The sequence below is a fragment of the Actinomadura chokoriensis genome, from assembly GCF_039529475.1.
Taxonomy (GTDB): domain Bacteria; phylum Actinomycetota; class Actinomycetes; order Streptosporangiales; family Streptosporangiaceae; genus Spirillospora; species Spirillospora bangladeshensis.
In genome coordinates this window covers 239,783-351,790 of record NZ_BAAAMW010000005.1, presented here as the reverse complement: position 1 = coordinate 351,790, position 112,008 = coordinate 239,783, and the positions used below count along the sequence as shown (strand labels likewise).

Annotated in this window: 113 protein-coding genes, 1 pseudogene and 1 riboswitch (2 of these 115 only partly in view); of the genes and pseudogenes, 29 read left to right on the top strand and 85 right to left on the bottom strand. The window is 71.4% G+C overall.

The genetic code is table 11. The annotated features are described in order from the left end of the window. On the top strand, positions 1-328 hold the 3' portion of the coding sequence (locus ABFX46_RS14690; RefSeq protein WP_163061218.1) for a GTP-binding protein. Its footprint begins 281 nt before the window's first position; 328 of the gene's 609 nt are visible here — the last part of the coding sequence; its start codon lies beyond the left edge, outside the window; the stop codon is at positions 326-328. A gap of 142 nt (positions 329-470) precedes the next feature. On the opposite strand, the gene ABFX46_RS14685 is transcribed toward ABFX46_RS14690, so the two are convergent. The 17 genes from ABFX46_RS14685 to ABFX46_RS14605 all read right to left on the bottom strand — a co-directional run bounded on the left by ABFX46_RS14685 (position 471) and on the right by ABFX46_RS14605 (position 19,544). Beyond that, positions 471-1,466, bottom strand: a complete 996-nt coding sequence (locus ABFX46_RS14685; RefSeq protein ID WP_428831261.1) for a polyprenyl synthetase family protein — start codon at positions 1,464-1,466, stop codon at positions 471-473. A gap of 55 nt (positions 1,467-1,521) precedes the next feature. Beyond that, positions 1,522-3,111: an NADH-quinone oxidoreductase subunit NuoN gene (gene nuoN, locus ABFX46_RS14680; protein WP_346042555.1), complete on the bottom strand. Its 1,590-nt coding sequence runs from the start codon at positions 3,109-3,111 to the stop codon at positions 1,522-1,524. Then, positions 3,108-4,688: an NADH-quinone oxidoreductase subunit M gene (locus ABFX46_RS14675; RefSeq protein ID WP_346042554.1), complete on the bottom strand. Its 1,581-nt coding sequence runs from the start codon at positions 4,686-4,688 to the stop codon at positions 3,108-3,110. The genes nuoN and ABFX46_RS14675 overlap by 4 nt, the downstream gene beginning before the upstream one ends. After that, positions 4,685-6,595, bottom strand: coding sequence for an NADH-quinone oxidoreductase subunit L (gene nuoL, locus ABFX46_RS14670; RefSeq protein WP_346042552.1), 1,911 nt, complete (start codon positions 6,593-6,595; stop codon positions 4,685-4,687). Before nuoL ends, ABFX46_RS14675 begins: the two co-directional genes overlap by 4 nt. Positions 6,596-6,605: 10 nt before the next feature. Continuing rightward, complete coding sequence (gene nuoK, locus ABFX46_RS14665; RefSeq protein WP_089324562.1) at positions 6,606-6,905, bottom strand: NADH-quinone oxidoreductase subunit NuoK; 300 nt, start codon at positions 6,903-6,905, stop codon at positions 6,606-6,608. Next, positions 6,902-7,819, bottom strand: a complete 918-nt coding sequence (locus tag ABFX46_RS14660) for an NADH-quinone oxidoreductase subunit J (protein ID WP_346042550.1) — start codon at positions 7,817-7,819, stop codon at positions 6,902-6,904. Before ABFX46_RS14660 ends, nuoK begins: the two co-directional genes overlap by 4 nt. Beyond that, positions 7,816-8,424 (bottom strand): NADH-quinone oxidoreductase subunit NuoI, encoded by a 609-nt coding sequence (gene nuoI, locus ABFX46_RS14655; protein ID WP_346042549.1) that lies wholly within the window; start codon positions 8,422-8,424, stop codon positions 7,816-7,818. The genes ABFX46_RS14660 and nuoI overlap by 4 nt, the downstream gene beginning before the upstream one ends. Beyond that, positions 8,411-9,751, bottom strand: coding sequence for an NADH-quinone oxidoreductase subunit NuoH (gene nuoH, locus ABFX46_RS14650; RefSeq protein ID WP_346042547.1), 1,341 nt, complete (start codon positions 9,749-9,751; stop codon positions 8,411-8,413). The genes nuoI and nuoH overlap by 14 nt, the downstream gene beginning before the upstream one ends. After that, a complete protein-coding gene (locus ABFX46_RS14645) occupies positions 9,748-12,213 on the bottom strand; it encodes an NADH-quinone oxidoreductase subunit G (protein ID WP_346042544.1) in 2,466 nt (821 codons plus the stop codon). The genes nuoH and ABFX46_RS14645 overlap by 4 nt, the downstream gene beginning before the upstream one ends. After that, entirely contained in the window at positions 12,210-13,508 is a 1,299-nt protein-coding gene (gene nuoF, locus ABFX46_RS14640; RefSeq protein WP_346042542.1) for an NADH-quinone oxidoreductase subunit NuoF, read from the bottom strand. Before nuoF ends, ABFX46_RS14645 begins: the two co-directional genes overlap by 4 nt. Further along, positions 13,505-14,284, bottom strand: a complete 780-nt coding sequence (gene nuoE, locus ABFX46_RS14635; protein ID WP_346042540.1) for an NADH-quinone oxidoreductase subunit NuoE — start codon at positions 14,282-14,284, stop codon at positions 13,505-13,507. The genes nuoF and nuoE overlap by 4 nt, the downstream gene beginning before the upstream one ends. Then, positions 14,281-15,627, bottom strand: a complete 1,347-nt coding sequence (locus tag ABFX46_RS14630) for an NADH-quinone oxidoreductase subunit D (RefSeq protein ID WP_346042539.1) — start codon at positions 15,625-15,627, stop codon at positions 14,281-14,283. The genes nuoE and ABFX46_RS14630 overlap by 4 nt, the downstream gene beginning before the upstream one ends. Then, positions 15,624-16,370 carry an NADH-quinone oxidoreductase subunit C gene (locus ABFX46_RS14625; RefSeq protein ID WP_346042537.1) on the bottom strand — a complete coding sequence of 249 codons (747 nt, stop codon included), beginning with the start codon at positions 16,368-16,370 and terminating at the stop codon, positions 15,624-15,626. The genes ABFX46_RS14630 and ABFX46_RS14625 overlap by 4 nt, the downstream gene beginning before the upstream one ends. A gap of 1 nt (position 16,371) precedes the next feature. Further along, positions 16,372-16,917 (bottom strand): NuoB/complex I 20 kDa subunit family protein, encoded by a 546-nt coding sequence (locus tag ABFX46_RS14620; protein WP_131942535.1) that lies wholly within the window; start codon positions 16,915-16,917, stop codon positions 16,372-16,374. Between the two features lies 1 nt (position 16,918). Continuing rightward, positions 16,919-17,278, bottom strand: a complete 360-nt coding sequence (locus ABFX46_RS14615) for an NADH-quinone oxidoreductase subunit A (protein ID WP_138636821.1) — start codon at positions 17,276-17,278, stop codon at positions 16,919-16,921. A gap of 169 nt (positions 17,279-17,447) precedes the next feature. After that, a complete protein-coding gene (locus tag ABFX46_RS14610) occupies positions 17,448-18,704 on the bottom strand; it encodes a geranylgeranyl reductase family protein (protein WP_346042535.1) in 1,257 nt (418 codons plus the stop codon). Between the two features lie 138 nt (positions 18,705-18,842). Next, on the bottom strand, positions 18,843-19,544 hold the full coding sequence (locus tag ABFX46_RS14605) for a demethylmenaquinone methyltransferase (RefSeq protein WP_346042533.1): 702 nt from the start codon (positions 19,542-19,544) through the stop codon (positions 18,843-18,845). Between the two features lie 117 nt (positions 19,545-19,661). On the opposite strand from ABFX46_RS14605, the gene ABFX46_RS14600 reads away from it, so the two are divergent. Together ABFX46_RS14600 and ABFX46_RS14595 are read left to right on the top strand one after the other, a co-directional pair. Then, the gene (locus tag ABFX46_RS14600) at positions 19,662-20,102 is read left to right on the top strand and encodes a YbaB/EbfC family nucleoid-associated protein (RefSeq protein ID WP_346042531.1); all 441 of its coding nucleotides are present in this window, start codon (positions 19,662-19,664) and stop codon (positions 20,100-20,102) included. Then, a complete protein-coding gene (locus ABFX46_RS14595; protein ID WP_346042530.1) occupies positions 20,099-20,644 on the top strand; it encodes a hypothetical protein in 546 nt (181 codons plus the stop codon). Before ABFX46_RS14600 ends, ABFX46_RS14595 begins: the two co-directional genes overlap by 4 nt. A 9-nt stretch (positions 20,645-20,653) precedes the next feature. Here ABFX46_RS14595 and ABFX46_RS14590 read toward each other — a convergent pair whose 3' ends face one another. From ABFX46_RS14590 to ABFX46_RS14575, 4 genes are all read right to left on the bottom strand, one after another. Next, positions 20,654-21,511 carry a hypothetical protein gene (locus ABFX46_RS14590; protein ID WP_346042529.1) on the bottom strand — a complete coding sequence of 286 codons (858 nt, stop codon included), beginning with the start codon at positions 21,509-21,511 and terminating at the stop codon, positions 20,654-20,656. Positions 21,512-21,521: 10 nt separating this feature from the next. Beyond that, positions 21,522-21,767 carry a hypothetical protein gene (locus tag ABFX46_RS14585; RefSeq protein ID WP_346042527.1) on the bottom strand — a complete coding sequence of 82 codons (246 nt, stop codon included), beginning with the start codon at positions 21,765-21,767 and terminating at the stop codon, positions 21,522-21,524. A gap of 252 nt (positions 21,768-22,019) precedes the next feature. Then, positions 22,020-22,259, bottom strand: coding sequence for a DUF4229 domain-containing protein (locus tag ABFX46_RS14580; protein ID WP_131945445.1), 240 nt, complete (start codon positions 22,257-22,259; stop codon positions 22,020-22,022). 50 nt (positions 22,260-22,309) lie between these two features. Further along, positions 22,310-23,299, bottom strand: a complete 990-nt coding sequence (locus ABFX46_RS14575; RefSeq protein WP_346042525.1) for a threonine ammonia-lyase — start codon at positions 23,297-23,299, stop codon at positions 22,310-22,312. A 248-nt stretch (positions 23,300-23,547) separates the two neighbouring features. Between ABFX46_RS14575 and ABFX46_RS14570 the strand changes: the two genes are divergently transcribed. Then, entirely contained in the window at positions 23,548-23,751 is a 204-nt protein-coding gene (locus tag ABFX46_RS14570) for a BldC family transcriptional regulator (protein ID WP_021593176.1), read from the top strand. A gap of 104 nt (positions 23,752-23,855) precedes the next feature. Here the strand turns inward: ABFX46_RS14570 and ABFX46_RS14565 are convergent, their stop codons facing one another. From ABFX46_RS14565 to ABFX46_RS14525, 9 genes are all read right to left on the bottom strand, one after another. Further along, the gene (locus tag ABFX46_RS14565) at positions 23,856-24,137 is read right to left on the bottom strand and encodes a hypothetical protein (protein ID WP_163062292.1); all 282 of its coding nucleotides are present in this window, start codon (positions 24,135-24,137) and stop codon (positions 23,856-23,858) included. A 35-nt stretch (positions 24,138-24,172) separates the two neighbouring features. After that, positions 24,173-25,174, bottom strand: coding sequence for a hypothetical protein (locus ABFX46_RS14560; RefSeq protein ID WP_346042523.1), 1,002 nt, complete (start codon positions 25,172-25,174; stop codon positions 24,173-24,175). Between the two features lie 113 nt (positions 25,175-25,287). After that, positions 25,288-26,307 carry a c-type cytochrome biogenesis protein CcsB gene (gene ccsB, locus ABFX46_RS14555; RefSeq protein ID WP_346042521.1) on the bottom strand — a complete coding sequence of 340 codons (1,020 nt, stop codon included), beginning with the start codon at positions 26,305-26,307 and terminating at the stop codon, positions 25,288-25,290. 4 nt (positions 26,308-26,311) lie between these two features. Beyond that, positions 26,312-28,030, bottom strand: coding sequence for a cytochrome c biogenesis protein ResB (gene resB / locus ABFX46_RS14550; protein ID WP_346042519.1), 1,719 nt, complete (start codon positions 28,028-28,030; stop codon positions 26,312-26,314). A gap of 1 nt (position 28,031) precedes the next feature. Continuing rightward, on the bottom strand, positions 28,032-28,775 hold the full coding sequence (locus tag ABFX46_RS14545) for a cytochrome c biogenesis CcdA family protein (protein WP_346042518.1): 744 nt from the start codon (positions 28,773-28,775) through the stop codon (positions 28,032-28,034). A gap of 13 nt (positions 28,776-28,788) precedes the next feature. After that, positions 28,789-29,379, bottom strand: a complete 591-nt coding sequence (locus tag ABFX46_RS14540) for a TlpA family protein disulfide reductase (RefSeq protein WP_346042517.1) — start codon at positions 29,377-29,379, stop codon at positions 28,789-28,791. Between the two features lie 48 nt (positions 29,380-29,427). Further along, positions 29,428-30,066, bottom strand: coding sequence for a histidine phosphatase family protein (locus ABFX46_RS14535; RefSeq protein WP_346042516.1), 639 nt, complete (start codon positions 30,064-30,066; stop codon positions 29,428-29,430). Between the two features lie 101 nt (positions 30,067-30,167). Continuing rightward, positions 30,168-32,030 (bottom strand): serine/threonine-protein kinase, encoded by a 1,863-nt coding sequence (locus ABFX46_RS14530; RefSeq protein WP_346042515.1) that lies wholly within the window; start codon positions 32,028-32,030, stop codon positions 30,168-30,170. Positions 32,031-32,098: 68 nt separating this feature from the next. Beyond that, positions 32,099-33,022, bottom strand: a complete 924-nt coding sequence (locus tag ABFX46_RS14525) for a LysR family transcriptional regulator (protein ID WP_346042514.1) — start codon at positions 33,020-33,022, stop codon at positions 32,099-32,101. Positions 33,023-33,094: 72 nt separating this feature from the next. On the opposite strand from ABFX46_RS14525, the gene ABFX46_RS14520 reads away from it, so the two are divergent. Then, on the top strand, positions 33,095-34,030 hold the full coding sequence (locus tag ABFX46_RS14520; protein WP_346042513.1) for an EamA family transporter: 936 nt from the start codon (positions 33,095-33,097) through the stop codon (positions 34,028-34,030). Positions 34,031-34,202: 172 nt separating this feature from the next. Beyond that, on the top strand, positions 34,203-34,340 hold the full coding sequence (locus ABFX46_RS14515; RefSeq protein ID WP_346042512.1) for a hypothetical protein: 138 nt from the start codon (positions 34,203-34,205) through the stop codon (positions 34,338-34,340). Here ABFX46_RS14515 and hemL read toward each other — a convergent pair. Then, positions 34,337-35,632, bottom strand: a complete 1,296-nt coding sequence (hemL, locus tag ABFX46_RS14510) for a glutamate-1-semialdehyde 2,1-aminomutase (RefSeq protein WP_346042511.1) — start codon at positions 35,630-35,632, stop codon at positions 34,337-34,339. The genes ABFX46_RS14515 and hemL overlap by 4 nt on opposite strands. A 100-nt stretch (positions 35,633-35,732) precedes the next feature. Between hemL and ABFX46_RS14505 the strand changes: the two genes are divergently transcribed. Next, positions 35,733-37,415, top strand: coding sequence for a serine/threonine-protein kinase (locus ABFX46_RS14505; protein WP_346042510.1), 1,683 nt, complete (start codon positions 35,733-35,735; stop codon positions 37,413-37,415). Between the two features lie 2 nt (positions 37,416-37,417). Here ABFX46_RS14505 and ABFX46_RS14500 read toward each other — a convergent pair whose 3' ends face one another. The 8 genes from ABFX46_RS14500 to ABFX46_RS14465 form a co-directional block, all read right to left on the bottom strand. Beyond that, a complete protein-coding gene (locus ABFX46_RS14500; RefSeq protein WP_346042509.1) occupies positions 37,418-38,056 on the bottom strand; it encodes a bifunctional DNA primase/polymerase in 639 nt (212 codons plus the stop codon). Positions 38,057-38,200: 144 nt separating this feature from the next. Then, the gene (gene hemB, locus ABFX46_RS14495) at positions 38,201-39,184 is read right to left on the bottom strand and encodes a porphobilinogen synthase (RefSeq protein ID WP_346042508.1); all 984 of its coding nucleotides are present in this window, start codon (positions 39,182-39,184) and stop codon (positions 38,201-38,203) included. 20 nt (positions 39,185-39,204) lie between these two features. Further along, positions 39,205-40,770, bottom strand: a complete 1,566-nt coding sequence (locus tag ABFX46_RS14490; RefSeq protein ID WP_346042723.1) for a bifunctional uroporphyrinogen-III C-methyltransferase/uroporphyrinogen-III synthase — start codon at positions 40,768-40,770, stop codon at positions 39,205-39,207. An 80-nt stretch (positions 40,771-40,850) separates the two neighbouring features. Continuing rightward, a complete protein-coding gene (hemC, locus tag ABFX46_RS14485) occupies positions 40,851-41,720 on the bottom strand; it encodes a hydroxymethylbilane synthase (protein ID WP_243714822.1) in 870 nt (289 codons plus the stop codon). A 44-nt stretch (positions 41,721-41,764) separates the two neighbouring features. Then, positions 41,765-43,267, bottom strand: a complete 1,503-nt coding sequence (locus ABFX46_RS14480; protein ID WP_346042506.1) for a glutamyl-tRNA reductase — start codon at positions 43,265-43,267, stop codon at positions 41,765-41,767. A 118-nt stretch (positions 43,268-43,385) separates the two neighbouring features. Beyond that, entirely contained in the window at positions 43,386-44,126 is a 741-nt protein-coding gene (locus tag ABFX46_RS14475) for a redox-sensing transcriptional repressor Rex (RefSeq protein ID WP_346042721.1), read from the bottom strand. 321 nt (positions 44,127-44,447) lie between these two features. Then, positions 44,448-44,723, bottom strand: a complete 276-nt coding sequence (locus tag ABFX46_RS14470; RefSeq protein WP_346042505.1) for a glutaredoxin family protein — start codon at positions 44,721-44,723, stop codon at positions 44,448-44,450. 1 nt (position 44,724) lies between these two features. Beyond that, positions 44,725-46,008: a putative quinol monooxygenase gene (locus ABFX46_RS14465; RefSeq protein ID WP_346042504.1), complete on the bottom strand. Its 1,284-nt coding sequence runs from the start codon at positions 46,006-46,008 to the stop codon at positions 44,725-44,727. 176 nt (positions 46,009-46,184) lie between these two features. Here ABFX46_RS14465 and ABFX46_RS14460 point away from each other — a divergent pair, with 176 nt between their 5' ends. The 3 genes from ABFX46_RS14460 (at position 46,185) to ABFX46_RS14450 (ending at position 51,309) form a co-directional block, all read left to right on the top strand. Continuing rightward, on the top strand, positions 46,185-46,853 hold the full coding sequence (locus ABFX46_RS14460; RefSeq protein WP_346042503.1) for a sigma-70 family RNA polymerase sigma factor: 669 nt from the start codon (positions 46,185-46,187) through the stop codon (positions 46,851-46,853). Between the two features lie 369 nt (positions 46,854-47,222). Beyond that, complete coding sequence (locus tag ABFX46_RS14455) at positions 47,223-48,092, top strand: HAD family hydrolase (RefSeq protein WP_346042502.1); 870 nt, start codon at positions 47,223-47,225, stop codon at positions 48,090-48,092. Positions 48,093-48,201: 109 nt separating this feature from the next. Then, entirely contained in the window at positions 48,202-51,309 is a 3,108-nt protein-coding gene (locus ABFX46_RS14450) for an ATP-binding protein (protein ID WP_346042501.1), read from the top strand. Here ABFX46_RS14450 and ABFX46_RS14445 read toward each other — a convergent pair. Continuing rightward, on the bottom strand, positions 51,287-52,072 hold the full coding sequence (locus ABFX46_RS14445; protein ID WP_346042500.1) for an ABC transporter permease: 786 nt from the start codon (positions 52,070-52,072) through the stop codon (positions 51,287-51,289). The genes ABFX46_RS14450 and ABFX46_RS14445 overlap by 23 nt on opposite strands. Further along, a complete protein-coding gene (locus ABFX46_RS14440; RefSeq protein WP_346042499.1) occupies positions 52,069-53,022 on the bottom strand; it encodes an ATP-binding cassette domain-containing protein in 954 nt (317 codons plus the stop codon). The genes ABFX46_RS14445 and ABFX46_RS14440 overlap by 4 nt, the downstream gene beginning before the upstream one ends. A 158-nt stretch (positions 53,023-53,180) precedes the next feature. Here ABFX46_RS14440 and ABFX46_RS14435 point away from each other — a divergent pair, with 158 nt between their 5' ends. The 3 genes from ABFX46_RS14435 to ABFX46_RS14425 are packed head-to-tail and all read left to right on the top strand — an operon-like array spanning position 53,181 to position 54,409. Further along, a complete protein-coding gene (locus ABFX46_RS14435) occupies positions 53,181-53,507 on the top strand; it encodes a hypothetical protein (protein ID WP_346042498.1) in 327 nt (108 codons plus the stop codon). Positions 53,508-53,516: 9 nt separating this feature from the next. Beyond that, positions 53,517-54,089, top strand: a complete 573-nt coding sequence (locus ABFX46_RS14430; protein ID WP_346042497.1) for a hypothetical protein — start codon at positions 53,517-53,519, stop codon at positions 54,087-54,089. Then, positions 54,086-54,409, top strand: a complete 324-nt coding sequence (locus tag ABFX46_RS14425; RefSeq protein WP_346042496.1) for a hypothetical protein — start codon at positions 54,086-54,088, stop codon at positions 54,407-54,409. Before ABFX46_RS14430 ends, ABFX46_RS14425 begins: the two co-directional genes overlap by 4 nt. 37 nt (positions 54,410-54,446) lie before the next feature. On the opposite strand, the gene ABFX46_RS14420 is transcribed toward ABFX46_RS14425, so the two are convergent. The 6 genes from ABFX46_RS14420 to ABFX46_RS14395 form a co-directional block, all read right to left on the bottom strand. Beyond that, positions 54,447-55,166 (bottom strand): PaeR7I family type II restriction endonuclease, encoded by a 720-nt coding sequence (locus tag ABFX46_RS14420; RefSeq protein ID WP_346042495.1) that lies wholly within the window; start codon positions 55,164-55,166, stop codon positions 54,447-54,449. Between the two features lie 28 nt (positions 55,167-55,194). Then, positions 55,195-56,868: an Eco57I restriction-modification methylase domain-containing protein gene (locus ABFX46_RS14415; protein WP_346042494.1), complete on the bottom strand. Its 1,674-nt coding sequence runs from the start codon at positions 56,866-56,868 to the stop codon at positions 55,195-55,197. 103 nt (positions 56,869-56,971) lie between these two features. Next, positions 56,972-57,442, bottom strand: a complete 471-nt coding sequence (locus tag ABFX46_RS14410) for an NUDIX hydrolase (protein WP_346042493.1) — start codon at positions 57,440-57,442, stop codon at positions 56,972-56,974. Between the two features lie 18 nt (positions 57,443-57,460). Then, positions 57,461-57,631 carry a DUF397 domain-containing protein gene (locus ABFX46_RS14405; protein ID WP_346042492.1) on the bottom strand — a complete coding sequence of 57 codons (171 nt, stop codon included), beginning with the start codon at positions 57,629-57,631 and terminating at the stop codon, positions 57,461-57,463. Positions 57,632-57,636: 5 nt separating this feature from the next. Beyond that, a complete protein-coding gene (locus ABFX46_RS14400) occupies positions 57,637-57,822 on the bottom strand; it encodes a DUF397 domain-containing protein (protein WP_346042491.1) in 186 nt (61 codons plus the stop codon). Beyond that, positions 57,819-58,631 (bottom strand): helix-turn-helix domain-containing protein, encoded by an 813-nt coding sequence (locus ABFX46_RS14395; RefSeq protein WP_346042490.1) that lies wholly within the window; start codon positions 58,629-58,631, stop codon positions 57,819-57,821. The genes ABFX46_RS14400 and ABFX46_RS14395 overlap by 4 nt, the downstream gene beginning before the upstream one ends. A gap of 246 nt (positions 58,632-58,877) precedes the next feature. On the opposite strand from ABFX46_RS14395, the gene ABFX46_RS14390 reads away from it, so the two are divergent. From ABFX46_RS14390 to ABFX46_RS14375, 4 genes are all read left to right on the top strand, one after another. Next, positions 58,878-59,291 carry an ATP-binding protein gene (locus ABFX46_RS14390; protein ID WP_346042489.1) on the top strand — a complete coding sequence of 138 codons (414 nt, stop codon included), beginning with the start codon at positions 58,878-58,880 and terminating at the stop codon, positions 59,289-59,291. A gap of 243 nt (positions 59,292-59,534) precedes the next feature. Continuing rightward, positions 59,535-59,657, top strand: coding sequence for a hypothetical protein (locus ABFX46_RS14385; protein WP_346042488.1), 123 nt, complete (start codon positions 59,535-59,537; stop codon positions 59,655-59,657). A 227-nt stretch (positions 59,658-59,884) separates the two neighbouring features. After that, entirely contained in the window at positions 59,885-60,220 is a 336-nt protein-coding gene (locus ABFX46_RS14380) for an RNHCP domain-containing protein (RefSeq protein ID WP_338071023.1), read from the top strand. Position 60,221: 1 nt separating this feature from the next. Then, on the top strand, positions 60,222-60,632 hold the full coding sequence (locus tag ABFX46_RS14375; protein ID WP_346042487.1) for an RNHCP domain-containing protein: 411 nt from the start codon (positions 60,222-60,224) through the stop codon (positions 60,630-60,632). 54 nt (positions 60,633-60,686) lie between these two features. On the opposite strand, the gene ABFX46_RS14370 is transcribed toward ABFX46_RS14375, so the two are convergent. The 5 genes from ABFX46_RS14370 to ABFX46_RS14350 all read right to left on the bottom strand — a co-directional run bounded on the left by ABFX46_RS14370 (position 60,687) and on the right by ABFX46_RS14350 (position 64,411). Continuing rightward, positions 60,687-61,136 carry a hypothetical protein gene (locus tag ABFX46_RS14370; RefSeq protein WP_346042486.1) on the bottom strand — a complete coding sequence of 150 codons (450 nt, stop codon included), beginning with the start codon at positions 61,134-61,136 and terminating at the stop codon, positions 60,687-60,689. A gap of 13 nt (positions 61,137-61,149) precedes the next feature. Beyond that, positions 61,150-61,560, bottom strand: a complete 411-nt coding sequence (locus tag ABFX46_RS14365; protein WP_346042485.1) for a hypothetical protein — start codon at positions 61,558-61,560, stop codon at positions 61,150-61,152. A 134-nt stretch (positions 61,561-61,694) separates the two neighbouring features. Continuing rightward, positions 61,695-62,612, bottom strand: coding sequence for a prolyl aminopeptidase (gene pip, locus ABFX46_RS14360; RefSeq protein ID WP_428831256.1), 918 nt, complete (start codon positions 62,610-62,612; stop codon positions 61,695-61,697). A gap of 16 nt (positions 62,613-62,628) precedes the next feature. Continuing rightward, positions 62,629-63,207 (bottom strand): hypothetical protein, encoded by a 579-nt coding sequence (locus ABFX46_RS14355; RefSeq protein ID WP_346042484.1) that lies wholly within the window; start codon positions 63,205-63,207, stop codon positions 62,629-62,631. 40 nt (positions 63,208-63,247) lie between these two features. Beyond that, positions 63,248-64,411 carry a low temperature requirement protein A gene (locus ABFX46_RS14350; RefSeq protein ID WP_346042483.1) on the bottom strand — a complete coding sequence of 388 codons (1,164 nt, stop codon included), beginning with the start codon at positions 64,409-64,411 and terminating at the stop codon, positions 63,248-63,250. Positions 64,412-64,490: 79 nt separating this feature from the next. Here ABFX46_RS14350 and ABFX46_RS14345 point away from each other — a divergent pair, with 79 nt between their 5' ends. Next, positions 64,491-65,417 carry an RNA polymerase sigma-70 factor gene (locus ABFX46_RS14345; RefSeq protein WP_346042482.1) on the top strand — a complete coding sequence of 309 codons (927 nt, stop codon included), beginning with the start codon at positions 64,491-64,493 and terminating at the stop codon, positions 65,415-65,417. On the opposite strand, the gene ABFX46_RS14340 is transcribed toward ABFX46_RS14345, so the two are convergent. The 6 genes from ABFX46_RS14340 to ABFX46_RS14315 all read right to left on the bottom strand — a co-directional run bounded on the left by ABFX46_RS14340 (position 65,414) and on the right by ABFX46_RS14315 (position 70,706). Further along, positions 65,414-66,376: a lysophospholipid acyltransferase family protein gene (locus ABFX46_RS14340; protein ID WP_428831255.1), complete on the bottom strand. Its 963-nt coding sequence runs from the start codon at positions 66,374-66,376 to the stop codon at positions 65,414-65,416. The genes ABFX46_RS14345 and ABFX46_RS14340 overlap by 4 nt on opposite strands. Before the next feature lie 28 nt (positions 66,377-66,404). Further along, the gene (locus ABFX46_RS14335; protein ID WP_346042481.1) at positions 66,405-67,406 is read right to left on the bottom strand and encodes an NAD-dependent epimerase/dehydratase family protein; all 1,002 of its coding nucleotides are present in this window, start codon (positions 67,404-67,406) and stop codon (positions 66,405-66,407) included. Between the two features lie 48 nt (positions 67,407-67,454). Then, a complete protein-coding gene (locus tag ABFX46_RS14330; protein ID WP_018654693.1) occupies positions 67,455-67,553 on the bottom strand; it encodes a 30S ribosomal protein bS22 in 99 nt (32 codons plus the stop codon). A 494-nt stretch (positions 67,554-68,047) separates the two neighbouring features. Beyond that, entirely contained in the window at positions 68,048-68,251 is a 204-nt protein-coding gene (locus ABFX46_RS14325; RefSeq protein ID WP_021591693.1) for a helix-turn-helix domain-containing protein, read from the bottom strand. A gap of 353 nt (positions 68,252-68,604) precedes the next feature. Next, a complete protein-coding gene (locus tag ABFX46_RS14320) occupies positions 68,605-69,465 on the bottom strand; it encodes a phosphatase (RefSeq protein WP_346042480.1) in 861 nt (286 codons plus the stop codon). Between the two features lie 26 nt (positions 69,466-69,491). Continuing rightward, a complete protein-coding gene (locus tag ABFX46_RS14315; RefSeq protein ID WP_346042479.1) occupies positions 69,492-70,706 on the bottom strand; it encodes an acetoin utilization protein AcuC in 1,215 nt (404 codons plus the stop codon). 157 nt (positions 70,707-70,863) lie between these two features. On the opposite strand from ABFX46_RS14315, the gene ABFX46_RS14310 reads away from it, so the two are divergent. Then, positions 70,864-71,847: an alpha/beta hydrolase gene (locus ABFX46_RS14310; RefSeq protein WP_346042478.1), complete on the top strand. Its 984-nt coding sequence runs from the start codon at positions 70,864-70,866 to the stop codon at positions 71,845-71,847. Here the strand turns inward: ABFX46_RS14310 and ABFX46_RS14305 are convergent. The 9 genes from ABFX46_RS14305 to ABFX46_RS14265 form a co-directional block, all read right to left on the bottom strand. Further along, positions 71,844-71,996 (bottom strand): hypothetical protein, encoded by a 153-nt coding sequence (locus ABFX46_RS14305; RefSeq protein WP_346042477.1) that lies wholly within the window; start codon positions 71,994-71,996, stop codon positions 71,844-71,846. The two genes, ABFX46_RS14310 and ABFX46_RS14305, sit on opposite strands and share 4 nt — an antisense overlap. 83 nt (positions 71,997-72,079) lie before the next feature. Further along, on the bottom strand, positions 72,080-72,514 hold the full coding sequence (locus ABFX46_RS14300) for a hypothetical protein (protein WP_346042476.1): 435 nt from the start codon (positions 72,512-72,514) through the stop codon (positions 72,080-72,082). Between the two features lie 85 nt (positions 72,515-72,599). After that, positions 72,600-73,394 carry a pyrroline-5-carboxylate reductase gene (gene proC / locus ABFX46_RS14295; protein ID WP_131938023.1) on the bottom strand — a complete coding sequence of 265 codons (795 nt, stop codon included), beginning with the start codon at positions 73,392-73,394 and terminating at the stop codon, positions 72,600-72,602. Positions 73,395-73,448: 54 nt separating this feature from the next. Then, the gene (locus ABFX46_RS14290) at positions 73,449-74,369 is read right to left on the bottom strand and encodes a proline dehydrogenase family protein (RefSeq protein ID WP_346042475.1); all 921 of its coding nucleotides are present in this window, start codon (positions 74,367-74,369) and stop codon (positions 73,449-73,451) included. 56 nt (positions 74,370-74,425) lie between these two features. Beyond that, positions 74,426-75,598 carry an LCP family protein gene (locus ABFX46_RS14285; RefSeq protein ID WP_346042474.1) on the bottom strand — a complete coding sequence of 391 codons (1,173 nt, stop codon included), beginning with the start codon at positions 75,596-75,598 and terminating at the stop codon, positions 74,426-74,428. A 119-nt stretch (positions 75,599-75,717) separates the two neighbouring features. After that, the gene (locus ABFX46_RS14280; RefSeq protein WP_346042473.1) at positions 75,718-76,452 is read right to left on the bottom strand and encodes an ABC transporter permease; all 735 of its coding nucleotides are present in this window, start codon (positions 76,450-76,452) and stop codon (positions 75,718-75,720) included. Then, complete coding sequence (locus ABFX46_RS14275; RefSeq protein ID WP_346042472.1) at positions 76,449-77,198, bottom strand: ABC transporter ATP-binding protein; 750 nt, start codon at positions 77,196-77,198, stop codon at positions 76,449-76,451. Before ABFX46_RS14275 ends, ABFX46_RS14280 begins: the two co-directional genes overlap by 4 nt. A 98-nt stretch (positions 77,199-77,296) precedes the next feature. Continuing rightward, on the bottom strand, positions 77,297-77,878 hold the full coding sequence (locus ABFX46_RS14270; RefSeq protein ID WP_346042471.1) for a TetR/AcrR family transcriptional regulator: 582 nt from the start codon (positions 77,876-77,878) through the stop codon (positions 77,297-77,299). After that, positions 77,875-78,759, bottom strand: coding sequence for a sugar phosphate isomerase/epimerase family protein (locus tag ABFX46_RS14265; protein WP_346042470.1), 885 nt, complete (start codon positions 78,757-78,759; stop codon positions 77,875-77,877). The genes ABFX46_RS14270 and ABFX46_RS14265 overlap by 4 nt, the downstream gene beginning before the upstream one ends. A gap of 141 nt (positions 78,760-78,900) precedes the next feature. On the opposite strand from ABFX46_RS14265, the gene ABFX46_RS14260 reads away from it, so the two are divergent. The 4 genes from ABFX46_RS14260 (at position 78,901) to disA (ending at position 83,342) form a co-directional block, all read left to right on the top strand. Next, positions 78,901-79,599, top strand: a complete 699-nt coding sequence (locus ABFX46_RS14260; protein ID WP_346042469.1) for a class I SAM-dependent methyltransferase — start codon at positions 78,901-78,903, stop codon at positions 79,597-79,599. 36 nt (positions 79,600-79,635) lie between these two features. Then, on the top strand, positions 79,636-80,694 hold the full coding sequence (locus tag ABFX46_RS14255) for an alpha/beta fold hydrolase (protein WP_346042468.1): 1,059 nt from the start codon (positions 79,636-79,638) through the stop codon (positions 80,692-80,694). A 30-nt stretch (positions 80,695-80,724) separates the two neighbouring features. Further along, on the top strand, positions 80,725-82,146 hold the full coding sequence (gene radA / locus ABFX46_RS14250) for a DNA repair protein RadA (RefSeq protein ID WP_346042467.1): 1,422 nt from the start codon (positions 80,725-80,727) through the stop codon (positions 82,144-82,146). 113 nt (positions 82,147-82,259) lie between these two features. After that, positions 82,260-83,342 (top strand): DNA integrity scanning diadenylate cyclase DisA, encoded by a 1,083-nt coding sequence (gene disA, locus ABFX46_RS14245; RefSeq protein ID WP_163056773.1) that lies wholly within the window; start codon positions 82,260-82,262, stop codon positions 83,340-83,342. 395 nt (positions 83,343-83,737) lie between these two features. On the opposite strand, the gene ABFX46_RS14240 is transcribed toward disA, so the two are convergent. Further along, positions 83,738-84,313 (bottom strand): hypothetical protein, encoded by a 576-nt coding sequence (locus ABFX46_RS14240; RefSeq protein ID WP_346042466.1) that lies wholly within the window; start codon positions 84,311-84,313, stop codon positions 83,738-83,740. A gap of 108 nt (positions 84,314-84,421) precedes the next feature. Here ABFX46_RS14240 and ABFX46_RS14235 point away from each other — a divergent pair, with 108 nt between their 5' ends. Beyond that, entirely contained in the window at positions 84,422-85,300 is an 879-nt protein-coding gene (locus ABFX46_RS14235) for an HhH-GPD family protein (RefSeq protein ID WP_346042465.1), read from the top strand. 94 nt (positions 85,301-85,394) lie between these two features. On the opposite strand, the gene ABFX46_RS14230 is transcribed toward ABFX46_RS14235, so the two are convergent. After that, positions 85,395-86,516, bottom strand: a complete 1,122-nt coding sequence (locus ABFX46_RS14230) for an NADAR family protein (RefSeq protein ID WP_346042464.1) — start codon at positions 86,514-86,516, stop codon at positions 85,395-85,397. A gap of 186 nt (positions 86,517-86,702) precedes the next feature. On the opposite strand from ABFX46_RS14230, the gene add reads away from it, so the two are divergent. Next, entirely contained in the window at positions 86,703-87,677 is a 975-nt protein-coding gene (gene add, locus ABFX46_RS14225) for an adenosine deaminase (protein WP_346042463.1), read from the top strand. 22 nt (positions 87,678-87,699) lie between these two features. Here add and ABFX46_RS14220 read toward each other — a convergent pair whose 3' ends face one another. Beyond that, positions 87,700-88,224 (bottom strand): TetR/AcrR family transcriptional regulator, encoded by a 525-nt coding sequence (locus ABFX46_RS14220; RefSeq protein ID WP_346042462.1) that lies wholly within the window; start codon positions 88,222-88,224, stop codon positions 87,700-87,702. 88 nt (positions 88,225-88,312) lie between these two features. On the opposite strand from ABFX46_RS14220, the gene ABFX46_RS14215 reads away from it, so the two are divergent. After that, positions 88,313-89,203, top strand: a complete 891-nt coding sequence (locus tag ABFX46_RS14215; RefSeq protein WP_346042461.1) for an LLM class F420-dependent oxidoreductase — start codon at positions 88,313-88,315, stop codon at positions 89,201-89,203. 262 nt (positions 89,204-89,465) lie between these two features. On the opposite strand, the gene ABFX46_RS14210 is transcribed toward ABFX46_RS14215, so the two are convergent. From ABFX46_RS14210 to ABFX46_RS14180, 7 genes are all read right to left on the bottom strand, one after another. After that, the gene (locus tag ABFX46_RS14210) at positions 89,466-90,134 is read right to left on the bottom strand and encodes a hypothetical protein (RefSeq protein WP_346042460.1); all 669 of its coding nucleotides are present in this window, start codon (positions 90,132-90,134) and stop codon (positions 89,466-89,468) included. Between the two features lie 352 nt (positions 90,135-90,486). Continuing rightward, the gene (locus ABFX46_RS14205) at positions 90,487-90,882 is read right to left on the bottom strand and encodes a VOC family protein (protein WP_346042459.1); all 396 of its coding nucleotides are present in this window, start codon (positions 90,880-90,882) and stop codon (positions 90,487-90,489) included. A gap of 199 nt (positions 90,883-91,081) precedes the next feature. Then, positions 91,082-93,616 carry an ATP-dependent Clp protease ATP-binding subunit gene (locus ABFX46_RS14200; protein ID WP_346042458.1) on the bottom strand — a complete coding sequence of 845 codons (2,535 nt, stop codon included), beginning with the start codon at positions 93,614-93,616 and terminating at the stop codon, positions 91,082-91,084. A 604-nt stretch (positions 93,617-94,220) separates the two neighbouring features. Continuing rightward, positions 94,221-94,544 (bottom strand): histone-like nucleoid-structuring protein Lsr2, encoded by a 324-nt coding sequence (locus ABFX46_RS14195; protein ID WP_131938000.1) that lies wholly within the window; start codon positions 94,542-94,544, stop codon positions 94,221-94,223. 1,064 nt (positions 94,545-95,608) lie between these two features. Further along, positions 95,609-96,286 carry an RDD family protein gene (locus ABFX46_RS14190; RefSeq protein ID WP_346042457.1) on the bottom strand — a complete coding sequence of 226 codons (678 nt, stop codon included), beginning with the start codon at positions 96,284-96,286 and terminating at the stop codon, positions 95,609-95,611. Between the two features lie 7 nt (positions 96,287-96,293). Continuing rightward, positions 96,294-97,097 carry an RDD family protein gene (locus tag ABFX46_RS14185; RefSeq protein WP_346042456.1) on the bottom strand — a complete coding sequence of 268 codons (804 nt, stop codon included), beginning with the start codon at positions 97,095-97,097 and terminating at the stop codon, positions 96,294-96,296. Between the two features lie 5 nt (positions 97,098-97,102). Beyond that, a complete protein-coding gene (locus tag ABFX46_RS14180; protein WP_428831254.1) occupies positions 97,103-97,624 on the bottom strand; it encodes an amino-acid N-acetyltransferase in 522 nt (173 codons plus the stop codon). A 298-nt stretch (positions 97,625-97,922) separates the two neighbouring features. Next, positions 97,923-98,123, top strand: a riboswitch (cyclic di-AMP (ydaO/yuaA leader). 57 nt (positions 98,124-98,180) lie between these two features. Here ABFX46_RS14180 and ABFX46_RS14175 point away from each other — a divergent pair. Beyond that, on the top strand, positions 98,181-99,122 hold the full coding sequence (locus ABFX46_RS14175) for a C40 family peptidase (RefSeq protein WP_346042455.1): 942 nt from the start codon (positions 98,181-98,183) through the stop codon (positions 99,120-99,122). Positions 99,123-99,337: 215 nt separating this feature from the next. On the opposite strand, the gene ABFX46_RS14170 is transcribed toward ABFX46_RS14175, so the two are convergent. Further along, positions 99,338-99,568: a transcriptional regulator gene (locus tag ABFX46_RS14170; RefSeq protein WP_021591725.1), complete on the bottom strand. Its 231-nt coding sequence runs from the start codon at positions 99,566-99,568 to the stop codon at positions 99,338-99,340. Positions 99,569-100,054: 486 nt separating this feature from the next. On the opposite strand from ABFX46_RS14170, the gene ABFX46_RS14165 reads away from it, so the two are divergent. Then, positions 100,055-101,077, top strand: a complete 1,023-nt coding sequence (locus ABFX46_RS14165) for a LacI family DNA-binding transcriptional regulator (protein ID WP_346042454.1) — start codon at positions 100,055-100,057, stop codon at positions 101,075-101,077. A 95-nt stretch (positions 101,078-101,172) separates the two neighbouring features. Beyond that, positions 101,173-102,414 carry a cytochrome P450 gene (locus tag ABFX46_RS14160; RefSeq protein ID WP_346042453.1) on the top strand — a complete coding sequence of 414 codons (1,242 nt, stop codon included), beginning with the start codon at positions 101,173-101,175 and terminating at the stop codon, positions 102,412-102,414. On the opposite strand, the gene lysX is transcribed toward ABFX46_RS14160, so the two are convergent. The 7 genes and pseudogenes from lysX to ABFX46_RS14120 all read right to left on the bottom strand — a co-directional run. Then, on the bottom strand, positions 102,401-103,855 hold the full coding sequence (gene lysX, locus ABFX46_RS14155; protein ID WP_346042717.1) for a bifunctional lysylphosphatidylglycerol synthetase/lysine--tRNA ligase LysX: 1,455 nt from the start codon (positions 103,853-103,855) through the stop codon (positions 102,401-102,403). The genes ABFX46_RS14160 and lysX overlap by 14 nt on opposite strands. An 85-nt stretch (positions 103,856-103,940) precedes the next feature. Further along, on the bottom strand, positions 103,941-104,723 hold the full coding sequence (locus tag ABFX46_RS14150; protein ID WP_346042452.1) for a type III pantothenate kinase: 783 nt from the start codon (positions 104,721-104,723) through the stop codon (positions 103,941-103,943). Between the two features lie 14 nt (positions 104,724-104,737). After that, positions 104,738-107,253 (bottom strand): annotated as a pseudogene (locus tag ABFX46_RS14140) (L-aspartate oxidase). Positions 107,254-107,544: 291 nt separating this feature from the next. Next, the gene (gene panD / locus ABFX46_RS14135) at positions 107,545-107,961 is read right to left on the bottom strand and encodes an aspartate 1-decarboxylase (RefSeq protein ID WP_131944907.1); all 417 of its coding nucleotides are present in this window, start codon (positions 107,959-107,961) and stop codon (positions 107,545-107,547) included. Next, on the bottom strand, positions 107,961-108,815 hold the full coding sequence (gene panC, locus ABFX46_RS14130; protein ID WP_346042449.1) for a pantoate--beta-alanine ligase: 855 nt from the start codon (positions 108,813-108,815) through the stop codon (positions 107,961-107,963). The genes panD and panC overlap by 1 nt, the downstream gene beginning before the upstream one ends. A 136-nt stretch (positions 108,816-108,951) precedes the next feature. Continuing rightward, positions 108,952-109,872, bottom strand: a complete 921-nt coding sequence (locus ABFX46_RS14125) for a Rossmann-like and DUF2520 domain-containing protein (RefSeq protein WP_346042448.1) — start codon at positions 109,870-109,872, stop codon at positions 108,952-108,954. A 109-nt stretch (positions 109,873-109,981) separates the two neighbouring features. Beyond that, positions 109,982-112,008, bottom strand: the 3' portion of a protein-coding gene (locus tag ABFX46_RS14120) for an ABC transporter permease (protein ID WP_346042447.1). 463 nt of this gene lie beyond the right edge of the window; only the last 2,027 of its 2,490 coding nucleotides appear in the window; its start codon lies beyond the right edge, outside the window — the gene reads right to left on this strand; it ends in the stop codon at positions 109,982-109,984.

Sequence of the window (112,008 nt, the reverse complement as noted above, 5' to 3'; positions counted from 1 at the left end):
GCGCTTCTGGTTCATGTGGGACGAGGTGGCGCTCGGCGCGCTCGGCGCCGTCGTCCTCGCCGACACCCGCCGCCTGTCCGACTGCTTCCCGTCGGTGGACTACTTCGAGCGCCGCGGCACCCCGTTCATCGTCGCCGTCAACTGCTTCGAGGGCGCCAAGCGCTACGACCTCGAAGAGATCCAGATGGCCCTCAACCTGGGCCCCAAGGTCCCGGTCATGCTGTGCGACGCACGCAGCCTCGACTCGTGCAAGGAGGTCCTCATCGACCTCGTCCTGCACGCGATGAAGTACCGCGGCCTGGCCGAGCCCGAACCCCAGAACGCCTGAAGACCAGAACGCCTGAAGACCCGAAGCGGGGCCGTTCGCGCCGGTGGCGCGGACGGCCCCGCTTCGTGTCTACCGCGCCCGGCTCAGGTGCTCTGCGCGACCGCGCGCCGGCCGCCAGGCCCGAAGGAGGAGGGAAACGCCGTCACCCCGTGCGGGAGACGACGTAGTCGCAGAGGTTGGTGAAGGCGTGGCGGGCGGGGATGTCGGGGAGGGTGAGGAGTTCGGCGCGGGCGTCCTCGGCCCACTGGCGGAGGTCGGCGCGGGCGCGGTCCATGGCCGGGTGCGCCCGCAGGAGGGCGAGGGCCTCGGCGTGGAGGGCGTCGTCGGTGAGGTCCTGGACGAGGAGCTCGCGGAGGCGGGCGTCGTCCGGACCGGAGCCGGCGCCGCCGAGGACGAGGTGCATCGGAAGGGTGCGGATGCCCTCGCGCAGGTCGGTGCCGGGGGTCTTGCCCGACTCCTCGGTCTCGGAGTCGATGTCGAGGATGTCGTCGGACAGCTGGAACGCGATGCCGATCTTCTCGCAGGCGGAGGTGATCGTGTCGACGACGTGCGCGGGGGCGCCGGACAGCAGCGCGCCGAACTGGCCGGAGACGGCGATCAGCGACGCCGTCTTGTCGGCGACGACCTGCAGGTAGTGCTTGAGGGGGTCGGCGCCCGTGCCGGGGCCGACGGTCTCCTGGATCTGGCCGCGGACGAGCCGGGCGAACGCGCGGGCCTGGATCCGGACGGCCTCCGGGCCGAGGTCGGCGAGCAGGTCGGACGCGCGGGCGAACAGGTAGTCGCCGGTGAGGATCGCGACGGTGTTCGTCCAGCGGGAGTTCGCCGACTCCTGCCCGCGCCGGACGGTCGCCTCGTCCATCACGTCGTCGTGGTAGAGGGTGCCGAGGTGGGTCAGCTCGACGACGACGGCGGCGGGGACCACACCGGGTGCGGCGGGGTCGCCGAAGTGGGAGGCGAGCAGCACCAGCATCGGCCGGAACCGCTTGCCGCCCGCCTCGACGAGGTGCTCGGACGCCTCGGTGAGCAGCGGGTCCTCGCCGCGCACGCAGTCGAGCAGGAGGGTCTCGACATCGGCCAGGCGCGCGTTGGCACTGGACGCGAGCGCGGCGTCGATGGGAAGCCCGAACGGGCCGGTCACGGTACCGGCCGGCCCGCCGGACTTCTCAGCGGATGGGTTGCTCACCCAAGACTCCCTAACGGACGAACATGTGGGTCGTGGCCTGGCCCGCGAGGTCCAGGACCGGCTGCGGGATCACGCCGAGTACCACAGTAGCCGTCACGCCGAGGGCGACGGCGACCGCGGTCGCCGGCCCGGCCACCACGACCGGCCCGTCCGCGTCCGGCTCGCTGAAGAACATGACGACGATCACCCGGACGTAGAAGAACGCGGCGACGGCGGACGCGATGACCGCGACGATGACCAGCGGCGTCGCGCCCTCCTCGACGGCCGCCTTGAACAGCGCGAACTTCCCGGTGAACCCGCTGGTGAGCGGGATCCCCGCGAACGTCAGCAGGAAGAACGCCATCACGCCGGCGACGACCGGGGACCGCTTGCCGAGCCCGGCCCACCGGGACAGGTGCCCGGCCTCGCCGCCCGCGTCCCGCACCATCGTGACGACGGCGAACGCGCCGACCGAGGCGAAGCCGTAGGCGAGCAGGTAGAACAGGGTGCTCGACAGGCCGTCCGGGGAGCTGGCGATCACGCCCATGAGCAGGAAGCCCGCGTGCGCGATCGAGGAGTAGGCCAGCAGCCGCTTGATGTCGGTCTGCGTGATCGCGATGATCGACCCGGCGACCATCGTGATGATCGCCACACCCCACATGACGGGCCGCCAGTCCCAGCGGAGCGTCTCGAACGCGACGTAGTAGACGCGCAGGATCCCGCCGAACGCGGCGACGACCGTGCCGGACGCCATCAGCGCGGTGATCGGGGTGGGGGCGCCCTGGTAGACGTCCGGCTTCCACATGTGGAAGGGGACGCCGCCGAGCTTGAACAGCAGCCCGACCGACAGCAGCGCGACGCCCGCGAGCAGCAGGGTCTCGCTGCCGGCGTCCCGGCCGATCTGCGCGGAGATGTCCGACAGCCGGACCGACCCGGCGTACCCGTACAGCAGCGCCGCCCCGTACAGGAAGAACGCCGACGAGAACGCGCCGAGCAGGAAGTACTTGACCGCCGCCTCCTGCGAGAGCAGGCGCCGCCGGCGGGCGAGCCCGCACAGCAGGTACAGCGGCAGCGACATGACCTCCAGCGCCACGAACATCGTGAGCAGGTCGTTGGCCGCCGGGAACATGATCATGCCGCCGACGGCGAACATCATCAGCGGGTACACCTCGGTCTGGGTGACCCCCGCCCGGGCCGTGCGCTGCTCGGCCTCGCTGCCGGGCAGCGCGGACGCCTGCGCGGCGAAGTGCCCGCCGGCGGAGCCGCCCTCGCCGCGCTCGGCGATCAGCAGCAGGCTGACGAGCCCCAGCACCAGGATGGTGCCCTGGATGAACAGCGTGGGCCCGTCCACGCCCAGCGCGCCCTCGGCGGCGACGTGGTGCGGGTTGTCCTTCCACCCGAGCGCGATCGTCCACGCGAACGCGCCGGCGAGGCCGAGGAACGCGAGCGGCACCTGCACGTAGTAGCGCGCGCGGCGGCCGACGAACGCCTCGACGAGGACGCCGGCGACGGCGATGCCGAGGACCAGGAGCAGGGGCATGATCTGCCCGTACTCGATGTGCGGCGCGGGGATGTCACCCCCCTGCGCGAGGACCGCGCTCACCTGGTCAGAGGTGCTCATGGACGGGCTCCGTTCTCGGCGACGTTACCGGTGATGTCCGGCGCCGGGTCGTGCTGGTCGACCCGGGCCAGCGTGTGGTCCACCGACGGGTTGATCACGTGCAGCACCGGCTGGGGGAAGAAGCCCATCGCGACGATGATCGCGATGATCGGGGCGATGACCCACTTCTCCCGGGCGGACAGGTCCTTCATGCCCTCGACCGCGGGGACCGTGGGGCCGCCCATGGTCCGCTGGTACATCCACAGGATGTAGATGGCGGCGAGCACGATGGCGATGATGGAGGCGACGGCGGCCCACTCGTAGCGGCTGAACGTGCCGACCACGACGAGGAACTCCGAGATGAACGGCGACAGGCCGGGCAGCGACAGGCTCGACAGGCCGGCGATGAGGAACATCCCGGCCAGGACCGGCGCCACCTTCTGCATCCCGCCGAAGTCGGAGATCCGCGCCGACCGCCGCCGGACGATCATGAACCCGACGATCAGGAACAGCGCGCCGGTGGAGAACCCGTGGTTCACCATGTACAGCGCCGCGCCCGACTGGGCCTGCGACGTCATCGCGAAGATGCCGAGCACGATGAACCCGAAGTGGGAGATCGAGGTGTAGGCGATCAGCCGCTTCATGTCGACCTGCCCGATCGCGAGGATCGCGCCGTAGATGATGCTGACGACCGCGAACGCGAGCACGACCGGCGTCGCCCACTTGGACGCGCCCGGGAACAGCTCCAGGCAGAACCGGATCATCCCGTAGGTGCCGACCTTGTCCAGGACGCCGACGATCAGCACCAGCGCGCCCGCCGGGGACTGCTGCGCCGCGTCCGGCAGCCAGGTGTGCACCGGGAACATCGGCGCCTTGATCGCGAACGCGACGAAGAAGCCGAGGAACAGCCACTTCGCCGTCGTCGGGTCGACGTTCATCTTCGACAGCTCGTCGAACATGAACGTGCCGTGCCCGAGGCCGCCGTCCGCGACGGACTTGGCCGACAGCGGGTACAGCCAGATCACCGCGACCAGCATCAGCAGGCCGCCGAACAGCGAGTACAGCAGGAACTTCACCGCGGCGTAGGAGCGCTGCGCGCCGCCGTAGGACCCGATGATGAAGTACACCGGGATCAGCAGCGCCTCGAAGAAGACGTAGAAGAGGAACACGTCGGTCGCCGCGAAGACGCCGATCATGGTCGACTCCAGCGTCAGCAGCAGCGCGAAGTAGGTCTTCACCGACCGCTTCGGCGGGACGTCCGTCCCGCCGGACCGGTCGGCCTCGTTCCAGGAGGCGAGGATGACCAGCGGGACGAGGATGACCGACATCAGGATCAGCGTCAGCGCGACGCCGTCGACGCCGAGCGCCCAGTGGACCCCGAACTCCTTGATCCACCAGTACTTCTCGTCGAACTGGAAGCGCGCCCCGCCCGCGTCGAAGCCCGCCGCCATGGCGCCGGTGAGCGCCAGGACGACGAGGGAGACGCCGAGCGCGAACTGCTTGACCAGCGTCTCCCGCTCGCGCGGGATGGCGACGAGCAGCAGCGCGCCCACCAGTGGCAGTCCGATGAGGACGCTCAGCCAGGGAAAGTCGCTCATGAAACGTTCACCACCAGGAGCGCCGCGACCACCAGGGCCGCGCCGCCCAGCATCGAGAGTGCGTAGGAACGGGCGAAGCCGGTCTGGACCCGCCGGAGCCGGCCGGAACTGCCGCCGAGGCCGGCGGCGGTGCCGTTGACGAGGCCGTCGACGCCGCGCCCGTCGAACCAGACCGCGAGCCGGGTCAGCCACTGCCCGGGACGCATCAGCAGCGACTCGTTGAGCGCGTCGCCGTACAGGTCCCTGCGGGCCGCGACGGTGACGAACGAGCCCTTGGGCGCCTCGCGCGGCACCTTGCGGGCGCCGTACTGCCGCCACGCGATCGCCGCGCCGATGACCATCAGCACGAGGGTGGCGATGCCGGGCGCGGTGACCGGGTTGAACTCGTGCGGGTGCTCGGGCTTGCCGACGACCGGCTCCAGGAAGCCGGCGAACCCGCCGAGGATCAGCAGCCCGCCGGCGGCGACCGAGCCGACCGCGAGCAGCATCAGCGGGATCGTCATGACCTTCGGCGACTCGTGCGGGTGGACGTCGTCCTCCCAGCGCTTCTCACCGAAGAACGTCATGAACATGACGCGCGACATGTAGTAGGCCGTGATGGCCGCGCCGACCACCGCGCAGGTGCCGAGGACGGCCCCGGACGTCCCGCCCTTGTCGAACGCCGTCTCGATGATGGCGTCCTTGGTGAAGTAGCCGGACAGGCCGGGGAACCCGATGATGGCGAGGTACCCGAGCCCGAACGTCGCGTAGGTGAAGATCATCACCCCGCGCAGCGCGCCGTAGTGGCGCATGTTCACGTCGTCCTTCATGCCGTGCATGACGGAGCCGGCGCCGAGGAACAGGCCCGCCTTGAAGAAGCCGTGCGCGATGAGGTGCGCGATGGCGAAGACGTACCCGGCCTTGCCGAGCCCGGCGGCCAGCGTCATGTAGCCGATCTGCGACATCGTCGACCCGGCGAGGGCCTTCTTGATGTCGTCCTTGGCGCAACCGATGATCGCACCGGCGAGCAGCGTGGCCGCGCCGACGATCGTCACGACCAGCTGCGCGGTCTCCGACATCTCGAAGATCGGCCCGGACCGGACGATCAGGTAGACGCCCGCGGTCACCATCGTCGCCGCGTGGATGAGGGCCGACACGGGGGTCGGGCCCTCCATCGCGTCCAGCAGCCAGGACTGCAGCGGCAGCTGCGCCGACTTGCCGCAGGCGCCGAGCAGCAGGAGCAGCCCGATCGCGGTCGCGGTCCCGGTGCTGAGCTGGGACGCGAGGCCCGCGTGCTCACCGCCGAGGATCGGCCCGTAGTCGATGGTGCCGAACGTGGCGAACATCAGCGCGATCGCGATGATGATCCCCATGTCGCCGACGCGGTTGACGACGAACGCCTTCTTCGCCGCGGTCGCCGCGGTCGGCTTGTGCTGCCAGAACCCGATCAGCAGGTAGGACGCGAGGCCCACGCCCTCCCAGCCGAGGAACATGACCAGGTAGTTGTTGCCGAGCACCAGCAGCAGCATCGCCGCGACGAACAGGTTCAGGTAGGCGAAGAACTTGCGGCGCTCGGGGTCCTCGGCCATGTAGCCGATGGAGTAGATGTGGATGAGCGAGCCGACCCCGGTGATCAGCAGGACGAAGCTGATGGACAGCGGGTCCACCAGCAGGTCCATGCCGACCTTGAACGAGCCGACGTCGATGAAGTCCCACAGGTGCTGGGTCCTGCCGCGCTCCGCGGCGTCGTAGCCGAGCATCTGCGCGAGCATCGCGACGCCCACGCCGAACGACGCGATCGCGGTCGCGGTGCCGAGCAGGTGCCCCCACCTGTCGGTGCGCCTCCCCCCGAGGAGGAGGATCGCGGCGCCCGCGAGCGGGAGCGCGATGAGAAGCCAGGACGCGGCCTGGATGCCTTCCGCTTGCATTCCCGACCTCTCAGTACTTCAGCAGGTTCGCGTCGTCGACCGACGAGGACCTGCGGGTCCGGAAGATGGTCATGATGATCGCCAGGCCCACCACGACCTCCGCGGCGGCCACGACCATCACGAAGAACGCGATGATCTGACCGTCCAGGTTGCCGTGCATGCGGGAGAACGAGACGAACGCCAGGTTCGTCGCGTTCAGCATGAGCTCGATGCACATGAACACCACGATCGCGTTGCGGCGCACGAGGACGCCGAGCGCTCCGATGGTGAACAGGATCGCCGAGAGCGCCAGGTAGTGCCCCGGACTCATTGACCAGCCTCGCCTTCACTCGCGCCGCCGCCGGTGGCCGCCGTCCCCGACTTCACCGAGCGCGACTCGGCGTCGGCCTCCGCGGCCTCATCGGTGGCCGCCTTGACCGCGGCCACGTCCCGCTCCATCGCGTCCTCCTGGGTGCCGCCGTACAGGTCGGCGTGCCGCTCGGCGGTGTCGGTGCGGGCCGCGATGACCGGGTTGACCGACAGCTCGGACGGCGTGCCGTCCGGCAGCAGCGCCGGCATGTCGACGGCGTTGTGCCGGGCGTAGGTGCCGGGACCGGGAAGCGGGCCCGGGTGGTCGCCGGTGAGGAACCGGCCCTTGGACAGGTCCTTCTGCGTCGGCTTCGGCTCGGTGCGCTCCCGGTGCGCCAGCACCATCGCGCCCAGCGCCGCGGTGATCAGCAGGGCGCTGGTCGCCTCGAACGCGAACACGTACTTGGAGAACAGCAGCCGGGCCAGGCCGACCACGTTGCCCTCGGCGTTGGCCTGCGTCAGGCCCGCCGAGTCGCCGAGCGCCGCGTTGCCGAGGCCCGCGGTCAGCAGGGCGATGAACCCGATCGCGGCGATCACGCCCCAGAAGCGCTGCCCCCGGATCGTCTCCACCAGCGAGTCGGTCGAACTGACTCCGACGAGCATCAGCACGAACAGGAACAGCATCAGCACCGCGCCGGTGTAGACGATCACCTGGACGAAGGCCAGGAACGGCGCGTTCTGGATCGCGTACAGCGCGGCGAGGCTGAGCATCACGGTCGCCAGCAGCAGCGCCGAGTGCACCGCCTTCCGCACGAAGATCATGCCGAGCGCGGCGCACACCGACACCACGGCGAGCAGCCAGAAGAAGAACGGCTCACCGGACTGCTTGTCGGCGACCTGCTGTGCGAGCGGGGCCGCGAGGACAGCCGTGCTCATTCGCCCTCACCGCCCTTGCGGCGCTTCTCCGCCTTCACCGCGCCGTCGGCGCTCGCCCGGCCGCCGTCCTCGGACGGGATGTGCGGGGCGTCGTCGGACTGGAGGCCGAGGCGGTAGTAGTCCTCCTCGGTGTCGCCGAGCCGCATCTCGTGCGGCGGCGCCTCCATGCCCTCGCGCAGCGGCGCGAGCAGCATCTCCTTGGTGTAGATCAGGCTCTCGCGGCTGTCGTCGGCGAGCTCGTACTCGTTCGTCATCGTGAGCGCCCGGGTGGGGCACGCCTCGATGCACAGCCCGCAGAGGATGCAGCGCAGATAGTTGATCTGGTAGGTGCGGCCGTACCGCTCGCCGGGCGAGTACCGCTCGTCCTCGGTGTTGTCGGCGCCCTCCACGAAGATGGCGTCCGCCGGGCAGGCCCACGCGCACAGCTCGCAGCCGATGCACTTCTCCAGGCCGTCCGGCCACCGGTTGAGCTGGTGCCGCCCGTGGAAGCGCGGGGCGGTCGGCTTCTTCACCTCCGGGTACTGGACGGTCTCGCTCTTCATGAACATCTGGTGGAACGAGACCCCGAACCCCTTGACCGGGTTCAGGAAATCAGTGAGTCCCACTGGTGACCTCCTCGGAGGTGGTTTCCATCGTGGCGGGCCGGACCGGCTCCCGGACGCGGCCGTGGTAGTGGGGCGCGTCCATCGGCGGCACCGGGAACCCGCCCGCGGCCGGGTCGGGCCGCGGGCCCGCCGCCGCGCCGGGGACGATCTCCTTGTCGTCCTCGCCGCCCCGGACCATCTCCCAGATCACCGTCGCCACCAGCACCACCGCGGCCACCACCGCGGTGACGATGACGATCTGCTGCATGTCGTAGCCCTCGTTGCGGAAGGCGCGGATGGCCGCGACCAGCAGGATCCAGCCGAGCGAGACCGGGATCAGCACCTTCCAGCCGAGCCTCATCAGCTGGTCGTAGCGGACCCGCGGCAGGGTGCCGCGCAGCCAGATGAAGAAGAAGATGAACAGGAAGATCTTGATCAGGAACCACAGCACCGGCCACCAGCCGGAGTTGGCCCCGGCCCAGACCGTGGAGATCGGCGCGGGCGCGCGCCAGCCGCCGAGGAACATCGTGGTGGCGAGCGCCGACAGCGTCGCGAGGTTGATGTACTCGGCGAGGAAGAACATCGCGAACTTCAGCGACGAGTACTCGGTGTGGAAGCCGCCGACGATCTCGCCCTCGCCCTCGGGCAGGTCGAACGGGATGCGGTTCGACTCGCCCATCATCGTGATGACGTACACGATGAAGGACGGCGCGAGCAGCACCACGAACCAGGTGTCGTGCTGCTCGGCGACGATCTCCGAGGTGGACATCGAGCCGGCGAACATGAACACCGCGACGAACGACAGCCCCATCGCGATCTCATAGGAGATCATCTGCGCGGACGAGCGGAGCCCGCCGAGCAGCGAGTAGGGCGACATCGACGACCAGCCGGCCAGCACCACGCCGTAGATGGCCATCGACGACATCGCCAGCACCAGCAGCACCGCGACCGGGAGGTCGGTGCCCTGCAGCGCCGTCTGGTGCCCGAAGATCGACACCGTCGGGCCGAACGGGATGATGATGAACGAGATGAACGCCGGCACCGCCGCCATGACCGGGGCGAGGACGAACACCACCTTGTCCACCTGGCGGGGGACGATGTCCTCCTTCAGCGCCAGCTTCACACCGTCGGCGAGGCCCTGCAGCAGGCCGAAGGGCCCGGCGCGGTTCGGGCCGACGCGCAGCTGCATCCGGCCGATGACGCGCCGCTCGATCCACATCGTCAGCAGCACGGTCACGACGAGGAACACGAAGATGACGAGGACCTTGCCCCCGATCAGCCACCACGGGTCCTTGCCGAAGTCCTGCAGTGCCGGGTCGGCCGCCGGTGCCGCGGCGAGCGGGCTCATTTGCCACCTCCAGCGTGCTGCGCGGTGCTCGCGAGCACCCCGCTAGCGATCTTGACGACGCCGCCGGCGGCCGCGCCCAGATCCCGGTGGAGGGCGCAGCCGGCCGAGTTCGTCGGCAGCCACACCACCCGGTCGGGCAGGTCGGCGGTGATCTCCAGCGGAAGCGTGACCTCGCCGCGCGCCGCCGACACGGTGACCGCGTCGGTGGCGCCGATCTCCGCGGCCGTCGCGGGCGACAGCCGGGCGACCGCGGGCTTGGCGGTGCCCGCGAGGAACGGCTCCCCGTCCTGCAGGCGGCCCCGGTCCAGCAGCAGCCGCCACGTCGCGAGCAGCGCCTCGCCCTGCTCGGGGTGCGGCGGCAGCTCCTGCGCGGTGTTCGGCGCCTCCGGGCGCTCGCCGCGGTAGGCGCCGAGCTCGGCCAGCTCGCGGCGGGCCGCCTCCGGGCCGGGCAGGCCGAGGTGGACGTCCATCTCGTCGGCCAGCGCGGCCAGGACCCGCAGGTCCGGCATGGTCCCGGCCGATTTCAGCACGGTGTCGAACGGGCGGCCGCGGCCCTCCCAGTCGACGAACGTGCCGGACTTCTCCGCGACCGCCGCGACCGGGAACACCACGTCCGCGCGGTCGGTGACCGCGGACGGGCGCTGCTCCAGGCTCACCACGAACGGGGTGGCGTCGAGGGCCCGCAGCATCGCGCCGGGGTCGGGCAGGTCGTCGGGGTCGACGCCGCCGACGAGCAGCGCGCCCCGGCGGCCCTCCGCCGCCGCCGCGATGATGCCGGCGGTGTCCTCGCCGGGCAGCGCGGGCAGGTCCGCGACGCCCCAGGCGCGGGCGACCTCGGCGCGGGCGGCGGGGTCGGTGACCGGGCGGCCGATCGGCAGCAGCCCGGGCAGCGCCCCGGCCTCGATCGCGCCGCGTTCCCCGGCCCGGCGCGGCACCCACGCCAGCTTGGCGCCGGTGACCTGCGCGAGCCGGACCGCCGCGGTCAGCGCGCCCGGGCTGGTGGCGAGCCGCTCACCGGCCAGGATGACGGCGCCGGGCGTCTCCAGCAGCGTCCGGACGTCGGCGCGGGACGCGTCCCCGATGAGGGAGCCGAGCGTCTCGGCCTCCGCACCGGGCGCGGTCGGCAGCAGCGTGCCGCCGACCTTCGTCAGCCCGCGGGTCGCGAACGGGGCGGCGGCGTACACCTTCAGCCGGTTCTTGCGGTACGCCTTGCGCAGCCGCAGGAACACGATCGGCGACTCCTCCTCCGGCTCGAAGCCGGCGAGGACGACGACGGGCGCCTTCTCCAGGTCGGCGTAGGACACCTCGATGGAGCGTCCCGCGACCGACGAGGCGAGGAACCGCGACTCCTCGTCCGACAGCGGCCGGGCCCGGAAGTCGACGTCGTTGGTGCCGAGCGCGATCCGGGCGAACTTGGCGTAGGCGTAGGCGTCCTCAAGGGTGACGCGGCCGCCGGTGAGCACGCCGGCCGAGCCGCGCGCCCCCGCGAGGCCGCGCGCCGCGATGGTGAGCGCCTCGGGCCACGACGCCGGCTCCAGCTCCCCGTCCTCGTTGCGGACGAGCGGGGTGGTGAGCCGCTCGGGCTGCGTGGCGTAGGTGAACGCCCAGCGGCCCTTGTCGCAGTTCCACTCCTCGTTCACCTGCGGCTCGTCGCCGGCCAGCCGGCGGGTGACCTTGCCGCGCCGGTGGTCGGTGCGCAGCCCGCAGCCGGACGCGCAGTGCTCGCAGACGCTCGGCTGCGACACGAGGTCGAACGGCCGGGACCGGAACCGGTAGGCGGTCCCGGTGAGCGCTCCCACCGGGCAGATCTGCACGGTGTTGCCGGAGAAGTAGGAGTGGAACGGCTGGTCCTCGGCGGTGCCGACCTCCTCCTTCGCGCCCCGGTTCAGCAGGTCGATGAACGGGTCGCCGGCGATCTGCTCGGAGAACCGGGTGCAGCGGGTGCACTGGATGCAGCGCTCGCGGTCGAGCAGCACCTGGCTGGACAGCGGCAGCGGCTTCGGCCACGTCCGCTTGGTCCCGGTGAACCGCGTCTCGCCGCGCCCGTTGGACATCGCCTGGTTCTGCAGCGGGCACTCGCCGCCCTTGTCGCAGACCGGGCAGTCCAGCGGGTGGTTGATGAGCAGGAACTCCATGATGCCGTGCTGGGCCTTGTCGGCCACCGGCGAGGTGAGCTGGGTCTTGACGACCATGCCCGGCATCACCGCGGTCGTGCAGGACGCCTGCGGCTTCGGCATGCCGCGGCCGTTGCCGGCGTCCGGGATCTCCACCAGGCACTGCCGGCACGCGCCGATCGGGTCGAGCAGCGGGTGCTCGCAGAACCGGGGGATCTGGATGCCGAGCAGCTCGGCGGCCCGGATGATCAGCGTGCCCTTCGGCACCTCGATCTCGAAGCCGTCGATGGTGCAGGAGACCATCTCCACGGGCTTCTCCACCGCCGACTTGTCGTCGGTGACGGTCACTTGGCACCTCCCCAGAGGGTGGACTTGGCCGGGTCGAACGGGCAGCCGCCCTGCTCGAAGTGCTGGAGGTACTCGTCCCGGAACAGCTTGATGGACGACACGACCGGGCTGGTGGCGCCGTCGCCGAGGGCGCAGAACGCGCGGCCGAGGATGTTGTCGGAGATGTCGAGCAGGGTCTCCAGGTCCTCCTCGGTGCCCTCGCCGGCCTCCAGCCGCTTGAACATCTGCTTGTACCAGTAGGTGCCCTCGCGGCACGGCGTGCACTTGCCGCACGACTCGTGCGCGTAGAACTCCGACCAGCGCTGGACGGCCCGCACGACGCAGGTCGTCTCGTCGAAGATCTGCAGCGCCCGGGTGCCGAGCATGGACCCGGCGGCGCCGACGGACTCGAAGTCCAGCGGGACGTCCAGGTGCTCGTCGGTGAAGATCGGTGTGGACGACCCGCCGGGCGTCCAGAACTTCAGCCGGTGCCCCTCGCGGATGCCGCCCGCCATGTCGAGCAGTTCCCGCAGCGTGATGCCGAGCGGCGCCTCGTACTGGCCGGGCCGCGTGACGTGCCCGGACAGCGAGAAGATCCCGAAGCCCTGCGACTTCTCGGTGCCCATCGAGGCGAACCACTCGGGCCCGTTCCCGACGATCGAGGGAACCGAGGCGATCGACTCGACGTTGTTGATGACAGTCGGGCCGCCGTACAGGCCCGCGACGGCCGGGAAGGGGGGCTTCAGCCTGGGTTGGCCGCGGAACCCCTCCAGGGAGTCCAGCAGCGCCGTCTCCTCGCCGCAGATGTAGGCGCCGGCGCCGCAGTGCACGACCACGTCCAGGTCGTAGCCGGAGCCGAGGATGTCCTTGCCGATGTAGCCGGCCTCGTACGCCTCGGCGACCGCCTGCTGCAGGCGGCGGATCACGTGCAGGACCTCGCCGCGCACGTAGATGAACGCCTGGTTCGACTTGATGGCGTAGGAGCTGATGATGACGCCCTCGACGAGGACGTGCGGGTTCGCCATCAGCAGCGGGATGTCCTTGCACGTGCCCGGCTCGGACTCGTCGGCGTTGACGACGAGGTAGCGCGGGTTCGGGCTGGACGGCGGCAGGAAGCCCCACTTCATGCCGGTGGGGAATCCGGCGCCGCCGCGTCCGCGGAGGCCGGAGTCCTTGACGGCCTGCACGATCGCGTCCGGCTCCATCGACAGCGCCTTGCGCAGCGCCTTGTAGCCGCCGGTGCGCTCGTAGCCCGCGCGGGTGAAGGAGTCGGCCTGGTCCCAGTTCCCGGTGAGGACGGGGGTCAGCGTGGTCACTTGTTCCGCCCTTCCTGGCTGCCGGGCTTGGCCTCGCCGGGGACCGGCTTGCCCGGCTCGTGCGGCGGCTCGGCGATCTGCTCCGGCTTGACCGGCTCGTCCGGCCGCTCCCGGCCGACGTCGGTGGACGGCGCCGCCCACCCGCGCTCGTGCGCGAGCTTCAGGCCGACCAGCGACTCCGGCCCGGCCTGGACGCCCTCGCCGGCGAGCCCGTCGGGGAACCCGGCGAGCACGCGGGACGCCTCCTTCCAGGTGGCCAGGCGGTTCGGCCCGCGGGAGGGGAGCACGTCCTTGCCGAGGCGCAGGTCGTCGACGAGCTGCTTGGCCTTCTCGGGAGTCATGTTGTCGAAGAACTCCCAGTTGACCATCACCACGGGGGCGAAGTCGCAGGCCGCGTTGCACTCGACCCGCTCCAGGCTGACCTTGCCGTCCGGCATGGTCTCGTCGTGGCCGACCCCGCAGTGCGCGCTCAGCTCGTCCCAGATCTGGTCGCCGCCCATGATCGCGCACAGCGTGTTGGTGCAGACGCCGACGTGGTACTCGCCGACCGGCTCGCGCTTGTACTGCGTGTAGAACGTGACGACGCCCATGACCTGCGCGGGCGTGATGCCGAGCAGCTCGGCGCAGAACTCCACGCCGTCCTGGGTGACGTGCCCCTCGACCGACTGCACCAGGTGCAGCATCGGCAGGAGCGCCGACCGCGGCCGCGGGTACCGGCCGATGATCTCCTTGGCGTCCCGCTCCAGCCGCTCTCGTACGTCGGGTTCGTATGTCATCGGTCCACTCCCCCCATGACCGGATCGATGCTGGCCACGGCGGCGATGATGTCGGCGACCATGCCGCCCTCGCTCATCGCCGGGGTGGCCTGCAGGTTGACGAAGGACGGCTCGCGGAAGTGCACCCGGTACGGGCGGGTCCCGCCGTCGCTGACCACGTGGGCGCCGAGTTCGCCGCGCGGCGACTCGATCGGCACGTACGCCTGCCCCGCCGGCACCCGGAAGCCCTCCGTCACCAGCTTGAAGTGGTGGATCAGCGCCTCCATCGAGGTGCCCATGATGTGCGCGATGTGGCGGGGCGAGTTGCCCATGCCGTCCGCGCCGATGGCGAGCTGCGCCGGCCAGCCGATCTTCTTGTCCTCGATCATGACCGGGCCCTTGACCGTCTGCAGCCGGTTCAGGCACTGCTCGACGATCTTGAGCGACTCCTCCATCTCGTCCATCCGGACGAGGTAGCGGCCGTACACGTCGCAGGTGTCCTGCGTGTGGACCTCGAAGTCGTAGGTCTCGTAGCCGCAGTAGGGCTGCGACTTGCGCAGGTCCCACGGCAGGCCGGTCGAGCGGAGCACCGGGCCGGTGATGCCGAGCGCCATGCAGCCGGTCAGGTCCAGGTACGCGATGTTCTGCGTGCGGGCCTTGAAGACCGGGTTGTCGTCCATCAGCTTGCGCAGCGCCTGGATCCGCTTCGGCATGCGGTCCAGGTAGTCGCGGATCTTGCTGGTGGCGCCGCTCGGCAGGTCCTGCGCGACCCCGCCCGGGCGGACGTAGGCGTGGTTCATCCGCAGGCCGGTGATCTCCTCGAACAGGTCGAGGGTGTACTCGCGCTCGATGAACCCGTTCAGCATCACGGTCGTCGCGCCGAGCTCCAGCCCGAACGTGGCGATCGCGACCAGGTGCGAGGAGATCCGGTTCAGCTCCATCATCATCACGCGGATGATCTGGGCGCGCTCCGGGATCTTGTCCTCGATGCCGAGCAGCCGCTCCACGCTCAGGCAGTACGCCGTCTCGTTGAACAGCGGGGCCAGGTAGTCCATCCGGGTGCAGAACGTGGTGCCCTGCGTCCAGGTGCGGAACTCCATGTTCTTCTCGATGCCGGTGTGCAGGTACCCGATGGCCACCCGGGCCTCGTTCACCGTCTCACCGTCGAGCGTCAGGATCAGCCGGAGCACGCCGTGCGTGGACGGGTGCTGCGGGCCCATGTTGATGACGAGCCGCTCGTCGCCGAGGTCCTCGGCGGCGGAGACGACCTTGTCCCAGTCCTGCCCGTTGACGTCGAAGACCTTGCCCTCGGCCGCCTCTTCGGCGGCGTACGCGTCGTACTCGGTGTACTTCGTCGAACTCATACGTACGACCGCCTTTCGTCCGGCGGCGGAATCTCCGCTCCTCGGTACTCGACGGGGATGCCGCCGAGCGGGTAGTCCTTGCGCTGCGGGTGCCCCACCCAGTCGTCGGGCATCTCGATGCGGGTCAGCGCGGGGTGGCCGTCGAAGACGATCCCGAAGAAGTCGTACGTCTCGCGCTCGTGCCAGTCGGCCGTCGGGTAGACGGGGACCAGCGACGGGACGTGCGGGTCGGCGTCGGGGCAGCCCGCCTCCAGCCGGACCCGCCGGTTGTGCGTGATCGACAGCAGGTGGACGACGGCGTGCAGCTCGGCGCCCTCGTCCTTCGGGTAGTGGACGCCGGACACGCCCGAGCACAGCTCGAAGCGCAGCGACGGCTCGTCCCGCATGGTCTTGGCGACCTCGCGCAGGTGCTCGCGCCTGACGTGGAACGTCAGCTCGCCGCGGTGCACGACGACGCGCTCGATGGCGTCCCCGAAGTCGGGGTAAGCCCTTTCCAGCTCGTCGGCGATCTCGTCGAACTCGCCGGGCTCGGCGGCGCCGCCGGGCCCGCCGTACGGGCGCGGCGCCGACACCTTCGGGCTCTGCCGGACGACGAGCCCGCCGTACCCGGAGGTGTCGCCGGTCGTCTTCGCGCCGAACATGCCCTTGCGGACGACCGGCTGCTCGCGGCGCTCCTCCTCGGCGTGCGCGGGCAGCTGGTCGGCGGCCTGCTCGGCCTGCTGCTCGGGGTGCTCAGAACTCACGTCACGCCCCCTGTCCGAGCAGCGGCAGCTGGCGGCGCTTGGCCTCTTCCAGCTCGGCGATCTGCTTCTGCCGCTGCGGCCCGAGCTTGGTGTTCTGGATCTTGTCGTGCAGCTTCAGGATCGCGTCCAGCAGCATCTCCGGCCGCGGCGGGCAGCCGGGCAGGTAGATGTCCACCGGGACGATGTGGTCCACGCCCTGCACGATCGCGTAGTTGTTGAACATGCCGCCGGACGAGGCGCACACGCCCATCGCGATGACCCACTTGGGCTCGGTCATCTGGTCGTAGATCTGCCGCAGCACCGGCGCCATCTTCTGGCTCACCCGGCCCGCGACGATCATCAGGTCGGCCTGCCGCGGCGTCGCCGAGGCGCGCTCCATCCCCCACCGGGAGAAGTCGTGCCGGGGGTCGCCCGCCGCCATCATCTCGATCGCGCAGCAGGCGAGGCCGAACGTCGCCGGCCACACCGAGCTCTTGCGCGCCCAACCCGCGACCTGCTCGACCGTGGTCAGCAGGAATCCGCTGGGGAGTTTCTCCTCTAGGCCCATGTCAGTCCCACTCCAGACCGCCGCGCCGCCAGATGTAGGCGTATGCGACGAGCACGGTGACGATGAAAAGAACCATCTCGACAAGGCCGAAGAGCCCCATCCGGTCGAAAGCGACCGCCCAGGGATAAAGGAAGATGATCTCAATGTCGAAGACGATGAAGAGCATCGCCGTCAGGTAGTACTTGATCGGGAAACGACCGCCGCCGACGGGCTGGGGCGTCGGCTCGATGCCGCACTCGTAGGCGTCCAGCCGGGCGCGGTTCCAGCGCTTCGGGCCGGTGAACGCGGCCATCAGCACCGAGCCGGCGGCGAAGGCGAAGGCGAGGACCCCAAGCACGATGATCGGAATATAGAGATCCATGTCTCTACGACCTCTCCTCGGGACGTACGACGTTGTACGGGACGGGCCGGCCGCGACCCGCCACCCTAACCAAGGTGATCAATAGCGCTCCCCTCAGGGGGTCGGGTAATGCACTGTAGTCCGCTCACCTGCGGAAGCTTGAATTCGATCAGCCGTGTCATCCGCTCGCTCATGCCGACGGCGCCACCTTCTGCATGGCGTTGATGACGCGGTCCATCGCGTCCCCGCCCTTGGGGTCGGTCAGGTTGGCCAGGAGCTTGAGCGTGAAGCGCATCAGCGTCGGGTGCGGGAGGCCGTGCGCCGTGAGGAACTTCATGACGCGCGGGTCGCCGATCGCCTGCACGAAGACGCGGGCGAGGGTGAAGTAGCCGCCGTGCTCGTCCTTCAGGATGCGGGGGTACTCGTACAGCGTCCGCTCGCGCTGCGCCGGGGTGCGGCGGGCGAGCGCCTGCACCATGATGTCGGCGGCCAGCCGGCCGGACTCCAGCGCGTAGTCGATGCCCTCGCCGTTGAACGGGTTGATCATGCCGCCGGCGTCGCCGACGAGCAGCATGCCGCGGGTGTAGTGCGGCTGCCGGTTGAAGCCCATCGGCAGCGCCGCGCCGCGGATCTTGGAGGTGGCGTGCTCCTCGTCGAACTGCCAGTCCTCGGGCATCTGCGCGCACCAGCGCTTCAGCATGCCGCGGTAGTCGACGTTCTGGAACGCCTTGCTGGTGTTGAGGAGGCCGAGCCCGACGTTGGACGTCCCGTCGCCGACGCCGAACACCCAGCCGTAGCCGGGCAGGAGGCGCTCGCCGTCCCACAGTTCGAGCCACGCCTCCATGTAGTCGTCGTCGTGGCGCGGCGTCTGGAAGTAGCGGCGGACGGCGACGCCCATCGGGCGGTCCTCGCGGCGCCGCAGGCCCATGGCGAGCGACAGCCGGGTCGAGTTGCCGTCGGCGGCGACGACGAGCGGGGCGCGGAACTCCAGTTCCTCACCGTCGAGGACGGCGGTGACGCCGATGATGCGGTCGGTGCGCTCGTCCAGGATGGGGCCGGTCACGTTGCAGCCCTGGAGCAGCCGCGCGCCGGCCTTCGCCGCGTGCTCGGCGAGGAGCTGGTCGAGGTCGGTGCGCTTGCGGACGAGCCCGAAGTCGGGGAACGACGCGAGCTCGGGCCAGGGCAGCTCGACCTTGACGCCGCCGCCGTAGATGCGCAGCCCCTTGTTGCGCCCCCAGCCCGGGTCGTTGATGTCGACGCCCATGCCGATGAGCGCGCGGACGGCGCGCGGGGTGAGCCCGTCGCCGCAGATCTTGTCCCGCGGGAAGGTGGCCTTCTCCAGCAGGAACACGTCCAGACCCGCCTGGGCGAGCCAGTAGGCGGTCGACGATCCGGCGGGGCCTGCCCCGACGACGATCACGTCCGCGTGTCGGGTGGAGTCGGTCACGGCGTTCCTCTTCAGCTCGTTCGCTTGTGAAGCACTTCACAAGGATCCGACAGGGGAGTCTATTCCTTTATCACGACTGGTGGGTACTTCTGGGTCGGTCTGAGTTTGGACCGGTCCGACGCCCACCGGCCGCGGCGGTCAGCCCGGGTTGACGGCGTGGTGCAGCGCGGCCACCCCGAAGGTGAGGTCGCGCCACCGCACCGCGTCCCAGCCGGCGTCCTGGACGAGCCGCGCCAGCGCCGCCTGGTCGGGCCAGGCGAGCGTCGACTCGGCGAGGTAGCGGTAGGAGTCGGGATTGGAGCTGACCCGCGCCAGCAGCGGCAGCCCGTACTTCAGGTGCGCCTTGTGGCCGAGCGCGAGCAGCGCGTTCGGCGGATGGCTCACCTCGCAGACCAGCAGCCGCCCGCCGGGCTTGGCGACCCGCCGCAGCTCGCGCAGCGCCTTGCCGGTGTCGGCGACGTTGCGCAGCCCGAAGGAGATCGTGACGGCGTCGAACGAGCCGTCCGCGAACGGGAGCGACAGCGCGTCCCCCGCCACGAAGCTCAGCCGCCGCACGTCCGCCTGCCGGCGCACCCCGACCCGCAGCATCCCGAGCGAGAAATCGCACGCCACCGTGTCGGCGCCCGCCTCCGCGAACGGCACCGAGGACGTCCCCGTCCCGGCCGCGAGGTCGAGGATCCGCTCACCGGGCCGCGCCCCGAGCGCCCGCACGACCTCCCGCCGCCACCTGCGGTCCTGCCCGCCGGTCATCAGCGTGTTCAGCAGGTCGTACCGCTCCGCGGTGCCGTCGAACATCGCCGCGACGTCGGCGGGCTGCTTGTCAAGAGAGGCGCGGGTCATGCCCCCACCCTAGAGACTGCCCCGACCACCCCGCGCGCCCACGGTCGCCCCAAGCCGCACCCCGCCGGAACACATAAGATCCAACGGACCCGACCCCCGCCACGTCCCTGGAGAACCATGGAGTTCGACGAGACTCTCCGGCAGAGCATCGAGGCCAACAAGCGCAACGCGCAGGGCTACTTCGGCAAGACGCTGGAGGTGCAGAAGCGGCTGTCCAGCCTGGTCGGCCGGGCGTCCAGCGGCGACGGCCGGGTCAGCGTCGGCTTCACCACCGCGGGCGCGCTCACCGAACTGCGCATCGACCCGCGGGCGATGCGGATGGGAGCCGACGAGCTGACCCGCACGCTGCTGGACCTCGCCGCCGAGGCGCAGGCCGACCTGAAGCGGCAGACCGAGGAGATCGTGTCCGAGGCCTACGGCGACCAGAACCCCGCCGAGATGTTCCGCGACCCCGAGAAGTTCGGCGAGAACCTGCGGGTGATGCGGGACGCGTTCAGCGGCGCGATGGGCGAGTCGGTCACCGCGCTCAACGACCTCAAGCGCCGGATGCGGATGTGAGCGCGGCCGACGACCTCCTGGAGGCTCCCGTCGTCCGGCTGCGGCTCGGCGGCGGCCGGATGATGGAGACGGCGTTCACCCTGGCCGGCGACGACGGGCGGACGCTGGCGGTCGGCGGCGAGCCGTCGCTCGGACTGCTCGGCCAGGCACGCAGGCTCTCGTCCAAGACCTACCGCGACTTCCGCCGCACCGTCGCCCTGTCCGCCGTGGACGGCACCGCGTTGATGACCGTCGACAAGGAGCGCTACGCCCACACCCGGCGCACGCGGGTCCTGGACGACCGGGGGCAGCCCGCCGGACGCATCGACGACGCCTCGCCCATGATGTCCAAGCGGTTTCGGCTGCGCGGCCCGGACGGCGCCGAGATCGGCCTGATCGAGGGCGAGCGCGGTGTCCTCGCCATCACCGCCGACGGCGCGGAGATCGGCGAGATCTCCTACGACGCGCCCGGCTGGACGCTCCGCCGAGCGGCCGTCCCGCGACCGCTCGGCGGCCTGCTGGTCGCCGGGCTGGTGCTGGCGGAGCTGACCCGGGGCAGGTGAGCGCGGGCGCTACCCGACCTCGGGGCTGGGCTCGCTCGTCAGGTCGCCGGTGAAGGTGTAGGAGGGCGAGTCCCCGCCGGAGTCGACCCCGCCCTTGACGCGCCCGCCGCCGACCACCGGCCAGGGCAGCTTCGGCCCGCCGGTGTGGTCCCACTTCATGGCGTGGCCGGTGAGGTTGCGCTCCAGGCGCTGCAGCGACCCGCGCCAGGCCGCATCGAACGCCGGGACCTGCGCCTGGACGAGGTCCAGGGCGGCGCCCGGGTTGCCCGACAGCATCTGGCCCGCGATGTCGGCGACGAGCGTGGTGCCGAGGATCGCCGCGGCGGCGTTCATCAGCGCGTCCACGTTCTCGGTCACCGTGACGAACATCGGGACCAGTTCCATCTCGATGATCAGGCAGATCTCGCCGACGGCGGCCCAGTAGCCGGTGCCCATCGTGCTGGCCGCGACGATGCCGACGTAGACGACCTGCGCGACCAGGATGATGGAGATCACCAGCATGATCACGATGAGGATGTAGAGCGTGACGGCGGCGAACAGCAAGACGTAGTGGGTGACGTCCGCCATGACGGCGGACAGGCCCACCTGCGTCTTGAAGTCCTTCATCGTCTCTTCGTAGGCCTTGCGGTCCTCACCGTCCCAGTCATGATCGGGGATGTCCTTGACGATCCGGTCGATGTCCTTCTCGAGATCGTGGAGTTTCTTCGCCGTGTCGGCCCACGTCTCGGAGCCCTTCCAGTACGCGCCCGGGTCGCACTGGCACAGGTACATCATCGAGACCAGTTCCCAGGCCGCGGGAAGGACCATCGCGCAGCCCATGCTGGTGTAGAGGGCGGTCTGCGCCGTCCCCAGGCCGTCTTCGAACATGGCGCCTTTCTCAGACGGTCTTGATGGTGCTCTTCTCGCCCGCCTGCCGCCACGTCGCGGCAACGGTGGTCAGGCCGTACTCGATCTCGCCGAGCCGGTCGTTCTTGCTCTTCATGTCCTGGATGAAGAACGCGCTCGACTCGGTGTAGGCGATCGCCAGGGCGACCGTCACCGCGGTGAACGAGGTCTGCGCCAGGTCCAGCGACCCTATTTCCTTCGCGATGGCCGTGAACTTGGGCCCCAGTTCCGCCGCCACCTTCTTCGCGTACGCGTTGATGGCCTCGTGGTCGTTCTGTACCTGGCCGTTGCCGCCGCCCGAGGGGGGCGCGGAAGGCGAGGCAGGCGCGGAAGGCGAGGCCGGCGCGGGAGCAGTCGGCGAAGGCGATGGAGAGGGGGACGGCGACGGCGCCGGGGACGGCGCCGGGGCAGTCGGGGACGGGGACGGCGTATTGAGGATCTGGTCGATCCTGTTCGGCGGCTCGGGACTCACTCTCCCGCGCTCCTTCTGTTAGGCGTCCTCTTTGGTGAGGGACTTCTGGAACTTCTGGCGCTGGCCGCGGAAGCCGCCGGCCACGGCGGCGGACATGCGGTCGCGCTGCGAGGACAGCAGGACGTAGCTGACGACGCCGCTGATCAGCAGGGCCATCAGCAGGAGCAGGAAGCCGCGGGCGCCGACGAGCGCCAGCACGCCGGCGGTCGCCGCGAAGATCGCGAGCCGGGCGAGGGTGTAGAAGATGACGGAACGCATGGCCCTTCGAGGTTAACCCCGGTGCCGCGTGGTCCGTCCCCGGGGTGCGGTCACCGCAGGACGTCCAGGAACAGGGCCGGGTCCACGTTGCCGCCGGACAGGATCGAGACATAGGTGCGGCCCGCCGGGAGTTCGGCGCGGTGGTGCAGGTAGGCGGCGGTGGCGACGGCGCCGGCGGGTTCGGCGATGAGGCGCGCCTCGCGGGCGAGGCGGCGCATCGTGCCGCGGATCTCGTCCTCGGTGACGGTGACGATGGCGTCCACGTGGGCCTGGATGTGCGCGAACGGGAGGTCGCCGACCTGCTGGACGCGCAGGGCGTCGGCGATGGTGCGGCCGGTCTTCTCGGCGTCCCAGCAGACCGGGCGGCCCGCGGCGACCGAGTCGCGGGCGTCGGCGGCGAGTTCCGGTTCGACGCCGATGATCCTCGCCTCGGGGCGCAGCGCCTTGACGGCGGCGGAGACGCCGGCGATGAGGCCGCCGCCGCTGACCGGGACGAGGACGACGTCGACGTCCGGGCGGTCTCGGACGATCTCCAGCCCGGCGGTGCCCTGCCCGGCGATGACCCGGGCGTCGTCGTAGGGCGGGATCATCGTGAAGCCGTGCGCGGCGGCGAGCTTCTCGGCGGTCTCGGTGCGGGCCTGCGCGGTCGGCTCCACGTAGACGACCTCGGCGCCGAGCGCGACGCAGCGGTCGACCTTCACGGCGGGGGTGGTGTGCGGCATGACCAGCACGGCCTTGATGCCGAGGGCGCGGGCCGCGTAGGCGACGGCCTGCGCGTGGTTGCCGCTGGAGTGGGTCACCACGCCGGCCGCGCGCTCGGCGGAGGTGAGGGAGGAGATGGCGGCGTAGGCGCCGCGCACCTTGAAGGCGCCGATCGGCTGCAGCGACTCGGCCTTCACCAGCAGCGCCGGCTCCTCGGCGGCGGCGCCGGAGGCGGGGGCGGGGTCGCGGGGGAAGGGGACGAGCGGGGTCCGGACGGCGACACCGGCGATGCGCTCGGCGGCCCGTTCGATCTCCGGCAGCGAGACTAGATCGGACATGGTCTCGAAGACTACTTCGACCGCGGCGGACGGGCGCGCGGGGGCGGCGTTTCCGGCGTTACATGGCAGGTCAAACGGGGTCAGTGCGCACGCTGCGCCCCGGGTGGCGACCACTGAGCGCGATCGCTCCTGCTCGGGAAACTACGGTCAGTGATCTTTTCCGAAAACAAGGGAGAAATCGGTCTTGACCCGCCACACTGTTAAACAGTCCACCCGCGCCGAGAGCGGGACAAAGGGGGAGAGAAAACGTGGAGAGCACGAGCGAGCGCCTGCTGACCCCAGGGGAGGTCGCCGCCCTCTTCCGGGTCGACCCGAAGACGGTCACCCGGTGGGCCGCCGCGGGCCGGATCAGCAGCATCCGCACTCCGGGGGGCCACCGGCGCTTCCGCGAGTCCGAGGTGCACGCGCTGCTGCGCGGCGAGGAGCCCGTCGCGGAGCATTCGGCCCGCTGACGCGCTCTGGCCGCCCGGACCGCCGCGCCACGGACCGGTCCCTTCCAGCCGGGCGGCCGGAGCCGTCCCGAACACCGGTGCAGCACGCGGGGGCGTCCCCCTGCTCAGTCCTCCGCGTCCCCCTTCCACTCCTCGAACCGCCGCAGCAGGTCCGCGTCCTCGTCCCGCCAGCGGCGCCGCCGGTCCGCCATCTCCTCCTCGGTGAGCGACTCGCCGAGGAGCCGGTCGTAGTCGGGGTCCCCCGGCCCGATCTCGACATAGGCGTCGGCGATGATCCGTCCCTCGCGCGCCTCCGGCCCGGTGGCGTCCGATTCGGTCTCGTCCGGTTCGGACACGACGCTGTGCGGAACCCGGAGCGTGCCGTCGGGGAGCCGGATCACGTACATCGTCGATCACCCTCGCCGTCGTCCATCGCGGTGTCCTAGATCCCGTACCTGCGGTTGAAGAAGAGCATGACCTCGAGGGCCGTCCTGATGTTGCCGGCGAGCATATCCACGAGCGCGGGCCGCTGCCGGGAGGAGATCGCGGCGAACGCGTCGGCGAAGAACTCGCGGCGGCCGAGCGCATCCGGCTGCTTGTGGAACGCGCTCGCCAGGTGCGGGCGGCACTCCTCGTACAGCTTGCGGAAGGCGGGGCTGTCGGACGTCCACTCGCCGTCGTCGCCGTCGATGTCGTCGAGGGCGTGCCCGACCTCGTGCAGCATCACGTCCGGCGTGGGGGACGGCCGGTCCCCCACGACGATCTTGCGGTCGCCGTACGCGCCGGCGCAGATGTCCCAGGTGGCGCGGCCGGACGGCAGCGGACGGTCGCGCAGATGGCCCATGTCGTCCAGCTGCGGGACGCCGCCCGGCCCCACGTAGATGCCGTCGAGCCCGGCCGCGAGCTTCTCCTTCAGCGGCTCCGGCAGCGACGCCAGGCTGTCGACGGCGCCGATGACCTCGGGTGTCGGCGGCCCGTCCCGGACGTCCCACTGCCGGACCAGCACGCTCTCCAGCACACCGCAGTTGCGGCGGCCGTCGGCGGCGTGCGGCATGCCCGGCGGGTACGGCTCGACGCGGACGCGGTCGTCCTCCAGCTCGAAGTCGCTCCAGGAGTAGTCGGCGGCGCGCGGCCGGTGCACGCGGCGCGCCAGCCGTCCGGTCAGCCCGCGCGGGCCGCCCGCCGTGTCGACGGCGTCGGTCCCGGCGGCGTCCGGGCCGGGTACCGCGAAGTCGTCGTCGCGGCCCGCCTTGCGGAACCGGCCGAAGCGGTCGCGCGGCTGGTTGCTGCGCGGCCGCACCTGCCCCGAGTCGGGCGGGGACGGCGCGTAGGCGACCTCCTGCCGGCGCTCGTCGCGGGCCGTGTCGGCCCGGAACCGGCCGCCGTGCGGCGCCTCCCGGGTCCGCTGGTCCCGGGGCTTGCGGTGGACGCCTTTGAAGCGCATCGGGCTCCTCTGTCTGCGGGCCCCGTGGACGTCGAGCGGCGTGCGCGCCGGACCGGGCCCCGCAGGCAGGGTAAGCCGGAACCCGACACGCCGTCATCCCCCGAGTGGCGCCCCTACGCGTAGGAGTGCAGGCCGGAGAACATGTAGTTGACCCCGAAGAAGTTGAACAGCAGCGCGGCGAACGCGATCAGCGACAGGATCGCGGCCTTGCGGCCCTTCCAGCCGGCGGTCGCCCGGGCGTGCAGGTACGCGGCGTAGATGATCCAGGTGATGAAGGACCAGATCTCCTTCGGGTCCCAGCCCCAGTAGCGGCCCCACGCCTGGTCGGCCCAGATCGCGCCCATGATGATCGCGGCCGTCCAGATCGGGAACGCGAACATGGTGACGCGCATCGAGAGCCGGTCGAGGGTGTCCGCCGACGGCAGCCGGGACAGGACGCCGCCCGCCGCGACGCCGCCGCGCGACTCCGCGCGGTCCCGCACCAGGTACAGGATGGTGGCGGCGCCCGCCACGGTGAACGAGCCGGTCGCGATGATCGCCGCGGTCACGTGGATGGCGATCCAGTAGGAGTTCAGCGCCGGGCTGACCGGGCCCACCGAGTCGTACAGCCAGATGTTGGCGACGCCGAGCGCGATGACGGCGGCGGCCATGACGAACGCGCCGAGGAAGCGCGCCTTGTACCGGAACATCACGACGACGAACGCGGTGACGGCGGCGAACGCGATCGAGGTGAGGAACTCGTACATGTTCCCCCACGGCCACCGGTTCGCGGCCAGCCCGCGGGTCACCAGGACGCCGAGGTGCGCGCCCCAGCCGAGCACGTTCAGCAGCACGGCGAGGCTCGCCCAGTCGATGCGGACGCGCTCGGAGCCGCTCTCGTCCGCGCCGGCCGCGTCCGCCGCCTCGGCGGTGGCCTCGGCGGTGGCGGCGGCTCCGGCCGCGCCCTTCGCGCCGGCCGCGCCGACCAGGACCTTCGCCTGCTCCTCCTCGGTCACGGCCTGCTCGCCGCCGGCCACCGCGCGGCGGCGGCCGAAGCCGAGGTCGGCGGCGTAGCCGACCAGCGCGACGATGTACAGCACGACGGTGGTCAGCATGAGCTTGTCGCTCAGGTTCGCGAGGTCGGCGTTGCTCACCTCGTCACTCCTTCGGTTCGGGGGCCGACCCGGATTCACGATCGGCGCCGGGGTCGATCTCGCCGGGCTCCGCACCGGGCTCGGGTTGCGGACCGGGCTCGGGGTCGGGCCCGGGTTCAGGGCCCGGTCCGTCCTGCGGACCCGGCTCGTCCTCCGGACCGCGCAGCGCGGTCACGATGTCGTCGAACTCCGAGGTCGGGTTCCCCAGCGTGAGACCGCCGACCTCGACAACCGTACGCCCGCCCTCTCCGGCGCTCGCACGGACCCACACCCTGCGCCGCCGGACCATGAACGAGGTCGCCACGCCGAGCACCGCGAGGATGGACGCGACCAGGGCGGGGATGCGTCCGGGGTCGCGGTTGACCGACAGGCTCGTCCACTCCCGGAGCCCGTCGAACGTGATGGAGCCGGCGCCGCCGGGCAGCGTGAAGGTCTCGCCCGGCTCCAGCAGCTTCTGCCCGTCCTTGATCGGCTGGAGGGTCTTGCCGATGCCCTCCAGCTTGTAGACGGACTGGGGGGTGCCCGCGTCCAGCCCGATGTCGCCCTTGAACGCGGTGATCGTGACGACCGGGCGGATCGGCGCGGGGAACGCCGAGACGATCTGCTTGCCGTCCTCGCTGGCGGCCGCGGTCGGCCACAGAATCGCGTAGAAGGCGAGCTGGTCGGGCTCGGCGTCGGGGGCCTTGATGACGCCCTCGGACGTCAGGTTGCGCGGCTCCATCTCCAGGAACGGCACGGAGTCCTGGAACGCGACGTCGCCCTTGGCGTCCCGGACGGTGAACACCGGCGCGTAGCCGTGGCCGAGCAGGTACACCTTCGCGCCGCCGACCTTCAGCGGGTGGTTGATCCGCAGGTCGTACGGCTTCTCCCTGCCGTCCGGGCTCTCCCGGTAGTGGATCTTGGCGCTGAACTCGGTGGCCATGCCGCGCTTGGCGCCCTCGGTCTCGTACTCCGCCTGGAAGTCGTCCAGCCGGAGCGTGAACGGGGCCAGCTCGCCGTTGCGGAACGCGCGTCCCGGCTGGAACTGGTCGTACAGGCCGAGCGAGTTCGCGAACGTCTTGCCCTCGGTCAGCAGGACGTTGCCCCGGTAGCCGAGCAGGTTGCCGAGGCCGAGCGCGAACAGCAGCGCGAGCAGCGCCAGGTGGAACAGCAGGTTGCCGGACTCGCCCAGGTAGCCCTTCTCGGCGGACGCGGCGCCGTCCGAGACGTCCACCCGGAACCGGCGCCCGCGCAGGACCGTGCGGGCCTCGGCGAGGACGTCGTCCGGGGACGCGTCGGTCTCGTAGGTCGCCGTCTGCGGCAGCCGCCCGAGGTTGCGGGGCGCCGCCGGCGGGCGGGCCCGCATCGACTTGTAGTGCTTGACGGCGCGGGGCAGGACGCAGCCGGCCAGCGACACGAACAGCAGGATGTAGATCGCCGCGAACCAGGGCGCGGCGAACACGTCGAACATCGAGAACTTGTCGAGCCACGGGCCGAGCGTCCTGTGCTCGTCCAGGTAGGCGACGACCTTCTCGGGCGCCTGGCCCCGCTGCGGCAGGATCGACCCCGGCACCGTGCCGAGCGCCACCAGGAACAGCAGGATGAGCGCGGTGCGCATCGTGGTGAGCTGCCGCCACGCCCAGCGCAGCCAGCCGAGCGGCCCGATCCCCCTGGGGCGCGGCACCTCCGGGGGCGCCTGCCGCGCGGCGGGGGCCTCGGTGCCGGTCTCCGTTGTCTCAGTCATCTCAAATCACCGGTTCGAAGCCGCTGATCCACGACCGCAGCTCGATGGTCAGGTTCCCCCACAGGCCGCTCACCAGCAGCACCCCGATGAGGACGAGCATCCCCCCGCCGATCCGCATGACGAGGGGGTAGTGGCGCTTCACGGCGCCGAACGCGCCGAGCGCCCTGCGGTAGGCGACCGCGGTCGCCACGAACGGCAGCCCGAGGCCGAGGCAGTACGCCAGCGACAGCAGCGCGCCCCGCCCGGCGCTGGCCTCGGTGATCGCGAGGCCCTGCACGGCGCCGAGCGTCGGCCCGATGCAGGGCGTCCAGCCGAGCCCGAACAGGACGCCGAGGAGCGGCGCCCCGGCGAGGCCCGCCGCGGGCAGGCGGCCCGACTTCAGCGTCCGCTGCAGGCCGGGGACCAGCCCCATGAACGCGAGGCCGAACACGATGGTGACGACGCCGAGGACGCGGGTGATCGTGTCCTGGTACTCCAGCAGCCACCGGCCGAGGCCGCCGAAGACGACGCCGTAGCTGACGAACACGACGCTGAAGCCCGCGATGAACAGCAGCGCGCCGGCGACGAGCCGCCCCCGCCGCTGCTCGGCGAGGTCGACGCCGGTCATCCCGGTCACGTACGACAGGTAGCCGGGGACCAGCGGCAGGACGCACGGCGAGGCGAACGAGACCAGGCCGGCGAGGGCCGCGAGCGGCGCCGCCGCCACCAGCGACCCGTTGACGACCGTCTCGTTGACCGTGCTCACGCCGCCGCCGTGTTCACTTCTCCGCCACGACCTTGGCGACCAGGGGGTTCAGCTTGGAGTACGTCGTCGCGCCGATGATGCGGGCGGCGACGCGGCCCTGCCGGTCCAGCACGAGGGTGCTCGGGATCGCGCTCGGCGGCACCTCCCGGAACGCCAGCGTGACCTGGCCGTCGGCGTCGAACAGCGACGGGTAGGTCACTTTGAACTTGCGCTCGAACGCCTCCGCGTTGGCCTTGGAGTCCTTGAAGTTGACGCCGACGAACTCGACGCCCTTGGCCTTGTTCTCGGTGTAGACCTGCTCCAGCGACGGCGCCTCGCCGCGGCAGGGCGCGCACCACGACGCCCAGAAGTTGACGACGACGACCTTGCCCTTCAGCTCGGAGAGCTTGAACGGCTTGCCGTCGAGGTGCTCACCGGTGACGCCCTGGACGCTCTTGCGGTCGCCGGGCGCGTACCGCGTCATGTTCCCGTCGCCGGAGATGAACCTGTTGTCGGCGCCGTCCGGCCCGCTCCCGGCGGCACCCGTCCCGGCGCAGCCCGCGAGCAGGCCGCACAGCGCGGCGGCGGCCGCGGCGGCGCGCAGCGGGGAGACTCGGGGGTTCAACGGACCCTCCTACTACTACAGGACGTAGTACACAATTTAGCGGTGCCGTCAGGCACCGGCGACACTGGGGCCCTTCGCGATGCCGGCGGCGGGCTCGCAGTAGGCGACCTCGACCAGCCGGCTGCCCTGGAACGTCAGGCTCGTCAGGCTGGCGAGGCCGCACTCGCGCCGGCTCGGGTGGTGCCACAGCCGGCGGTGCTCGGCGTGCAGCCGCAGGATCCAGATCGGCAGCTGGTGGCTGACGCACACGGCCTCGTGGCCGCGCGCCGCCTCCCGCGCCCGGATCACGGCGGCCCGCATCCGCGCGGCGAGCGCCTTGTACGGCTCGCCCCAGGACGGCTTGAAGGGGTTGACCAGGTGCCGCCAGTGCTCGGGGCGGCGCAGCGAGCCGGCCCCGGCGCCGAACGTCAGCCCCTCGAAGTGGTTGTCGGCCTCGATCAGACGATCGTCCACGGTGACCGGGAGGTCGAGCGAGTCGGCGAGCGGCGCCGCCGTCTCCAGCGCCCGCTGCATCGGCGAGGAGAAGAGCGCGGTCACGTCCCGGTCGGCGAACCATTTCGCGGCGGCCTTCGCCATGAGGACGCCGTCCTCGCTCAGCCGGTACCCGGGCAGCCGCCCGTACAGGACGCCCTCGGGATTGTGCACTTCACCGTGCCGGAGCAGGTGAACGATCGTCGTGTCAGTCATCGCCGGTCAGGTTACCCGCGCCGCACGGCTGGACCGTCCCCCGGCCCGGTCCCCCGGGCGGGTCCCCCGGCCCGGGCCCCCGGACGGGGCCGGCGCGGGGCTCAGATGCGGGTCGAGGCGACGAATGCGGCGATGCTCGCCGCGGCGCGCTCCAGGACGGCCGCGGCGGGCGGGGAGTCCCCCAGGTGCTGGATGAACCAGTACATCAGCGCCGAGTTGCAGATGCCGGCGTTCGCGGCCGGGGCCGTGCAGGTGATCGGCGCGACCTGGCCGCGCGGCGTCAGGACCGCCAGCTCCGCCTTCACGAGCGGCGACGGGTAGGGCAGGTCGTCGGTGCCGGGGCCTCGGGTGAGCACCGCCTGGAAGCCCGGCACGCCGGTCGGCAGGGGCTGCCTCGTGCCCTGCACGGACGTGCACTCGTTGCCCTGCGCGCGTTCCCGCCGGGCCTGCGCGGAGTCCGGAAAGTACTCGCAGAGCACGCTCCGGATGCCGCCGATCGAGCCCTGCCAGCGCTCCTCGACCAGCGCGGCCTCATTGCCGACCGTGCTGGAGCCCGCGTTGGCGCCGACGGACCCCTTGCACTCGGCCCCGGCGGGACCGATGAGCATGCCCTGGCCGGATCCGTACACGGCGGTGTTCTTCGGCAACGCGACCTGGGCGGGGAGCGTCACCTTGGCGGGGACGCCGGACGGTGTGATCACCGCGCCCGGCGCCTCGACGACGCACGGCCGGACGTCGGCGACGGTGGCCGCGGCCTTCGCCGTCGCGGACGGCCGCGGCTCCGGGTCCTGCTTGGTGACCTGCGTGACCGTGAGCGCGCCCGCCCCGACGACCACGACCGTCCCGGCGGCGGCGGCCGTCAGCCCGGCGCCCGTGCCGAAGAACGCCTTGATCGCCGCGGCCGTGCCGACCTTGCCGGCGGCGGAGGCCGTACCGGCCGCGGAGGCGCCCGCCCCGGCGGCCCCTGCCCCGGCCGCTCCCGCCCCGGCCGCTCCAGCCGCTCCTGCCCCGGCCGCTCCCGCCCCGGCCGCGCTGACGGCGCCGACCGCGGAGGCGGTGCCCGCGGCGCCCGGCAGCAGCCAGGCGGCGAGCGGGAACAGCGCGGCGAGCGCGACGGCGCCCGCCGACAGGGCGTGGACGCCGCGCGCCTCCCAGTCCCGGCCATAGGCCGCCTGCGCGGTGCGCTCCAGGTCGTCCACGAAGTCCGCGGCCCCCGCCGGACGGTCCTCCGGCGCCTTGGCCATCCCGCGCTGGACGAGCGGGCGCAGCGCCTCGGGCACGGCGTCGATCGGGACCTCGCCGGTCAGGTGGGCCCGCATGAGCTCGGCGCGGGTCCCGGCGTAGGGCCGGTGGCCCGTCACGCACTCCACGAACACGCAGGTCGCCGCGTAGACGTCCGACGCGGGCGTGGCGATGTGCCGGCTCCACTGCTCGGGGGCCATGTAGTACGGCGTCCCGGCGCCGCCCGCCTCCTCGCCGGCGGGGGTCGCGATGCCGAAGTCGACGAGGCGGCTCCGCCCGTCCGCCGGGACGACGACGTTCGCGGGCTTGTAGTCGCGGTGGACGACGCCGACCGCGTGGGCGGCGGCGAGCCCCAGCAGCGAGCCCTTGAGCACGCTCAGCGCCGCCTCCGGACCGAGCGCGCCGTGCTGCCGCAGCAGTTCCCTGAGGGAGACGCCGTCGACGGCCTCCATCACGATCGCGGCCGTGTCCGGCCCCTCGACGAGCCGGAACAGCCGCGCCACGTGCGGGCTGCCGGCCCGGCCGAGCATCAGCGCCTCGTGGCGCAGCCGCTCGCGCTCCGCCTCGTCCGCACGGACGGCCAGGTACTTGATCGCCACCGGCGTCCCGGACGCGTCGTGCCGGGCCAGCACCACCCGCCCCTGGGCGCCGGCGCCGAGTTCGCGCACCTCGGTGTACCCCTCGACCCGCCACTGCGCGCCGACCCGCCCGTCGCCGTCCACGTGCCCCTCCGCAAGTCCATGATCGCGATGAACTTACCGAACGGCGGTATTTGCGGCGACTTGTCCGATCAGCTCGGCACGGCCGCCGCCGCGGCGTCGGCGGGGACGGCGGCGCGCAGCGCGCCGACGGCCGCGCGGATCGCCGGGCGCCGCGCCGCCTCCTCCCGCCACACCGCGTACACGCGGCGCGACAGCGGCTCCGACAGCGGCACGATCGCCACGCCGGGCGGCACGTCGCAGCGGCCGAGCCGCGGCAGGATGACATTGCCGAGCCCCGCCGCGACGAGGGACAGCTGCGTGGCGAACTCGTAGGCCATGTGGTCGATGCTCGGCTCGCTGTCGACGGCGCGGAGCGTGCGCAGCAGCCAGTCGCAGCAGATGCTGTCCGGCACGGAGCTGATCCACGGGTCGCCCGCCAGCTCCTTGAGGTCGATCGTGTCGCGGCCGGCGAGCGGGTGGTCGGCGGGCAGCGCCACGTCCGCGACGTCGTGGCAGATCACGCCCTTGTGCAGGCCCTCGGGCAGGGGCAGCGGCTCGTTGTTCCAGTCCTGGACGACGGCCATGTCGATGTCGCCGCGCGAGACGAGCGGCATGCTGCGCAGCGGGTCCTCCTCGCGGAGCCGGACGCGCAGGTCGGGGTGGTCGGCGCGGAGCGCGCGCAGCGCCGCCGGCATCAGCCCGCGCACGGCGGTGGGGAACGCCGCGACGGTGAGCAGGCCGACGACCGAGCCGCGGTGCGCCTCCAGGTCGGCCTGCGCCTGCTCGACGAGCGACAGGATCCGCTCGGCGTGCGCGACGAGCAGCTCGGCGGCGTCGGTCAGCCGGACGCCCCGGCCGTTGCGTTCGAGCAGCTTCTGCCCGGTCTCCCGCTCCAGCTTCGCGAGCTGCTGGGAGACGGCGGACGTGGTGACGTGCAGGACGTCGGCGGCGGCGCTGACCGAACCGTAGGTCGCGACCGAATGCAGGGCGCGCAGCCGTTCCAGATCAAGCATGAAGCAATACTAAATCGAGAAGTCAAGAATTTCTCGCTTGTCCTAAAGCCAGTATGTCGTGACGATCGGGACATGAGATCGCGCCACGTCCTGCTGGCCACCCTGATCGCGGCGCTGTGGGGGTTCAACTTCGTTCCGATCAAGGTGGCGCTGGACGACTTCCCGCCGCTGCTGATGGCCGCGCTGCGGTTCACGGCCGCGGCGGTGCCCGCGGTGTTCCTCGTCCGGCGGCCGCCCGTCGCCGCGCGCTGGTTCGTGCTGATCGGCGTGCCGCTCGGCGTCGGCCAGTTCGGGCTGCTGTTCATCGGCATGAGCATGGGAATGCCGGCGGGGCTGGCGTCCGTCGTCCTCCAGGTGCAGGCGATCTTCACGGCGCTGTTCGCGGGCCTGCTGCTGCGCGAGCGGCTCGGCGCCCGGCAGATCGCCGGGATGGCGGTCGCGTTCGCCGGGGTCGCGCTGCTCGGCGCGGCGCAGGCCGAGGGCGGCTCCCCGGTCGCGGCGTTCCTGATGTGCCTCGGCGGCGCGGCCGGCTGGGGGCTGGCGAACGTCGGCATGCGGCGGATGAACCAGGTCACCGAGGAGCCGGTCGACGCGTTCGGGTTCATGGTGTGGATGTCGCTGGTGCCGCCGGTCCCGCTGCTGGTCCTGTCGCTGGTCTTCGAGGGGCCGGGGGCGCTGCCGGACTCCCTGCGGCACCTGTCGCTCGCCGGGGTCGCCTCGCTCGCGTTCATCGCCTACGTCGCGACGCTGTTCGGCTTCGGCGCGTGGGGATGGCTGATGCGCCGGTACGAGGCCGGGACGGTCGCCATGTACTCGCTGCTCGTCCCGCCGTTCGGGCTCGTGTCGGCGGCACTGCTGCTCGGCGAGCACGTGGGCACGACGCGGCTGGCCGGCGCCGCCCTGATCATCGCGGGGGTCGCCGCCGGGAGCGTCCGGCTGCCGTCCCGCCTGCGCCTCGCACCCGCGCGAACGGCCCCGACCCCGGCACCGACCAACGAGGTGACCTGACATGCACGGAATCCACGCTTCGCTCGTCACGCCGTTCACCCGCTCCGGCGCGGTGGACAGCCTGGTCTCGCTCGGCACCACGTTCTCCCCGCGCACGCGGGGATGGACCGTTTCCACAGTGAAGGTACATCTACCCGATGCTGCGACTCGGCGCGGCCGGAGGCGTCGCCGCGTGCGCGTGCCTCGCGCCGTCCTCAAGGCGTGCCTGGCCGAGGTCGGGCTCATCGACGACCCGGCGGTGCGCGCCCCCCTGCGCGCACCGCGTCCCGAGTCGGTCGCCGCGGCCGTGAAGGCCTTCCAAGCCCTCTAGGACGACGCCTGCGCCGCCGCTCGGGCGGCGTGCGGGAGGGCCTCCAGGACGCGGCCCAGTGCCTCATCGTCGTGCGCGGCCGACAGGAACCACACCTCGTACGCCGACGGCGGCAGGTACACGCCGTGGTCCAGCGCCGCGTGGAAGAACGCGGCGTACGCCTTGGAGTCCTGGCGCTGCGCGGCGGCGAAGTCGCCCACCGGCGTCTCGCTGAAGAAGACCGAGAACAGGTTGCCGGCGTTCTGCACCGAGTGCGGGACGCCCTCCCGCTCCAGCGCCTCCGACGCGGCCTTTGCCACGATCCCCGCCGACCGGTCGATCGCCGCGTACACCTCGTCGGTGGCGTTGCGCAGCGTGGCGAGCCCGGCGGCGGTGGCGAGCGGGTTCCCCGACAGGGTGCCCGCCTGGTAGACGGGGCCGGCCGGGGCGAGGTGGTCCATGACGTCGGCGCGCCCGCCGAACGCGGCGGCGGGGAGCCCGCCGCCCATCACCTTCCCGAAGGTCATCAGGTCGCCCGCCACGCCCTCGATGCCGAACCAGCCGGACCGGGACGCGCGGAACCCGGTGAGGACCTCGTCGATCACGAGCAGCGCCCCGTACCGCTCGCACAGCCGCTTCAGCAGCGCGTTGAAGTTGTCCAGCGGCGGGACCACGCCCATGTTGCAGGGGACGGCCTCGGTGATGACGCACGCGATGTCGGTGCCGTGCTCGTCGAACGCGGTCTCCACCGCGGTGACGTCGTTGTACGGGAGGATCAGCGTGTCGGCGGTCGTCGCGCCGGTCACGCCCGGCGTGTCGGGCAGGCCGAACGTCGCGACCCCGGACCCGGCGGCGGCGAGGAGGGAGTCGACGTGACCGTGGTAGCAGCCCGCGAACTTCACGATCTTGGTGCGTCCGGTGAAGCCGCGCGCCAGCCGGATCGCCGACATGGTCGCCTCCGTCCCGGAGTTGACCAGCCGGACCCGGCCCGCCGGCGTCCGCGACACGATCTCCTCGGCGAGTTCCACCTCGCCCTGCGTCGGCGCGCCGTAGGACGTGCCGCGGCCCGCAGCGTCCCGCACCGCCTCGACCACGGCCGGGTGCGCGTGCCCGAGGATCAGCGGGCCCCACGAGCACACCAGGTCGACGTAGGTGTTCCCGTCGGCGTCGGTCAGGTACGGGCCGCGCCCGGACGCCATGAAGCGAGGCGTCCCGCCGACGGCGCCGAAGGCCCGCACCGGGGAGTTGACGCCGCCGGGAACGACCCCGGCGGCGCGGTCGAACAACTGCTGGGAGCGATCGATACCAGTCACGTTTTCAGTCTCTCAGTTGCAGTTCGGCGACTTGCCTTGACCTCGCGCCGCGCGGGCCGATATTCCACCAAGTACGACATCGGAGGGATGGGCTTTCAACGTGGTTGACGGCTGGACGGTCCCGGGCTTCACCCACGAGCGGGAACTGGGAAGCGGAGCCTCGGGCCGGGTGGTACTGGCGGTCGACGACCAGACCGGCACGAAGGTCGCGATCAAATACCTCGACGGCGCGCTCGCGGCCGACGAGGCGTTCCTCGCGCGCTTCCGCGCGGCGGCACGCCCCCTGTCCCAGCTCGAGGACCCCAACGTGGTCGACTTCTACGACTTCGTGGAGTCCGCGGACGGCGCCGCGATCGTGATGCAGTGGGTCGAGGGCGTCAGCCTGCGCCGGGTGCTGGCCGCGCAGGGCCCCGCCGGGCCGCTCGCGGCCCTGTCGATGCTCGGCGGGCTGCTGCTCGGCCTCGCCGCCGCGCACGACCGCGGCGTCGTGCACGGCGCGCTCCGCCCGGCGAACGTCCTGGTGGACGCCGACGGCAACGCGCTGCTGACCGACTTCGCGACCGCGCCCGCCGGGACCGAGGTGCGGTTCGGCGCGCAGTACGCGGCGCCGGAGCTGTGGGACGGCGAGCCCGCCACCGTCGCCACCGACCTGTACGCCGCCACCGCGATCTTCTACGAGTCGCTCACCGGGCGCCCCCCGTACGCGGGCCGGAACATGGCGCGGCTGCACCGCGAGGCGCCGATCCCGGCCGACGAGGTCCCCGGGCCGCTGCGCGCCCTCGTCCACCAGGGCCTGGCGAAGGATCCGGCGGGGCGGCCGAAGTCCGCCGCCGACCTCCTCGGCGCACTGGAGGACGCGGCCGTCTCCGCCTACGGGCCGTCGTGGGAGGCGCAGGGCCGCGGCCGGCTCACCGAGCTCGCCGGGCAGGCCGCGCTGCAGCCGGAGCCGCCGAAGCCGAAACCGGCCCGCAGCAGCGGCCGCAACCCGGTCGTCGCCGGCAAGCAGCCGGGCGGCGGCCGGTCCCGTAAGCCGTGGGTGCTCGCGGCCGTCGCCGTCCTGGTCATCGCCGGGGCGGGCGCGGGCGCGGCGACGCTGCTGAAGAAGGACGAGACGAAGCCGCCGCCCGATCCGGCGCCGGCGCAGAGCAGCACCCCGCAGCCGACGCTGCCCGCGGGCGGCGTCGACCCGACGCCGCTCATCGCCCAGATCGACCAGGCCGTCGGGAAGGCCCCCGGCGCGGCGTTCAGCTACCGGCAGACCGGCTGCTGCGGGTTCCCCGTCACCAGCCGCGGCACGTTCACGCTGCAGGACGGGCAGGCGTCCTACTCGATGACGGTCGCCGGGTCCGGGTCCGCCCGCAAGGCGATGCCCGCCGTCGTCGTCCAGGACCGGCTCTACCTGCGGGTGGGCAAGAAGTGGAAGCCGTCCGCGTTCGGCGGGCGCGGCTATCCGGCGCTGGCCGACCAGGTCCGGCAGGGCAGCTCGGTGGCGAACCTGACGACGCTGCTGCGGTCGGCGACGAAGCTCACCCGGTCGGGCGCGATCTACGAGGGCGAGGCGCCGGCGGCGCAGCTCGCGCAGGCGCCCGGCCTCGGCCCCATGTACGCGCGGATGGCGCAGGCGACCGGCGCCCAGCAGATCGCCTTCGCCATCAAGCTCGACGCGGCCCACCGCCCGGTGAAGTTCTGGGTCCGCGCGGGTGAGGAGAAGGGCCGCAACCAGATGCAGCGCGGCTCCTACTCCACGTGGGGGGCCAAGCCCGCCATCAAGGCCCCGCGCTAGCCTCAGGCGTCCTCGCAGGCGTCCACGAGGACCTCCAGGAGCCGCAGCGGGTCCGGCAGGGCCTCCCGCTGCGGCGGCCGCAGCCAGGCGACCTCGCGCCCGTAGGGCAGCGCGGACGGCGGCGCGACGACGTAGCTGTCGCGGCAGTGCCAGCGCATGCCCGGCGTGTCGGCGACGTCCTCCGGCAGCGTGTCGAGGTGGCACGACCACCACTCGTCCTCGTCGACGGGCGCGCCGCGGGTCGCGACGAAGAACAGGTGCCGCTCGCCCCCGAACGACGCGACCGGACCGACGGGGAGGTCCTCCCGCTCGATCCGGTCGAGGGCGATGGCGCCGGCGGCGGCCGGGACGTCGAACACGTCGAAGACCCGGCCCGTCGGCAGGATGATGTTGGCCTCCGGCCGTTTCACCCACCAGCGTTCGATGACCTCGGGGTCGACGCTGGCCTGGTGCGCCCAGGCCGCCGATACCGGGTGCGCGCCCGGGTCGGGACACCCGATCCGGTCGCACGAGCACGCCCGGTCGGCCCCGACATGCGCGCCCGGAAAGCAGGGCCACCCGAACCCGGCGTACTCCCGCGCCGCCGCGGCCATCCGGTTCCGTGCCGCCTTCTGCCGCCTGTGCCCCGTGACCGCCAGCATCTCGCCCCCCATATATCCCAAGGTCGCGCGTGGGTTCCTGGTTACCGATGATGCCCGCCGCCGTCACGCCCAGACACGGCAACCCCCGGTAAACGACCCTAAGTAACTAGAGAGCGTCCTGGGTGCGCTTGGGACACGAGGCGGTCAGCTCAGCCTGCGGGCGGCTTCGGTGGCCCAGTAGGTGAGGATTATGTCGGCGCCGGCGCGGTGGATGGAGGTCAGGGACTCCATGATGGTGCGTTCGCGGTCGATCCAGCCCTTCTCGGCGGCGGCCTCGATCATCGCGTACTCGCCGCTGACCTGGTAGGCGGCGACGGGGACGTCCACGGTGTCGCGGACGCGGCGGACGACGTCGAGGTAGGCGCCGGCCGGCTTCACCATGACCATGTCGGCGCCCTCGTCGAGGTCGAGGAGGACCTCGCGGATGGACTCGTCGGTGTTGGCCGGGTCCTGCTGGTGGGTGGAGCGGTCGCCGAACTGGGGCGCGCACTCGGCGGCGTCGCGGAACGGGCCGTAGTAGGCGGACGCGTACTTCACCGAGTACGCGAGGATCGCGGTATCGGTGTGCCCGGCCCCGTCGAGGGCCGTCCTGATCGCGCCGACCTGGCCGTCCATCATGCCGGACGGGCCGACGACCGCCGAGCCCGCCTCGGCCTGCGCCAGGGCGATGGAGGCGTACCGCTCCAGCGTGGCGTCGTTGTCGATCTCGCCGGACCCGGTGAGGATGCCGCAGTGCCCGTGGTCGGTGTACTCGTCCAGGCACAGGTCCGTCATGAGGACGGTGGCGTCGCCGAGGTCGGACGCCAGGTCGCGCAGCGCCCGCTGGACGATGCCGTCCGGGTCGTCGGCGGCGGACCCGGTGCCGTCCTTCTCGGCCGGGATCCCGAACAGGATGATCCCGCCGACGCCGGCCTCGGCCGCCTCGTGCGCGGCCTTGCGCAGGCTCTCCAGGGTGTGCTGGAACACGCCGGGCATGGACGCGACCGGCTGCGGCTCGGCGATGCCCTCCTTGACGAACATCGGCAGGACGAGGTCCGCCGGGGCGAGCCGCGTCTCGGCGACCAGCCGGCGGAGCGCGGGCGTGCGGCGCAGCCGCCGCGGGCGCGCGACGGGGAACTGTGCGGACATGGATTACCTCTGGGTCGTCGCTACTTGCGGCGCCGGGCCCCCCGGCGCATCTGGCTGGGCTTGCGGAGCGGGTCCCCCGCCTCGATCTGGGCCGCCCGCCGCTTCGCACCGTACTCCGCCAGCGCCTCGGCGAGGGCCGATACGGACGGCTTCTCCGCCATGACGTCGACGCGGAGCCCGTACTCCTGCGCGGTCTTCGCGGTCTGCGGGCCGATCACGGCGATCACCGTGACGTTGTGCGGCTTGCCGGCGATCCCGATCAGGTTCTTCACCGTGGACGAGGAGGTGAACAGCACCGCGTCGAACCCGCCGCCCTTGATCGCCTCGCGGATCGGCGCGGGCGGCGGCGCGGCCCGGACCGTCCGGTAGGCGGTCACGTCCTCGCACTCCCAGCCGAGCTCGGTCAGCCTGGCGATGAGGACGTCGGTGGCGATGTCGGCGCGCGGCAGCAGCACCCGGTTGATCGGGTCGAGGTCCTCGTCGTAGGGCGGCCACTCGGCGGCCAGGCCCTCGCCGGACTGCTCCCCCGCCGGGACGAGGTCGGGCTGCACGCCGAACTCGACCAGCGCGGCGGCGGTCTGCTCGCCGACGGCGGCGACCTTCAGCCCGGCGAACGCGCGGGCGTCCAGGCCGTAGTCGGTGATCTTCTCCCGGACGGCCTTCACCGCGTTGGTGGAGGTGAACACCACCCACTCGTAGCGCCCGGTGACGAGGCCCTTGACGGCCCGGTCCATCTGCTGCGGAGTGCGCGGCGGCTCGACGGAGATCGTCGGGACCTCGTCCGGGACGGCCCCGTACCCGCGCAGCTGGTCCGACAGCGACGCGGCCTGCTCCTTGGTGCGCGGCACGAGGACGCGCCAGCCGAACAGCGGCTTGGTCTCGAACCAGGACAGCTTGTCACGCCACTTCACGACGTCTCCGACGATGATCAGCGCGGGCGACTCCATGCCCTTGGTGTCGGACGCGAGCCTGCTCAGCGTGGAGACGACGGTCTCCTGCTCGGTGGTGGTGCCGAGGCTCGTCATCGCGGCCGGGCCGGAGTCGGGCCGCCCGGCGGCGATCAGGCCCTTGGCGACCTCGGCGACCGCGCCCTCCGCGCCGGCGATGACGAGGGTGGCGCCGGACCCGGCGAACTCCTCCCAGTCGACGCCGCCCGCCGAGGCGTCCACGAACCGGAACTCGCGGTGCTCGGGGTCGGTGAGCGGGATGCCCGCGTACCCCGGCACCCCGGTCACGGCGGAGACGCCCGGGACGACCTCGAACGGCACGCCCGCCTTGTGCAGGGCGGCGCCCTCGGCGGCCAGGCCGCAGGCGACGCCGGGGTCGCCGGCGAACATCCGGACGACGCGGCGGCCCGCCTTCGCGGCGCGCACCGCGAGCTTGACCGGGTCGCCCTCGGCGGTGTCGATGATCTCGGCGTCCGCGCGGCAGCGCGCGAGGATGTCGGCGGGGCAGTGCGCGCGGCTGACGATGACGGTGTCGGCGCGTTCCAACTCGGCGGCGGCGCGCAGTGTCAGCAGCCCCGGGTCGCCCGGGCCCATTCCGACGATCGCGACGGTCCCGGGGTCGGTCGTCCGGCTCGGCAGCGCCGTCCGGGCGGCGGCCGCGCCCTTGGCGGCCTTGCTCTCGGCGCCGCCGGTCCCGGCGGCGCTCTTCGCGGCGGGGCTCACTCGCGCTCCCCCATCAGCTGGTCGGCCCCCTGCGCGAGCATCCGGGCCGCGAGGTCGCGGCCGATCTGCTCGGCGGCATCCGGGTGGCCGCTGGCGGACATCCTGATCTGCCGGCTTCCGTCGATCGCCGCGACGGTCGCCGTCAGATGCAGCTCTTCATCTACTTCGGCAGCGTACGTCCCCACGGGCGCGGAGCAGCCCGCCTCCAGCACCGCGAGGATCGTCCGCTCGGCGGTGACCGCGCGCCGGGTCGCGGCGTCGTCGACCGCCGCGAGCAGCTCGCGCAGGTCGTCGCGGTCGGAGCGGCATTCGAGGGCGAGCGAGCCCTGGCCGGGCGCGGGCAGCATCTGGTCGGTGTCGAAGACCTCGCCCACCTCCGCCAGCCGGCCGATCCGCTTCAGGCCGGCGTGCGCCAGCACGATCGCGTCCAGCTCGCCGTCGGTGATCTTGCGGAGCCGGGTGTCGGCGTTGCCGCGGATCGGGACGATCTCCAGGTCGGGGCGGAGCGCGCGCAGCTGCGCCACCCGGCGCGGCGAGCCGGTGCCGACGCGGGCGCCGCGCGGCAGGTCGGCGAGCTTGCTCGGGCCGCACAGCGCGTCGCGGGGGTCATCGCGCAGGGGGGTCGCGGCGAGCTTGATGCCGGGGGTCTCCGACGTCGGCAGGTCCTTCAGCGAGTGGACGGCGAAGTCCACCTCGCCGGACAGGATCTTGTCACGCAGCGCGTTCACGAACACGCCCGTTCCACCCATTTGGGCGAGCAGGGCCTTGGAGACATCACCCTGCGTGGTTACCCCGACCAGCTCGACGGCATGCCCCGTCAGCCGCGTCAACGCGTCCGCGACGCCCTGCGACTGCGTCGTCGCCATCAGGCTCTTGCGGGTGCCGAGCCGCAGCGGGCCCTTGCCTGTAGTCACGTCTCGTCTCCTTCGCGCGCCGGGACCCTGTCCCGGGCACTGACCGCCCTGACGCTCGCCGCGCGGGCGTTCACCGTCTCCACGTTCACTCCATCGGACGCGCCCGGCGGGACGTCGCTGCCCATGACCGGCGCGGGGCTGACGCAGTCGGCGTCCGCGCAGTCGGGTGCGATCGGCGCCGGCGGCTCGTCCTCGCGCATGTCGGCGCGGGCCACCGCCTCGGGGGCCTTCGGGTCCAGGTCGAACAGTTCGCGCAGCGCGTCGGCGTAGGAGTCGCCGCCCGGCGCCGCCGCCAGTTCCTTGACCCGGACGGTCGGCGCGTGGAGCAGCTTGTCCACCACGCGCCGCACGGTCTGCTCGATCTCCCTGCGGTCCCGGTCGTCCATTCCGGGTATCCGGCCCGCCAGCCGGGTCAGCTCGGCGTCCACCACTCCGGCGGCCTTGCTGCGCAGCGCGACGACGGTCGGCGCGACGGCGGCGGCGCGGGCCGCGCTGAGGAACGCCTCGACCTCCTCGCACACGATCCGGCGGACCGCCTCGACGGCCGCCGGGCCGATCGCCCGCGCGGCCTCCTGCGCGGTGCGCAGATCGTCCAGCCCGGCGAGCCGCACGCCGTCCAGCTCGCCGACGGACCGCTCGACGTCGTGCGGCAGCGCCAGGTCGAGGAAGAACCGGTTCCGCCCGTCGTCGCCGACGCCGCGCGCCGCGAGCTGCGCGGCCGTCACCACCAGGCCGGTGGCGCCGGTGCACGACACCACCAGGTCGGCGTCGGCCAGCGCCGTGTCCAGCGCGGACAGCTCGATCGCGGCGGACGGGACGTCCAGCGACTCGGCGAGGCGGACGGCCCGCGCATGCGTACGGTTGGCGATCACCACCTCGCGCGCTCCCGCGCGGCTCAGCGTGGCCGCGGCCAGCGAGCTCATCGAACCGGCGCCGACCACCAGCGCGCGGACGCCGTCCAGCGGCCCGAGATGCCGGGCCGCGACGTCCAGCCCCACGCTGACCAGCGACGCGCCGGCCTGGTCGATGCCGGTCTCGTGGTGGGCGCGCTTGCCCACCCGCAGCGACTGCTGCAGGACGTCGTGCAGGTCGCGGCCGAGCGTGCGCTCGTCCTGCGCGAGCTTGAACGCCTGCCGGATCTGGCCGAGGATCTGCCCCTCGCCGACGACCATCGACTCCAGCCCGCACGCCACCGCGAACACGTGCTGGACGGCCCGCTCCTCGTAGTGGACGTACAGGTGCCGCGACAGGTCGTCCAGCGGGACGCCGGAGTGCAGCGCCAGCAGCTCGGAGATCGCCGAGACGCCGCCGTGGAACTTGTCGACGACCGCGTAGATCTCGACGCGGTTGCACGTCGAGACGATCGCCGCCTCGGCGATGTTCGCCGAGTCGTGCACCGCGTGCAGCAGCTTCACGAGGTCGTCCCCGGCCACCGCCGCCCGCTCCAGCACCGCGACGGGCGCGCTGCGGTGACTGAGCCCCACCACCAGAATGCTCATGCCCTGACTCCCGCGACTCCCGCATCCGCCGTCTTGTGAGCTGCCGTACCGTGGGCCGCCCCACTGTGGGCTCCGGTTTCCGGATCCGCCCCGATCATGCCCGCCGGCCCCGCACCGCTCATGCCTCGACCGTCTCTACGTAGTGCGCCGTGCCCGGCGGCGCGTCGCCGGCGTCGAGCGGCGGGCGGACGTCCGGCCCGCCGGCCTTGCGCTGCTCGTGGAACGCGAGGATCTGCAGCTCGATCGACAGGTCGACCTTGCGCACGTCGACGCCGTCCGACACCGACAGGACGACGGGCGCGAAGTTCAGCACGCTGGTGACGCCCGCGGCGACCACGCGATCGCACACCCCCTGGGCCGCGCCCGCGGGGGTCGCGATCACGGCGATGGAGACGCCGTGGTCCGCAATGATGTCCTCCAGCCGGTCGATGTGCCGCACCGTCATGCCGGAGATCTCCTGGCCGACGATGGCCTCGTCCGCGTCGAGCAGGCCCGCCACGCGGAAGCCGCGGGACGCGAAACCGCCGTAGCCGGCCAGCGCACGGCCCAGGTTACCGACACCGATGATGGCGACGACCCAGTCCTGGGTGAGGCCCAGCTCGCGGGAGATCTGGTAGACGAGGTACTCGACCTCGTAGCCGACGCCGCGCGTCCCGTAGGACCCGAGGTGGGACAGGTCCTTGCGCAGCTTGGCCGAGTTCACGCCGGCCGCCGCGGCCAGCTCCTCGGAGGAGACGGTCGCGACGCCGCGCTCCTGCAGCCCGGTGAGGGCCCGCAGGTACACCGGGAGCCGCGCCACGGTGGCTTCGGGGATGCCGCGGCCCGCGCGGTCGCGGTGCCGGTTCTGTCGAGGTGTCACGGCCTGCTCTTCGGGCTCGACGCTGGGGACGGGGCGGTCGGAGAACCCCTCGCCCCGGCTCGCGCGGCGCGGTGACGGTCTGACGACCGCGGCCCGGCCGCCCCCAGGGCTGGCCACCAGGTTAAGCCTTTGTGAACACGCGCACAAAGTCACCCCCCGGTCGCATGGGCCGGACGGCGCCGCGGAAAGGCCGTCCATCAGGGACTTGCAGCGTACGCCCCGGCAATCCGAATGTCGTTCGGATGTGACCGACAAGACACCCGGACCGCCCGGAAACGCCCCGGAACACGGGGAAACGCGCACCCGGCGGGTGCGCCGGAGTCAGCGGAGCTTGGCGACCGCGGCGCGGAGCCGGGCCTCGTCCACGCGCCAGAAGTCGTGCTGGACGCCGTTGACCAGCGTGACCGGGATCTGCTCCCAGTACTGCTCGTAGTCGGCCTCGGACCGGGTGATGTCGCGCTCCTCCCACCGCACCCCGAGGTCGCCGGCGACGCGCTCGATCACCGCGCGGGCGTCCTCGCACAGGTGGCAGCCGGGCTTGCCGAGCATCGTGATCACAATGTCGCCGGGCCTGTCGTCAGGCTGGTCGTCGGGCATGTCACCTCCCGGGGAACTCCGGCGCCGGGAGCGGCACCTTCGCGGGGCCGAGCTTCAGCTCGATCACGTTCGTGGCCAGCACGTGGGTGCGGGAGTCGGCGAGGAAGCGGCGCAGGTGCGCCTGCCCGCGGTGCGCGGCGAACGCGGCCTCGTCCCGGAAGAGCTGGTAGAAGATGCGCTGCGTGGGGCCGCCGACCACCTCGTGGCAGGCGAAGACCACCGTGTCCGGCTCGGCCGCCAGCGCGGCCTTCACCAGGTCGGCGGCGAGCCGGTCGAACGCCTCCTCGCGGCCGTCCAGCAGCGTGTAGACGGTGATCTGGCCGCAGGCGTTCGCGAGGTCCCGGCCGGGCGGCCCGGCGACCGGGGCCGGCGGCGCCGCGGGGCCGCCCAGCGGGTCGACGGCGGTGGGCCCGGCGGGGTTGTCGGACGGGAAGCGCAGCTCCTCGACGGCCGGCTCGGGGAACCGCAGCTCGCCGCGGCGCGGGTCGGGCGTCCGCGGCTCGGGCGACGGGGTCGGCGCCGGGACGGGCTCGGCCTTGGCCGCGTACGCCTGCTCCTCGTAGCCGGTCGCGGGCTCGCTCCCGTAGCCGCGGTCGTCGTAGTCGTCGTAGCCCTCGTCCTCGTCGTACACGGGGATCGTGCGCATCGCGCCGTACCAGACCAGCCCGACGGCGGCGCCGAGCGCGATCACCGCGACCGGCGCGGGCAGGAACCCGCGGGTGCCGCTGACCACGAGGACGCCCGCGAGCGCGACCAGCGCGACCGGGATGAGCAGTTCGGCGGCCTCCTGGTCGCGCTTGCTCGCCAGCCACGCGGTGACGCCGGTGCAGGCCACCAGGGAGATCACCGCGACGACGTGCGCGCCGTCGATCAGCAGCAGCGGCAGCGCGTCGTAGGTGGAGCCCGGCTTCGGCAGGCTCTTGGACAGCGAGCCCTTGAGCGGGTCCAGGACGAGGATGACCATCGCGACGACCGTGTAGGAGATCGCGAACAGCCAGGCGGCGAACCGCACCTGCACGTACCGCGCGATGAGCTCGATCATGCCGAGCGCGAGCCATACGGGCCCGATCAGCGCGGCGCCGAGTTCGAGGACGCGGAACAGCGCGCCGTTGAACCCCGCCATGAACCCGACGGCCATGCACAGCAGCGCGAGCGTCAGCCCGACCTGGGTGAACGACCACGCGATGAGGTAGAGCAGCCGGTCCTTTTGGGCGCGCTGGATCAGCAACCCGGTGGCCGCCAGGGCACCGAGGGTCGCCAGGAGCGCGAGAAGAGCATCGACCATCGCGCCTAATGGTGCCCGATGCCGCGAGCGGACGGGTAACCGCGCCGCGATTCGGGCTGCTCGGGGCGCCGGTCACGGGGGTGGAAGCGCCATGGAACAGGGCATTGCTTCCGTACCTTCCGGTATCTAGAGTGGCAGATCACGCCGGAGGTCGCGTACGCCCCGAGGAGAACTGCATGAGCAGCTTGACCCTCGATGCCGGGGTCATCCCGCTGCCTCGGCGTACCCGGGCCCGCGCCGCCCGCTCCGGCGGGCCGGGCGCCGACCGGGCGGAGGTCCTCAAGGCGCTGGTGCTCCGCGCGCGGGACGGCGACGCCGACGCGTTCGGCTCCCTCTACGACCACTACGTGGAGCTCGTCTACCGGTACATCTACTACCGGGTCGGGACCCACTCCCTCGCCGAGGACCTGACGAGCGAGACGTTCCTGCGCGCCCTCCGCCGGATCCGCGACTTCCACTGGCAGGGCAAGGACTTCGGCGCCTGGCTCGTGACGATCTCCCGGAACCTCGTCGCCGACCACTTCAAGTCCGGCCGCTACCGGCTGGAGGTCTGCACCGCCGAGCCGGCCGAGCCGGACCGGCGCCATCCCGACCGCCGTCCGGGGCGCGTCCAGGAGGGGCCGGAGCGGGCCGTCCTGGACGCGATGACCAACCGGGCGCTGCTGCTCGCCGTCCGGCGGCTCGGGTCCGAGCAGCAGGAGTGCGTCGTGCTGCGGTTCCTGCACGGCCTGTCGGTCGCCGAGACCGCGCTGGTCATGGGCAAGAAGCCGGGGGCGATCAAGGCGCTGCAGTACCGCGCCGTCCGCTCGCTGGGCCGCATGCTCCCCGACGACCTGCGGCACTGACACCGGTCGAGGGCGCCGCCCGGAACGCCGCCCGAAACACCGGCCGAAACGCCGGCCGAGGCGCCGATCGCCCGGCGGGCCGTAACCCGCCGCACCGCCCGATCGTTTCCCGGTCAAAGGCGCTCGCGCGCCCGGATTTCCGCAAGGGAGCGGCCGATGAGAACCGGGTCGTGAAGACGAGGCGGGGAAGGACCGGTGAGCGGGGGGACGTGCTGGCCCGGCTGCGGGCGGGCGGGGCGGGGCCGGATCCGCGTTTCCGCGAGGTGCTGCGTGAACGGCTGATGGCGGCCGCGGGCGACCGGGGTGAAGAGCGTCGCAATCATCGCCGGGAGGACGGCCGCGGGGAGGCGGTTGACTAGGCTTCGCCTCATGCGGCGATTCTGGCAACGCGACGTGGACCACAAGAGCGCCGGGGAGGCCGCCGCCGCGGCAGCGGCCCCGCCCGGTCCGCTGCCCGTGCCCGACCCCGCCGCCGCCGCGTTCTTCGACGTCGACAACACGATGATGCGGGGCGCGTCCATCTACTACTTCGCGCGCGGCCTCGCCGCCCGCAAGCTGTTCACCATGCGCGACCTCGCGATGTTCGCGTGGGGGCAGGCCCTGTTCCGGATGCGCGGCACCGAGAACTCCGAGCACATCGGCAGCGCCAAGGAGGCCGCGCTCGCGTTCGTCGCCGGGCAGAAGGTCGCCCAGATCGTCACGCTCAGCGAGGAGATCTACGACGAGGTGATGGCCGACCGCATCTGGCACGGCACCCGCACCCTCGCCCTCCAGCACCTGGACGCGGGCCAGCAGGTGTGGCTCGTCACCGCCACGCCCGTCGAGGTCGCCCGGACGATCGCGCACCGCCTCGGCCTCACCGGCGCGCTCGGCACCGTCGCCGAGACCCGCGAGGGCCTCTACACCGGGCGGCTCGTCGGGAACCTGCTGCACGGGCCGGCCAAGGCGGAGGCCGTCCGGGCGCTCGCCCAGCGGGAGGGCCTCGACCTCGCGCGCTGCTCCGCCTACAGCGACTCGATCAACGACCTGCCGATGCTGACCGCGGTCGGGCACCCGCACGCCGTCAACCCCGACGCCGAGCTGCGCGCCCACGCCAAGGAGAACGGCTGGCCGATCCACGACTTCCGCACCGGCCGCAAGGTGACGATGGTCGCGCTGCCGGCCGCCGCGGGCGCGGGCGCGCTGGCGGGCGGCGTCGCGGCCGGGATCGCACTGCGCCGCCACTACCGCGCGAGCTGATGCGGCCCCGCCCGAACGCGACCGGTCTCCGCGGGCGGATCCGGTCACGTCACAGGGCGGCAAGTCGAGATCTATCGCGTTTACCCGTTTTCGTCCTACGCTGTCCTCCGTGGAGTTGACGCTGCTGTCGCGGGTCGCGTGCCGCGGGCGGGACGTCACGAGTCCCCGGGTGCGCGGGCTGCTCGCGCTGCTGGCCGGCGAGCCGCGCGGCGCGTCCGCGGCGCGCCTGGTCGAGGGGCTGTGGCCGGACGACCGTCCGGAGAACCCGGTGAAGGCGCTCCAGGTCGTGGTGTCGCGGGCCCGGTCGGCGCTGGGCGCGGACGTCATCGCCAGTACGCCGACCGGTTACCGGCTCGGGCTGGACGAGTCCCAGGTGGACGCGTGCGCGGTGCTGCTCGCCGCGTCCGCGAGCGCCCGCTGCGCCCGCGATGGCGACCACGCGGGCGCGCTCTCGCATGCGGACGAAGGGCTCGCACTGTGGGACGGGCCGCCCAAGCCGGACGCGGGAGACGATCCCCTCTCCGTCCTGCGCGCGGAACGGGCCTCGACCTACCGGACGCTGTGCCGTGCCCGCGCGCTGGCCCTGGCCCGGCTCGGGCGACACGCCGAAGGCTTCGAGGCGCTCACGCCCGTGGCCGGCGAGTGCCCCCGGGACGAGGAGGTCCTCGCCGAGCTGCTGCGCTGCGAGGCGGCGACGGCCGGGCCGTCCGCCGCGCTGGCGCGGTACGAGTCCTACCGGCGCTCGCTGCGGGAGTCGCTCGGAACCGATCCGGGCGCCGCGTTGCAGGTCGTCCAGCAGGAGCTCCTGCGGGAGGAGGCGCCGGCCGTCCGGCACGGCGTCGCGCACGAGCCGAACCCGCTGCTCGGCCGTGCCGGCGACCTCGCCGCCGTCCTCGACCTGCTGCGCACGTCCCGGGTGACCTCGATCGTCGGGCCGGGCGGCCTCGGCAAGACGCGGCTGGCGCACACGGTCGCCCGCGACGCGCCGCAGCGCGCCGTGCACTTCGTGGGGCTCGCCGGGGTCGCGCGGAGCGAGGACGCGGCGGGCGAGGTCGCGTCCGCGCTCGGCATCGGGGAGTCCCCGTGGGCGGCGCGCCGCCCCGGCGGGGTCCTCGCCGGGATCGTGGACGCGCTCGGGCCGGGGCCCGTCCTGCTCGTCCTGGACAACTGCGAGCACGTCGTCGACGGCGTCGCCGCCCTGGTCGGCGCCCTCGTGTCGATGACGCGGGACCTGCGGGTGCTGACCACGAGCCGCGCGCCGCTCGGCCTGTCGTCGGAGTCGGTGTACCCGCTGCCGGCGCTCGACCACGCGACGGCGGTCGAGCTGTTCCGGCAGCGCGCGCTCGCGGCGCGTCCCGGCGCGTGCCTGCCGCCCGGCCCGGTCGAGGAGCTGTGCCGCCACCTGGACGGGCTGCCGCTCGCGGTCGAGCTGGCGGCGGCGCGCGTCCGCGTCATGTCGGTCCCCGAGATCGCGCGCGGCCTGGACGACCGGTTCGCGCTGCTGCGCGGCAACGCCCGCGACGCGCCGTCCCGGCACCGGACGATGCACGCCGTCGTCGACTGGAGCTGGAACCTGCTGGCACCGTCCGGGCGGGCCGCGATGCGGATGCTGTCGGTCTTCTCCGGCGGCTTCACCGCCGACGCCGCGCGCCACCTCCTGGACGACACCGGCGTCCTCGAAGACCTGGTCGACCAGTCGCTGCTCTCCCTCACCGAAGACCGCACCGGGACCCGTTTCCGGATGCTGGAGAGCGTCCGCGAGTTCAGCGCGTCCCACCGGGAGCGGGAAGGCGACACCGGCCGCGCGGTCGGCGGCCTGCTCTCCTGGGCCCGCGAACTGGGCGCGGCGCACCAGGAGGCGCTGTTCGGCTCCGACCCGTTCGCCCCGCTGGAACTCGTCCGCGTCGAGCAGGACAACCTGCTCCAGGCGCTCCGGCACGGGCTCGCCCGGCAGGACGGCCCGGCCGTCGCGGCCGTGACGGCGGTGCTCGGCGGCCTGTGGACGCTGGAGTCGTCCTACAGCCGGATGATGGGGCTGGCCGAGGAGACCGCCGGGCTGCTGAGCCGGTACCGCCCCGAACCCGAGTACGTCGAGACGACCCGGACGGCCCTGGCCCTCTGCGTGGCGGCCACGTGCACCCTCGGCGAGCCGCGGGTGACCCGCGCGCTCGTCGCGCTGCGCCGCCTGCCGCCCGCCGCGCCGACGAGCCTCGTCCGGGCCGTCGCGATCGTGGTCGGGTCCGCGCCGGAACTGCTCTCCGGCGACGGTTCGGCGCTCGCCCGCCTGTGCGGGAGCGACCACCCGCTGCTCGCCGCCGCCGCGAACTTCGCCGCCGGCTACATCCGTGAACGGGACGGTGACGTGGCGGGCGCGCTCGCGGCCGCCGAGGCGATGCTCGCGGCGGCCGGCGCGGCGGACGCCCCGTGGCTGCGGCTGGTCGCCCACTCCCGGCTCAGCGAACTGCTCATGCAGCTCGACCGGACCGAGGAGGCCGAGCACCAGCTGCTCCGCTCCATGCGGCTGATGCAGGAGTTCGGGTGGCCCGACACGTTCGGCCTCCTGTGGGCGCTGGCGGCGATCAACCTCCACCTCGGCAGGGCCGACGAGGCCGAGCAGTGGCTGGACCGCTCCCTGGCGCACGGCCCGGAGGAGGCGTACGGCACCGCCTCGTTCAATCTCGGTGCGCGCGCGGAGATCGCCCTGGGCCGCGGCGACGTCGAGACCGGACTGCGGCTCTGGCGCGAGGCCGTCCAGCGCCTGGCGGACGAGGAGCCGCCCATGCCGGAACCGCACCTCGACGCCTGGAGGCTGGAAGCCCACTGCGTCACCGTCATCGCCCATGCCCGGCACGGCCGGCTCGACGACGTCCGGGACGTCGCGGACGGCCTGTCCGTCATGCTCGACACCCTGCTCGCCGACCCGCCGAGGCCGATGCCGGGCTTCTTCATGGACCTGCCGATCTGCGGCGGCCTCCTGCTGGCACGCGCCCTGGCGGACGCCGAGCCCACCCGGGCCGCCCGCATGATCGCCCTCGCCGAGCGCCTGCACTTCACCCGGGCGTTCCAGCCGACCATGTCGCCCGCCGCCGCCCGCCGCGCCGCCCTGGAGGCCGACGAGCCTGCGTACACCGCCGCGGTGGCGGAGTACGCCGGCCTGGGCCGCGACGACCTGCGCAAGGCCGCCCGCGCGCTCGTCAGCGCGGAGCCTTCCGGTTGAACAGCACCTTCGACGCCGCGTAGCCGAGCACGGCGAGCCCCGCGCACCAGGCCGCGGCAGCCATCGCGTCGGTCCCGTCCGGCGAGCCCGTCAGCAGGCCGCGCAGCGTCTCGATGATCGGCGTGAACGGCTGGTACTCGGCGAACCACCGCACCCCGGCCGGCATCGACTCCGGCGGGACGATCGCGCTGCCGAAGAACGGCAGGAACTGCACGATCATCGGCGTGTTGCTCGCGCCCTCGGGGTTCTTGGCCAGCAGCCCCATCATGACGCCCACCCACGTCAGCGCGAACGTGAGCGCCACCAGCAGCCCGGCCGCGGCGAGCCAGTCGAGGACGGTCCCGCTCGTCCGGAACCCCATCGCGACCGCGACCCCGATGACCGCGGCCGTGCTGAGCAGCGTCTGGATCATGCTGCCGACCACATGGCCGGTCAGCAGGGACGCCCGCGCGATCCCGAGCGTCCGGAACCGGTCCACGATGCCCTCGGTCATGTCGACGCACACCGAGACCGACGTCTGCAGGCATCCGGACGCGATGGCCATCAGGATGATCCCCGGCGCCACGTAGTTGATGTAGTCGCCCTTGGCGGGGCCGCCGACGCCGTCCCCGAGCGCGTTCCCGAACACGCCGACGAACAGCACCATGATGAAGATCGGCATCATCATCCCGGCGATCGTCAGGGACGGGTAGCGCAGCGCGTGCCGCAGGTTGCGGCGCAGCATCGTCGCGGAGTCGGTCATCGCCAGAGTGAGCGTGCTCATGCCGAGGTCACCTCTTCCTTCCTGCCGGTGAGGGCGAGGAACACGTCGTCCAGGTCGGGCGTGTGCACGGACAGCTCGTCGACCTCGACGGCCGCGTCCTCCAGCCGCCCGAGCAGCTCCCGCAGCGACCGGACGCCGCCGTCGCTCGGCACCTGCAGGGTGAGCGCGTCGTCGTCCCTGGTCACGGCGCCGAGGGCCCGCGCGGCGGCGTCCAGCTCGCCCGGTCCGGCGAACCGCAGCCGGACGTGCCCGCCCGGCACCAGCCGCTTGAGTTCGTCGGACGTCCCCTCGGCGACGATCCGGCCGCCGTCCAGCACCGCGATGCGGTCGGCGAGCTGGTCCGCCTCGTCCAGGTACTGCGTGGTCAGGAAGATCGTCACGCCGCCGCGCACCAGGCCGCGGACGATCTCCCAGGTCGTCCGCCGGCTGCGCGGGTCGAGCCCGGTCGTCGGCTCGTCCAGGAAGATGATCTGCGGGCTCCCGATCAGCGTCATCGCGATGTCGAGCCTGCGCCGCATCCCGCCCGAATACGTGGCGACCGTCTTCTTGCCGGCCTCCACCAGGTCGAACCGCTCCAGCAGTTCATCCGCGGCCCGCCGCCCCGCCGCCTTCCCCAGATGATGCAGGTCGGCCATCAGGATGAGGTTCTCCCGCCCGGTGAGCAGCCCGTCCACCGCCGCGTACTGCCCCGTGACCCCGATGGCCTTGCGCACGCCATCGGGATCACGCATGAGATCGCACCCGGCGACCCGCGCCTCACCGCCGTCCGCCCGGATCAGCGTCGACAGGATCCGCACGGCCGTCGTCTTCCCGGCCCCATTGGGCCCGAGCAGCGCGAACACCGTCCCGCGCGGCACATCGAGATCGATCCCGTCGAGGACGACCTTCTCCCCGAACACCTTCCGCAGCCCGGCCACCGAAATGGCCGTCTGCCTCGCCTCTATCACCATGCGGAGAACACTGAGGCCCCCCGCCTTCACCCCGGTTTCAGCACCGCATCCCCGCTGAAACCAGCTGATACCCATACGATCACGCAAAGCCGCCATTCCGCACGGACGACCGGCTCATCATCCCGGCGGCCCGGCAGTGAAGAGGAGAGAGCAGCCCGTTGCAGAAGCCCATCGGCGACCTCGCCCAAGGATTGCTCACCGCGGTCATCCTCGGCACGCTGCTCACCATCGGGAGCACGTCCCTCCTCCCCGGCCAGGCCCGCCTTACCGGACTTTTGTTCTGCGCGGAGCCCTACACCGACCCCGTCGTCGTCCGCGACGAAACCGCCCGGGCGATCAACTTCACCCTCTACTGCACCGGAGAACGCGGGGAGCGCCACGAGATCGGCTGGCTGCGGCCATCCCTGACCCTGGGCGCCGCCTACGCCGCCCTGATCGGTGCCGCGATCCCCTTCGTCCGCCGCCGGCGGAGCCGCAGCGGCTAAGATCGTCAAGTGCCCCCCTTCAAACGCCTCAGCGCGTGTCTGGCGACGGTTCTGACGCTGGTGGTCATGACTTCCGCCTGCGGCGCAACGCCCCGCGACGAGTTCGTGGGAGAGATGCTGTCGCGCGGTGGCGGGTTGACCGCGGCACTCGTCCGGAACGCGATGGGCGCTTTCTCCAAGCACTACGGGACGGATCGCCTCACCCTCACCAGCCTCGTCCTCCACTCCTGGGACGCCAGCGTGACCGCCAATATCCGCGTCCCCGGGCGTCCCGAGCAGTTGGACAAAGTCACCTTCGGCGAAGACGGTCTCGACGGTCCGTCCCCCATGAAGGTCGGAGCCGCCGACGATCTGGACGGCATGTCCTTCACCGTCCAGGACGTGCCCGCGCTTGAGGACGTTGTGAAAATGGTCGACACGGCCTTGGCCGAGACGAAGTTCCACAACGGCTACGTCGAAAAAATCCAAGTGACCCGGACCGCCTCCGCTCCGGAGATCAGCGTCGTCGTCCGGTCCCCCCGCGCGGACGCCATGGTGACCTTCAAAGCGGACGGTCACTTCACCAAGGTGACCCGGGTATGAACCTCCGCTTCGCGCTCATCGCCCTCGCGGTCATGGTGCCCGTGGCCGCAGTGCTGGCGATGGTGGGCACCACCATGATGCCGGTCCAGCTCACTTTCACGGCGCGGTGGCTGTGCGATCCCCCCTACACCGATCCGTTCATCGTCTCCGACTCAACAGGCCGAGGCGGCACTGATTACACGATGTACTGCACCTCACCGCGCGGCGGCCGCGAGAAGATCGGCTGGCTAGTCCCGTTCCTGATCATGTGGGCCGTGTACTACCTGATCCTGACCCCCTTCGCCAGCATGATCACCTACCTCCGCACATCCAGGTACTAGCCGCCCCGCCCACCGGCGAGGGCTCATCCGCCGGATGTCAGGGGACTTCAGGAGGGATGGGAACGCTTCCTCCGAACGCTCCGTGCAGATCCGCGGCGAAACGCTGCCAGCCAACGTCGGGGTCGGGCTCGTACCAACTGACAGGATCCTCCCGAACGCCTACCGCCCAGGTCAGGTGGAACAGGCCCGACTCGCGCATCCGACGGCACATGATCACGGCGCGCTGGAAGTAGGAGCGTCCGTCAAAGATCGGGTCGGCCCCGCCGAAGGCCGTCTGGACCTCCACCGGCTCGAGGCTCTCGGGGGTGAGGCCCATGACGAAAACATAGGCTCGGCGCAGATTCCTCATGAGCCTGCCGTTGAGCTCCGCCTGCCGCAGATCCTCGGCCATCCCGAATATCTCATCGGCACGATTGTTGAGGTTCTTGCCCTCGCTACCCTTCATGGATTTGTACTCCACCACGAGAACGGGGCAACCCTGCTGGAGTACGAGCAGGTCCCATGCTTTGGACGGCCGGTAGTACCCGGGCAGGGTGGCCTTGCGATTGGTCCGAATCTCCAGATCGGACGCGCCCGTGCTCTGGATCTCGTCCACGATCAGGGCGTTCAGGCCGTCGAGATGCCCAGCGCCGGTGACCGCTGATCGGTTGCCGCCCTGGGCGTGGCCGCCGGCTCTTGATTTCTCTTGCTGCTCGCGACGCACTCGAACCCAATGTTCAAGAGCAAGCTGCACTCTTTGCTCGGCCGTCTGGCCCATGGGCTACTCCGGGGGGAGGAGAAGAAAATCAGGGAAGGGCGCGTATCTTATAAGCGCGTAGGGCCGCGGCCGTGGCGGCCGCTCGGTCTCTAGCCCTGAATGCCGTAACGAGTTCATCTGCCACGTCCGCAGGGATCTCCGCGGGCCGCGGAGCATGGACTCTTCGGAGATACTGAGCCTGAAAGCGCAAGGTGTTGCCGCGCATCTTCACGCAGTACGCCGCAATCTGGCGCTCTACCACCTCAGAGAGGAGGAGTCCGCCCAAGACCTCCAGGTCCCACTCCTGGGACACCAGGTAGTAGAGGTTGTGGTGCGGGTAGTGACCACCCTGCTCAAGGACGGGATTCGGCTGCCGCTTCATATCTTCGAGAAGAAGCTTGGGCCGGCCGGTGAGGGACGAGGTGACGCGGTCGATGGTGCGGAACCAACTCGCAGGTGACCGCTTCGAGATCGAACGGCGCAGGATGGCGGTCGCGTTCCTGCTGAGGTACTCGGACAACCGCGGCCATTCATCCAGGTCGACGAGACCGTCCTCGTCCCATGGATTGACCAGGTAATGCCCCGTCCAACCATAGGTGCCGCTCTTCACGTCGGCGGACATGGCGAGCGGCAGCATGCGTTCCGGCTCCGCCGCCTCGGCGTCTTGCGTGATGTACACCGCGTCGGCTCCGGTCGCGACACCGATCCCGATTCTGGTACCGGCTTCGCGATCTTCGAGCGGCGGATGCCGGTCTTGCAAGTCCTCAAGCCAAGCCAGGGCCTCAGGAGTCCCATCCGGCCACGAGTCGGCGGTGCGGTGCCAATGCGGTAGGCGCGACCCTCGAACGGCCGCGCCATGGAGGGGTTTACGCGTCCGGAGGCTCGACCAGGACGCGAAGTCCGCAGCGGCTTTGAAATCGAAGGTCTCGCCGGCCTCGCCGATGCCCACGTCACCTTGCGGTCCACGCGTGAGCACCGTGATCGCCGGGTAGGCGGACACCTCGTTCTCGAACGCGGCGACGTCGTGCATCACCAAGCAGGAGTCAACGGCGAACCCGCCCTTGATGATCTTCTCCCGCAAACGGCGCCCGTACTGGTTCCGCATCCAGCGGTCAGCACAGATGAACGCCAGAGTGCCGCCCTCATCGAGCAGATCGAGGCCACGTTCGAAGAAACCGATGTACACGTCGGCCCTACCGCCCATTGTGGGACAGGCTCGGCGGTACGCGGCGAGGAGGCTGGGAGCCACATCTTCGATGCGGATGTACGGGGGGTTTCCGACTACGTAGTCCGCGCAGCCGGGGAACCTGTCGAGCAGGAAATCCCCTTCTCGTACCCAAGCGGCCGCAAGCCGGTTCGCCGTTTCAGCCGGGCACCCCGACCTGATGAGCCGTGCTGTGACGAGGCTTCGGCAACCGCGCACGTGCCCAGGCTGAACGTCCATGGCGAGGATGGCCGGGAGCAACTCATCCCAAGGTCCGTCGGGCGAGTACTTCTCCCTGGCTTCGAGCAACCGGTCCAGGACCGGCATGAGGAAGGCACCGGACCCGATGGCGGGCTCTACAAGCCTTTTCGTCGTCAGGTCCGTATCGACGGAGTAGCCGCACAGGTCGAGGATCAGTTCAACGATCCACCGCCGGGTGAAGACCTCCCCGTACTGGACGGGCACGGCGCCGGCATTCGCCGCCGTGTCGGCAAGGCTCCCACGCGGCTCCGTCAGCATGGCCCTCATCGTAGACGCCCCTTGTGACACCGCAGCGCTACCACGCTGGACGCCCCGCGCTGGTGCCGCGCTCGCCGCGCTGGGGCCGGGACTCTCGCCTGGATCAGCCAAGGTGAGGGGTGTCCCGCTCTTCGCGGTAGTGGTGCAGCCTCAAGCGCTGGGTGTGGTGCATGGGCAGGTCGTCCAACTCACCGACCGGAACCCAACGGACATCCAGGGACTCGTCACTGACTCGAAGCTCGCCTCCCAGCAGGCGAGCTCGGAAGCAGACGTTGAACTGGCGGCGGACCTCGCCGTCCGAGTAGGCGATGATGTGCAGCGGGTCGCTGTAGGTTCCGACCAGTCCCGTGACCTCGATCTCGTACCCGGTCTCTTCCCTGACCTCCCGGACGGCCGCACCCGGCAGGGACTCGTCCAGGTTCATCCCACCGCCCGGCAGCGCCCAGAGCCCCGAGTCGGCCCGGCGCTGCATGAGCACCTCGCCGCGCTCGTTGGCGACCACCGCCGAGGCAGCGACGACCACCGAATTCGGAGCAGGCGCAGCAGGATCGTCGTAGTACTCGACACGAGCCACCAGTGGCCGCCCGCCGCACTAACGACCGGTCAGGCCGCGCAGCGCCGCCCGCAAGACCGGACGTGGAACGAGCAGAACCGCCCCGTCCGGATCCTTCGAGTCCCGCACGGCAACCGCGTCCTCCACACCGGCCAACTCGACACAACTGCCGCCGGAACTGCCGCTGCGGCTCGACTTACGCCAAGTCATGCACGTCATGAGGTCACATGCGCACGATGAATAGCGCCACGCAAGGCTTCACCAGAGACGACGAGAATCGGTCCGTGAGGATCCTTCGAGTCTCGAATGGCAACCCCGTTCTCCACCTTGGCAAGCTCAACGCACTGATCGCCGTCACTGCTACTGCGACTCGACTTGCGCCAAGCGAGTTCTTGCCTCATGAAGACCACTTCTCTTCGATTGTGCGATTGATCAGCTCAACGGACAGGTTGGCCCGTAGCGCCTGTGTCCAGATCGCGTCAAATCGCTCCTTTAGCCTACAGATGTCCTCTCGCGCCTCCATCATGATGCCACGTGCAGCAGTCGCCACGTAAGCGATCTCCTCTCCGCTTGGCAGCGTCGCGAGTGTGAACGTTCCGTTGCTTGGATGCGTTGCCCCATTGGGAACCACTTGGACGCTGAGGCGGGGTCCGACCGCGCCCGCCAGACGCTGGAGCTGGGCACGCATCACCTGTGGCCCGCCCACGTCGTTCCAAAGCACGGTCTCGGGCAGCAGGTAGATCAGGCGCGGCGGTGGCGGCGCGGTGCGGGTGAGGATCGCCTGCCGGGCCATCCGAGCGTCGATCGCCTCTCTGTCGCCGAAGAGCAGCGTGCTCGCGTACTCCTCGGTCTGGAGGAGACCGTAGACGACCTGCGGCTCGTAGACCTTGAGGCTCCGCGTTTCCTCCTCGACGCCGGGCCACTTGCGGAACCACTCGGGGAAGCCGTCCTTCTTGTCGCCGAACAGGCCGTCGTGGAGGTGGGCGAGGGCCTGTTTGGTGTCGAGGGACGCGTCGCAGTGTTCGGCGAAGTTTCGTTCGCAGTGGCATTCGGCGCGTTCGACGGCGCCGATGAAGGACGGGCTGTAGGGGATCTTGTCGGCGAGCTGCTTGATGCTGTAGTTCGCAAGGACGCGGTATCTGCGGACTTCTGATCCGAACAGATCTAGGGCGCTGTTCGACGGGGTGAGGCGCTTCGGGGGTTGCGGCACGGCTTCTCCCTATGACCAGCCATGACCAGCGACGACCAGTGGTCGGGGGCCATGGTCCGAGGTTGCCCTGTGGGTTTCCTTTCGCATTTCCCAGCATGCCACTCTGCGCGATGCTCGGCCAGGGGATGACGGAGAAAGGGTCGGCATGTTCGATGCCGATCTTTTGACAGTTCCCCCCGAAACGGTCATAGCGGAATTCGTTTTCGCAACCTGTCGGGCAAATCGGACGGAATGGAGTGCTGGGCAATGAATCAATTCACAAAGGGAGTGGCCGCGATGTGCGGCGAGGGCGTATCGACGCTCGTCCTCGAAGCGGACGAGCATGCGCCGGCCAGGGCGCGGCGGTTCGTCGCCGAGCGGTTCGCCGGGTGGGGCATCGCCGACGACTACACCGGGCGGCTCATCGTCTCCGAACTGGTCACGAACGCGCTGGTGCACGGAGAGGGCCCGATCGTCCTGCGCGTGTTCCGGGACGAGCGCGACCGCCTCCCCACGATCGAGGTCCGGGACGGCGGGCACGGGCAGCCGGTGGTCCAGCCGGAGAACTGCGCGGCGGTCAGCGGGCGCGGGCTCCAGATGGTGGCCGGCCTCGCCCACGACTGGGGGACGCGGCCGCTGATGGAGGGAGGGAAGCTGGCATGGGCAAAGTGCGGGCTCTAACCGGGACCAAGGGCGTCGGCATCGTGGTCAGAGTTCTCGCCGTCCCCGGCCGTGCGTTGGCCTACCACGACGCTCACCGAGGACGGCACGGCTACCTGTGCCCTTGCGGGGACTCCGGGGCGGCGGCCGGTCAGACCGACCGACTCCTCAAACACCGCCTCTTCCTGGCGACGTGGTGATGACCATGGCGTGGGCTGAGTGCGGGCCGCGCATGCGGCCGGGTCTCCTTGCGGGGGGTGTGCTGTGACCTTGCTCGTCCTCGCCTGCGTCACCGTGAGCGCGGCCGTCCTGGCGGGATCCGCGGCACTGCTCGTGGCGGACCGGCGGCGTCCGAGGTACGTCGGCCGGCACCGCGCGATGTTCTGACCCGCCCGCGTCCGGCGGAGGGCGAGGGAAAATCAGTCGCGCGGGACGTGCGGCGGTGTCTACGCTGGCCAGTCAGTCCAGATCGCGTGTACCCGGCCTTGTGCCTTAGGAAGAGGGTTTATGTCCCGGCCCGTGCCGAGCGTTACTCGGCGCATTCCCTAACCGTTCGCCGAGACCGCTCGGCCGCCTCTTGCTGTTCTCGACAACCCTCAGCAAGGAGCATCCGGGTGTCCGACACCTTCCTCTGCATCAAATGCGGTCTGACCGTCACCGTCCGCGCGGCTGACGGCACGCGCCGCAACCACTGTCCCGCGTGCCTGCATTCCGAGCACGTCATCGACCACATCGACGGCGGGCCGAGCGACTGCCGCTCGCGCATGATGCCCATCGCCATCGCCGTTCTGCGCAACGGCGACTGGATGGTCATTCACCGCTGCGTGGGCTGCGACCTGCTCACGTCCAATCCGGTATGCGCGGATGACAACCAGCTCATCCTCATGCGCATGGCGGTGCGTCCGCTGGCGGAGCCGCCGTTCCCCCTCGAAACGTTCGGATCGCTTTGACATGCCGAGGCGTAAGAACTCTCAGGGGCGGCGACCCCAGCGCCGCAAGGACGTCCTCCACGTCCACGGCGGACGCGCGGACGCCTTCCGCTGCGTCGGATGCCGGCTCGACGTGTCCCTGGACGCGCCGGGCAGCGCCCACCGCAACCACTGCCCGAACTGCCTGGTCAGCCTGCACGTCGACCATCGCGTTCCGGGCGACCGCGCGTCCGCGTGCCGCAGGCGCATGGAGCCGCTCACGCTCTCCGCGCGTCCCGACGGCGAGTGGATGATCATCCATCAGTGCCAGACCTGCGGGAAGGTCAGCGCCAACCGCATCGCCGGTGACGACAACGTGCTGGTCCTGATGCGCATGGCCCTGAAACCCCTCCAGGACGGGGCCATCGCCACCCGCACGATGCTCACCCTGTGAAGGCCGCCGTGGGCGGTGCCGCCGGCACCGCCCACGGTCGCCTCATCTGCGGGGTCAGCCGCAGTGCTGAGCCGATTTGTACAGGTGGGCGTGCTCGTCGTAGTAGTACGTCTCGGCGACGAAGGAGATGCACATACCGCGGCCCTTCACCTTCACCGGCCCCGCGTACTGCCAGTACTTGCCGTTGTCCTGGTCGACGTTGACGCCCCAGCGGACGTTGTCCTCGGTCAGCGTCGAGTTGTACATGTACATGCTGATCTCGTGCTTGAACTGCGAGTAGTACGCCGTCTTGACGTTGACCGCGCAGTTGTAGCCGGTACTGGAGTTGTAATACAGGTACACGTGGCTCAGCGTGTTCACCGGCGATTTCACCGCGTAGGTGTCGATGAGGGAGCCGGAGCAGCCGTAGCCGCCCGCGTGGGCGGCCGGCGACACCGCCATGGTGAAGCCCGCGGCTACGGCCAGCGTGGTGGCGGCCGCGGCGGCGCGATGGCGCAGGCGCATGAATTCCCCGATCTCAGCAGCGCTCGCTGGACTTGGCGGACGCCCCATTGGGAATCCAGCCGATCGCCTGCGTGCAGTGCGCGAGGGTGCTGGCGCCGAGTGACCAGACCTCCTTGGTCTTGGTCCGGCACTGGGTGCCTTCCAGCGTCTTGGTGCTGTTGTCGCCGATGGCGGCGCACGCGCTCCAGGAGCTGTGGGAACTGCGGTAGCCCTCCCACACGTACACGTAGGCCCAGTTCTTCCCGCAGCCCTTGAACTGCTTCACCGAGGCGAAGGTCTGGCCGCCCGAGTAGATGTGCGCGGTGCTGCCGATCTGCACGGTGCCGGAGCACCCGGGAGCCGACTCGGCGTTGGCGATGCCCGGAATCCCCACGACCGCGGGCACGGCGAGGAGCCCCGCCAGGGCCGTCTTGGCAAGCTTCATGACGTCGATCGCCCTCCTGTCCAGGGTCCGCCCAGCGCGGACGGCGCCAGCCTCGCAGCGCGACTCTGTTGTCCGATACGCCTCCTGACAAGCGATGACGCCATCTGACAAAGTCCTTACGGCCGCGCCACCGCTCAGGCCCCCGCAAAGGCATCGAGCGCCCGGACGATATGGCCGCGCGCCGCCGCACTGCCCAGATGCCCCGCGTCCTCCACGACGACCAGTTCCGAGCCGTGCCAGGCCCGGTGCAGTTCCCAGGCCGTGTCGGGCGGCCCGCCCATGTCGAGCCGCCCGTGGACGAGGACGCCCGGAATCCCGTCCAGTCGGCTCGCCTCGCGCAGCAGCACGCCTTCGTCCAGCCACGCGCCATGGGAGAAGTAGTGGGCGCACAGGCGTACCAGCGCCAGCCGCGCCTCCGGGGCACGGTCGCCGTAGGGGTTCGCGGTGCCCTTGGTCTCTCCGGACAGGACGGCGTCCTCCCACGCGCACCAGTCGGCCGTCGCCCGCTCGCGCACGGCGGCGTCCGGATGCTCCGTCAGGCGTGCGTAGGCCGCGGCGATGTCGACGCCGGTCCGGGCTCCGGGAGCGCTCGCGGCGAACCGCTCCCACTGCTCGGGGAAGAAGCGTCCGACGCCCCGGTACAGCCAGTCGATCTCCGACCGCCGCGTCGTGGTGACGCTGCGGATGACGATCTCCGACACGCGCTCGGGGTGCCGTTCGGCGTAGGCCAGCAGGAGCGTGGAGCCCCAGGAACCGCCGTGCAGCAGCCAGCGGTCGATGCCGAGATGCTCGCGGAGCCGTTCCATGTCGGCGACCAGGTGCCAGGTGGTGTTGTGCCGCAGATCCGCGGCCGGGTCGCTCGCGTGCGGGGTGCTGCGCCCGCAGCCGCGCTGGTCGAACAGGACGAGCCGGTACCGGTCCAGGTCGAAGTGGCGGCGCATCCCGGGGCGGCATCCCGACCCCGGCCCGCCGTGGACGACGAGCGCCGGTTTGCCCTGGGGGTTGCCGCAGGTCTCCCAGTACACCCGGTTGCCGTCGCCGACATCGAGCATTCCCGTTTCGTAGGGCTCAGGTGCGGGGTGCGTCTGTCTCTTCTTTCTGCATGGCCGCCCGGTCGGCTATTCGCATCGCCCAGCCGTAGAAATCCGCTGGGTCGCCGAGGGCGTTCTGGAGGGCGGGATTGATGATAGGGGCGTTGGCGGCGTTGAGGAGATCGTAAAGGCCCAGATAGGTCCACTCCCAGACCATGGCATCGAAATTGTAGGCGTGCATGACGGGTGTGAGGCGGCGGCGGATCTCGGCGACTTCCCAGGAGGGAAATCCGGCATCGCGCAGGCGGGTGAGTGTGGAGCGCTCGTGTTCGGGGTCGAACCAGGTGTCCAGGAACGGTTCGAGCAGATCTCCCCAGGCGTCGAAGCGGGGTCTGCCGATGACACTGTTACGGACGCAGAACCGTTCGAGGTCCGACCGCTGAGCGGCAGGTATGAACAGGGTCTCGCCCCGAGTCGTCCGGAGCTCGGGGCGGATGGCCGTCCAGTCGGCGTCGCGGATCTGGGCCGGTGTGATCGTCCCGGCGGGGTGGACGCTGGCGCCGCGAAAGTCGTAGCGCTGGAAGCGGATGTGCTCCTCGGTGAAGACGACCTCCATCGGACCAGGGTGGCGCCTCACCGACACATCATCAAAGGGGTCACGGGGCGGCGGCCCGATGGGCCCGCGCCAGGGTGGTGGCCAGCAGGAGGACGAGCAGGGCCGCGATGACGGTGAGGCTCGCCGCGACGCCGATGCCGGGCGCGGCGAAGACCGTGAGGAGGACCAGGACGGCCGTGGTCACGATCAGTTCCGGGCGGACGGCCGTCCGCCGCATCGGCGCGTGCAGCGCCCACAGCATGACCAGGAAGACGGCGATGGGGACGGCGACCGCCGCGACCACGGTGTGCGTGCCGGTGTGGATCTCACCCGTGGAGACGACCGCCACCTCCAGCCCGGCGCCGAGGGCGGCCAGCGCGGCGAAGACCACGTAGTGGCCGTAGCCCCAGCAGAAGGACCAGTCGCGGCGCGCCGCGAGGCCCTCGCCCGCCGGTTCGGAGAAGTAGATCCACCAGAGCGTGAACAGGATCGCGAGCCCGGCCAGCGCGATGACCACGAGATCGGCGTTCAGGCCGTGCTCGACGGAGTCCTGCACGGCGTTCGTCGCGGCCAGGACGCTCTCGCCCAGCAGGATGATCGTGAACAGTCCGTACCGTTCGGCGATGTGGTGCGGGTGCCAGGTCGTCATCCGGGGGCGTTCCGCGATCGGCGGCACGGAGAGTTCGAGCACCACGAGGAAGAGGAACACCCAGGGCCCGCCGTCGCCGCCCGGCAGCGCGAGCCGCGACAGCCACAGGACCTGGAGGAACGCGATCCCGGCCGCGTAGCGGAGGGCGGTGGCGCGCCCCTCCGGGTGGGCGGCCGCGGCGCGCAGCCACAGGCTCACCAGGCCGGCGCGCATGACGAGGTAGCCGATGGTGACCGTGGTGAAGTCGCCGCCGAACGCGTCGGGCACCCCGGCCGCCAGCAGCAGGACGCCCGCCATCTGCACGAACGTCATGATCCGGTACGGGACGTCGTCGGTGTCGTACGCGGACGCGAACCACGTGAAGTTCATCCACGCCCACCAGATGGCGAAGAACACCATGAGGAACGGCGCGACGGCGTCCTCGACGTGGCCGTCCGCCACCGCGTGGGCGAACCGGCCGGCGACCTGGGAGACGGCGGCGACGAAAGTCAGATCGAACAGGAGTTCGAGCGGACTGGACACGCGGTGCGGCTCGCCCAGGTCGCGGGCGACCATGCGGCGGCGGATCGACGGCATCCGCTCAGAGTAGATCGCCGCACACCGCCGCCGTCCACGACGCCGGCCGGGCGGGCCTCGCTCCTCCCCATAAAATGGTGTGGCCGGCGACCGCGGAAGGGGCACGATCACGGACGGAACGCTCGACGAGGCCGCGTCGGTGTTCGCCGACCTGCGGCCCCGCCTGTTCGGCATCGCGTACCAGATGCTCGGCGGCGTCGCCGAGGCCGAGGACGTCGTCCAGGAGACATGGGTCAAGTGGCAGACGACCGACCGCGGGCCCGTGCGGGATCCGGCCGCCTTCCTGGTGACGATGACGACCCGGCTCGCGATCAACGTGATCCAGTCGGCGCGGCGGCGGCGCGAGAAGTACGTCGGCCCGTGGCTCCCCGAGCCGATCGACACCGGCGGCGGGCCCGAGGCGGGCGCCGAGCAGGCCGCCGACGTGGAGATGGCCGTCCTGATGCTGCTGGAGCGACTGTCCCCGCCGGAGCGGGCCGCCTACGTCCTGCGCGAGTCGTTCGACTACCCCTACGCCGACATCGCGGCGATCCTGCAGGTGACCGAGCCGAACGCGCGGCAGCTCGTCAGCCGGGGGCGCAGGCGGGTGGCGGCGGGGCGCCGCAACCCGGTGAGCCGGGCCGCGCACCGGCGGCTGCTGGAGACGTTCCTCGCGGCGGCCCGCACCGGCGACCTCGACGCCCTGGAGTCGCTCCTCGCCGAGGACGCGGTCAGCTACTCCGATAGCAACGGCACGGTCCGCGGCGCGTCCCGGATCCCCATCGTCGGACGGGAACGGGTCGCGAAGGTCGTCGTCGCGTACGCGCCCCGGTTCTGGACCGGCACGACCGTCTCGTGGGTCGAGGCGAACGGGCGGCCGGCGATCCTCGTCTCGCGGGACGGCGCCGCCTCCGCGCTCATCACGATCACCGCGTCCGACGACGGCATCGACCAGCTGCTGTGGGTCCTGAACCCCGACAAACTCGGCGGCTACCGGGGGGAACGCGGCCTAGAGGAACGCGGCTAAAGGAACGCCGGGCCGCGGCGCAGCAGCGCCTCGTACAGCATGTGCTGGATGTTCTCCCGGACGTGGTCGGTGATCTCGAACACCGTCATCGGGTCGTCGGCGTCCTCGGCGTCGTAGTCGTCCAGCGTCATCGGCGCACCGAACTGGATCACCCACCGGGACGGCAGCGGGACGAGGCCGGCGGGCCCGAGCAGCGGGAACGTCGGCGTGATCGGGAAGTACGGGAGGCCGAGCAGCCGGGCCAGCGGCCGCAGGTCGGCGATCTTGGGGTAGATCTCCTCGGCGCCGACGATGGCGCACGGGACGATCGGGACGCCGGCGCGCAGCGCGGTGCCGACGAAGCCGCCGCGGCCGAAGCGCTGGAGCTTGTACCGGTCGGCGAACGGCTTGCCGACGCCCTTGAAGCCCTCCGGGAACACCCCGACCAGCTCGCCCTTGCCGAGCAGGCGGGCGGCGTCGGCCTGGCAGGCGAGGGTGTGCCCGGCCTTGCGGGCCAGATGGCCGAGCACCGGGATCTGGTAGACGAGGTCGGCGCCGAGCAGCCGGATGCACCGGTCGGCGTTGTCGTGCAGCGCCACCGACAGCATCAGCGCGTCCAGCGGGATGGTGCCCGAGTGGTTCGCGACGAGCAGCGCGCCGCCCTCGGGGACGTTCTCCAGACCGGCGAGCTCGACGCGGAACCAGTGCTCGTACAGCGCGCGGGCGGCCGGCAGCAGGACCGTGGAGTTGAACTCGGGGTCGAAGCCGAACTCGTCGACCTCGTACTCGCCGGCCAGCCGGCGGCGCAGGAACGCCAGCCCGGAGGCGATGCCGCGCTCCAGCGGGCTCTGCTCGCCGCCGGGTTCGCCGCCCCCGGCGGCGGAACCGGAGTCGCCCGCATCCCGGTGGTGGCCCGTGTCGAGCCGGATGACCTGCGCGCCCTCGTCGTCACCGTCGTCCATATGGCGGGCGTTCATCATCCGGCTCCCCTTTCCGGTGCGTCCGATGTCAGGTGCGTCCGAGCAGGTTCGTCAGCCGGCCGTGGCCGTGGCCGAGCCCCTGGGCCGCGGCGAAGTCGGCGAAGGCCGCCTCGGAGCCGTACTTCGGGCGCCACGCCAGCTCGTGCTCCAGCGCGGTGGTGTCGATGACCCGGCCGTACGTCAGCCAGCGCAGCAGTTCCGGGGAGAACCCGGACAGGCCCGCGAAGCGGCGCCCCATGTCGCCGAGCACCGAGATGGACGGCGCCGGGACGGGCACGTACGGCCGTCCGGCGCGCCGCAGCGCCTGGGAGAGCAGCAGCACGCCGTCCCCGGCGACGTTGTAGCAGCCGGGGTGGTCCTCCGTGGTCATGCGGCGCAGCACCTCGACGCCGTCGTCCTCGTGGACGAACTGGAGCCGCGGGTCGAAGCCCAGCACGGTCGGGACGACCGGCAGGTGCAGGTACCGGGTGAGCGGCGAGTCGACGCCGGGGCCGATGAAGTTCGCGAACCGCAGCACCGACACGGTCAGGTCGGAGCGGCGCCGCATCAGCCCGCGGACGTAGCCCTCGACCTCGACGGCGTCCTTGGCGTAGCCGGTCTTCGGCGGCTCGGCCGGCTCGTCCCGCTCGGTGAAGACCGCCGGGTCCATCGGCGAGGACCCGTACACGGCGGCCGAGGACCGCACGACGAGCTTGCGCATGTCGGGCGAGCGCTGGCACGCCGCGAGCAGCTGCATCGTGCCGATGACGTTGAGCTCTTTGGCCTTCGCCCGGGAGCCGGACGAGGAGGTCACGAGGTTGAGGTGCACCACCGTGTCCACCCCGGCCGACGCGATGATCTTCGCGATGCCGGGCGTGCGGATGTCGACGCGGACGAACTCGGTGCGGCCGAGGGACTCGGTGGGCGGCACCGTGTCCACGCCGATGACCCGCTCGATGCCCGGGTCTGCTTGCAGGGTGTTCGCGACCCGCGCCCCCAGGAAACGGGAGACGCCCGTGACGAGGACGACACGGGCCGCGGCGGCGGGCATGGAGGACACTGTGCGCCCCACCCCTTCACGGCTGAGTTGCCGGCGTGATCACTTCTTGTTGCGGCGCTGGATGCGCGTCTTCTTCAGCAGCTTGCGGTGCTTCTTCTTGGCCATCCTCTTGCGACGCTTCTTGATGACAGAGCCCACGGGACCTCGCTCGGCGTATCGGGTGGTGTGCAGGAGACGAACGTGCCGCGGGCGAGCATGGTGAGCATGGCTCGATGAGCGCGCACGGTCCGCCGCCCAAGACTACCGCCGAAAGGATGGAGATCATGCCGCGGCCCGCATCGCGGGCGGGCATGCCCTGGTCGCGCCGGGCTCCGCCGTCGCCCCGGCACGGCGGCGTCCGGCACCGCGCGTCGCGCGGCGCCGGGCACCGTTCCGCCGGGGCGGGCGCTGTCGCCGACCTGCCGGCCGGCCGCCCGTCCCGCTCGGTGTCCGGACCGAATCGCCGGATCGGGGCGGGCGGAGGCGGTGCCCCCGTTCCCCCGACGCCGGCTCCGGCGGCCGCGGGGCCGCCGGCCGGTCCTCGTCCTGCATCCCCAGCTTCGGGACGGTCCCGCGGGATCGCCCCGACGCCCCCTGCACGGCCGGGTGACGAGTGTCCGGCGGGGTCGTGGCTCATGCCCCGCCCTTACCCGCTATCCGGCTTCGATGTACGCGTCGCGCAGGTAGTCGTGAACGGCCTGCTCGGGAACCCGGAACGAGCGGCCCACGCGGATCGCGGGAAGCTCGCCCGAGTGGACGAGGCGGTAGACGGTCATCTTGGACACCCGCATCACCGCCGCCACTTCGGCCACGGTCAGGAACCTGACCTCGCTCAGAGGTCGCTCGCCTGAGGTCATCGGACGCCCTCTTCCACACGTGCCGCGCACCGGCCCTTCGGGTGACTTTGATCACGCACGTGTACTTCCTCCAGCGTAAATCGCGTATCGGCAGTCGCAAGAGGGGAGTTGCGCCCATTTCCGTCCCCCGACCTGACCCGCGGGTTACAGTGCTGATTCCGCACGCAGCGTGGACGTGACGGCACTGGACGTGTCGAGACGAACGGTTGTCAACCACAATCCCGCGTTGACCTGCGGTTCCACTGCTCCCCACGGCTCAGCGCAAGCCCATCCGTCCCACTACGGCAGTCTCGTCACACTCGGTGACAGCCCGGACGTGCCCCGGACGACTCCGGCGCGCGGGCGCGGGGAGGTCAGCCGGACGGCGCCAGCCCCGCGCGATCAAGGATGTAGGCGGTCAGCGGCGCGTAGTGGTGCGCGGAGATGCCGTCGTCGAGCGGCACGACCACGTCGATCTTGCCTTCGGCGGCGCCGGCGAACAGCGCCGGGTCGTTACAGTCCGCGAACCCGACGGTGTCGATGCCCGCCTGACCGGCGGCTCCGGCCCAGCCGTGATCGGCGATGGCCAGATCCGGCCAGATATCAGGTTTAGCTTCCGAAGACCGCTCGGAGACGCTATCGGCCAGCTCCCGGAGCATGGCCTCCATCGGGTGCGGGTCGTGCGTGTGGTGCGTCCGCCCGTCGTCGCCCTCCAGCATCGCGACGCCTGGCTCGGCGTAGACCAGGCGCCGCAGGTCCGAGCCGCCGTAGCCGGTCTCGATCTCGTACGTCCAGCCGCGGGCGGGGGTCAGCACCCGGCAGCCCGCACCCTCCAGCGCCCGCGCGACCCCCTGGTACAGCGGCGTCAGCGTCGCCGGATGCCCCGTCGCGACGACCACGTTCTCCCGGCGGCGCGCCGCCAGGCCGATGCGGTCGCCCATCGCCTCCAGCGTGTCGATCGTGATGTCGGGGTCGATGGTGTCGTCCCCGTAGATGTGCCCGGGGTCGGGGCTGACGCCGCAGCGCTCGACCATCATCTCCAGGACGGTCCGCTCCGTCCACGACGGCTTCAGCTCCAGGCCGAACTGGTAGTACGGGTGCCCGGCGGCCATCCGCCGGTAGTGCAGCAGGTTGTTCTGGCGCGGCGTCGCCACGTCCCCGGCGATCATCGTCCGGACGAGGTGGGCGCGCAGTTCACCGCGCGTCGGAGCCGGCTTCACGGGTGCGGGGTCCATGGGTGCGGGGTTCATTCCTGCGGGCCTCACTCGTCCGTCATCGGGTCGAGGCCGTGCTCGGGGAAGACCGCCCGCCGCGTCGCCAGGATCGCCTGGTCGACGGGGTTCGCCGGGTCGTAGCCGTCCCCCCACCTGCCGTACTCCACCACGTCGGTCCCATCGGTCATCCGGCGCGGGGCGATCTCCCCCGTCCGCCGCCGGACGAAGTCGCGCCACTCCTCCGGCGTCTGCGTGTCCGGCGGGATCGGCCCGCCGGCCGCCTCGGCGAGCAGGTGCGTCCACGCCCGCGGCACCACCTGGACGAGCTCGTAGCCGCCGCCCCCGGTCAGCACCCACCGGCCGCCCGCGGTCTCGTGCGCCAGCCGGTGCAGCAGCCCGTAGGCCGTGCGCTGCCCGTCCACGCTGAGGATGAGGTGCGCGAGCGGGTCGAGCGCGTGCCCGTCGGCGCCCTGCTGGGTGACGAGGACGTCGGGCCGGAACCGGCGCAGCAGCGGCGGGACGATCGCGTCGAACGCGCGCAGCCACGGCCGGTCGCCGGTGCCGGGCGGCAGCGAGATGTTGACCGACGTGCCGTCGGCGCCCGTCTCGTCCGGGAAGCCGGTGCCGGGGAACAGCGTGCGCGGCGTCTCGTGCAGGCTGATCGTGAGGACGCGCGGGTCGTCGTAGAAGGCGGCCTGGACGCCGTCGCCGTGGTGGACGTCGATGTCGACGTACGCGACGCGCTCGGCGCCGTTCTCCAGCAGCCAGGCGATCGCGATCGCCGGGTCGTTGTAGACGCAGAACCCGCTGGCGGCGCCGCTCAGCGCGTGGTGCAGGCCGCCGGAGACGTTGGCGGCGTGCCCCGCCCGTCCCGTCCACACGGCCTCGGCCGCGGCGACGGACGCGCCCGCGACCAGCGCGGACGCCTCGTGCATGCCGAGGAAGATCGGGTTGTCGGTGGTGCCGAGGCCGTGCCGCAGGTCCGGCAGCCCGGTCGTGCCGGCCTGCTTGACGGCCGCGATATAGGGCTCCTCGTGGACGAGCCGGAGCAGCTTGTCGTCGGCCGCCTCGAACTCCGACACCCGCACGCCCGGCCGGTCGAGGACGCCGAGCCCGCGGGCCAGCGCCATCGTCAGCTCGACCCGCACGGGGTTCATGGGGTGCCCGGGGCCGAAGTCGTAGGAGATGAGCCGCTCGTCCCAGAAGACCTCGAGCCCGCAGTCGCGGGGTTCGGCGGATGCGGACGAATCGGGACTGCTCATGGCCTCACGGTATCGCGAGCGTCACATGACCTGGATCACGCGGGTGGACCGCGCGCGCGGGGGGCGCCGCCGGAGTCCATTGCGAGACTGTGACGTGAATTACCCGCCAAAAGCGGGCATACCGATCACACGACACCTAAATACCAAAGGGGGGTACATGGACAGCCCGAGCGTTCGCAGCCGTGCGATCAGCAGCGCTCTGCGGCTGGGCGTCCGGCCTCTCCTGCACTACCTCCCCGGACACGCCACCGGGATCCGGACCGCCCGCTCCACGGTGGACGCCGCGTCGTTACTGATGCGGCCCTGCTCGGGCGTGCGGATCGAGGGGCTGAACGAGCCGCCGGCGGACGGCGGCGACGACCGCCCGGTCAAGGGCGAATGGCTCATCCCCAGGGACGCGCCCGAAGGCAAGGCCGACGGTGCCGTGCTCTACCTGCACGGCGGCGGCTACGTGGCCTGCTCGCCGCGCACCCACCGGCCGATCACCTCGCGCCTCGCGCATGACACCGGCCTGCCCGTCCTCGCGCCCCGGTACCGGCTCGCGCCCGAGCACCCGTTCCCGGCGCCGCTGGAGGACGCCGTCACCGCCTACCGGTGGCTGCTCGCGCGGGGCGTCCCGGCGTCCGGCATCGTGATCGCGGGCGACTCGGCCGGCGGCCACCTCGCCGCCATGCTCGCCGGGGAGATCTGCCGGCTGGACCTGCCGAACCCGGCCGGGCTCACCCTGTTCTCCCCGTGGGTCGACCTGACCTGCGAACTCTCCAGCCAGGCGCAGGACGGCGCCCGCGACCCCTACATCAGCGCCGCCTCGGCGCGCCGGGTCGCCCGCCTGGTGGTGGGGCCGGCCGGATTCGACGACCCGCGGCTGGCCCTGCTCACCTGCGCCTGGACGGACCCGCCGCCCGTCCTCATCCAGGTCGGCGGCGCCGAGGTCCTGCGCACCGAGGCGGAGGCGTTCGCGGACGCCCTGCGCAGCGCCGGCGGTGACTGCGAGTTCCAGGTCTGGGACGGCCAGATGCACGTCTTCCACATCCTGAACCGCGTCCTGCCGGAGGCCGGCGAGGCGATGCAGGACGCGGCCCGCTTCATCTGCACGGTCACGCACCACACCTCCCCCGGCCGCCGCCGCAGGGCCGCCTAGCGCCGGCGCGCCCGCCGCGGCAGGAGGGCGTCCAGCAGGGCGGCGGCGTGGTCGGCCATGAACCGCGGCACCCCCAGCCTGATCAGCGTCCTGTGCACGCCGGACGCCGGGTACGTCCTCTCGCCGGGTCGCTCGCGCCGCTCGTCCATCCAGATCCCCCGATCCCATGATCATTTGGATGGTAACGGGAGCGGACCGGCGTCCGGGGTGAAAACGATCTTACGAAACGGGGTCAGAGGCGCCCGGCGGGCTCGCGCTCGAACACCTCGTCCTCCTCGCGGCGCCCCCGGCCCGCGACGAAGAACCCGACGAGCGCGGCCAGCGCGGCGCCGCCCTCCCCGACCAGGCTGATCGTCTTGTCGAGGTACCAGACGGGCTCGTGCATGTCGGGCAGCGGCCCGAGCGCCCCGAGGTCGACGTAGTAGTAGAGGACGACGGCGCCGGCCGCGCTCGCCGCGACGAGGAACGCCAGCGCGTGCGCCCACCGCGACCCGTAGGTCAGGACGATGACGGCGACGACGGCCGCGACCGCCGCCTGGATCCGGAAGAGCAGGTCGCCCCCGATGGCCCCGCCCTCGACGAAGGCCATGTCGGGCGCGAACATCCAGTGCACGACGGCGTCGGCCGCCAGCCCGGCGGCGACGATCAGGCGGAGTATGAGTCCCATACCCCTAACACGAGCGCACCCCCATGGGCGGCTCAATGTTCAAAGGTGAACTTTCCATGAGAAAGCCGGCCCGCCGCCGGCCCGCTCAGCCGCTCGCGAGTTCGCGGCCGCGGTTGCGGGCGGCCTCGATGGCCTCCAGGACGGCGGCGCGGACGCCGTGCCGCTCCAGTTCCCGGATCGCCGAGATCGTCGTGCCGCCCGGCGAGGTGACCGCCTCGCGCAGCAGCACCGGGTGCTCGCCGGAGTCGCGGAGCATGATCGCCGCGCCGACGGCCGACTGGACGACCATCTCCAGCGCGGCGGCGCGCGGCATGCCGAGCAGGATGCCCGCGTCGACCATCGCCTCGACCAGGTAGTAGAAGTACGCGGGGCCGCTGCCGGACAGGGCCGTCGCGCCGTCCTGCAGCGACTCGGGGAGGCGCAGCACCTTGCCGACCGGGGACAGCAGCTCCTCGGCCAGCTTCAGGTGCTCCTCCGCCGCGTGCGAGCCGGGCGAGATCACGCTCATCGCCTGGTCGACGTGCACGGGCGTGTTCGACATGACGCGGACGACGGGGACGCCCTCGGGCAGCCGCGTCTCGATGAACCCGGTCGTGATGCCCGCCGCCATCGAGATGACCAGCCGGCCGGGCGGGACGTGCGCGCCGATCTCGTCCAGGAGGGCGCCCATGTCCTGCGGCTTGACCGCGAGGATCAGCGTCTCGGCCTTCGCCGCCGCCTCGGCGTTCGGCACGATCGCGACGCCGTACCGCTCGCGCAGCAGCGCGCCGCGCTCCTCCCGGCGCGCGGTCGCCATCAGCTCGGACGGGCGGCGGCCGGCCCGGAGCACCCCGGACAGCAGCGCCTCGCCCATCTTCCCGGCACCCAGAATCGCGATCATCGGCATACCTTGACGTGGGGTTTCAACGACTGATCCACCCTATAGCGGCGGCGTTCAGGACCGTCCGGCGAGGGAGCGCACGAAGAAGCGGAGGTTCGCCGGGCGTTCCGCCATGCGGCGCATGAAGTACTGGTACCACTCGCGCCCGTACGCGACGTACACGCGGACCTGCGCTCCCTGCGCGGCCAGATGGCGCTGCTCCTGCGGACGGATCCCGTAGAGCATCTGGTACTCGAACGTGTCGGCGTCACGCTCGTGCAGGACGGACAGCGCCCCCGCGATCTCGATGAGCCGGGGGTCGTGCGTGGCGAGCATCGGATAGCCCTTGCCCGCCATCAGTACCTTCATACAGCGGACGTAGGACTTGTCGACCTCGTCCCTATCGGTGAAGGCGATCGCCACCGGTGCCGCATAGGCGCCCTTGCACAGCCTTACGCGCGACCCCTCGTAGGCGAGATCCGCACAGTACTCCTCGGCTCGACGCAGGTACGACTGGATGACGGCGCCCACGTCCGGGAAGTCGCGCCGCAGTTCGTTGACGATCCGCAGGTTCGCGTCGACCGTGGTGTACTCCTCCGTGTCGAGGGTCACCGTCGTCCCGGCGGAACGGGCCGCCGCGCACACGCGCTTCGCGTTCTCCAGGGCGAGGTCTTCGTCGAAGGTCTGCCCGACGGCGGAGAGCTTCAGCGACACCTCGGCACGGGCACCGAGCTTCGCGGCGCCCAGCCGTTCCAGCAGCTCGACATAGTGCGTGACGTTGGCCTCGGCGCGATCCTTGTCGTCGGTGTCCTCGCCGAGGACGTCCAGGGTGACGAGCAGGCCCTCGCCGGTCAGCCGCTCGGTGACGCTCGCCGCGTCCTCGACCGTCTCACCGGCGATGAAGCGCCGGACGACGTCGCCGCTGAACGGCGCGGTCTCCACGATCCTGCGCGCGCCGTCACTGCGCGACGCGACCAGCAACGCCTGACGAAGCACTGTTGCGCACCCCCCGGGTCTCTCCGTCCCAGGTTAAGCCTCCGCCGCCCCGGCGATCACGAGACGGCGCCGAGGCTGTTGCCGCCTCCGTGCTGCCGGACGTACTGGGCCATCTGCGCGGTCTTGACGGCGTCGAAGAGCTGCTTGCCCTTCGCCCAGTCGACGAAGACCACGCTCTGCTTGCCGCGCATGCCCGTGGCCTTGTGCGGCAGCGTCATGAACATCACGTCCGACGGCCGGACGCTCCGCATGCTCAGCGCCAGCGAGCGCAGGTCGCCCGCCGACACCCCCTCGTCCACGCTGATCGACTTGGTCAGCGCCGACAGGAACCGGTCGAGCTTCAGCGGGTTGGTGATCGTGCCGCGGTCCGCGGCCTGCTTGGCGAGGGCGCCGAGGAACGCCTGCTGCCGCTTGATCCGGTCGAAGTCGCCGTTCGGCAGGTTGTAGCGCTGCCGGACGAACAGCAGCGCCTCCTCGCCGTTCAGCTTCTGCCTGCCCGCCGCCCACTCCTTCTTGCGGGCCGGGTCGTACACGCTCTGCTTGATGTTGACGGTGACGCCGCCGAGCGCGTCCGTCATCGCCTTGAACCCCTCGAAGTCGATCGCGCCGTAGTGGTCGATGCGGACCCCGGTGATGCTCTCCACCGTCTCGATCAGCAGCTTCGGGCCGCCGTAGGAGAACGCCGCGTTGATCTTCTGCTTGCCGTAGCCGGGGACCGGCACCCACGAGTCGCGCGGGAAGGAGACGATGTACGCCTTCTTCCGGTCCGCAGGCAGGTGCAGCAGCATGATCGTGTCGGTGCGCTGCTGCCCCGGCTTCCAGACGTCGCCGCCCTCGCCGGTCGTCGGCGACTCGGCGCGCGAGTCCGACCCGACGAGCAGCCAGTTCTCGGTGCCCTCCACGTTCGGGCCCGGCCGGTTCGCCTGGTCGGTCGGCAGCACGCCCTTGATGCGGTCGATGTTGCCGTTGTAGGACGACTGGCGCTGCCACAGCAGCCCGCCGATCCCCGCCACGAGCAGCGCGGCGAACACCCCGACGGCGATCAGGACCCGCGGCCAGCGCCGCTTGCGCTTGCGCTCGGCACCGTCGGCCAGCGCCCAGAACCCATCGCCGGACTCACCCCCGGGGGCGTCTGCGGGGGCCTCGCCGGCCGGCGCCGCCGCCGGTGCGTGCGGCCCCTGGTCGGCCCGCTGCGGCGGCCGCGGTCCGGGTTGCTCTGGCGCGGTCATGGCGCAGAAGCTACCAGCAGGATCACCCAGGGATAGCCCACTTCACCCCACCTGTCCGATTAAGACGGAACACACCGGCACAGGTAAACCAGACCATCTTTCAAGCGTCGTCCCCGGGCTCACGCAGTGCGGCGGCGGAGGGTCACGGCGCCCAGGACGAGCGCCACGATCGTGAACCCCGCGATGACGGCCACGTCCACGGCCAGGGTGCCGGTGAAGTCGGGGCTGGCGCTGATCTCCTGCATGCCCTCGACCGCGTACGACAGGGGCAGGACGTCCGAGATCGCGGTCAGCCAGGACGCCATGTCGTCGCGCGGGATGATCAGCCCGCACAGCAGCGTCTGCGGCAGGACGAACGCGGGCATGAACTGGACGGCCTGGAACTCGGTCCGCGCGAAGGCGCTGGCGAACAGGCCGAGCGACATGCCGAGCAGCGCGTCCAGCAGGGACACGAGGACCAGCGACGCCAGCGAGCCGTTCAGGTCGAGGCCGAGCCAGGTCAGCGAGATCACCAGGACCACGCCGACCTGCGCCAGCGCGATCAGCCCGAACGCGAGCGCGTATCCGAGCAGCAGGTCGAGCTTGCCGAGCGGCATGGTCATCAGCCGTTCGAGGGTGCCGCTCGTCCGCTCGCGCAGGGTCGCGACGCTCGCCACGACGAACATGACGATGAAGGGGAACAGGCCGAGCAGCATCGGCCCGATGCGGTCGAACAGCATCGGCTGGTCGAACACGTAGCGCAGCAGGACCATCAGCAGCGTCGGCACGCCGATCAGCAGCGCGAGCGTCCGGTGGTCGTGCTTGAGCTGCGCGAGGATGCGCCGCATCGTGGCGAAGGTGACGGCGGCGCTCATGCCGGGCTCCCGGACGTCTCGGTGATCAGGTGGAGGAACGCCCCTTCGAGGTCGGGCGCGCCGGTGCGGGAGCGCAGCCCGTCCGGGGTCCCGTCGGCGAGGACGACGCCGTCGCGCATCAGCAGCAGGCGGTCGGTGCGGCCGGCCTCGTCCATGACGTGGCTGGACACGACGAGGGTGGCGCCGCGGTCGGCCAGTTCCCGGAACAGCTCCCACAGCTCCTGCCGCAGCACCGGGTCGAGGCCGACGGTCGGCTCGTCCAGGACGATCAGCTCGGGCGCGCCGAGCAGCGCGACGGCCAGGTTGGTGCGGCTGAGCTGCCCGCCCGACAGCGTCGCCGCGGTCTGGTCGCGGCTCGCGCCGAGCCCGACCTCGTCGATGACGCGGTCGACGTCCGAGCGCGGCGCCCGCAGCACGGACGCGAAGTAGCGCAGGTTCTCGGCGACGGTCAGGTCGGCGTACACCGCCGGCGACTGCGTCGCGTACCCGACGCGGTGCCGCAGCCCGGCGGACCCGGCGGGCGCGCCGAGCACGGTCACCGTGCCGCTCTCGACGATCTGGACGCCGACGAGCGCCCTGATCAGCGTGGTCTTCCCGCAGCCGCTCGGGCCGAGCAGGCCCACGATGGAGCCGCGCGGGACGTCGAAGGTGAGCCCGTGCAGGACCTCCCGGCCGCCGCGCACGACCCGCAGGTCGCGGACGCTCACGGCCGGCTCGGCACCGCTCGCCGGGCTAGAACTCATCATGTGTTGAATTTAAGCGGACACGATGGCCCGGTCAAGGGGTTCGGACGCGAAAACCGGGGACGGGCCGCGGCCGGACGGGGGCGTCCGGCCGGGGCGGGTCAGGAGGTCAGGTAGCGCTGGATCGTCGGGGCCACCAGCTCGACCAGCTCCTCCTCGGACGCGGAGGCCATCGGCTCGATGCGCAGCACGTGGCGCAGGATCATCAGGCCGATCATCTGCCCGGCGGCCGCCTGGATGCCGAGCGGCGGCGCCTCGGTCGCCTGCTTCGCGCGGCCGAACAGGGCGACCGTGACGAACTCGCGCAGCAGCGCCGCCGCCCGCTCGTTCGTCATCGCCGAACGCAGCATCGCGAGCATCGGCGCGCGGCGCTCGTCGTCCCCCCACACGTCCAGGAAGGTGCGGACCATCGTCTCGCCGAGCCGGTCGCGCGGCGCCGCCGTGATGCGCGGCAGGACGACGGACGGGTCCACCGGGAAGCGCATGGCCTCGATGAACACGCCCTCCTTGTTGCCGAAGAAGTGGTGGACGAGGGCGGGGTCCACCCCGGCGGCGCGGGCGATGGCGCGCAGCGAGGCGCCGTCGTACCCCTTCTCGGCGAACAGGTCGCGCGCCTCGGCGAGGATCTTCTCGCGGGTCTCGGTCGGGCCGGGCCGGCGGCCCCTGGGCGCGGTGTCGGTCACCGGACGCCCCGGCGGGTGACCTCCCCGGCCGGCGTGACCTCCCAGGTGCGGTCGGCGGCGGCGAGGTGCAGGCGGGCGAACGCCAGGGCCTCGGCGAGGTCCTCCATCCGCTCGACCCGGCTGGACGCGCGCCGCGTGTTCACCTCCAGGACGATGTGCCCCCGGAAGCCGCCCTCGGCGAGGTTCTCCAGCATCGTCCCGCACGGCTGGTTGCCCCGGCCGGGGACGAGGTGCTCGTCCTTGTTCGTGATGCCCACGCCGTCGGCGAGGTGGATGTGCCGCAGGCGGTCGCCCAGGCTGCCCGCCATGTCGATGGGGTCCGACCCGGAGACGGCGGTGTGGGACAGGTCGAGGGTGACGTACGGGTAGTCCTGGTCGACCGGGTTCCAGTCGGGGAGGTACATGCCCGCCTCGGCACCGCGCGCCTTGAGCGGGAACATGTTCTCCACCGCGAACAGGACGTCGGTCTCGTCCTGCATGCGGGCGAGGCCCTCGACGAACTCCTTCGCGTAGTCGCGCTGCCAGCGGAACGGCGGGTGGACGACCACGACCTCCGCGCCCAGTTCCTCCGCGACGTCCTTGGAGCGGATGAGCTTGCCCCAGGGCTCGCGTCCCCACACCCGCTGGGTGAGCAGCAGGCAGGGCGCGTGGATCGACTTGATCGGCACCTGGTGGTAGTCGGACAGCCGGCGCAGGACGTTCAGGTCCTGCGAGGAGGCGTCCGTGGAGACCATGACCTCGATGCCGTCGTAGCCCAGCAGCGCGGCGATCTCGAACGCACTCGGTACCTTCTCCGGGTAGACCGACGCGGTGGAGAGCGTGATCGGCGCGTCCGGTACCCGGAGAGCCGGTGTACTGACGCCGTTGTGCTGCGGGGTCAAGGCTTCCTCGCCAGGAATGATCGCTCGACGATGGTCATCAAGGTTCGCACGGTAAAGCCTATGCGGCGGCGGCCGTGATGAAACAACCGCCCGGAGTGATCCTGATTGCTCTGCCCCCGGAGCCGACTACGCTCGGTCGCCGTGGCCGAAATCGCGCCGGGCGCCGTGCCGAGCCCCAACATCTGGAACTCCCCGCAGGTCTACGAGCTGGAGAACCGCGCCGTCGACCCCGACGGGGTGCTGGCCGCCGCGATGCGCGCCATCCGCCCGTGGACGGGCGCGGACGTCCTGGACGTCGGCTGCGGCACCGGCTTCCACCTGCCCTTCTTCGCCGCCGACGCCCGCCGGGTGATCGGCGTCGAGCCGCACGCGGGCCTCGCCTCGGCCGCCGCGCGCCGCACCCGGGAGCTGTCCAACGTCACCGTCCGTGTCGGCGCCGCCCAGGCGCTGCCGCTGCCGGACGCCTCCGTCGACGTCGTCCACGCCCGGTGGGCGTACTTCTTCGGGCCCGGCTGCGAACCGGGCCTGCGCGAGCTGGAGCGCGTCGTCCGGCGCGGCGGGGCGATCTTCATCATCGACAACGACGCGACCCGCTCCACGTTCGGCCGCTGGTTCCGGCGCAGCCTGCCGAAATACGACCCGGAGGCCGTCGAGCGGTTCTGGACGCGGCGCGGCTTCTCCCGCGACCCGCTGACGATCCGCTGGTCGTTCGAGAGCCGCGAGGACCTCGCCGCCGTCCTGCACATCGAGTTCCCGCCCGAACTCGCCGGCGCCTGCATGCGCGAGCACACCGGCCTCGAGGTGGACTATGCCGTCAATTTGTGGTGGCGTTGCCCCTGAGTTACTGACTGGTTGGGTCACACGGGAGGTACCGCAATGGGCCGTGTCACTGCTGGAAGAGCGTTCGGCGGCCTGCTCGCCGCCACCGCCGTCGGCGCGGCCGGCGCCGGAGCCGGGCTCGTCGCCCAGCGCCGCGCCGTGCGCCGCCTCCAGCTGCGGCCCGACCCGTTCGCCGGCGAGCCGTTCGGGTCGCTGCGCGGCCGTCCCGTCCCCGTCCGCGCCGACGACGGCACCCGCCTGTACGCCGAGATCGACGGCGAGGACCGCACCGACCTCGCCATCGTGTTCTCCCACGGCTGGACGCTCACCCAGGACTCCTGGCACTTCCAGCGCAAGGCCCTGCGCGGCCTCGGCCGGCTCGTCTTCTGGGACCAGCGCGGCCACGGTCGCTCCGACGGCGGCGCCCGCGACGGCTACGCCATCCCCCGCCTCGCCGCCGACCTCGGCGCCGTCATCGAGGCGACCGTCCCCGCCGACACGCCCGTCGTCCTCGTCGGCCACTCCATGGGCGGCATGACGATCATGCGGTACTGCGACGAGAACCCCGACCTGGTCGGCCGCAAGATCCTCGCGACCGGGCTGCTGTGCACCTCGTCCGGCGGCCTCGGCGAGGTCACCCTCGGCATGCCCGCCCTGGTCGCGCGCACCACCCACCGCGTCCTGCCCCGCGCGCTCGCCGCGCTCGGCGCCGGCTCCGGCGCCGTGGAGCGGGTCCGCCACCTCGGCCGCGACGCCGCCGCCCTCATCGAGGACCTCGTCGCCTTCGGCCCCGACGCCAGCCCCGCCGCCGTCGCCTTCGCCGAGCAGATGATGACCGACACCCGCATGGACGCGTTCGTCGACTTCTTCCGCTCCATGATCACGACCGACGTCATCAGCGACTGCGCCTCCCTCGCCGCCGCCGACACCCTCGTCCTCGGCGCCGAGAACGACCTCCTCACCCCGGTGGAGCACAGCCTCAAGATCGCCTCCTGCGTCCCGTCCGGCCGGCTGGAGGTCATCCCGACCGCCGGCCACATGGCCATGCTGGAGCGCCCCGGCACCGTCTCCGACCACCTGGGCGACCTGATCGAACGCGCCCGCAAGGACGCCTGACTGTCGGCGGGGGGCTCTAGGCTGCCGCGCATGGCGAAGGCTAAGACGGCGAAGGCCGCCTATCGGTGCTCGGAGTGCGGCTGGCAGACGTCCAAGTGGGTGGGGCGCTGCGGCGAGTGCCAGACCTGGGGGACGGTCACCGAGGCGGCGTCCGCCACGCCGGCGCGGGTCGTGTCGGCCGGTCCGGTCAGCGCGCCGGCGCGCCCGATCGGGCAGGTGGACGTCCGGTCCGCGCAGACGCGGCCCACGGGCCTGGACGAACTCGACCGGGTGCTCGGCGGCGGCATCGTGCCCGGTGCCGTCCTGCTGCTGGCGGGCGAGCCGGGCATCGGGAAGTCGACGCTGCTGCTGGAGGTCGCCGCGCTCGCCTCGACCGCGTCCGAAGGCGGCGCGAAGAACGTCCTGTACGTGACGGGCGAGGAGTCGGCCGAGCAGGTGCGGCTGCGCGCCGACCGGGTCGGGGCGATCACCGACCACCTGTACCTGGCCGCCGAGACCGAGCTCTCGGCGGTTCTGGGGCATATCGACTCCGTGGAGCCGTCGCTGCTCGTCGTCGACTCCATCCAGACGATCGGAACGTCCGAGGTGGACGGCGCGCCCGGCGGCGTCACGCAGATCCGCGAGGTCGCCGCCAACCTGATCAGGGTCGCGAAGGAGCGCGGCATCACCGTCGTGCTCGTCGGCCACGTCACCAAGGAGGGCGCGATCGCCGGGCCGCGGCTCCTGGAGCACCTGGTCGACGTCGTCCTGTACTTCGAGGGCGACCGGCACTCCCGGCTCCGCATGATCCGCGCGGTGAAGAACCGCTACGGGCCGACCGACGAACTGGGCTGCTTCGACCTGTCCGAGGTCGGCATCGTCGGGCTGCCCGACCCGAGCGGCCTGTTCCTCACCCGCCGCGAGGAGCCCGTCCCCGGGACGTGCGTGACGGTCACCCTCGAAGGGCGGCGGCCCCTCGTCGCGGAGGTGCAGTCGCTCGTCGCGAAATCGCACCTGCCGGCGCCGCGGCGGGCCACGTCGGGGCTCGACACGTCCCGGGTCGCGATGGTCCTCGCCGTCCTCGCGCAGCGCTGCAAGATCTCCATGCACGAGCAGGACGTGTACGTCTCGACGGTCGGCGGCGTGCGGCTCAGCGAGACGTCCGTCGACCTGGCGCTGGCCCTCGCCGTCGCCGGCTCCACGGTCGAGCAGGCGCTGTCCAACAGCCTGATCGCGCTCGGCGAGGTCGGACTCGCCGGAGAGGTCCGCATCGTGCCCGGCGTCCAGCGGCGGCTCGCCGAGGCGACCCGGCTCGGCTTCAAGTACGCCGTCGTCCCACGCGGCTCCCTCGAACTCGCCGACGGATCACCGCTCAAGCGCGCCGACCCGCAGCTCACCAGCTACGAAGGCATGAAGGTGATGGAGGTCGACAGCCTCCAGCAGGCCCTCCAGGTCGCGTTTACGGCGCACTGACACGGGTCACGCCAGAGTATTACTCCACACAACCGACGCTTGCGACCTGGGGAGGAACCAGGGCGCGGCCCTCCTCGGTAAACTGGCGCCGTCCAGCGACCTCCGGGGGTCAGGTGCCATCACACGACAAGGGTCATGACGAACGACGCCGCGCCACATTGGCCGCGGTGGCCCCGGGCACCCAGATCCGCGACGGACTCGAGCGGATCCTGCGGGGCCACACCGGCGGCCTGATCGTGCTCGGCTACGACAAACCGGTCGAGGAACTCTGCACGGGCGGCTTCGAGCTCGACGTCGAGTTCTCCGCGACCCGGCTGCGCGAGCTCGCCAAGATGGACGGCGCGATCGTCCTCGACGACAGCCACACCCGCATCGTCCGCGCGGCCGTCCACCTCGTGCCCGACTCGACCATCCCCACCGAGGAGTCGGGGACGCGCCACCGCACCGCGGAACGCGTCGCCCGCCAGACCGGCCTCCCGGTCATCTCGGTCAGCCAGTCGATGCACATCATCGCGCTCTACCTGGACGGCATCCGCTACGTCCTCGAAGACTCGGCGGCCATCCTGTCCAAGGCGAACCAGGCCCTGGCGACGCTCGAACGCTACAAACTCCGCCTGGACGAGGTCTCCGGCACGCTCTCGGCCCTCGAAATCGAGGACCTCGTCACCGTCCGCGACGTCAGCGCCGTCGTCCAGCGCCTCGAAATGGTGCGGCGCATCGCCGACGAGATCGAGGGCTACGTCGTCGAACTCGGCACCGACGGCCGCCTGCTCTCCCTCCAGCTCGACGAGCTGGTCTCCGGCGTCGACGCCGACCGCGAGCTGATCGTCCGCGACTACCCGTCCGACGACACCCGCGCCCGCGGCGTCGCCGCCATCCTGTCGTCCCTCGACACGCTCTCCGCCAACGAGCTCCTCGACCTCTCCACGGTCGCCGAGGTGATGGGCTTCGCCGGCCCCGACGCCCTCGACCTGCCCGTCAGCCCCAAGGGCTTCCGCCTGCTCGCGAAGGTCCCCCGGCTGCCCAGCATGGTGGTCGAGCGCCTCGTCGAACACTTCGGCGGGCTGCAGAAACTCCTCGCCGCCAGCATAGACGACCTGCAGGCGGTGGGCGGCGTCGGCGAATCCCGAGCCCGCAGCGTCCGCGAGGGCCTCTCCCGCCTGGCCGAATCCTCAATCCTCGAACGCTACGTCTAACCCCACCGGCCCAACGCCCGGCCGCACACAAGCAAATACCAGGCCCCACCAAGGCCGCCGAGAAGCCGCGATACGCAAACGCCGTCCTCCGCCCGGCGCGCCCTCACAAGCCCCACATGCGCGCACACCGTTCTCGGCTCGGCGCGCCCTCGCAAGCCCCACATACGCAAACGCCGTTCTCCGCCCGACGCGCGCTCGCAAGCCCCACATGCGCAAACGCCGTTCTCGGCTCGGCGCGCGCTCGCAAGCCCCCACATGCGCGAACGCCGTTCTGCGCCCGGCGCGCGCTCGCAAGCCTCACATACGCGCACATTAGGGTCGCTGGCCCGCAGTTGGGTGTGGTCGGCGGGAGGGGCGGCTACTGGGGCGAGAGGTCGGTTGGAGACGGGCTCGGGTTAGCGGAGGCGGAAGATGCGTTCCTTGGTCTTCATGCCCTTTAGGTCGGCCACGTAGGTGCCGGGGCGGGCTTTTGTCTTGCCCTTGCAGCCCCTGGCTCGGTCCCAGGTGATGGTGTCGACGTAGGGGATGCCGCGGCGGAGGGTCTCCTTCGGAGCGTTGCCGTGGCGGCACTCGGCGGACGACCAGATGCGGTCGGACCCTGAGGTTATGCGGACGTCCAGCGAGCCCGTGTCGAACGTGCACTTGCCGTTGCCCGTGTTGACGACCGTGACCCGGAACTCGGGCCGCTCAGATCCGGTGTAGGTGGTGTCGGCGGCCGACATGTTGACGACGAGGTCCTCGGCGTCGCAGGGGCCGCCGTCGTCCGCGGGTTCCGGCTCGGGCGTGGTCGTGGTGGTGATCGTGACGGTCGGCATCGCGGTGGGCGGGGGCGGCGGGCTCGCGCTCTCGGCCGCCTTCGCGTTCCGGACCGGCTCGCCCTCGCCCGTCCCGGCGCACGCCCAGGCCAGCAGGCCGACGGCGCCGAGCACGCCGACCAGGGCCATCGCGCGGCGCCGCCAGTACTGGTCCACCCCAGAACCGCCGGAGTCACGTCCAGTATTCGGCCACATACAGTCAGTATGCATTCAGCGGACTGGAAACCGGGGACGACCCGCCGCGTGCCACAATGGCGGCGCGCCATGAATCTGAACTCCGTCTACACCGCCCCGATCCTCGACTGGTACGAGGCGAACGCCCGGGACCTCCCGTGGCGGGCGCCGGACGCGACGCCGTGGGGCGTCCTCGTCAGCGAGATCATGCTCCAGCAGACGCCCGTCTCCCGTGTCCTGCCCGTCTGGGACGCCTGGATGACGCGCTGGCCGACTCCCGCCGCGCTGGCCGCCGAACCGTCCGGCGAGGCCGTCCGGGCGTGGGGGCGGCTCGGCTACCCGCGGCGGGCGCTGCGGCTGCACGAGAGCGCCCGCGCGATCACCGAACGGCACGGCGGCGAGGTCCCGTCGTCGCATGGGGAACTGCTGGCGCTGCCCGGCATCGGCTCCTACACGGCCGCGGCCGTGGCCAGTTTCGCGTTCCGGCAGCGGCACGCGGTGCTCGACACGAACGTCCGTCGGGTCCTGGCCCGGCTGATGTCCGGTGTCGAGTACCCGCCGAAAACGCAGACCAAGGCGGAGGTGGCGCTCGCGGAGAGCCTCCTGCCGGCCGATCCGCCGACGGCCGCGCGCTGGGCCGTCGCCGTGATGGAGCTGGGCGCGCTGGTCTGCACTGCCCGCACGCCCCGCTGCGTCGACTGCCCGGTCCTCGGCACATGTGCTTGGCAGCTCGCCGGACGCCCCGCCTACGACGGGCCGCCGCGCCGGGGTCAGACGTACGCGGGCACCGACCGCCAGTGCCGCGGCCGCATCCTCGCCGTTCTGCGGGACGCCGAAGGACCGGTGGAAAAGCCGACCCTCGACGTCGTCTGGTCGGACGCCGTCCAGCGCGAGCGCGCCCTCGACGCCCTCATCGCCGACGGTCTTGTCGACCCCCTGGACGACGGCCGCTACGCCCTTCCCGCCTGACCGGTACGGCACAAGCCGCAACATGCCGGCAGCAATGTCATTGCGGAGGCTGAGGTTGCGACCTCAATCCTTTGTCATGCCGTGTCGCAACATTTCACGGGAAGGGGAGGCCGGATTTCCGGGCGTGGAGTTCGGAGCGGATCAGTTCGAGGAGCCGACCGATCCAATTGCGCCCCTTTCCGCCGCGAATGATCCAGTGGTCGGAATCCATCCCGCTGTAGGCGATCGGCGCGCCACCCGTGCCGAGTAGGATTTCTGCCAGTTCGGGATGCTGCGTGAATTTCGCACGGAGCAGACCGGCCATGACGGCCGTCCGCACGTGCGGCCAGTCCTGGACGCGGGGCGCCTCCTTGGCGATCTCCTGAGCCTCGTGGGGCCGCACGGCCGCGCGGATTCGCTCCCTGACCTCGGGATCGGTGCAGGTCAGGGCCCAGTAGGCATGCACGACGGACGGGTAGACGACGCCCCCAACGTCGATCGGGGACGGGTAGTCGTTCTGCAGGACGTAGATCCCCGCATCTTTCGGAAATCCCTTCGGAAATATGCGCCCGCCGAGATGAATCGTTCCCTTCGGAGGCTCTTGCGGGTCGTCCGCCGGACGCTTGGCGCCGTACTCGACTCGGGCGCGGGCACGTTCGGCGAAGTATTCCAGCGCCCATTCGCGCTTGGCCTCTGTGATCTCGTCATCGTCGAACCATCCGCCGACCGGACGCTCTCCGATATCGGTGCACAGGAAGACGAGCGGCCGGTCCTTGTTGTCCATGTCGCCGAGCGAGTAATGCCGCTTGTGCTGCGGAATCTCAAGGTACGATTCGCGCAGCGCCAGCCTGTCGGCCTCGTCCCGCGACTCCAGGTACCGGTCCAGGGCCGCGAGGCAGCGGTCCGTGGAGTCGGGGCGGCCGTTCAGCTTCTCGATGTCGTCGGCCACCTCCCCCAGGAGCATCTCCGGAGTGAGGCCGAACATCGGCTCGGCGGCCTTCCAGCGCCCCAGCTCGAACGCGCTGATCTCAGCGCCCTCGGGCACTTCCGTCACCACCCAGCCGGACTCGAGTTTCTCGCGCAGACCGTCCAGATCGACCCAGTCCCAGCAGTTGATCGCGCCGTCCGCGAACACCAGGAGGTTCGTCAGGTGGTACGAGAAGTTGTGGATGAAGACGGGACGCGCGATGCCTTCGATGCGCTGCCCGTCCTCGATGCGCTGGATGCGGTTCGACACGACGCTCGTCGACTCCTCATGGACGGCCGGCCGACCGGCCGGGCACGATGACCGCCGGGTCGGGCAGCCGGTATTGATCATTTCGGCGATCCGAACGCGCCTACGGTTCCACGCGTTCCCCCTGCCCTGCCGCTCAGCGCGAATAATGGTTGGGCGGCGCAGCCGGTACGGCCGTAGCGTACGGGCGTGCGCGACCTGCTGAGCCTGCCCAAAGCCCATCTGCACGTCCACCTGGAGAGCACCGTCCGGTGGGCCACGCTGCGGGAGATCGGCGCGGCCAACGGTGTGGAGGTACCCGGCCGTGCGGGCACGTTCGGCGACTTCGCCTCCTTCTTCGCGCAGAACGACCTGGTTCGAGCCTGCCTGCGACGCCCTTCCGACTTCCGCCGCATCGCCTACGAGTTCTGTGCGGACGAATCCGCCCAAGGCGTCCGGTATGCCGAGGTCTCCTTCACGGCCGCCGGACACGGCGAGCGGCTCGGCGACCTCAGCATGCCGCTCCAGGCAGTCCTGGAGGGCCTGGAGGCCGGACAGGACGCATTCGGGATCGAGTGCCGCCTCATCCTGGACCACTCCCGGCGCCGCTCCGTCGAACGCGCCTGGCGGACGCTCGACCTCGCCCGCCGCCACGATCGCGTGATCGCCGTCGGGCTGGCGGGCGACGAGGCCCATCCCGGCGACCCGTTCACCGAGGTGTTCGCCGCCGCCCGCGACGCCGGTCTGCACGTCGTCCACCACGCGGGCGAAGGCGAGGGGCCCGCCAGCATCCGGCAGGCCCTCGGCCCCGGGCGCGCCGAGCGCCTCGGCCACGGCATCCGCATCCTGGACGATCCCGATCTTGTAGCCGAGGTCCGGGAGCGCCGGATTCCTCTCGAAGTGTGCCCGTCGTCCAATGTCGCGCTGGGCTTCGCCCCGTCCCTGGACGCCCATCCACTCCCCGTCCTCCGCGAGGCGGGCCTGCTCGTCACCCTCAACACCGACATCCCGGCGCTGATCAACACGTCGCTGACCACCGAGTACGCCAACGTGCGCGACACCTTCGGCTACGACGACCGCACCCTCGCCGAGCTGGCCGGCGACACCGTGACCGCCTCCTTCGCCCCGCCCGAGACGAAGACCCGCCTTCATTCCGAGATCGCCGCCTGGCTGAGCTCCGCCTGATCCCCCAAACGCCCCAGCCGGGCTATGCGCTGAGGCCGTCCAGCATCACGCGAGTGACGGCGTCGCCGGCGCGTGCTCCCGGGCGGCAGACGGCGGTGCTGAGGATCTCGACGGCCTCGGCCGGGCTGATGTCGCCGCGCATCGTCCCCTCGCCCTGAACCTCCTCGACGAGCCGCCGCAGGAGGCCGTCGACCTCGCTCTGCAGGGCGCCCCGCTCCGGGGGGACCTCGTCGCCGGCGTCCGCGATCGACTTGACGAGGGCGAGCGGCTGCCCGGTGCAGTAGGCGACGACCTGGGTCAGCACGTCCCAGCGTGGGAGATCCTTCGCCGACAGCGTCCGGATCTCCGCCGCCATGCTCCGCAGCGCGCTGGTCGCGATCTCCTCGACGAGCGCTCGCCGATCGGGGAAGTGCCGGTAAAGGGTCCCCACGCCGAGGCCCGCCGCCCGCGCGAGCTCCTCCATGCTCACGCCGGGCCCTCGCTCGGCGAACAGCTCCAGAGCGCACGTGACGATCCGCTCGCGGTTGCGTCGCGCGTCGGCTCGCATCGTCCTCCTCCAGAGGTAACCGGAACAACGGATTCAGGTTACCCTGGACAACCAGAAGCGGAAGATCCGATTCATATTGGAGCGCCCCATGCGCATCGGCCTGTTCAGCATCGCCGGAATGGCCCGGTTGGACGACCTGGTCGCCCAGGCCCGCCTGGCCCGGGACACCGGACTCGACAGCGTCTTCTTCGGCCACACCGCGTCCTGGGACGCCCTCATGACCGCGGCACTCGCCGGACGCGAGGTGCCCGGCATCGAAGTGGGCACGGCGATCGTGCCGACCTTTCCGCGTCACCCCCTCGCCCTGGCGAGCCAGGCGCTCACCGCGCAGGCCATGACGGGCGGCCGCTTCACCCTCGGCGTCGGCCCGAGCCATCCGCAGGTCATCGAGGACGCCCACGGGATCTCCTACGAGCGGCCCGCACGGCATGTCCGCGAGTACCTGTCCGCGCTGCGTCCCCTGCTGCGCGGCGAGGACGTCGACTACCACGGCGAGACCCTGACCGCGGTGGGAACCATGGACGCCCCTGGCGCCACCGCGCCGCCGGTGCTGGTGTCCGCGCTGGGCCCGGCGATGCTGCGGGTCTCCGGCGAACTCGCCGACGGCACCGTGACGACCTGGACGGGCGCCGAGGCGATCGCCGACCACATCGTGCCCACGATCACCAAGGCCGCCGAGGCCGCGGGACGGCCCGCACCCCGCGTGCTGGCGGGCGCCGTGGTGGCCCTCACCACCGACCCCGACGGCGTCCGGCGCACCCTGGCCGACCAGTTCGGCCCGGCCTCGGCCTTCCCCGCCTACCGGGCGATCCTCGACCGCCAGGGACTCTCCGGCGTCCACGAAACGGTCATCGCCGGAGACGAGAACACGATCACCCGCGAACTGCGCCGCTTCGCCGACGCCGGCGCCACCGACCTGCTGATCAGCCCCCACAACAACACCCCCCGCGTCCTAGAACTCGCAACATCCCTACGCTGACCCACCCCAGCCAAGACCACGACGCCAACAAGCACCCCACAGCGGCGCCCCATACCCCAGCCCGCGCCAGCCACCAGCAACCAACCCCCGACAGCCCCACCCCCAAGCCAACACACCACGGCGCCCAGGCAGCCGCTACCGCTCGCGGCGTTCCTGGTCAGCAACCGCCACACTGTTGGATCGTGGCGGGGCTGGGGGGCGGTGGTGTGCGGGTGGCGGAGTGTTGGCGTGGTCGCCGTGCTGGGTGGGTGCTGGTGCTTGCCTAGAGCTTTGTCAGGGGGGCCGCTCGGATCTCGCGGAGGAAGGGGTCGGTGTCTTCGGCCCATTGGGCGGACGTGCGGACGACCGGGTGGACGGGGAGGCCGAGGCGTGCGGCCGCCTCCTGGGCCGCGTCGAACGCGGCGTCCGGGCCGACGTCGCCGATCACCAGCACCTCGACATCGCCGGGACCGTCGCCCTGCGGATGCTCGTATCGCACGGCCCAGGCCCCGAAGAGGTAGAGCTCCCGGACGGACGGCAGCCGGCCGAACTCCTCCGCCACGACCGTCGCGGGGCCGAACGTCAGCATGAGGAGGTGCGCGAGCGGCTCGTACAGCGGACTCGCCGCGTTGCGCGTCACCAGCCGCCCGGCCAGGGTGCGGCGGGGCGTGAGGATGCCCGCCCGCGCCAGCCTCTCGACCTCGCGTATGACGGACGCGAGGTCGGTGCGCAGCATCACGGCCAGGTCGAGCATCGACACCTCGCGCACTGGACCCAGCAGCAGGCGCGCGAGCAGTTCGCCCTGCAGCCGGGAGCGGAAGATCGGGAGTTGTTCCGGCGCCCGGGCCCGGACGTCCCGCCGGAAGGCCTCCGCGATACGCGCCTCGCCGACCGGCACGCGCGCTTCCCGCCGCCGGAACTCCGCCGCCGAACCGACCACATTCGATCGCATGTTCGAACACTATTCCTCGCCTCCGACATCTCCGGGCGTCCACTGGAATCCTCCGGGACGAGGGAGAGGGCTGGAAGTAGAACGGCGTTCTGTGGAAAACCGGTGGTCCAGGCGGCGCGTGAGCTGGTGCCCACGGCGCGGGCGCGGAGGCGCCGTGCTGGGGGCGGTGGACGTCCCTGTCCCTGGTGATGGGATGGCGTTGACCGGAGACGACGTCTCCCGGGTCAACGCCACCGCAGTGTCCTGGGATCGGCTCAAAGGGACGCGCGTTCTGGCCAGCCCTCAAGGGGACGTCGGGCATCACCTTCGACGCCTGGTTCTTCGTTGTGCGGGCGTTGCGAGGTCGCGTCCGTCAGGCGGGGGACTCGGGTTCGGGGAGGAACAGGCAGAAGGGGTGGCCTGCGGGGTCGAGGTAGACGCGGACGTCGTCTTCGGGCTGGAAGTCCGCCAGGACGGCTCCCACGGCCTCCGCGTGGTCGCAGGCGGCCTCCAGGTCGTCCACCTCGAAGTCGAGATGGGCCTCGATCTGCTGGGTGCCCTCGGCGGCGGGCCAGGTCGGGGGTTCGTAGATCGGCTCCGTCTGGAAGGACAGGCCGGTGCCTCCCCCCGGCGGCCGCAGCTTCACCCAGTCGGCATGCTGCTGGACGACCGTCCACCCCAGGAGGCGCTGGTAGAAGTCGGCCAGCGCCTGCGGGTCGGGAGCGTCCAGAACGGGGGCGGAGAGTGCCATGCGCGGCGGTCGGCTCACGTTGGCTCCTGCGGCGTCGAGTCGGGTCGCGTACGCGAGTCCTCCGCGCACGCGGGCTGCGTAGGCGGATGCATCCCCGACTCGCGTCCGGATATACCCGCCGGCGCCATCCCGAACGACCTGGCCCACTGTTCGGCCGCGGGCATGCGGAAGGGCCCGCGGCCGGAACGGATCCGGCCGCGGGCCCCTCGCGTGGACGTCAGTCCTTGTTGAAGTTGACCGCGCCCTCGATGGGCGGCGGGCTGTCCGGGACGCCCGTCGGCTTCGGCACGCCCTTGAACGTGAACTTGGCGTTCTCCACCGAGTCCTTGTTCTCGGGGTCGAAGCCCTCGGTGCCCACGATCACGATCTGGCCCGGCTTCAGCTCGTTGTACAGGATCTTCTCGGACAGGTTGTCCTCGATCTCCCGCTGGATCGTCCGGCGCAGCGGACGGGCGCCGAGGACCGGGTCGTAGCCGCGGATGGCCAGCAGGTCCTTGGCCTCCTGCCGCAGCTCGATGCCCATGTCGCGGTCGTGGAGCCGCTCGTCCACCTTGGCGATCATCAGGTCGACGATCTGGATGATCTCCTTCGGCGTGAGCTGGTGGAAGACCACCGTGTCGTCGACGCGGTTCAGGAACTCGGGACGGAAGTGCTGCTTCAGCTCCTCCGACACCTTCGCCTTCATCCGCTCGTACGAGCCCTGCTCGTCGTTCTGACGGGCGAAGCCCATCGAGACGCCCTTGGAGATGTCCTTGGACCCCAGGTTCGTCGTCATGATGATGACGGTGTTCTTGAAGTCCACGACGCGGCCCTGCGCGTCGGTGAGGCGGCCGTCCTCCAGGATCTGCAGCAGCGAGTTGAAGATGTCCTGGTGGGCCTTCTCGATCTCGTCGAACAGGACGACCGAGAACGGCTTGCGGCGCACCTTCTCCGTCAGCTGGCCGCCCTCCTCGTACCCGACGTAGCCGGGCGGGGAGCCGAACAGCCGCGAGACGGTGTGCTTCTCCATGAACTCGGACATGTCGAGCTGGATCAGCGCGTCCTCGTCGCCGAACAGGAACTCCGCGAGCGTCTTGGACAGCTCGGTCTTACCGACGCCGGACGGGCCGGCGAAGATGAACGAGCCGCCGGGACGCTTCGGGTCCTTCAGGCCGGCGCGGGTGCGCCGGATGGACTGCGACAGCGCCTTTATGGCGTCGTGCTGGCCGATGACGCGCTTGTGGAGCTCGTCCTCCATGCGCAGGAGCCGGGTCGACTCCTCCTCGGTCAGCTTGAAGACCGGGATGCCGGTGGCGGTGGCGAGGACCTCGGCGATCAGCTCGTCGGTGACCTCGGCGACGACGTCCATGTCGCCGGCCTTCCACTCCTTCTCCCGCTGCGCCTTCTGGCCGAGCAGCTGCTTCTCGGAGTCGCGCAGCGCCGCGGCCTTCTCGAAGTCCTGCGCGTCGATCGCGGACTCCTTGTCGCGCCGCACGTCGGCGATCTTCTCGTCGTACTCGCGCAGGTCCGGCGGCGCGGTCATCCGGCGGATGCGCATCCGCGAGCCCGCCTCGTCGATCAGGTCGATCGCCTTGTCGGGCAGGAACCGGTCGCTGATGTAGCGGTCGGCGAGCTGCGCGGCCGCGACCAGCGCGCTGTCGGTGATCGACACGCGGTGGTGCGCCTCGTAGCGGTCCCGGAGGCCCTTGAGGATCTCGATCGTGTGGGACAGCGACGGCTCGGCGACCTGGATCGGCTGGAAGCGGCGCTCCAGCGCGGCGTCCTTCTCCAGGTGCTTGCGGTACTCGTCCAGCGTGGTGGCGCCGATGGTCTGCAGCTCGCCCCGCGCCAGCATCGGCTTCAGGATGGACGCGGCGTCGATCGCGCCCTCGGCGGCGCCCGCACCGACCAGCGTGTGGAGCTCGTCGATGAACAGGATGATGTCGCCGCGGGTGCGGATCTCCTTCAGCACCTTCTTCAGGCGCTCCTCGAAGTCACCGCGGTACCGGGACCCGGCGACGAGGGCGCCGAGGTCGAGGGTGTAGAGCTGCTTGTCCTTGAGCGTCTCGGGCACCTCGCCCTTGACGATCTTCTGCGCGAGCCCCTCGACGACGGCCGTTTTACCGACGCCGGGCTCGCCCACGAGGACGGGGTTGTTCTTGGTGCGGCGGGACAGCACCTGCATGACCCGCTCGATCTCCTTGTCCCGGCCGATGACCGGGTCGAGCTTGCCCTCGCGCGCCGCCTGGGTCAGGTTGCGGCCGAACTGGTCGAGGACGAGGGAGGTGGACGGAGCCGACTCCGAGGGACCGCCGGAGGCGGCCGGCTCCTTGCCCTGGTAGCCGTGCAGCAACTGGATGACCTGCTGGCGGACCCGGTTGAGGTCGGCGCCGAGCTTCACCAGCACCTGGGCGGCGACGCCCTCGCCCTCACGGATCAGCCCGAGCAGGATGTGCTCGGTACCGATGTAGTTGTGGCCGAGCTGCAGCGCCTCGCGCAGTGACAGCTCAAGGACCTTCTTGGCACGCGGAGTGAACGGGATGTGGCCCGACGGCGCCTGCTGACCCTGGCCGATGATCTCCTCGACCTGCTGGCGGACCGCCTCAAGGCTGATCCCGAGGCTCTCCAGAGCCTTGGCAGCGACACCTTCGCCCTCGTGGATCAGGCCCAGGAGGATGTGCTCGGTGCCGATGTAGTTGTGGTTGAGCATCCTGGCCTCCTCCTGAGCCAGGACGACAACGCGCCGCGCGCGGTCGGTGAACCTCTCGAACATCTCGTCGCTCCTCACAGAGCGGTTGGGCAGAGTCCGGAACGTCCGGAACTGTCCTTCCGCATGCTAGCCCGCCCCGAGGAGGCCGCCCGGTGCACTCCCACCAGGAGACGTTCCCCAGCTAAGCGCTGTTCAGTCTCATCCAACTACCGCATCGGTGCGTCATGTTCCCGCTACGCCGCAAGCGAACGGGGGCTTTCCGCAGGTCGATCGGGGCGCGGGCCGAGCCTGCCGAATGGGGGTAGGAGTTCCGCCCGCGCCGCCTGTGTACCTCGCCGCGTCCGCGCCGAACCCCGCTGCCGCTACGCCACAAGCGAACGGCCGAATCCGTTCCGCGCGTCGTTCCGCGGGATCGGTCGCGCGCATCGCGATGCGCATCGCTGCGCGGGCCGAATCGGCACGGCCGGACGGCCGGACGCCCCGGGAAACACGGCGTGACCGGACGGCCCGGGAAACGCACCCCGGCAGACCGCTCCGAAACGCCACGGGCCGGACGGCCGGAAACGCGGCGGAGACTGGACGACTCGTATAACACGGGCGGGGATGGATCGTGAAACGACGAACGGCCCGCCTCGTTAACGGAGACGGGCCGCCAGTGGAGAGCGGCTCAGCTGGCCGCCTCGTACTGCTCGATCACGTGTGCCGGGATGCGTCCGCGCTCATTGACCTTGATGCCATTGTTCTTGGCCCAGGCGCGGATCTCGGCGCTGCGTTCCCGGCTGGACGCGCCGCGCTGCCGGCGGCGACGCGAGACCGTGCCCGCCTTGCGGGACTTCTCCACGAACGGCTGCAGCGATTCCCGCAGCTTCGTTGCGTTGGCGCCACTGAGGTCGATCTCGTAGGAGGCGCCGTCGATCGAGAACGCTACGGTCTCGTCCGCCTCGCCACCGTCGAGGTCGTCGACGAGAAGCACCTGAACCTTCTGTGCCATGGGGACAGACCTTTCGGCTGGAGCAAACTTTCAATCGGTTGACAAAGATATACCGAGAACTCCGCGGATGACAATTCAAGGCTCGGCGATGAACCGGGAACCAACCGGGATCCGGTCGAAGTCGCCTTCCGCGCGGTGACCGGCCGTAATCGCGATCGCCGTTTCCGAAGCCTCCGGGGCCCGGGCGAGGGCCCGGCGCGGCTCGGTGCGCGTGAATTTCCTGCGCGGGGACGTCATGGAGGTTTTCGCACGTGACCGGTGTCACGGGCCACTGCGGCGGTCCACCGCGCCGACCTCGCATGACAGGTGCGACCGGGGCGGAGGAGCGGCCGTCCATTGGAGCGGGTTCACCGGGCTCCCGCTTTCGCGGAGATCATCCCCTGACCGGCGGATGTCGAGGGATAACGGCCGACTCGGCGGTCCCGAAAATCTGTTCCGCCGCCGGACGGCTCACGGTTCCGCCGCCCATACGCCGACCACCGGACGGGAAGTCGCCATCCCCGTGGCCATCGGCGATCCCGCCGAAGCCCGCCCTCGCCCTTGAAGGCTGGAAATCGGGAGATTGAGGCACAATCCGACCGCCCGATCTCCAGTTCTTCGCCCTCGGGGCACTGGAGCGGCGGGGCGAACGTGGTCCGCCAACCGCCGCCGCGCGCATGCGCGCGGGAAAGTCCGTTCCGGTGAGACGGTGTCGCATCAGAGTAAGTCCCGTACCGCTATGAAGCGACACCGCGGACGGGACAGTAGACGCCGCAGTAGTCGGCGCAGTGGGCGACACAGTAGACGGCGCAGTAGTCCGCGCGGTTGGCGGCGCGGCAACAGCGCGGGAAGCAACTTTCAATCCGGAGGCGGCATCCGGGACACGACACATCCCGGTGGATTCAGGGCCGTAACCGAACAAGCTGGGATTCGCCCGCGAACGCGAGCGTCCGAAACGGACCCGGGGCATCTCGGAAGGATGTAGAAGGCAAGTGAATACCGTCGTCCTGCGATAGATCGCCGAACGGACGGCGGCGTGGGGGATCAAGCCTCCCCGAGGGCGCCCGAACGGGCCTGAGCGGGCCTCAGAAGCCCTGGGAATCGCGGCGTGCGCGCTTTACAACGAGTGTCCCCGCGAGCCTGTCATGGACGGCCTGGCGGCGCGTCCCCTCGAACAGGACACCGGCGTTCACGACCCAGAAGACGCTCGCCAAGACGCCGAGGACGGGAATCGGGCGCACCGCGATCGGCAGCGAATAGACCGCGGCCCGGAGAACGCACTGCAGAACGCCGGGATGGCCGCCGGCCTCCACCTCGCCGGCCTCCACCTCGCCGGCCTCCACCTCGCCGGGCACGGCCCCCTCGGACGCTCCCCCATGCGGCGCAGCGCCTCCAGAAGCGGTCTCCGCCTCTGGAGGCGCGGTCACGGGCACGAAGCCCGGTACGGAGACGGGGATGCCCCCAAGGCCGCCCATGGGCGCGCCGCTCGCCTCCTCTGCGTCCGCCTTGCCCGCCTCTGCGGCGGGCAAGGCGGTGACGACCTCGATGCCAGCGAAGCGCTTGCCCAGCGTCCGGCCCCAGAGGGCCAGCTGGACCGCCTCGTACAGGAGCATGCAGCCGGCCACGGCGGGCGGCGCGACGACGTCCACCATGTGCCCGGACACCAGCTCGCGGACGACGACGATGACGGGCACGCCGACGACGAGCGTGTCGACGACGCGCGCCAGCAGCCGCTGGCCCGGTTCGGCAAGGGGAACCGCCATCGCGGCCCTACTCCGCGTACTCGGTGTATTCGGAGTACTCGTCGTATCCGGTCCGCTCGTCGATGACGAGCGTGCCGGCGAAACGGTCGTGCAGGGCCTGGTGCAGGGGCTGGTCCCAGATCGCCCACAGGTAGGCCATCACGCCGCCCACCCAGACAAGGGCCATCCCATACGCGGCGTACTCCCACACCATCACGGCGAGGATGAGGAAGAAGAAGACACCGACCTGGTAGCCGACGTGGACGATCCCCGCCCGCCACACCGCCTGCGTCGTGCTCATAGGACGTCCCGCAGGGCGCGCCTGGACGATGCCCAGGCCCAGGACGCGCTTGCCCAGCGTCCGTCCCCACATCGACAGCTGGACGGCCTCGTAGAGGAACGGCAGCACCGACATGACGCAGAACAGGGTGAAGATGATGGGCCAGTTCCAGATGCCGCCCTCGTCCTGGTCGCTGCCGCTCTTGTCGCCGAGCCCGAACGCGGCGACCGTCACGGGCAGGACGAGCGCGAACCCGAAGACGGCGACGAGAGCGTTGTCGATGACCCTGGCTCCGGCCCGCCGGAGGATCGGGGCCAGTTGCATCTCACCGCCGTGGGAGTCGCCGTACTGGTCGTAGGACGATTCGTAGGTCTGCCCCCAGTCCTGCTGGGGCTGCTGCTGCCACTGCTGCGTCGACGGCTGCCGCTGCTGGGGTTGCTGAGGCTGCTGCGGTTGCTGCCACTGGGGACCTTGGTACGGGGGCGGCGGGCCGTAGGAACCCTGCCCCTGCGGCTGCTGGTAACGCCGCCCGCGGTTGGGGGAATCGCTCATTTGGGTCAGTCCTCCAGGCGAAGCAACATCCGGGTGTTGCCCAACGTATTGGGCTTGACCCGATCGAGGTCCAAGAACTCTGCCACGCCTTCGTCGTAAGAGCGGAGAAGCTCCTCGTACACCTCTGGCGCCACCGGAGTCCCGAGGATCTGCTGGAAGCCGTGGCGGCCGAAGAACTCCACCTCGAAGGTAAGGCAGAACACCCGCCGCACGCCCAGTTCCCGCGCGGTGTCCAGAAGCCGCGTGACGATGCGGTGCCCGATGCCGCGTCCGCCGTGCCCCTTGTCCACGGCGACGGAGCGGACCTCCGCGAGGTCCTCCCACATCACGTGCAGCGCGCCGCAGCCGACGACGCGCCCCGGCGACCCCTGCCGGACGTCCTCGGCGACCCAGAACTCCTGGACGTCCTCGTACAGCTTCACCGTGCTCTTCTTCAGCAGGCGCCGCCCCGATCCGGCGTACAGATCGACCAGCCTGCGGATCTCCTGAACGTCGGCGGTACGGGCACGCCGGATCTCGACCTCCACAAACAGGCGAGATTATCGAACACCGGCTCCGGCCGAACGCACGCGTCCCCAACCGAACACAGGCGCGCCCAGACGTGCGGCGGGCGTTCTCCATGTGTGACTAGATAAAAACGACTAGGCCGAAGTCGCACACAAGTCGTCCACCCTCGAAAAAGTGACTCAAAACACAGTTCCCAACACGGGGCGTACTCGGCGGTCCAGCACGCCCCGCCCCGGCGACCTGCGATTTCATGGGTTCTGGTTGGCATCCATTGCGCGTTCCGTTAGTGTCCCGCTGACGTCGGCCACCCGCAGAACGGAGGCCGAACCGCCGAATCCGCGGGCCGCAACCAGCGCCCCGGGAGCCGGGGACCCACTTTCGGAGCGTCCGGGGCCGCCCCGGGCCGCCGCCGTGAGGGGTGAATCCGCAACGCCGCGGGATGACCCGCGCACGCTCGCGGACGGGCTGCTCCGGCCCCAACCCGTCAGCTAACCCGGTAGGCGGACGAGGAGAGGAGAATTCGTGCAGCAATCGCGGCCTGCTTCCCTTTCACGATTTCGCGGCCGCGCGGTCACCGTGGCCGGTGCGCTCATCGCGCTGACGGCCGCACCGCACGTCATCGCCCCGCACACCGTCGCCGTCGCGCACGCCGACCCGGAGCCCTCCACCAAGGAGCTCACCTCCAAGGCGTTCCAGCTCGCCGACCAGCTCGAGCAGCTCACCGAGCAGTACAACGGCATGAAGGTGAAGCTCGCCCAGTCCAAGCGCGCCGCCAAGGTCGCCACGGAGAACGCCGCGCGGCAGGAGAAGTCGCTCGAGGCCATCCGCCAGAAGGTCGGCGCCCTCGCCGCGACCAGCTACATGCAGGGCGGATCGGACCCGACGGTCTCGTTCGTCGCCTCCCAGGACCCGCAGGCCGTCCTCGACCAGGCCGCGACCCTGCACTACTTCGCCAAGCAGGACAGCACCAAGGTGCTCGGCCTCATGCAGGCCATGCAGGCCGCGCAGCGCGCCCGCAAGTCCTCCGAGGCGCGCGCCCAGCAGGTCAAGGACCTGCGGACCCAGCTCGACGCGCAGCGCAAGAAGATCACCGACGCGTACGAGAAGATCCGCGGCACGATCATCAAGCGGGACCCCGCGGCGCTCGCCAAGCTCCCCGTCATCGGCACCGGCAAGGCCGCGCAGGCGCTGCGGTACGCGATGGGCAAGCTCGGACGCCCCTACGTGTGGGGCGCCGCCGGTCCGAGCACCTTCGACTGCTCCGGCCTCACGATGTGGGCCTACAAGCAGGTGGGCATCAACCTCCCGCACTACACCGGCAGCCAGTGGAACGCGGGAACCCACGTGTCGCGCAGCCAGCTCCAGCCGGGCGACCTCGTGTTCTTCTACTCCGATCTCCACCACATGGGGATGTACATCGGCAACGGCAAGATGATCCACGCGCCGCACACCGGTGACGTCGTGAAGATCGCCTCCATGGCCGGACGTCCCTTCGCCGGCGGCGTCCGGGTCGCCTGACCCGCGCCCCCGCCGAAGATCTGCGCGCATCACGAGGAGACCCAGCGGACGCGGGGGTTCGCGAACGCCGTCCGCGGCGACGCCTTGTGCAGGGACCTACCTGCCTGGGCGCCGGCGCCGCCGCTGCGGGGTCGGACGGAATTCGACTGTGTTCGCCGCCTGGATCTCTGGATGACGCCCGCCCGTCCCCTGGCGGGCGTCGAGGGGTGAAGCCGCTAGATGAGCTGCCTCCGGGCCGCCCACACCACGGCCTCGATAGGGGTGTTGACCTCCAGCCGGTCGCAGATCGTCCGCAACCGGCGCCGCAAGGTCCGTGCGCTCAGCTCCAGCTTGCGTGCCGCCACATCGGCGGTGACACCGCTCGCGATCTGGGCGAGCAGCCGGATCTCCTCCTCGCTCAGCCCGAAATCGTCGGTGCCACGACGTGCGAGTGTGGCTGTTTCCACTCCGTCCTCCCTCGTCCGTGGTGATGACCGCGGGGATGCAGCCGTCCGCTGCACAGGCACGGGTTGGGCCTCTGTACGCGCGTTGGGTTGCCGGGTCCGGAGCCTTCCGGACTTAGATCATCGGGTTCCTTTTCTGTTTCGCGAGCTTGGCCGGAGGTGGCCGCCTGGCCGATTGCGGGGTCGTTCGGGGGAACTCCGGGTGACGATTCACTCGTTGGCCGTCCGAGGGAGCCGGGATGAGATCGCCAGCCATCCGCACCCGTCCCTCCTCGTTGGACTCGCCAGATCCCGCCGCGGAGCAAGATCGTGAATCGTTTCAAGCTACGCTTCGGCTCGGAACGCTAGGCGGCCGGATCCGGCCCGTCAAGCGCTGCCCAAATGCGCTATGTGACCGTGTGACCACACAGCGTGGCCGCATTATCGGTGGCATGCCGCGTATAACTCCACTACCTGGGAAAACACCCCCGGAGCGGGACGAGGAGCGAGTTGCCACAGACCAGTATTCGTGAGGTCGCGAGGCGGGCTGGAGTCTCAGTTGGGACCGTTTCGAATGTCCTAAACCGGCCAGATCTCGTGGCCGAAGCTACCCGTGACCGCGTCCGCGCGGCGATCGAGGAGCTCGGATTCGTGCGGAACGAGTCCGCCCGGCGGCTCCGCCGGGGCCCCGACCGCACCGCGGGCGAGTTCGGCGACCAGCCGCGCCGGGCCTTCGGCATCGTCGTCGAGGACCTCACCAACCCCTACGCGTCCGACGTCGCGCGCGGCGCCGAGGCCGCGCTGAACGAGGCGGGCCACGACGCCCTGTGGCTCTCCAGCGACCACCAGTCCGCCAAGGAGCGCCGCTCGCTGGAACTCCTGACGGAGCAGCGCGCGGCCGGGGTCCTGATCATCCCGGTCGGGCTGGGCCCCGGCGACATCTCGCGGCTGCGCGCCGCCGGCATGAGCGTGGTGCTGATCGACCGCGACTCCCCCCAGGCGTGCTCGGCGCGGGTCGACCATGTCGCGGGCGGGGAGATCGCCGCCGCCCACCTGCTCGGCATCGGCCGCGAGCGGATCGTGTTCGTGACCGGCGTCCCGGAGCCGCAGCCCTGCGTGGAGCGCCGCGACGGCGCCGCCCGGACGATCGTCGAGGCGGGCTTCACCAAGCCCCGCACGCTGGTCCAGGACGCGCTGAGCCCCACCGAGGGCCAGGCCGCCGCCCACGAGGTCATGGCGATGAGGCCGCGGCCGGACGGGGTGTTCTGCGCCAACGACCTGCTGGCCATCGGCCTGATCAACGAGCTGACCAGGCTCGGCGTCCGCGTCCCGGACGACATCGCCGTCATCGGCTACGACGACATCGAGCTCGCCGCGAGCGCCGCCGTCCCGCTGACCACGATCCGGCAGCCGCGCCGGGAACTGGGCTGGGAGGCCGCAGAGCTGGCGCTGGCCGAGATGAGCGAGGGCAAGTCGCACCAGCACCGCCAGGTCGTCCAGCGCCCCGAGCTCATCATCCGCGAAAGCGCTTAACGCCCCGGGCCGCCGTCAAGGACGACGGCGGGCCCGGCGGGCTCCCGGCCGTCCAGGCTATTGACAGATCGTCTTAAATCCGGGTGACTTAGGGCATGGAGGACAGGACGGGGCAGGCCGTGGAGGCCGAGGCCGCGGCGGTCCTCGGGTTCGATCCGGGTGATCCGGCCTTCCGGGCCGACCCTTACGCCCACTACCGCCGTCTCTCGCCCGCCGGAAACCGCCTGCACCGGACGGACGTCGGCCTCCGCGTGACGACCTCCTACAGCCTCTGCGAGCAGGTGCTGCGCGACCCCCGGTTCGGGCATCGCCCCGAGGGCGGCGGCCTGTGGCGCGAGTCGCGGGCGCCGAACCCGTCGTTCCTGACGATGGACCCGCCCGACCACACCCGGCTCAGGCGGCTGGTCAGCAAGGCGTTCACCCCGCGGCTCGTCGAGCGGCTGCGGCCGCGCGTGGAGGCGCTGGTCGACGGGCTGCTGGACGGGCTGTCCGGCGAGGTCGACCTGATCGCGGCGCTGGCGTATCCGCTCCCCGTCATCGTGATCAGCGAGATGCTCGGCGTCCCCGCGCGGGACCGCGACCTGTTCAAGGGCTGGTCCGACAGCCTCGCGCGCGGACTCGACCCCGACTTCCTCCTGCCGGAGGCCGAGATCGCCGAGCGCGAGACGGCCCGAGAGGAGTTCGCGGCCTACTTCCGGGAACTGGCGGCCGAACGGCGGCGGCGACCGCAGGACGACCTCCTGAGCGCCCTCGTGGGCGTCTCCGACGGCGGGGACGTCCTGTCGGAGGAGGAACTGCTCGCCACGTGCGTCCTGCTCCTCGTGGCGGGCCATGAGACGACCGTGAACCTCATCGGGAACGGCGCACTGGCGCTGCTCCGCGATCCCGTGCAGTTGGAGCTCTTCCGTGCGCGTCCTGGGAACGTCCAAGCGGCCGTTGAGGAATTGCTGCGCTACGACCCGCCCGTCCAGCTCACCCTCAGGGCCGCCCTAGAGGATGTCGACCTGGACGGGACGCTCATCGAGCGCGGCAAGCTCGTCCTACTGCTGACCGGTGCAGCCAACCGCGACCCGGCCGTCTTCGACGACCCCGACCGCCTCGACCTCGCGCGCTACACCGAGGGACGCGACACGCCGCGGCACCTGTCGTTCGGGCACGGCATCCACTTCTGCCTGGGCGCGCCGCTGGCCCGGCTGGAGGGCCAGGTCGCGCTGAAGAGGCTCTTCGAACGCGACGTGGCCCTCGCCGGAGCCGATCCCGCGGGCGGCGACCTGGTCTACCGGGACAACCTCGTCCTGCGGGGCCTGCGCGACCTGCCGGTCACTATTCGGGCTTGACCAGCGGGAACAGGATGGTGTCCCGGATGCCCTTGCCGGTGAACGCCATGATCATCCGGTCGATGCCGGCGCCCATCCCGCCGGTGGGCGGCATCGCGTACTCCAGGGCGCGCAGGAAGTCCTCGTCGAGCTGCATGGCCTCCGGGTCGCCGCCCGCGGCGAGCAGCGACTGCTCGGTGAGCCGGCGGCGCTGCTCGACGGGGTCGACGAGCTCGGAGTAGGCGGTGCCGAGTTCCGTCCCGAAGCCGATGAGGTCCCACTTCTCGGTGAGGAGGGGCTCCTCGCGGTGCTGGCGGGTCAGCGGCGACGTCTCGACCGGGTAGTCCATGACGAACGTGGGCTGGACGAGCGTGTGCTCGATCAGCTCCTCGAAGATCTCCTGGACGAGCTTGCCCTGACCCCACTTCGGGTCCCACGAGATGCCGTGCGCGTCCGCGAGCTTGCGGACGTCCTCGATCGGCGTGTGCGGGGTGATCTCCTCGCCCAGCTTCTCCGACACCGACCCGTACAGCGTGATGCGCGGCCACTGGGGCAGCCCGAGGTCGATCTCCACCCCGTCATGGACGACGACAGTGGTGTCCAGGGCGGCGACGACGGCCTTCTGGTACATCCGCTGGGTGAGGTCGGCCATGTCGTTGTAGTCGAGGTACGTGCCGTACGCCTCCAGCATCGTGAACTCCGGGTTGTGCGTGGAGTCCGCGCCCTCGTTCCGGAAGTTCCGGTTGATCTCGAAGACCTTCTCGATGCCGCCGACGACGAGCCGCTTCAGGTACAGCTCGATCGCGATACGGAGGTAGAGGTCCATGTCGTACGCGTTGATGTGCGTCGTGAACGGACGCGCCGCCGCCCCGCCGTGGATGGGCTGGAGCATGGGCGTCTCGACCTCGAGGTAGCCCTCGTCGTGCCAGAAGTCCCGGACGGCGCGCACGGTCGCGCTGCGGAGCCGCGCCATCTTCCGCGATTCGTCATTGACGATGAGGTCGACGTACCGCTGCCGGACCCGCGCCTCCGGGTCGGTGAGCCCGGCGTGCTTCTCCGGTAGCGGACGCAGGCACTTGGACGTGATGGCGAACCGGTCGGCCATGACCGACAGCTCGCCTCGGCGGGACGTGATGACCTCGCCCTCCACGCCGATGTGGTCGCCGAGGTCGACCTCCCGCTTCCAGAAGTCGAGCTGCTCCTGGCCGACCTTGGCCAGCGACAGCATGACCTGGAGGTCGCCGCCGCCGTCCCGGATCGTGGCGAAGCACAGCTTGCCGGTGTTGCGGATCAGCATGACGCGACCGGTGACGCCGACCTTCTCGCCCGTCTCGGTGCCCGGCTCCAGGTCCGGGTGTTTCTCCCGGATCTCGGCGATCGTCGCCGTCCGGGGGAAGGTCACCGGGTAGGGGTCGATCCCGCTCTCGCGGAGCCGGTCGAGCTTCTCCCGGCGCACGCGCATCTGCTCCGGGAGCTCGTCGAAGGTCTCGTCACTCACGTCCCAAGGCTATCCACCCGGCCGGACGCGCCGCGAACGACTTGCGCCGCTACGGGGTGTTGCGCTCGTAGATGAGGCGGAGGCCGATGAGGGTCAGCCACGGCTCGAACACGTCGATGCAGCGGGACTCCTCCAGGACGAGCGGGGCGAGGCCGCCGGTCGCGATGACCGTGACCTCCTCGGGGTCGGCGGCGAGCTCGTCCGACATGCGCTCGACGATGCCGTCCACCTGGCCGGCGAAGCCGAAGATTATGCCGGACTGCAGCGCCTCGACGGTGTTCTTGGCGATCACGCTGCGCGGCCGGACCAGCTCGATCTTGTGGAGCTGGGCGCCGCGCGACGACAGCGCGTCTATCGAGATCTCAATGCCGGGGGCGATCGCACCGCCCACGTACTCGCCCTTCTCGGACACGGCGTCGAACGTCGTCGCGGTGCCGAAGTCGACCACGATCGCGGGCCCGCCGTGGGTGTGGACGGCGGCGAGCGCGTTCACGATGCGGTCGGCGCCGACCTCCTTGGGGTTGTCCATGCGGACCGGGACGCCCGTCTTGACGCCCGGCTCCACGATCACCGCGGGCACGTCGCCGTAGTAGCGGCGGCACATCTCCCGCATCTCGTGCAGGACGGACGGGACCGTGGAGCACAGCGCGATGCCGCTGATGTCGGTCTCGGCCAGCAGCGGGCTCTGCTGGACGAGTCCCTGCAGGACCACCGCGATCTCGTCGGCGGTCCGCCGCGGATCGGTGTTGATCCTCCAGTGCTCGATCACCTCGTCGCCCTCGAACAGGCCGAGGACGGTCTGGGTGTTACCGACGTCGATGGTGAGCAGCATCAGGTCCCCGCTGGTCAGGAGAAGTCAAGGCCGATGTCGAACACGCGCGCCGAGTGCGTCAGCGCGCCGACGGCAAGGTAGTCCACCCCGGTCACGGCGACGTCTCGGGCCCGGTCCAGGGTAAGGCCACCGCTGGCCTCGAGCTCGGCCCGCCCCTCGACAAGGCGTACCGCCTCGGCCATCTCGGCGTCCGACATGTTATCGAGCAGGATGCTCGTCGCGCCCACCGCAAGCGCCTCTTCCACCTGCGCGAGGGTGTCGCACTCCACCTGGATGTGCAGGGACGGGTACACGGCGCGGATCGCCTCGTAAGCCTTGGTGACGCTTCCGGCCGCCGCGATGTGGTTGTCCTTGATGAGCGCGGCGTCGTGCAGGCCCATCCTGTGGTTGACCCCGCCGCCGCAGTGCACGGCGTACTTCTGGAGGGCGCGCAGGCCGGGAAGGGTCTTGCGGGTGTCGCGGACCTTGGCCTTGGTGCCGTCCATGGCGTCCGCCCATTGCCGGGTGGCCGTCGCGATGCCGGACAGGTGCGTGAGCAGGTTCAGGGCCGTCCGCTCGGCCCTGAGGACCGCCCTGGTCTGGCCGCGGACCGAGATGAGGACCTGCCCCGGCGCGACCCGGTCGCCGTCTTCGGCCTTCGCCTCGTAGGCGACGTCCAACAACTCGAACACGACACAGGCCACGGGGATGCCGGCGACGACGCCGTCCTCCCGCGCGCGGAGGTCTCCCGCGGCGGTGTCCTCGGGCGCGAAGATCGGCATGCTGGTGACATCGACGTCGCCGTCCTCGGCCAGCGCCGTCCGGACGAGGTTTTCCACAGTCTGTGGATCGAGCCCGGCGGCCTCGAGACGCTGCGAGAGTTCCGGTGTCATGAGCGCTGTCCTTCCAGAGGTTCGTACGTGGTCGTCAGAGTGTTCCCGACCAGCCGCGTCACGAGGTGGCCGTGCCAGGCACCGTCCGCCCGCTCGGGGAAGTCCTCCCGCCAGTGGCTGCCGCGCGTCTCCTCCCGCCGCCGCGCCGCCGCCACGATCGCGGACGCGACGGTGTACAGGTTGGTGGCCTCCCAGGCCTCCACCCCGGGCTCCGCACCCCGCCCTTCGAGCCCCGCCAACTCCCGCACGGCCCACTCCAACCCCGCGGCCCCCCGCAACACCCCCGCACCCGAGGTCATGATCCGCTGAATCTCCCCCCGCCACTCCCCCGCAACCAACCGAGCCACCCCAGCCCCGGCCGTGGCGGGCGCGGTGGGGGTGGGGGTGGTCGGGGTTGTGGGGGCGGGTGGGGAGTTCAGGTCGGTGGGGAGGGCTTTGGCTATGCGGGTGGCGAAGACCAGGCCCTCCAGGAGGGAGTTGGAGGCCAGGCGGTTGGCGCCGTGGACGCCCGTGCAGGCGACCTCTCCGCAGGCGTAGAGGCCGGGGACGGACGTGCGGCCGTGGAGGTCCGTGCGGACGCCTCCGCTGGCGTAGTGCGCGGCGGGGACGACCGGGATGGGCTCGGTCACCGGGTCGATGCCGTGGTGCCGGCAGGCGGCCAGGATGGTCGGGAAGCGGCTCTCCCACATCGCGGCGCCGAAGTGGCGGGCGTCCAGGAGCATGCAGGGCGCGCCGGTCTCGTGCATCCGGGTCGTGATCCCTTTGGCGACCACGTCGCGCGGGGCGAGTTCGGCGAGTTCGTGCCGTCCGACCATGAAGCGGACGCCGTCGTGGTCGACGAGGTGGGCGCCCTCCCCGCGGACGGCCTCGGAGATCAGCGGCTGCTGCCCGGTCGCGTCCTCGCCGAGCCACAGCACCGTCGGGTGGAACTGGACGAACTCCAGGTCGGCGACCTCGGCCCCGGCGCGCAGCGCGAGCGCGACGCCGTCGCCGGTCGACACCTCGGGGTTGGTCGTGGCGGAGAACACCTGGCCGAGCCCGCCGGTGGCGAGGACGACGGCGCGGGCGCGGACGGCGCCGACGCCGCCCGGCTGCCCTTCGCCCATGACGTGCAGGGTGATGCCGGCGGCGCGCCCGGCGGCGTCCTTGAGCAGGTCGAGGACGAGCGCGTGCTCGATGACCTCGACGCCGGAGTCCTTGAGCGCGGCGAGGAGGGCGCGGCTGATCTCGGCGCCGGTGGCGTCCCCGCCCGCATGCGCGATGCGGCGCCGGTGGTGGCCGCCCTCGCGGGTCAGCGCGATGCCGCCGTCGCCGGCGCGGTCGAACGCGGCGCCGAGTTCGATGAGCCCGCGGACGGCGTCCGGCCCCTCGGTGACGAGCGCCCGGACGGCGTCCTCGTCGCACAGTCCGACGCCCGCGACGAGGGTGTCGGCGAGGTGCTCCTCGGGGGTGTCGTCCGGGGCGAGCGCAGCGGCGATACCGCCCTGCGCCCAGCGGGTCGACCCGGCGTCCAGGAGGGCCTTGGTCACGAGCAGCACGCGCCCGTGCGGGCGGCACCTCAGCGCGGCGACCAGGCCGGCGATGCCGGAGCCGATGACGACGATGTCGGCGTCGGCGGTCCAGCCGGGCTCGGGGGCGTGGAGAACGGAAGGGATCATTGGCCCTCCTCCGAGAATCGGTTCTCGTCATTATGACCCTAACTCCGGAGAACCCGAACGCCCGCCCCCCGCATTCCCGCCGAACCACCCGTTCCGCCGCCCCGCGCGACCGCCCCACACGACCGACCCGCGCGCCCCTCCCGCGCGACCGACTCCGCACGGCCAACGCCGCACGACCGATCCGCGCGATTGACGCGACCGACCCGCGCGACCGACCCGCGCGACCGACACCGCGCGACCAACCCGCGCGACGAACCGCGATTGACGTCGCGCGGTGGGTGGGGGCTTGGGTTAGCCGTGGACCAGGTCGCCGCGGGTGGTCTTGGTGCCGGGGACGGGCTCGGCGGGGTCGGTGCCGAGGGAGATGATCTTGTTGGAGCGGTCGACGTGGACGACGGTGGGGACGAACTCGCGGGCCTCGGCGTCGGCCAGCTGCGCGTAGCTGATGATGATCACCAGGTCGCCGGGCTGGACGAGCCGGGCCGCGGCACCGTTGATGCCGATGACGCCGGAGCCGCGCTCGCCGGCGATCAGGTAGGTCTCCAGGCGGGCGCCGTTGTCGATGTCCACGATCGAGACCTGCTCGCCGGGCAGCAGGTCGGCGGCGTCCATCAGGTCCTGGTCGATGGTGAGCGAGCCGACGTAGTGGAGGTCCGCCTGGGTCACCGTGGCGCGGTGGATCTTGGACTTGAACATCGTCCGGAACATCAGTGCTCCTTGCCGAGCTGGAGGTGAACGTTGTCGATGAGGTGGGTGGCGCCGACGCGGCCGGCGACGGCGAGGACGGCGGGACCGCCGGCGGCGGCCGGGGTGAAGGTCGCCGCGTCGACGAGGACGAGGTAGTCGAGCGCGAGGGGAGGCTCGGCGGCCGCGGCCTTGTCGAGGACGGTCCGGGCCGCGTCCAGGACCGCGTCCGGTCCCTCGGCGGCGGCGTCCGCGCCGGCCCGGAGCGCGCGCGACAGGGCGAGGGCCGTCCCGCGCTCGGCGGCGGACAGGTAGCGGTTGCGGCTGGAGAGGGCCAGCCCGTCCGGTTCGCGGACGGTCCGGCCGCCCACGATCCGCACGGGCACGTTCAGGTCGGCGACCATCCGGCGGATCATCGCCAGCTGCTGCGCGTCCTTCTCCCCGAAGACCGCCACGTCGGGGCGGACGAGGTTGAGCAGCTTCAGCACGACGGTGAGCATCCCGTCGAAGTGGCCGGGGCGGGCCGCGCCCTCGACGACCTCGCCCATCGGCCCCGACTTGAGCGTGACCTGCGGTTCGTCCGGATACATGGCCTCGCGGGTCGGCGCGAAGACCAGGTCGACGCCCTCGCCGGCGCACGCCTCGACGTCGGCGTCGAACGTCCGCGGGTAGCGGTCGAAGTCCTCGCCGGGGCCGAACTGGAGCGGGTTGACGAAGATGCTGACGGCGACGGCGTCGGCACTGCCGCGGGCCTGCCGCATCAGGGACAGGTGCCCCTCGTGCAGCGCGCCCATGGTGGGGACGAACGCCAGCGTCCCCTCGATACGGGCACGCGCCGCGGCGAGTTCCTCGCGCGTCCGCGCAATGACGGGTTTCAATCGACCTCCCACATCACCCTGGGCACCCGGTCTCCGGACGTCCGATTCCTGAACGCCCGCCCCGGAGCGGACGCTTCCCGATCATTGGTGTCCCGGCCGGCCGAGCCGCGGCGTCCGGGAAGTCGCTTGGGCGGGATCAATCGGCCAGGGCTTCCAGGAGGCGCTCGGCGTCCTCGGGCTTGAGCAGCCCGGCGCCCAGCGCGCGGTCGGCGGTCAGCCGGGCCATGGCGACGTAGGCGCGGCGGCTCTCCGGCGAGACCTTGGCGAGTTCGGCGACATGGTCGGACACGGTGCCGGCGTCGCCGCGGGCGACCGGGCCGGTGAGTCCGTCGATGCCGAGGCGCAGGCCGTTGTCGAGGGCGGCGCCGAGCAGCGGGCCGAGCATGCGGCCGGGTTCGGCCACGCCGGCGCGGCTCAGCAGGTCCATCGACTCGACGACGAGGGTGACCAGGTGGTTCGCGCCTCCGGCGAGCGCCGCGTGGTAGAGGGGACGGGCCTCCTCGGTGATCCAGACGGGCTCGCCGCCCATTTCGAGGACGAGCGCCTCCGCGACCGGGCGCAGCGGCTCGGGCGAGGTGACGCCGAACGAGATGCCGGTGAGCCGGTTCACGTCGTCCGGGCGTCCGGTGAAGGTCATCACCGGGTGCAGGGCCAGGGGAAGCGCACCGGCCCGGGTGAGGGAGTCCAGGACGGCGGTCCCGTAGCGCCCGCTGGTGTGCATGACCAGCTTGCCGGTGACGGGGACGCCCGCGGAGACCAGGCCGGACGCGAGTTCGGGCAGCTCGTCGTCGGGGACGGTCAGCAGCACCAGGTCGGCGGCGGCCACCACGTCCTGCGGCGTCGCGACGTCCGCCCCGGGGAGGCGCTCCTCGACGCGGGTCCGCGACCGGTCGGACACGGCGGTCGCGGCGACGACGCGGTGCCCCGCGCGGGACAGCGCGGCGCCGAGCGCCGTGCCGACGCGGCCGGCGCCGACGACGCCGACCGCGAGCCGCGCGGGCCTGTCCTCCGGGGCCTCCGGGCTGTTTCCGGGCACGCCGGGGGCATGTGGGTCCATCGGTTCGTTCCAGTCCTCACAGGTAGGTACCGGACGGGCGCGAACCAGAGTACCCATGGCCCCCGGTCACGCGGTCCGGTGGGTGGCGGACGCCACCCCGGCCTCCCATTCAGTCATGCGCGAGGGACTCGACGATGGACGTCCCGGCGGCGCGCCGTGCGGGCATGACGGCGGCGAGCGTCCCGGCCAGCCCGGCGAGCACGACGAATCCGACGATCTGGAGATACGGCAGGGCGAACACCGCGCCTTCGGTCATCGCGCGGGTCGCGGCCCAGCCGAACGCGATGCCGAGGGCCACCCCGGTCAGCGCGCCGATCACGGCCATGACCACGGCCTCGATCGACAGCATCCGGCGGAGCTGGCGCTTGGTGAGGCCGAGGGCCCGCAGCAGCGCCGACTCGCGGGTGCGCTCCACGACCGAGAGGGTCAGCGTGTTGGCGATGCCGAACAGGGCGATGACGATCGCGAGGCCGAGCAGCCCCCCGAAGATCATCAGCACCATGTCGATCGCGTTCTCCAGCTGCTCCTCGAAGTCGGCGGTGGACTCGACCTTCGCGGCCGGGTACGGCTGCGCGGCCTGGTCGACGGCGGCGCGCGCCCGGTCGGCGGAGATCGCGTCGCCGGTCTTGACGAAGATCTCGGCCGGGTCCACGGCGCCGAAGTACCGGACGAAGTCGGCCTCGGGGACGACGATCCCGGTGAACTGGCCGCCCAGCTCGTACATCCCGCTGATCTTGACGGGGACGACCCCGTGCCGCGTCCTGACCTGGAGGGTCTCGGCGACCTGCCGGCCCGGGACGTTCGCGGCGCTCTCGTCCACCAGGGCCGTGCCCGGCTTCAGGTCGGAGACCGACCCGGTCTTCATCTTCGGCTTCGCGATCGTGCCCCACGCGGACGCGGTCACCGTCGTGATCGACGCGTCCTCGCCTCCGACCTCGGTCTCCTTGTCGCGCATCTCGACGACCTGCTCCACTCCGGGCCGCTTCCGCAGGTCGTCGCCGAGCGCGGCCGGGAGGTTCTCGGCGTTCTGCGCGGCGATCCTGAACTGGACGGGGAACTGCTCGTCCAGCTCCTTGACCGCCGTCGCCTTGCCGCTCGCCGCGACGACCGCGAACAGGCTCATCAGCCCGACGCCGACGGTCAGCGCGATCGTGGTGGTGGCGGTGCGGCGCGGGGCGCGGCGCGCGTTCGCGACCGCCAGCCGTCCGGGGACGCCGCCGAGCCGCGCCGGGATCGCGCCCGCGAACCGCCCGAGCGGGCGGACCAGCGCCGGCATCCCGGCGACCACCGCGAGGAAGAAGACGCATCCGGAGAACGCGACCGCGAACATCGCGGTCTGGCCCTTCTGCATCACCAGCGCCCCGTACAGGCCGATCGCGAGGCCGGCGGCGCCCAGCAGGACGGCGGCGGCGGTGCGCCGGACGCCGAGCCGGAACCGTCCGCCGCCCGGCTCGGTCTCGGCGCGCAGGGCCTGGACGGGCGCGACGCCGGTCGCCGCGCGGGCGGGCAGCATCGCCGACAGCACGGTCACGACGACGCCGACCGCGAGGCCGATCAGGACCGTCCGCGGCGCGAGGGACGGGGCGGTGAGCGCCACGTTGCCGTTCAGCCGGCTGACCAGGACGAGCGCGCCCTGCCCGAGCCCGACGCCGGCGGCGATGCCGAGCAGCGAACCGGTCAGGCCCACCACCGCGGACTCGGTGAGGACGCCGCCGAAGATCTGCCGGCGGGTCGCACCGACGCAGCGCAGCAGCGCCATCTCCCGCATCCGCTGCGCGACCAGGATCGCGAACGTGTTGTAGATGACCAGGGCGGACACCAGCATCGCGACCAGCGCGAAGATCAGCAGGCCGGCGCGGATGATCTCGGTGTCGGCGCCCGCCGCCTTCGCCAGCTTCGCGCCGAGCTCCTTGCCGGTGTAGACGCGCTGGCCGGGGCCGACGGCGGCCTTCACGGCGGCCGTCGGCACCGTGCCCGCGATGTCGATCTCCTGGTAGTTCTTCTGCCCGGTCATCCGGACGGCGGTCGCCGGGTCGAACCCGACCGCGCCGAAGATGCTCGCCTCCTGGTCGATGCCGAAGTCGACCAGCCCGACGACGCTGAACCGGTGCGGCCGGTTCTCGGCGTCCAGGACCG

Bases quoted from the DNA above. Each gene is read 5' to 3' on its own strand.
- nuoN (WP_346042555.1), bottom strand. From the start codon at position 3,111: ATGAGCACCTCTGACCAGGTGAGCGCGGTCCTCGCGCAGGGGGGTGAC.
- ABFX46_RS14675 (WP_346042554.1), bottom strand. From the start codon at position 4,688: ATGAGCGACTTTCCCTGGCTGAGCGTCCTCATCGGACTGCCACTGGTG.
- nuoL (WP_346042552.1), bottom strand. From the start codon at position 6,595: ATGCAAGCGGAAGGCATCCAGGCCGCGTCCTGGCTTCTCATCGCGCTC.
- nuoK (WP_089324562.1), bottom strand. From the start codon at position 6,905: ATGAGTCCGGGGCACTACCTGGCGCTCTCGGCGATCCTGTTCACCATC.
- ABFX46_RS14660 (WP_346042550.1), bottom strand. From the start codon at position 7,819: ATGAGCACGGCTGTCCTCGCGGCCCCGCTCGCACAGCAGGTCGCCGAC.
- nuoH (WP_346042547.1), bottom strand. From the start codon at position 9,751: ATGAGCCCGCTCGCCGCGGCACCGGCGGCCGACCCGGCACTGCAGGAC.
- nuoE (WP_346042540.1), bottom strand. From the start codon at position 14,284: ATGACATACGAACCCGACGTACGAGAGCGGCTGGAGCGGGACGCCAAG.
- ABFX46_RS14630 (WP_346042539.1), bottom strand. From the start codon at position 15,627: ATGAGTTCGACGAAGTACACCGAGTACGACGCGTACGCCGCCGAAGAG.
- ABFX46_RS14620 (WP_131942535.1), bottom strand. From the start codon at position 16,917: ATGGGCCTAGAGGAGAAACTCCCCAGCGGATTCCTGCTGACCACGGTC.
- ABFX46_RS14615 (WP_138636821.1), bottom strand. From the start codon at position 17,278: ATGGATCTCTATATTCCGATCATCGTGCTTGGGGTCCTCGCCTTCGCC.
- ABFX46_RS14605 (WP_346042533.1), bottom strand. From the start codon at position 19,544: ATGACCCGCGCCTCTCTTGACAAGCAGCCCGCCGACGTCGCGGCGATG.
- ABFX46_RS14600 (WP_346042531.1), top strand. From the start codon at position 19,662: ATGGAGTTCGACGAGACTCTCCGGCAGAGCATCGAGGCCAACAAGCGC.
- ABFX46_RS14590 (WP_346042529.1), bottom strand. From the start codon at position 21,511: ATGTTCGAAGACGGCCTGGGGACGGCGCAGACCGCCCTCTACACCAGC.
- ABFX46_RS14580 (WP_131945445.1), bottom strand. From the start codon at position 22,259: ATGCGTTCCGTCATCTTCTACACCCTCGCCCGGCTCGCGATCTTCGCG.
- ABFX46_RS14575 (WP_346042525.1), bottom strand. From the start codon at position 23,299: ATGTCCGATCTAGTCTCGCTGCCGGAGATCGAACGGGCCGCCGAGCGC.
- ABFX46_RS14565 (WP_163062292.1), bottom strand. From the start codon at position 24,137: ATGTACGTGATCCGGCTCCCCGACGGCACGCTCCGGGTTCCGCACAGC.
- ABFX46_RS14560 (WP_346042523.1), bottom strand. From the start codon at position 25,174: ATGCGCTTCAAAGGCGTCCACCGCAAGCCCCGGGACCAGCGGACCCGG.
- resB (WP_346042519.1), bottom strand. From the start codon at position 28,030: ATGACTGAGACAACGGAGACCGGCACCGAGGCCCCCGCCGCGCGGCAG.
- ABFX46_RS14535 (WP_346042516.1), bottom strand. From the start codon at position 30,066: ATGACTGACACGACGATCGTTCACCTGCTCCGGCACGGTGAAGTGCAC.
- ABFX46_RS14525 (WP_346042514.1), bottom strand. From the start codon at position 33,022: ATGCTTGATCTGGAACGGCTGCGCGCCCTGCATTCGGTCGCGACCTAC.
- ABFX46_RS14520 (WP_346042513.1), top strand. From the start codon at position 33,095: ATGAGATCGCGCCACGTCCTGCTGGCCACCCTGATCGCGGCGCTGTGG.
- ABFX46_RS14500 (WP_346042509.1), bottom strand. From the start codon at position 38,056: ATGCTGGCGGTCACGGGGCACAGGCGGCAGAAGGCGGCACGGAACCGG.
- hemB (WP_346042508.1), bottom strand. From the start codon at position 39,184: ATGTCCGCACAGTTCCCCGTCGCGCGCCCGCGGCGGCTGCGCCGCACG.
- hemC (WP_243714822.1), bottom strand. From the start codon at position 41,720: ATGGCGACGACGCAGTCGCAGGGCGTCGCGGACGCGTTGACGCGGCTG.
- ABFX46_RS14480 (WP_346042506.1), bottom strand. From the start codon at position 43,267: ATGAGCATTCTGGTGGTGGGGCTCAGTCACCGCAGCGCGCCCGTCGCG.
- ABFX46_RS14470 (WP_346042505.1), bottom strand. From the start codon at position 44,723: ATGCCCGACGACCAGCCTGACGACAGGCCCGGCGACATTGTGATCACG.
- ABFX46_RS14465 (WP_346042504.1), bottom strand. From the start codon at position 46,008: ATGGTCGATGCTCTTCTCGCGCTCCTGGCGACCCTCGGTGCCCTGGCG.
- ABFX46_RS14460 (WP_346042503.1), top strand. From the start codon at position 46,185: ATGAGCAGCTTGACCCTCGATGCCGGGGTCATCCCGCTGCCTCGGCGT.
- ABFX46_RS14455 (WP_346042502.1), top strand. From the start codon at position 47,223: ATGCGGCGATTCTGGCAACGCGACGTGGACCACAAGAGCGCCGGGGAG.
- ABFX46_RS14445 (WP_346042500.1), bottom strand. From the start codon at position 52,072: ATGAGCACGCTCACTCTGGCGATGACCGACTCCGCGACGATGCTGCGC.
- ABFX46_RS14440 (WP_346042499.1), bottom strand. From the start codon at position 53,022: ATGGTGATAGAGGCGAGGCAGACGGCCATTTCGGTGGCCGGGCTGCGG.
- ABFX46_RS14425 (WP_346042496.1), top strand. From the start codon at position 54,086: ATGAACCTCCGCTTCGCGCTCATCGCCCTCGCGGTCATGGTGCCCGTG.
- ABFX46_RS14420 (WP_346042495.1), bottom strand. From the start codon at position 55,166: ATGGGCCAGACGGCCGAGCAAAGAGTGCAGCTTGCTCTTGAACATTGG.
- ABFX46_RS14415 (WP_346042494.1), bottom strand. From the start codon at position 56,868: ATGCTGACGGAGCCGCGTGGGAGCCTTGCCGACACGGCGGCGAATGCC.
- ABFX46_RS14405 (WP_346042492.1), bottom strand. From the start codon at position 57,631: ATGACTTGGCGTAAGTCGAGCCGCAGCGGCAGTTCCGGCGGCAGTTGT.
- ABFX46_RS14400 (WP_346042491.1), bottom strand. From the start codon at position 57,822: ATGAGGCAAGAACTCGCTTGGCGCAAGTCGAGTCGCAGTAGCAGTGAC.
- ABFX46_RS14390 (WP_346042489.1), top strand. From the start codon at position 58,878: ATGAATCAATTCACAAAGGGAGTGGCCGCGATGTGCGGCGAGGGCGTA.
- ABFX46_RS14375 (WP_346042487.1), top strand. From the start codon at position 60,222: ATGCCGAGGCGTAAGAACTCTCAGGGGCGGCGACCCCAGCGCCGCAAG.
- ABFX46_RS14370 (WP_346042486.1), bottom strand. From the start codon at position 61,136: ATGCGCCTGCGCCATCGCGCCGCCGCGGCCGCCACCACGCTGGCCGTA.
- ABFX46_RS14365 (WP_346042485.1), bottom strand. From the start codon at position 61,560: ATGAAGCTTGCCAAGACGGCCCTGGCGGGGCTCCTCGCCGTGCCCGCG.
- pip (WP_428831256.1), bottom strand. From the start codon at position 62,612: ATGCTCGATGTCGGCGACGGCAACCGGGTGTACTGGGAGACCTGCGGC.
- ABFX46_RS14355 (WP_346042484.1), bottom strand. From the start codon at position 63,207: ATGGAGGTCGTCTTCACCGAGGAGCACATCCGCTTCCAGCGCTACGAC.
- ABFX46_RS14350 (WP_346042483.1), bottom strand. From the start codon at position 64,411: ATGCCGTCGATCCGCCGCCGCATGGTCGCCCGCGACCTGGGCGAGCCG.
- ABFX46_RS14340 (WP_428831255.1), bottom strand. From the start codon at position 66,376: ATGATGAACGCCCGCCATATGGACGACGGTGACGACGAGGGCGCGCAG.
- ABFX46_RS14335 (WP_346042481.1), bottom strand. From the start codon at position 67,406: ATGCCCGCCGCCGCGGCCCGTGTCGTCCTCGTCACGGGCGTCTCCCGT.
- ABFX46_RS14325 (WP_021591693.1), bottom strand. From the start codon at position 68,251: ATGACCTCAGGCGAGCGACCTCTGAGCGAGGTCAGGTTCCTGACCGTG.
- ABFX46_RS14320 (WP_346042480.1), bottom strand. From the start codon at position 69,465: ATGGACCCCGCACCCGTGAAGCCGGCTCCGACGCGCGGTGAACTGCGC.
- ABFX46_RS14315 (WP_346042479.1), bottom strand. From the start codon at position 70,706: ATGAGCAGTCCCGATTCGTCCGCATCCGCCGAACCCCGCGACTGCGGG.
- ABFX46_RS14310 (WP_346042478.1), top strand. From the start codon at position 70,864: ATGGACAGCCCGAGCGTTCGCAGCCGTGCGATCAGCAGCGCTCTGCGG.
- ABFX46_RS14305 (WP_346042477.1), bottom strand. From the start codon at position 71,996: ATGGACGAGCGGCGCGAGCGACCCGGCGAGAGGACGTACCCGGCGTCC.
- ABFX46_RS14300 (WP_346042476.1), bottom strand. From the start codon at position 72,514: ATGGGACTCATACTCCGCCTGATCGTCGCCGCCGGGCTGGCGGCCGAC.
- proC (WP_131938023.1), bottom strand. From the start codon at position 73,394: ATGATCGCGATTCTGGGTGCCGGGAAGATGGGCGAGGCGCTGCTGTCC.
- ABFX46_RS14285 (WP_346042474.1), bottom strand. From the start codon at position 75,598: ATGACCGCGCCAGAGCAACCCGGACCGCGGCCGCCGCAGCGGGCCGAC.
- ABFX46_RS14280 (WP_346042473.1), bottom strand. From the start codon at position 76,452: ATGAGCGCCGCCGTCACCTTCGCCACGATGCGGCGCATCCTCGCGCAG.
- ABFX46_RS14275 (WP_346042472.1), bottom strand. From the start codon at position 77,198: ATGATGAGTTCTAGCCCGGCGAGCGGTGCCGAGCCGGCCGTGAGCGTC.
- ABFX46_RS14255 (WP_346042468.1), top strand. From the start codon at position 79,636: ATGGGCCGTGTCACTGCTGGAAGAGCGTTCGGCGGCCTGCTCGCCGCC.
- radA (WP_346042467.1), top strand. From the start codon at position 80,725: ATGGCGAAGGCTAAGACGGCGAAGGCCGCCTATCGGTGCTCGGAGTGC.
- ABFX46_RS14235 (WP_346042465.1), top strand. From the start codon at position 84,422: ATGAATCTGAACTCCGTCTACACCGCCCCGATCCTCGACTGGTACGAG.
- ABFX46_RS14220 (WP_346042462.1), bottom strand. From the start codon at position 88,224: ATGCGAGCCGACGCGCGACGCAACCGCGAGCGGATCGTCACGTGCGCT.
- ABFX46_RS14215 (WP_346042461.1), top strand. From the start codon at position 88,313: ATGCGCATCGGCCTGTTCAGCATCGCCGGAATGGCCCGGTTGGACGAC.
- ABFX46_RS14210 (WP_346042460.1), bottom strand. From the start codon at position 90,134: ATGCGATCGAATGTGGTCGGTTCGGCGGCGGAGTTCCGGCGGCGGGAA.
- ABFX46_RS14200 (WP_346042458.1), bottom strand. From the start codon at position 93,616: ATGTTCGAGAGGTTCACCGACCGCGCGCGGCGCGTTGTCGTCCTGGCT.
- ABFX46_RS14195 (WP_131938000.1), bottom strand. From the start codon at position 94,544: ATGGCACAGAAGGTTCAGGTGCTTCTCGTCGACGACCTCGACGGTGGC.
- ABFX46_RS14190 (WP_346042457.1), bottom strand. From the start codon at position 96,286: ATGGCGGTTCCCCTTGCCGAACCGGGCCAGCGGCTGCTGGCGCGCGTC.
- ABFX46_RS14185 (WP_346042456.1), bottom strand. From the start codon at position 97,097: ATGAGCGATTCCCCCAACCGCGGGCGGCGTTACCAGCAGCCGCAGGGG.
- ABFX46_RS14160 (WP_346042453.1), top strand. From the start codon at position 101,173: ATGGAGGACAGGACGGGGCAGGCCGTGGAGGCCGAGGCCGCGGCGGTC.
- lysX (WP_346042717.1), bottom strand. From the start codon at position 103,855: ATGCGCGTGCGCCGGGAGAAGCTCGACCGGCTCCGCGAGAGCGGGATC.
- ABFX46_RS14150 (WP_346042452.1), bottom strand. From the start codon at position 104,723: ATGCTGCTCACCATCGACGTCGGTAACACCCAGACCGTCCTCGGCCTG.
- panD (WP_131944907.1), bottom strand. From the start codon at position 107,961: ATGTTCCGGACGATGTTCAAGTCCAAGATCCACCGCGCCACGGTGACC.
- ABFX46_RS14125 (WP_346042448.1), bottom strand. From the start codon at position 109,872: ATGGACCCACATGCCCCCGGCGTGCCCGGAAACAGCCCGGAGGCCCCG.